The organism is Pseudomonas sp. DCB_AW (assembly GCF_026240895.1).
Taxonomy (GTDB): domain Bacteria; phylum Pseudomonadota; class Gammaproteobacteria; order Pseudomonadales; family Pseudomonadaceae; genus Aquipseudomonas; species Aquipseudomonas kermanshahensis.
Genome location: NZ_JAPFCE010000011.1, coordinates 55,178 through 137,532, shown reverse-complemented (window position 1 = coordinate 137,532; position 82,355 = coordinate 55,178). Strand labels below are relative to the sequence as shown.

Here is an 82,355-nt window from a genome sequence, read left to right as displayed (position 1 = left end):
CTCCCACAAGTACCGCGCCGACCTTGGGCCTGCGGGGTACTTGTGGGAGCGGGCTTGCCCCGCGAAGAGGCCGGTACAGCCAAAAAAAGCTTACAGGCTAAAATCCCCCTCAGCTGCCAGCTCGCTCAGCGGCCGGCGCGAGCTCGGCACTTCACGCGCCTGCAGCGCCTCAGCCAAGGTCGCCTTGTCGCCCAGCTTGCCGATCGCCACCATGGCATGCAGCTCGTAGCCTTCCGGTACCTTCAGCTCGCTACGTGCCAGGTCCTTGTCGAAACCGGCCATGCCGTGGGTGTGCCAACCGCTGATGCTGGCCTGCAGGGCCAAGTGCCCCCAGGCGGAGCCGGTGTCGAAGGTGTGCCACAGGGCAGGGCTTTCTTCAGCGGCGCCAGGCGCTGCGAAGGTGGTTTTGGAGATGATCAGCACCAGCGCCGACGCCTGTTGCGCCCAGCTGCGGTTGAACGGCACCAGCAGGCTCAGGTAACGCTCCCAGTTCGCGGTGTCGCGACGGGCATAGAGGAAGCGCCAAGGCTGCGAGTTGTACGCCGAAGGCGCCCAGCGCGCGGCTTCCAGAAAGCTCAGCAGGGTCTCCTCACTGATCGGCTCGGCGGTGAAGGCCCGTGGCGACCAGCGGTTGATGAACTGCTCGTTGATGGCGTAATCGGCAATACGGGGGGTGGCGCTCATGGCTGTTCCTGCAAGCGGATGGGAAAACCGCACGCTACTGCGTCCCGTCATGACTGACAAGCGGTCTGGCTTTGCCGAAGGCCAGGCTCTAGACTGGCGCCGCCGCGCGCCGCGCACTGATGATGAATGCAGGAAACCCGTGTGATGATCGCTGACAGCGCGCCGTTCTGGCGGCGCAAAACCCTCGAACAACTCAGCCCGCAAGAGTGGGAATCGCTCTGTGACGGCTGCGGTTTGTGCTGCCTGCAAAAGCTCGAGGACGAGGACGACAACAGCATCTATTACACGCGCATTGCCTGCAAACTGCTGGACCTCGACACCTGCCAGTGCAGCGACTACCCCAACCGCTTCGCCCACGTGCCCGACTGCATCCAGCTGACCCCAGGCAAGGCCGACCAGTTCAAGTGGCTGCCAAGCACCTGCGGTTACCGCCTGGTCAGCGAAGGCAAGGACCTGCCTGACTGGCACCACTTGATCTGCGGCGATCGCCAGCAGGTCCATGAACAGCGTATTTCCCAGTCAGGGCGTATGCTCAGTGAGCATGATGTCGATGAAGACGACTGGGAAGACCACCTGATTTTTCGCGCCAGCTGACCGGCGCGCCCCGTCGCCTCTGGGAAACAAGGAGTTTCTGTATGCGTTGCCAGCTGTTGTTGCTGCTGAGCCTGATGGCCTGTTCGCCGGCCTGGGCGAAGAAAGTCGACCTGGATTATCACGTGCGCCTGTTGCCAGCCAATGGCCAGGCCGAAGTGCGCCTGACCCTGGCCGAAGGCAGCAGCGTGCGCAGCCTCGACTTCGAGCTGGGCAAGGCCGGTACTTACAGTGGCTTCCAGGCTGACGGCCAATGGCAAGTCGCAGACAAGGGCGAGCGCGGTGTGTGGCACCCGGCGCCCGGCAAGACCAGCCTCAGCTACCGCGTGCAACTGGACCAAAAGCTGCGCAGTGGCGCTTATTCGTCGCGTATCACGCCCCATTGGGCCTTGTTCCTCGGCGACCAACTGGTACCGCCCGCGCGCCTCGATCAGCAGGACGGTACCGAATTGGTGGCACGCCTGTGGTTCGACCTGCCAGAAGGCTGGAAAAGCATCGAAACCTCCTGGCCGCGCATCGGCAAGGACAAGTTCCGCATCGACAACGTCTCGCGCCTGTTCGACCGCCCCACTGGCTGGATGCTGGCGGGAGACCTGGGCAGCCGCCGGGCGCGGCTGGGCGAGACTGAAGTCACCGTTGCCGCGCCAGTCGGGCAGGGCATGCGGCGCATGGACAGCCTGACCCTGCTGACGTTCGTCTGGCCGCAATTGCAGGCCGTGTTCCCGCGTAACCCACCCAAACTGCTGTTGGTCGGCGCCCGGGATGGCATGTGGCGCGGTGCGATGGCGGCGCAGGGGTCGCTGTACATGCACAGTGCCCGGCCGATGATCAGCGAAAATGGCAGCAGCCCGTTGTTGCGCGAATTGGTGCAACTGTTTGCGCAGATTCATGGCCGTGAAGGCAGTGACTGGCTGATCGAGAGCCTGACTGATTACTACGCCAGTGAGTTGTTGCGCCGGGCAGGCGGGGTCAGCGATGACCGCTACGAGGCCTGGCAGGCGCGTTTGAGCAAGCAGGCTGCCAAGGTTACCCAGCTCAAGGGAGAGCAGGCCAACCCGGCGCAGGTTGCCCGAGGGGTGCTGTTGCTGCAGGCCCTGGACAAGGAGATCCGCATCCACACCCAGGCCAAGCGTTCGTTGGATGACGTGGCGCGGGCGCTGATGCGCTTGCCGAGTGTCAGCACCGAGGAGTTCGTGCAGATCAGCGAGCGTGTGCTGGGGCGGCGGTCTGAGGTGTTGCAGAGCAAGGTGTTGCGCTAGCGATTTGTGTCACCTCTGCCGCCCTCTTCGCGGGGCAAGCCCGCTCCCACAGGATTGCGCTGCTCTGAGGACCAATGGGCCAATGAGCAATGCACTGCTCTGAGGACCAATGGGCCAATGAGCAATGCACTGCTCTGAGGACCAATGGAGCAATGCACTGCTCTCAGGATCAGTGAGGTAATTGTGGGAGCGGGCTTGCCCCGCGAAGAGGCCGGCACAGGCAAAAACAAAATCAAAGGCCAGTCAACGGGTCCTTTCCTGTCACCGTCACCCCGCGGGTAGCGGCCTTGGCACTCGCCTTCAACGCCTGCAACTGCGCTGCACTGTCTTCGATGTCCGCGCGCAACCGGTTGTATTCCTGACGATGCCGCTGCCACCAGGCCTTGGTCGAGCAATGCCCGCTGACCCCGCGCGCCACGGCCATACCGCCCACCACCATCTGCAGCAGCCCGACCAGGCCACCATGGCGCAGCCCCTTGCTGAACATCAGCGCCCCGCCGGCCAGCGAACCGACCCTTTCCAGACCCTGGACATTGTGCTCCGGCGACGCCGCAGCGGAATGGATATCGAGCATGGCAAGCCCTCCGTATGAAGTGTAAGCAGCTGACCGCAGGGGGCTCGCAGCCGTTCATTCGCTGTGCCGAATGGTTGCCAGGCGCACGGCCTGCGCATTGCCATTCAGCGCCAGCACCTGAAAAATGTCTTGTCTGGGCAGTTATTTGTCCGGTTTGGCAATGCAGCGGGCCAGGTGTTTAATCTCACCCTTTAAAACCGCGAAGCCCTTTAAATTCGGGCGATCCAGAGATTCAACCGCTCATCGAAAATGCTGTAGACACATTGTCTAACAGTGCCCTATAGTCGTTATACAAATAGTAGACACAGCGCTATGACAACAAAGAAGGCCGCCATGAAAGCCACCGTACAAGCCATCAGCGAAGAAGCGCCGCAGGACCGCAAGGCCGTCCTCGCCGAAGCGCTGCGCCGCCGGATCCTCAGCATGGAACTGGCCCCCGGCGCTGTGGTGGACGAGTTGGCCCTGTGTGACGAGTTTGGGCTGTCGCGCCCACCGGTGCGTGAGCTGCTACGCCAGATTGCCGCCGAAGGCTATATCGAGCTCGAGGCCAACCGCGCGCCACGGGTTGCCGCGATGAACCACGATTCGCTGCACAGCTTTTTCGTCGCCGCGCCGCTCATCTATATCGCCACCACCCAGTTGGCCGCTACCTACGCCAGCGAAGCGGAAATCGAGGCGCTCAAGGCTATCCAGGCGCAGTTTCGCCAGGCCATCGAAGCGCGTGATGTGGAAAACCGGGTGGTCTACAACGACGCCTTCCACCTGGAAATCGGCAGGATGGCGCACAACGACTACCTGATGCCGAGCCTGCGCCGCCTGCTTATCGACCATGCCCGCCTGGGCAAGATTTTTTATCGCCACCCGACCACTGATGACATGCAACAGGACCTTGAAACCGCCTGCGACCAGCATGACCAGATGATCGATGCCATCGAACGCCGCGACCCCGCGCGCGCCGGGCAACTGGTGCGTGAGCACTTCGAGCTGTCGCGCCGGCGCATGGCTGAATACGCCGCACCGCAAGGGCTGGATGTACCGATTCAGATATGAGGTTTCCAGGTCGTCGCCACTGGCGCTGATCGCTCGTCAACAACAAGATCCAGGTTAGTGACATGACAAGAATAAGCTCGTTACCTGCCGATGATGCCACCTGTGGTTGGTATCACCTGAGCACACCCCGCACGCCACGGCCGGCCCACAGTGGCCATAGCCAGGCGCGCTGGGTGGTGGTCGGTGCCGGCTTCACCGGGCTGGCCGCTGCTCGCCAGCTGGCAACGAACTTTCCGCATGACGAGGTTGTGCTGGTCGAGGCCCAGGAAGTCGGTTTTGGCACCTCCGGGCGCAACGCCGGTTTTGCCATCGACCTGCCCCATGACATCGGCGCCGAGGACTACATCGGCGACATCGATACTGCCAAGACCGTGCTCAAACTCAACCTGGGTGGGCAGTCGTACCTCAAGGAGCTGATTGAGCGCCATGGCATCGAATGCCAGTTTCGGCACTGTGGCAAATACCAGGCCGCTGTCGAGGATCGTGGCATTGCCGTGCTCGATGCCTACCGTCGAGGCCTGGACAAACTCGGCCAGCCCTATGAAGTGATCGAAGGTCGCGACCTGCCCGAACACATCGGCACGCACTTCTACCGCAAGGGTTTGTTCACGCCGGGTACCGCGTTGCTGCAGCCTTCGGCGCTGGTCAAAGGCCTGGCCGACAGCTTGCCGAGTAACGTTTCGCTGTACGAGCACACGCCGATCACTGACGTCGAGTACGGTGACAAAGTGGTACTGCGCCACGCCAAGGGCTCGATCACTGCTGACAAGCTGGTGCTCACCACCAATGCCTTTGGCATGAGCTTCGGCTTCCTCAAGGGCCGCATGTTGCCCGTGTTCACCTATGGCAGCATCACCCGCCCGCTGACCGAAGACGAGCAGGCCCGCCTGGGTGGCAAACCCTACTGGGGCGTGATCCCCGCCGACCCATTCGGCACCACCCTGCGGCGTACCGTCGACAACCGCTTGCTGGTGCGCAACAGCTTCAGCTTCAACCCGGACGGGCGCAGCAACCGCAAGTACCTGGACCGTTTCGTTCAACGCCACCGCGAATCCTTTGCCCGACGCTTTCCGATGTTGCCCGACGTGAACTTTGAATACACCTGGGGCGGCGCCCTGGCGTTGTCGCGTAATCACATGGGGTTCTTTGGCCAGTTGGCGCCCAATGTGGTCGGCGCGCTGTGTTGTAACGGCCTGGGTGTTACCCGCGGCACGGTCACCGGGAAGTTGCTGGCCGACTGGCTGGCCGGTGACAAAAACGAACTTATCGAGTTTTTGCTCAATGCCCCCGGGCCTTGCGCGAATCCACCGCAGCCCTTGGTATCCCTGGGCTTGAACGCCAACTTGATGTGGGGGCAACTGCGCGCGGGCAAAGAAAGCTGATCGTTTTGTAAGTTAGGCCATTGAATATTTGACGTCGGGCGGCTTTGCCCGGCACGGGCGCGCTTTGCCCGAAATTGATGATCGAGATGTCATGTCCGATGACCCGGGGCTGAAGGCTGTTTTCAGTTTCGCGGACGCGCTCGCCTTGAAAACGTGCATGCAGAAGAAGTGGTAGGAACAACAATGACAAGTCCGAATATTTCGATTGAAGATGTACCGATCAACCGTTTTCACCAGTTTTTGACCCTGCGCTCCGGCGGGGGCTCTTTCGTCGATGGGTATGTGTTGAGCATCATCGGCGTGGCAATGGTGCAAATGTCCGCGGGCCTGAGCCTTACCAGCTTCTGGCAGGGCATGATCGCCGCCTCGGCGCTGATCGGCATTTTCTTCGGTGGCTTTTTCGGCGGTTGGCTGACCGACCGCTTTGGCCGCAAGCGTGTGTTTTTCGTCGGCCCGACCCTGTTCATTCTGTCGTCGCTTGCGCAGTTCTGGGTGGAGTCGGCGCTGGCCTTGTTCCTGTTGCGTTTTGCCATCGGCATTGCGGTGGGCATCGAGTACCCGGTGGCCACCTCGCTGCTGGTGGAGTTCCTGCCCAAGAAGAACCGCGGCCCGCGCCTGGCCACCTTGACGGTGCTGTGGTTCGCCGGCGCCGCGACCGCCTACATGGTCGGTGAGGCGATCCTGCGCCACGGTGGCGATGATGCCTGGCGCCTGGTATTGGCCAGTGCAGCGGTAATTGGCGCGCTGCTGTTCGCCATTCGCCTGGGCACCCCGGAATCGCCACGCTGGCTGATCAGCAAGGGCCGCTCGGCCGAGGCCGAACAGGTGATCAAGCGGGTCTATGGCAATGGCTTCTCGCTGCGCAACCTGCCGGAAGAGCCCAAGGCCCGCAAGCTGTCGTTTCTCAGCCTGCTGCACTCCGGGTATGGCAAGCGCATGCTGTTCGTCACCCTGTTCTGGACCTGTTCGGTGATCCCGGTGTTCGCCGTGTACGCCTTCGCCCCGAAAGTGCTGGGCGCGCTCAACCTCAAGGGTGACTGGGCATCGATCGGTTCGGTCGCCATCACCTTCCTGTTCGTGGTCGGTTGCATCATCGGCACCCGCCTGCTCAACACCCTCGGTCGGCGCACCACGCTGCTGCACAGCTTCTTCTGGTCGGGGCTGGCGCTGCTGGGCCTGGCGGCGTTCAGCCATGGCAGCGAGCTGCTGATTCTGGTGCTGTTCGGTGCTTATGCACTGTTCATCGGCGGTGCCCAGGTATTGCAACTGGTCTATCCCAACGAGCTGTTCCCCACCGAAATCCGTGCCGGCGCCGTGGGCGTGGGCACCTCCATGTCGCGGGTCGGTGCTGCTGTCGGTACCTGGCTGGTACCCATCGCCCTCGACAACTATGGCATCGGCGCAACCATGTATGCCGCCGCCGCCGTCACGTTTGTCGGCCTGGCCGTCTCTGTCGCCTTGGCCCCGGAAACCCGTTCATTGAACCTGCAGCAAGCGGCATCGCTGAGCTGAGCTATTCGAAAAGCCGCCGCAGCGTAGAACCGCTGTGGCCTCTACACCCCTGAACAACGCACTGGAGAACCTACCGTGAAATTCGAAGGCATCTACACCCCGGCAATCACTCCGCTGGCTGCGGACGGCTCGATCGACAAGGCGGCGTTCGCCGAAGTACTCGACTACCTGGTCGAATCGAAAATCCACGGCGTGATCATCGGTGGCTCCACCGGCGAGTACTACGCCCACACCGCGCAAGAGCGCATCGAACTGGCCGCCCAGGCCAAGGACGTGCTCAATGGCCGCCTGCCGCTGATCATCGGCACCGGCGCGATCCGCACCGAAGACTCCGTGGCCTTCGCCAAGCACGCCAAGGAAATCAAGGCCGACGCGCTGTTGGTGGGCACGCCGCCGTACGCGCTGCCGACCCAACAGGAAATCGCCCTGCACGTCAAAGCGGTCGACGCGGCTGCCGGCCTGCCGATCATGCTCTACAACTACCCAGGCCGCATGAGTGTGGGCATGGGCGAGGAATTCTTCGATGCGGTCGCCGATGTGAAAAACATCGTCGCCATCAAGGAGAGCTCGGGCGACGTGGCCCAGTTGCACCGCCTGGCCATCCAGCGCCCGAACATCCAGCTGTCGTGCGGCTGGGACGACCAGGCCCTGGAGTTCTTTGCCTGGGGCGCGCAGAGCTGGGTTTGCGCCGGTTCCAACTTCATCCCGCGTGAGCACGTGGCCCTGTTCGAGGCCTGCGTGATCGAGAAGGACTTCGCCAAAGGCCGCCGCATCATGGCCGCCATGATGCCGCTGATGGACTTCCTCGAAGGTGGCAAGTTCGTCCAGTCGATCAAGTACGGCTGCGCGCTGAACGGCTTGAGCACCGGTGGCGTGCGCAAGCCGCTGTACGACCTGGATGCCGCCGAGAAGCAGGCACTCGAGCGCGTGGTCACTGAACTCAAGCGCAACATCGCCCAGATCACCGGAGGTGCCTGACCATGGCTGAATTGCTGAGCAAGGAACAGTACGCGGCCATCGCCGCCGACCTGCAGCTGCGCACCCAGGCGTTCATCGACGGTGAGTTCCGCGATGCCGTCTCGGGCCGTACCTTCGTCACCACCAACCCGGCCACTGGCAAACAGCTGGCCGAGGTCGCCGCCTGCGACGTGCAGGATGTCGACGTTGCCGTGGCGGCGGCCAAGCGTGTCTTCGAAGACGGCTCGTGGTCGAAACTGCAACCCGCTGAGCGCAAGCACATCTTGCTGAAGTTCGCCCAGCTGCTGGAAGACAACAGCCACGAACTGGCGGTTTTGGAGGCACTGGACAGCGGCAAGCCGGTCAGCGAATGCCAGAACGTCGACGTGCCGGAAACCATCCACACCCTTCGCTGGCACGCCGAGCTGATCGACAAGATCTACGACAACACCGCCCCCACCGGCAATGCAGCCGTGACCATGGTGGTGCGTGAAGCCATCGGTGTAGTCGGCCTGGTGCTGCCGTGGAACTTCCCGCTGCTGATGCTGGCCTGGAAGATTGCCCCGTCGCTGGCGGCCGGTTGCTCGATCGTGGTCAAGCCGGCCAAGGAAACCACCCTCAGTGCCCTGCGCGTGGCCGAGCTGGCGCATCAGGCCGGCGTACCGGCGGGTGTGTTCAACCTGGTGCCAGGCGGTGGCCGTGAAGTGGGCGAAGCCATCGGCCGCCACATGGACATCCCGATGGTCAGCTTCACCGGTTCCACCGACACCGGCCGCCTGTTCCTGAAATACGCCGCCGAGTCGAACCTCAAGCGCATCGTGCTGGAGCTGGGTGGCAAGAACCCGGCCGTGGTCATGAACGACTGTGAAGACCTGGACGAAGTGGCCCAGTTCGTTACCGCCGGTGCGTTTTGGAACATGGGCGAAAACTGCTCCGCGTCCTCGCGCCTGATCGTGCACAAGGACGTCAAGGACGAGCTGCTGACGCTGATCGGCAAGCACTTGAAGGACTGGAAGCTGGGCGACCCGCTAGACCCGGAAAACCGCTTGGGGGCGATGGTCAGCAAAGCGCACTTCGAGAAGGTGAAGTCTTACCTGGAATATGCCGCCGAGCAGAAGCTCAACGTGGTGCAGGGCGGTGAGACCGAGCAGGGCGTGTTCGTGCAACCGACCATCGTTGACGGGGTGACGCCTGACAATCGGTTGTTCGTCGAGGAAATCTTCGGGCCGGTGCTGAGCGTGACCAGCTTCGATACCATTGACCAAGCGATCGAGCTGGCCAACGACACCATCTACGGCCTGGCGGCTTCGGCCTACACCGGCAGCCTGCGCAATGCCCTGCGCTTGTCGCGGGAAATCCGCGCGGGTGTGGTCACGGTCAACTGCTTCGGCGAAGGCGATGCTTCGACGCCATTCGGAGGCTACAAAGAGTCCGGCTTTGGTGGGCGCGACAAGTCCATCTGGGCGCACGATCAGTACACGGAGTTGAAGACCATCTGGATCAACGCTTCGTGAGCTGACTGCAGGACGGTGCTGTTCTGACGGAGCTCAGCACCTGGCCGCCTCTGGTGATGCCTGTACCGACCTGTAGGAGCAGCCTTGTGCTGCGAAGAGGCCGGTACAGGCACCCTCAGAGGCGGCTTTTTTACTTGAACTTGGGCCCCGACCGGGTATTCAGCCCTTTGGCCATCCGGTCATACAGCACCACATTCACTGTCGCCGCCAGGTTCATGCAGCCCTGGGTCGGAATGTAGATGGTCTCTTCACACCACCCCCGCACATCCGCATCGAGGCTGCCGTCTTCTGGCCCGAAAATGTAGATGGCGCGATCCGGGTGGGTGTACTCGGGCAGCGGCCGTGCGCCGTCGACCAGTTCTACCGCCACCGGCGTGCAGCCCAGCGGAATGATGCGCTGCAGGTCGTCGATGCCGATCAGCGGGATGTCGTAGTGCACACGTTTGGTGTCGGTGACGAAGTCGCGGGCGCGCTCATACCGTTTGCCGGTGTAGAACACCGAGTTGACGCCGTAGCAACCCGCTGCGCGCATCACCGAGCCGACGTTTTCCGCCGACTTGGGGTTGAACAGGCCGATGCAGCTGTATCGTTTGTTTGCCACGTGCCGGGGCCCTTCGCAAAAAAAGCGCGATTATACGGGCTCGCCGGCCGCAGCGGGGGCTGTGTCGATGGTCAGTCTTTTTTCAGCAGGCCAGCCAGCCCGGCAAACGGGTTATGGGTAGCCTTGGCGATGCTCGGGGTGCTGGTCGAGCCTTCGCTGAAATACTGCTGGTCGGTGTAGCGCGAGTGTTCGTTGTCGTGGCAGTACAGGCACAGCAACTCCCAGTTCGATCCGTCCTGCGGGTTGTTGTCGTGGTTGTGGTCACGGTGGTGCACGGTCAGCTCGCTCAGGCGCTTGCCGGCAAACTCGCGGGCGCAGCGGCCGCACACGTGCGGGTACATTTTCAGGGCCTTGTCGCGGTAGCCCATCTCTTTGTCGCGCTTGGCGTCGGCAAGGATGCGGTCGAGGCGTGCGGTGGCGGCGGAGGTAGAGGCCGAGCTCATGGTGTTTCCTTTGTTCTGATCAGGCAAATGACGGTTATGCCACTGAGTCTAGCGCGCTTGCAGGCCAGGCGGACAGGCGAAAGCTTCCATTTAGGCGTAGCCTGTAGGAAGGTTCCCGACAGGAGGTTGCTGATGTTGCATGCGATCCTCACCGCGTTGCTCCTGGCTGGCCTGCCCATGGCCGAAGCCGCCAGCGCGCCACCCCGGCTCAATACACCCGTGCCCGGCGCCCCCGGCACGCCCACGCCCACGCCCTATCCGCAGATCACCCCGAGTACGCCGCCGAAGGCTTATGACAGCCAGCCTGGCGCACCGTTGTTGCCGCCAATGCCGGTGCCTGGGCCGCCGAAGGACCAGCCGTTGCCAGGCTTGCGGCCAGAGCCTGTGAAGGTGCCGGTGGAGGAGGATTGAAGTGACGGTTTTGGGCGGGAAGGGTTTGCCGTGGCATTTGCAGAGTTGCGAAGATCGAGCGCCGCCCGCGCGGCGCATCGCGAGCAACGCTCGCTCCTACGTTTGTTTCGGGCCAGTTACGCCGGTGGCAGCGCGCGCGACCGCCTTGTTTACACGACCCGATATTGAGGTGGACGCCAAGGGGCCGCGCGCCAATGCCTCAGGAATAATTGGCCAGAAACAAACGTAGGAGCGAGCGTTGCTCGCGATGCGCCGCGCGGGCGGCGCTCGGTTTCAAAGCCGCTGCATCCCCAACGTCATACACCTATAAAACACTGCGCGGTCTCACCTTTGCGCTACACCACCCCTAACTCGCCAAACACGAACGCATACTCCAGCGCCACATCCTTGAGCCCCTGGTACCGTCCACTCATGCCGCCATGCCCAGCCCCCATTTCAGTCTTGAGCAGCAGCAAGTTGTCATCGGTCTTGCGCGTGCGCAGGCGCGCGACCCACTTGGCAGCCTCCCAATACTGCACGCGGCTGTCGTTGTACCCGGCCACCACCAGCATGGCGGGGTAGGCCTGGGCTGTTACGTTCTCGTACGGTGCATAGGCCTTGATGCGCTCATACACCTCGGGCTCTTGCGGGTTGCCCCATTCGTCGTACTCGGTGACGGTCAGCGGCAGGTCGGGGTCGAGCATGGTGTTGAGCACGTCGACGAAAGGTACTTCGGCAATCGCGCAGCGGAACAACTCGGGTCGCAGGTTGAGCACCGCGCCCATCAACAACCCGCCCGCGCTGCCGCCGCTGATGGCCAGGCGCTCGGGCGAGGTCACGCCTTCGGCGATCAGGTGCTCGGCACAGGCGATGAAGTCGGTGAAGCTGTTCTGCTTGTGTGCCTGCTTGCCGGCCCGGTACCAGGCTTCACCCAACTCGCCACCACCGCGCACGTGGGCAATGGCAAAGGCCACGCCTCGCTGCAGCAGGCTCAGGCGGGCATGTGAAAACCACGGGTCGAGGCTTTCGCCATAGGCGCCGTAGCCATACAGGTACAGCGGCACGGTCTTGCCCAGGTCTTCGCGGCGGCGCACCAGGCTGATCGGCACCTGGGTGCCGTCCTGGGCGGTGGCCCACAGGCGCTGGCTGACATAGTCGTCGGCATCGAACGCACCCAGCACCGGGGTTTGCTTGAGCACCGCCTGTGCACCGGTGGCCAGCTCCAGCTGCCGCACCTGGGCCGGGCGGTTGAGCGCTTCGTAGCGCAGGCGTACGCGGGTGCTGACGAACTCAAGGCTGTCCTGCACGTAAAGGCTGTAGGCAGCATCCGGCAATTCGACACGGTAAGCCGCCAGGCCCTGGGGGCGTACTTCGATGATCGGCAGGCCACCTTCGCGCAGGTTCAGGGTCAATGCCCCTGCGTTGAGGCTTAGGCCTTCCAGCATCACCTCGTCGCTGTGCGCTACCAGCAACTGCCAGCGATCACGGGTCGGTACGTCATCGACTGGGGCGTGGTACAGGGCGAAGTTGATGCCGTCCTGGTTGGTGCGGATGAACCAGCGCCACTCGCCATCGAGCTGGCCGTGGTCCGGGAAGTACTCATGGTCTTCAACCCGTGGCGCCAGGCAGGTGAACGGCAGCTGCGGCGTTTCGGCGTCGAGTACCCAGGCCTCGCTGGTGGTCTTGCTGTTGAGCAGCAGCACCAACTGGCGTTCGGAGCTGGTGCGGTAACAATGCAGGAAGAAGCGGCCGTCGGGCTCTTCGAACACGGTTGGCGCGCCGCTGCTGCCCAGGGTGTGACGACGCAGGCGCCAAGGGCGGTGGGTGTCATCCAGTTCGGCGAAGAACAGTGTCTGGCTGTCATTGGCCCAAGTCAGGCTGCCGTCGCAGTCCTCGAAGGGCAGGGTGGTGATGCTGTCGTCGCCCAGGTCCTTGACGTACAGGGTGTAGATCTCGTCGCCGCTGGTGTCGAGGCTGTAGGCCAGCAGGCGATGGTCGGGGCTGACGTTGAACGCCCCCAGTGACAGGAAGCCGCCGTTGGCCAGTGCGTTGGGGTCGACCAGCAGCTGTTCGCGGCTTTCATCCACCGTGTTGGAGTCGTCAGCCGGGCGCGGGCAGCGGTAATGGCGCGGGTATTCGTCGCCGGCGGTGGTGCGGGTGTAGTACAGGTACGGGCCCCAAGGGGAAGGCAGCGACAGGTCGGTTTCCTGGATGCGGCCTTTGATTTCCTCGAACAGTTGTTCACGCAGGGGCGCCTGGTCGGCCAAGCAGGCCTCCTGGTAGCTGTTCTCGGCCTGCAGGTATTCGAGCACCTCGGGCGCGTCGCGCTGTTGCAGCCAGGCGTATGGGTCGGCGGCTTGGTCTGCACGGGCGATGGGGGGCTGGGGCTTGGTGGGCATCGGGGGTCCTTGGCTGAGGGCTTGCGGTGCCTGTTCACGCCGCAACGCGGGCAAGCCTGAACAGGGAAGCGCTGTCTGCGCCCTGAAAAGTGTTTATCATAGGCAACTCTTTGCCTGGCTTGCACGAACACCATGACCGAGAACGACTATACCCTCGCCTGGGGCCTGTACGCCCTTGCCGCCCTGGGCTGCCTGTTGGTGGGCTTCAAGCTCACGGGTTGGATGTGGCGCTGGCTGCGCGAACCGCTGCGGGTGATCCTGGCGGTACTGCTGCTGACCCCGACCATCGTCGACCCGGTCAAGGACAGCTTTGCCCCAGCCATCGCCATTACCGCCCTGGACGTGGCCTTCAAGGTCGGCAACAACGCCTGGCGCGCGGTGTCCGACTTTGCCATGTACGGCATGATCGCCTTTGGCCTGTACTTGCTCTTCGTGCTGGTGCGCTGGCCGCTGGAAAAGCGTGCCCGTGAGCGCCGCGAGCAAGCCGAAGCCGCCGCCAAGCGCCAGGCCGCCGAAGATGACGAGGTCCGGGTCGACGCCCCGCTGGCGGCCGAGCGCCGCGACCGTTACCGCAACGATCCACCCCCTGCCGCGCCTGCGGGCGGCGGTCGGGTCGAGCCTCGCCTGTAATCGGAGACACGCGCATGTGCGAACTGCTGGGCATGAGTGCCAACGTCCCCACCGACATCGTTTTCAGCTTCACCGGCCTGATGCAACGCGGCGGCCGCACCGGCCCGCACCGTGATGGCTGGGGCATCGGCTTCTATGAAGGGCGTGGCCTGCGCCTGTTCCAGGACCCCGCCGCGAGCAGCGAGTCGGAAGTCGCCAACCTGGTGCAGCGTTACCCGATAAAAAGCGAAGTGGTCATTGGCCACATCCGCCAGGCCAACGTCGGCAAGGTGTGCCTGTCCAACACCCACCCGTTCGTCCGCGAAATGTGGGGCCGCAACTGGTGCTTCGCGCACAACGGCCAGTTGGGCGACTTCAAGGGTGAAGCGACCTTCTATCGGCCCGTGGGCGATACCGACAGCGAAGCGGCCTTCTGCGACCTGCTCAACCGCATCCGCGCGGCCTTCCCAGAGCCGGTAGCCGTGGAACAGCTGCTGCCAGTGCTGGTCGAAGCCTGTGCCGGCTACCGTGGCAAGGGCGTGTTCAACTGCATGCTCAGTGACGGCGACTGGCTGTTCTGCTTCTGCTCGACCAAGTTGGTGCACATAACCCGGCGCGCACCTTTTGGTGCGGCACGGTTGAAAGATGTCGACCTGATCGTCGATTTTCACACCGAAACGACCCCCAATGACGTGGTCACGGTGATTGCCACCGAGGCCCTGACCGAGAACGAGACCTGGGCGCGTTACGCGCCGGGCGAGTGGGCACTGTGGCGGCACGGAGAGTGCGTTTCGCAAGGCCAGAGCTAAGGACGCTGCATGTTCAGAAGTTACCTGCGGTTGTTGCTGTTCACCTTCGGCCTACTGGCCGGTATCCAGGTTCCGGGGCTGGTCAATGACTACACCCAGCGGGTCGAGGCGCACCTGTTCGAATCACGCCAGGCGCTGGATGGCTTCAAGCAGACGGCCGAACGCTTCTTCAATGGCGACCTCCAGGCGCTGCTGCGCCATTACCGCAGCAGTGATGACCCGGTGTTCAACAGTGATGCCAACAGCATCGAAAGCCTGATGATCCGCAACGAACTGCTGGAAAACGAATGGCAGGCGCTGCAAGGGTCGTGGGTAAGCCGTACCTGGCATGTATTGGTACAGCCGGACCCGCAAATGCGTGAAGAAACGCTCAAGGGCTACAGCTACCAGATTCTGCTGGTGCCAGAGGCGGTTGGCTGGGGCATTGGTGCCGGGTTTGTGCTGGCCTTTGTGGTCGAGAGCCTGTTGCTGGCGCTTGGCTGGGTGATCATGGGCGGGCGGCGCCGGGTGGTGAAGGAAAGCTGGCGCTGAGTCATGTAGCGCCTGTGCGGGCCTCTTCGCGTGCAAGCCCGCTCCCACAGGTTGCCCACTGCTCTCAGGCTCAGTGGGCAACCTGTGGGAGCGGGCTTGCCCCGCGAAAGGGCCGGTAAAGGCAGCGATAATCCCTAGACCAGCACAATCCGTTTCCCACCCACATCCTGCGCATACCGCTCCAGCACCTGCCGGCACACCTCGACCACCTCATCCACCAATGCCACCCCAGTCTGCCAGGCCACCACCAGCTCCAGGCTAGGCGGCGGTTGCAGCCCTTCCAGCAGCACCAATTCCCCCAAGCCTAGCTCCGCATCCACCAAGGCCGGTGGCAGCGCACCCACCGCAAAGCCGTCGCGCAGTAGCCGGGTAATCGCTGCCACCGAGTTCACACAGTTCAAGCGCGGTGTTTGCACCCCGGCGCCTTGCAACAGGCTGAGCACCTCCTGGTGCGGCCTCGAGTTTTTCGAAAAGGTCACGATGCGCTCGCGGCCCAGTTCCGCCAGCGAGGCGTAATCACGGTGCTGGAGCGAGCCTGCGGCCACGATCCAGCCCATCGGGTAGCGCGCCAGGTCCAGGCTGCGGAGCGACTGTTCACGCAACAGGTCGGTCTGCAGGATTACATCCAGAAAGCCCTTCTGCAGCTGTTCGCGCAGGTTCAACGCGGTATCGGCCACCAGCTCGATCTCTACCTGCGGGTAGCGCTCGGTCAACGCCGCCACCAACGCGCTCATCCAGGTATGAATCACCGTGTCCATCACCCCGATGCGAATGCGCCCGACCTTGGCCCGGTCGCTGTCCAGCGATTGCTTCATGGCCTTGGCGGTGTCGAGCATGCGCTCGGCGTATTCCAGCACCTTGCTGCCCTCCGGGGTCAGGCTGACGCCGCGCGAGTCGCGCAGCAGCAGTTTGACGCCCAGGTCGGCTTCCAGCGCGGCGATGCGGCTAGAGACCGAGGCCTGGGTGGTGAACAGCTTTTCTGCGGTCAGGCGGAAGCTCTTGAGCCGGGCGACCCAGACGAAAGTTTCGAGGAAACGAAGGTTCATGATCAGTTTTTCTTGTTCCAGACCGGCGGTTTTTCTCGTTGGACGCACCCGGCGCGGTCTCTGAACAATGATGCCCAGGCCGCGACGCAATAGGTCGCCCCATAAAACAATACCAACAAGCCGAGGCAAGCATGAACCCCACCGGCGTGCAGCAGCAGGTCGCTTCACCTTCTTCGACCGGGCCTTTCGCCTGGTACCGCGACATCGACAAGCAGCAACGACGCACCTTCTGGAGCTGCAAGATCGGCTATGGCCTGGACGGCATGGACACGCAGATGCTCAGCTTCGTCATCCCCACGCTGATCATGCTGTGGGGCATCAGCACCGCCGAGGCCGGGCTGATCCATACCAGTACGTTGATCGCGTCTGCCATCGGCGGCTGGGTCGCCGGCATCCTTTCCGACCGTATTGGCCGTGTGCGCACCCTGCAGTTGACGGTGCTGTGGTTTGCCTTCTTCACCTTCCTCTGCGGCTTCGCGCAAAACTACGAACAGCTGCTGATTGCCCGTACCCTGATGGGCTTCGGTTTTGGCGGTGAATGGACCGCCGGCGCGGTGCTGATCGGCGAAGTGATCCGCGCCCAGGACCGTGGCAAAGCGGTGGGCATGGTGCAGTCTGGTTGGGCCATCGGCTGGGGCTTGACCGCAATTCTGTACGCGCTGCTGTTCTCCTGGCTGCCGGCCGAGCAGGCCTGGCGCGCGCTGTTTTTGCTGGGGCTGGTGCCGGCCGTGTTCGTGATCTTCGTGCGCCGCCTGGTCAAGGACCCGGAGGTGTACCGCCAGGCCAAGGCGGCTGAGGCGGTCGAAGCACCGTCGCACTTCTACGAAATCTTCGCCCCCGGCATGCTCTGGACGACCGTGCGTGCATCCTTGCTGACCACCGGAGCGCTGGGCGGTTACTACGCGATCACCTCGTGGTTGCCGACCTTCCTCAAAAACGAGCGCGGCCTCAGCGTGCTGGGTACCGGTGGCTATTTGGCGATGGTGATCGTCGGTTCCTACATCGGCTATGTGGTCAGCGCGTACCTGTCCGACCTGCTGGGCCGCAAAAAGAACTTCATCCTGTTCGCCGTGGGCTCATTCATCATCGTGCTGCTGTACACGCAGGTGCCGGTCAGCGATGGCGTGATGCTGTGGCTGGGCTTCCCGCTGGGGTTCTTCGCCTCGGGCATCTTCAGTGGCATGGGCGCGTTCCTGACCGAACTGTTCCCCACCCGCATTCGTGGCTCGGGGCAAGGCTTTTGCTACAACATCGGCAAGGTCATCGCCGCACTGTTCCCCTTGCTGATCGGCGTGCTCAGCCAAAAGGTGCCACTGGGGTTGGGGATTGGTGTTTTCTCGGCTGTCTCGTACGGCGTGGTGATTCTGGCAGCGCTCAGCCTGCCGGAAACACGCGGCAAACACCTTCAGGCGCGGTAAGGTAGGCCTATGAACAGCGACAAGGGAGTCTGTGTGGTGGAACGCCTGCTTCTCAATTGTGACATGGGCGAGAGTTTTGGCAGCTGGCGCATGGGCCTGGATGCCGAAGTGATGCCGTTTATCGATTGCGCCAACATCGCCTGCGGCTACCACGCCGGCGACCCCAGCATCATGCGCCGTACCGTGGAGTTGGCACTGGCCCATGGCGTGACTATCGGCGCGCACCCGGCCTACCCAGACCTGGTCGGCTTCGGCCGCCGCTCCATGGCCTGCAGCCCTGAGGAAATCCGCGACCTGCTGCACTACCAGATCGGTGCGCTGGACGGCATCTGCAAGGTGCTTGGTAGCCGGGTGGCCTATGTCAAACCCCATGGCGCGCTGTACAACGACATGATGGCGGACCCGCTCAAGTTGCGCGCAGTGCTCGAAGCCGTGGCGGCCTATGACAGCGGCTTGCCGTTGATGCTCATGGCCACTGCCGACGACAGTGCGGCACAGGCCCTGGGGGAGGAGATTGGCGTGCCGCTGTGGTTCGAGGCCTTCGCCGACCGCGCCTACACCGCCAGTGGCCACCTGGTCTCGCGGCGCCTGCCCGGCGCCGTGCACCATGACCCGGCCCTCGTGGTCGAACAGGCCGTGCGCCTGGCACGTGGTGAAACCCTTGTAGCGGACGATGGCAGCGCGTTGCGCCTGCGCGCCAGCACCCTGTGCGTGCACGGCGATAACGACAGTTCAGTGGCCGCGGTGCGGCAGATCCGCCAGGCCCTCGATGCGCTGGAGCACGCATGAAATTGCGCATTGAAGTGGTCGCCTTCGATAGCCTGATGGTGCGCCTGTTCGACACCATCGATGAAGCCAACATGCCGTGGATGCTTGCGGCCAGCCAGCGTTTGAGCGCCGCGTTCGGGAAGCACCTGGTGGACTTGGTGCCTTCCTACACCACGCTGATGGTGCAGTTCGATCTGCCGCCTGGGCAGGCGAGGGCGCTGATCACCCAAGCGCTGGAGGGGCTGCAGCCGGACACCGGCAGCGGTGGCCGTCGGCATCAGATTCCTGTGTGGTACGACGCCAGTGTCGGCCCTGAATTGCCCGTATTGGCGGCGCGCACCGGCCTGAGTGAGCAAGCGGTGATCCGCCTGCACAGCGAGCGCGAGTACCCGGTATTCGCCCTCGGCTTCGCCCCAGGCTTCGGCTTCATGGGGCTGGTGGACGAGCGGCTGGCATCGCCGCGCCTGAGCACCCCGCGCAAGCGTGTGGCGGCGGGCAGCGTGGGTATCGCCGAGCGCCAGACCGCCGCTTACCCGGCGGTATCGCCGGGCGGCTGGAACCTGATCGGGCGTACACCGGTGCGCCTGTTCGACCGTGAACGCGAAGGCTACAGCTTGTTGCAACCGGGTGACCGGGTGCGTTTCGTGGCCGTTTCCCACGCCGAGTTCAGGGCGTTGGGGGGGGATGACAGCCCACTGGAGGCGCAGGCATGACGCAGTTGAAAATCGAGGCCAGCACCGCGCTGTGCCAATTGCAGGATGCCGGGCGGTTTGGCGTGCGCCACTTGGGCGTGACCCAGGGCGGGGCCCTGGACTGGGTGGCGATGAATTGGGCCAACTGGTTGCTGGGCAACCCGCTGGGGGCGCCAGTGATCGAGGTGGCGTTGGGCGGATTCAGCGTGGTGGCGGAGCAGGATTGCGTCCTGGCCTTGGCGGGCGCCGACCTGGATGCGCGGGTTGAGGATCAGCCCCTGGCGCCTTGGCGCAGCTTTACCCTGGCCAAGGGCCAGCAGCTGACGTTGAGGCAGCCCAAGCAGGGCGTACGCGCTTATCTTGCTGCGCCTGGCGGGTTCCAGGCCGAGGCAGTGCTGGGCAGTTGCGCCACCGTTGTACGTGAAGAACTTGGCGGCATCGATGGGCGAGGGGACGCGCTTGGCAAAGGTCAGGGGCTGACATTTGCCGGTTCATCCCCGGCCTTGCGCGAGGTGCCTGGGGCGTTGCGGCCCGTGTATTCGGCGAAGCCTGTGCTCGACCTGGTGATGGGCGCGCAGATCGGTGACTTCAGCGGCATGAGCCTGTTTGAAGCGTTCAACAGTGACTGGACTTTGGACAGCCGAGCAGACCGCATGGGGATCCGATTGCTTGGGCCACAGCTGGTTTACCAGGGCGCGCCGATGATCTCCGAAGGGATTCCGCTGGGCGCGGTGCAGGTGCCGCCAGATGGGCAGCCGATCGTGCTGCTCAATGACCGGCAGACCATTGGCGGGTATCCGCGGCTGGGGGCGTTGACGCCGTTGGCGCTGGCGCAATTGGCGCAGTGCATGCCGGGGGCGGGGGTGCGGTTCAGGGCGGTGGTGCAGGAGGAGGCTTGGCGGGAACAGCAGGGTTATCTGAACCGTTGGCGGTGAAGCTACCGGCCTCTTCGCGGGACAAGCCCGCTCCCACAGGTAGGGTGCTGTCCCTAAGAACAGCACCTACCTGGACTGCACTTGAACCTGTGGGCTTGACCCGCGAAGAGGCCGGTGCAAGCGATATCACTTAGACAGGTACCGCATCCCATCCTCCAACCCCTGCAAGGTCAGCGGGTACATCTTGTCCTCGATCAAATCCCGCACCAGGTGCGTTGACGCCGTGTAGTCCCAGGCCTGCTTCGGATACGGGTTGATCCAGATGATCTTCTTGAATTTCTCCATGAAGCGCTGCATCCACACATACCCGGCTTCTTCGTTCCAGTGCTCGACGCTGCCACCAGGCTGGGTGATCTCGTAGGGCGCCATGGCCGCGTCGCCGACGAACACCACTTTGTAGTCATCGCCGTACTTGTGCAGCAGGTCGAAGGTGGAGAACCGCTCCGAGGTGCGCCGTAGGTTGTTCTTCCACACCGACTCGTACACGAAGTTGTGGAAGTAGTAGTACTCCAGGTGCTTGAACTCGGTCTTGCAGGCCGAAAACAGCTCTTCGCAGACTTTGACGTGGGCATCCATCGAGCCACCGATGTCGAACAGCAACAGCAGCTTGACGGTGTTGCGCCGCTCCGGGCGCATCTGGATGTTCAGCAACCCGGCGTCGCGTGCGGTGTGGTCGATGGTGCCGTCGATATCCAGCTCTTCGGCAGCGCCTTCACGGGCAAACTTGCGCAGCCGGCGCAAGGCCAGCTTGATGTTGCGCGTGCCCAGCTCGACCTGGTCGTCGAGGTTCTTGTACTCGCGCTGGTCCCACACCTTCACCGCCTTGCCCTGGCGCTGGCCAGCCTCGCCCACGCGGATGCCTTCGGGGTTGAAACCGCCTGAACCGAATGGGCTGGTGCCGCCGGTGCCGATCCACTTGTTGCCGCCGGCGTGGCGTTCCTTTTGCTCTTCGAGGCGTTTCTTGAATTCCTCGATCAGCTTGTCCAGGCCACCCAGCGACTGAATTTGCGCGCGTTCTTCATCGGTGAGCGAGCGCTCGAACTCCTTGCGCAGCCAGTCTTCGGGGATCAGCGCTTCAAGGTGGCGGTCGAGGTTTTCCAGGCCCTTGAAGTAGGCCGAGAATGCTCGGTCGAATTTGTCGAAATGCCGCTCGTCCTTCACCAGGATCGCCCGTGCCAGGTAGTAGAACTCGTCCATGTCGGCGAACACCACGCGTTTTTGCAGGGCATTGAGCAGGTCGAGCAGTTCGCGTACCGACACCGGCACCTTGGCCGCGCGCATTTCGTTGAACAGGTTGAGCAGCATGGCCGGCCCCTCAGCGGTTGCCGCGTCGGCTCATGAACGCCAGGCGCTCGAGCAATTGAACGTCCTGCTCGTTCTTCACCAGGGCGCCCGCCAGGGGTGGGATGGCTTTGGTCGGGTCACGCTCGCGCAGCACCGCTTCGCCGATGTTGTCGGCCATCAGCAGCTTGAGCCAGTCGACCAGCTCGGAGGTGGAGGGCTTTTTCTTCAGGCCCGGCACCTTGCGCACATCGAAGAACACGTCCAGCGCCTCGCTGACCAGCGATTGCTTGATGTTCGGGTAGTGCACGTCGACGATCTGTTGCAGCGTGGCGCGGTCGGGGAAGGCGATGTAGTGGAAGAAGCAGCGGCGCAGGAAGGCGTCGGGCAGTTCTTTTTCGTTGTTCGAGGTAATGATGATGATCGGGCGCTGCTTGGCCTTGATGGTCTCGTCGGTTTCGTAGACATAGAACTCCATCTTGTCGAGTTCTTGCAGCAGGTCGTTGGGGAACTCGATGTCGGCCTTGTCGATTTCGTCGATCAGCAGGATGACCCGCTCTTCAGCCTCGAAGGCTTCCCAGAGCTTGCCCTTTTTCAGGTAATTGCGCACATCGTGGACTTTTTCGGTGCCCAACTGCGAGTCGCGCAGGCGGCTGACCGCATCGTACTCGTAGAGGCCCTGGTGGGCTTTGGTGGTGGACTTGATGTGCCAGGTGATCAGGCGGGCGCCGAAGGAGGCCGCGAGCTGCTCGGCGAGCATGGTCTTGCCAGTGCCCGGTTCGCCTTTGACCAGCAGCGGGCGTTCGAGGGTGATGGCCGCGTTTACCGCCAGTTTCAGGTCGTCTGTGGCGACGTAGTCGCGGGTGCCTTCGAACTTCATGGGAGTGTCCTCTGCGGGTGGCTGGGCCGGCCTTTTCGCGGGGCAAGCCCGCTCCCACAGGAGCACCACAAGCCTTGAGAACTGTGGTATCCCTGTGGGAGCCGGTTTGCCGGCGATAGGGCCATGACAGCCAGTACCTATTTTTGATTTGTTACCGACTATAACGCGGGGCTCGGCGCCTGCAAACGCAGACCGGGTATTCAGTCCCTGAATGCCCCGTCACGCGCTTTCAGTCGGACGTTGGCGCAGGCTGCTCATACCGGGCATTGAACGCCTGGACAAAGCCATTACGCAGGATCTGCAAAAACGCCTCGAAGGCACTGACATCCTGCTTGTGCACACTGCCACTAAGCTCCACCCGGGTGGCGAACTGGTTTTTCGGCTGGTTTTTCAACACCGATTCGGTGCCCCCCACCAGCGCCTCCCACACCGAGCGGAAAAAGCCCTTGTCCTTGTTCTGCACGTCCTGCTGCCAGTTGAACACATCGACATCGCGCAGCAACGGCTTGATATAGCCCGTAAGCCGGCCCTTCTCAGCCTGGGCTTCGATCACCAGGTCGCCATGCCCGGCATTGAAGTCGAACTTGCCATAAGCGCTGGCAAAGTCATTGAGCTTGCGCAACTGAATATCGGAGGCGCGCAGGCGGAATTCGAAGTCGTCGAAGTCGCTGAACGGGTCGAAGGTAGCGCGGCTCTCGACCTTGGCATCCCCGAACAACACGGCATTGGCGTCGAAACTGGCGTCGCGCCGGCCTTTTTCGTTGCGCACGTTGGTCAGGTTACGAATGCTGGCGTCGAGCCGGGTCGCCTTGAGGTTGACGGGGGGCTTGGAGGTGAAGTTGCGAAAGGTCAGCACGCCGTCTTCAATGCGCACTTCGTTGAGGGTGATCGGCAGCAGTTTTTCCAGTTGTTGGCGCCAATCGGTGCCGCGGCCGGTCTGTGACGCCTGCTTGCTGCCGCCATCGACAAAGTTCAGCGCTGGCCGCACGAAGGTCACCTCGGCCACTACGGCGCGGTCGTGCCACAACGCGTGCCAGCTCACCGACAGGTCGATCAAGGGCGCATCGAGCAGCGGCACCGGGACCTTGCCGCTGGTCTTGACGATCTTCAGGCCGTTGATCTGGTAAGCGCCGCGCCACCAGGCCAGGTCGACGTCGACGACCTGGCCGCGGTAGTCACCCATGTCGGCCAGCTTGTCGTTGAGGTAGTCGCGCACCAGGTAGGGCAGGGCCAGGTGCAGGGCCACCAGCAGCACGACCAGGCTGGCCAGGCCGACCAGCGGCCAGCGGTAGCGACCTTTCATCGAAGGTTCTCCTAGGCTGGATGTGCGGTTGACCGCAGGCGCCGCCTGGGAGTTCGAACAGGCTTTACGGGCCAACGGGGCAGGCTTACCCTTGAAGTCTTTCCCTGCATCTTCATGTTCAAGGACCCCTGCCATGAGCCGTATCTACGCAGACAACGCCCATTCCATCGGTAACACGCCGCTGGTGCAGATCAACCGCATCGCCCCGCGTGGGGTGACCATCCTGGCCAAGATCGAAGGGCGCAACCCGGGCTACTCGGTCAAATGCCGGATCGGCGCGAACATGGTCTGGGACGCCGAAAGCAGCGGCAAGCTCAAGCCCGGCATGACCATCGTCGAGCCCACCTCGGGCAACACCGGCATTGGCCTGGCGTTCGTTGCCGCCGCCCGTGGCTACAAGCTGATCCTGACCATGCCGGCCTCGATGAGCCTTGAACGGCGCAAAGTGCTCAAGGCCTTGGGTGCCGAATTGGTGCTGACCGAGCCGGCCAAGGGCATGAAGGGCGCCATCGAGAAGGCCAACGAAATCGTCAACTCCGACCCGGCCCAGTACTTTCAACCAGGCCAGTTCGAAAACCCGGCTAACCCGGCAATCCATGAAAAGACCACCGGCCCGGAGATCTGGAACGACACCGACGGCGCCGTCGATGTGCTGGTGGCCGGTGTGGGCACTGGCGGTACCATCACCGGCGTTTCGCGCTACATCAAGCAGACCCAGGGCAAGTCGATCCTGTCGGTGGCGGTGGAGCCGGTGGCCTCGCCGCTGATCAGCCAGACCCTGGCCGGTGAAGAACTCAAGCCCAGCCCGCACAAGATCCAGGGCATTGGCGCGGGCTTCGTGCCGAAGAACCTCGACCTCTCCATGGTCGACCAAGTCGAGACGGTGACCGACGAAGAGTCCAAGGCCATGGCCATTCGGCTGATGCAGGAAGAGGGCATTTTGTGCGGTATTTCCTGTGGCGCAGCGATGGCGGCGGCAGTGCGCCTGGCCGAAAAACCAGAGATGCAGGGTAAGACCATCGTCGTAATCCTGCCCGACTCTGGCGAGCGTTACCTGTCGAGCATGCTGTTCAGCGATATGTTCAGCGAGCAGGAAAACCAGCAGTAATCGCCTTGTCTTCTGATCAGGCGCAACACTCGGTAATCCGGTTTATTGCAGAATCTTCATGAATGAGATCCCGCCCAGGTTGTTTTTACCGGGGCGGGATGGGTTTATGATGGCCGGATGATTTTTTCGGGAGCAGGCGGCGCAGGCCTGCTTCCTTTCCAAGGAGTGTTGCATGACCTTTTCCTTTGCAGCCAAGGCGGGTGTCCTGCTGGTGTTTTTCGGCAGCGTGCTGTTCGTGCACCTGCGCGGCAAGGCGCGCCTTCCGGTGTTGCGCCAGTTCGTCAACCATTCGGCGCTGTTCGCCCCCTATAACGCCTTGATGTACCTGTTTTCCGGCGTGCCGTCCAAGCCGTACCTGGACCGCCAGCGCTTCCCTGAGCTGGATGTGCTGAAGGACAACTGGCAGGAAATCCGTGAAGAGGCCATGCGCCTGTTCGACGAGGGCTATATTCGCGCAGCCGAAAAAGACAACGACGCCGGCTTCGGTTCGTTCTTCAAGAAGGGCTGGAAGCGCTTCTACCTGAAGTGGTACGACAAACCGCTGCCGTCGGCCGAGGCCCTGTGCCCGCGCACCGTCGAGCTGGTCAGCAGCATCCCCAACGTCAAGGGCGCGATGTTCGCCTTGCTGCCCGGTGGCAGCCACCTGAACCCGCACCGCGACCCGTTCGCCGGCTCTTTGCGCTATCACCTGGGCTTGTCCACGCCCAATTCCGACGACTGCCGCATCTACGTCGATGGCCAGGTGTATGCCTGGCGTGACGGCGAGGACGTGATGTTCGACGAAACCTACGTGCACTGGGTCAAGAACGAGACCGACGTCACCCGCGTGATCCTGTTCTGCGACATCGAACGCCCGCTGAGCAGCCCGCTGATGACCCGCATCAACCGCCAGGTCAGTGCCTTCCTCGGCCGCGCCACCGCGCCGCAGAACACCGACGACGAGCGCGTCGGCGGGATCAACCAGGCGTATGCCTGGAGCAAGCGTTTCAGCAACAAGATCAGCAGCCACGTGAAGCAGTTCAAGCGCGCCAACCCCAAGGCTTACCGCATTCTGCGGCCGGTGTTGGCGGTGGTGGTGGCGTATCTGTTGTATCGCTGGTTGATCTGATTTCTACCCACTGGGGCTGCTTTGCAGCCCTCTCTGGCCCAAAATCTGTAATCGGATGCAAGTGCTTGTGTATTAGGGGTGTGCTATCTCAAGAAGTCGAACCCGTCGAACGTATAGGAAATACGAAAAGTTCCGGGTACAGGAAGTATGCTGCCCTGTGTTTCAGTGGATTGATGCAAGGCTTCAAGGTGCATAAAAAGTTGCTCTACGTAAGCGGAATGCATGTCGAATGCACGGTATTCCCCCCTGAGGGAATAGTCACCTTCTAGGGCATAATATCGCAGTATTCGAGGGTCCTCGCTTGGCGGTGTTTTGGGGGTTACTTCAATGTTTCTAATTATTCCGTTGCAGGCCTCTGTGACGAACGTTGAATGAGCGAGTGGCAGTTGTGAGTTTCTGAAGAAGCTACTCGTTGATTCGAGGCTTTCCAGAACTTTGTCTACATTGCCAAAAGCCATCCTCCATGTGGCCTTGCGGATACAGAAATTGGGCAAGGCATCACTGTCCGTGTCAGACGCATAGAGGCCGTAGAACGTCCCAGTCTTCTTCTCAAATACTGAAATGCCGAGTGTTAATTTGAAAACAAGCAGCGCTTCGTCCGAGAAGGTTGCGCTGATTGTTGTGGCCTCGTGCATCAAGGCGCTCACCAGCTGGCGTGCCCCTGGAGGGGAGATATAAGCTTGCATGCGGGATTGATGACCAGCAGGCGTTTGGGTCAGGTCTTTTTCCCATGAGAGGTTGTGCATTATCATTTCCTTCGCATGTCTTTCAAGCGGCCGAGGAATTCGGGGTTTGTTGATTTGAACCGATCTACAGTCCAAACATTAGAGCGGGAGTCGATGGCGAGGTTTCGCCGTGAGTCCCCATAGTTAGCTTTTTCCTCGTGTGCATCAACACCTTGGTTTTTCCACCATTTATCATCCCGAGCCGTCAGCTTTCCAACCGGCGCATCAGGGATTTCGAAATCATCATCCGATGCCTCATTGTGCTCCTCGTTGAAGCTCAGGCGGTTTTTCCAGCTAGAGGTGTTGTCTTGATCTGCCCACGAAGGCGTATTGTCAAGCTTGAATGAAGATTCAAACCCACCAAGGTCCTGGTTTGAGCCGTTGTTGGAGTTTGTCGTGATGGTGCGACCGGTCAGCGCGCTAAGCAACCGAGCAAAGAAACTACTAAGCGTCTGACTCAATGCTTGCTTGCCATCAGGGTCCACATATTTGCACGGGTTACCCAAGTATCTCGACGCGAGCAGTCTCTACCCAGGTAGCGGTGCAAAGCGGCCAGACGGTGTTGCTGGGGGGCTTGATCAAACAGAACGAGGCCGACAGTCAGAGCCGTGTGCCTTGGTTGGGCAGGGTACCTGGGGTGTGCTGGCTGTTCAGCGATACGCAGCGTAGCCATGGCCGTACCGAGTTGATCGTGCTGATCACGCCGAAGGTGGTGAGTGATGCCAGCACGGCCCGCCAGGTGACGGATGAGTATCGGCAACAGTTGCAGCTCATACGGCCTGGATTGAGTGAGGGGTGAGCCACTGATTAACTGATTATCCCGCCGTGTTGCGTTGAGTAATGCTGTGTGTGGAAGGTCCGGGCCGGGCGTGATAGCACAGCCCGGACCTTAGCGATCAGTTAATCAGCTCCCGTCGCAACGATTGGCACAAGAGGAGCGGGGGGCAGCGCCCTCGCACTTGGTGTTGCTGGAGTCTTTATTGTTGCGTGATGCCAAAATTTTTCAGATAGGTTTGCGCGAGCGTCCCATCGGGCCCAGGTTTTTTTGAACTGGCTGCAAGTTCGCCAACGGAAATGAAGTGATCATGGATCACCTCTTTGAACTCGCCATTAAAGAATTCTCGCTTGACCGCTATTACCGCCAATTCGTCGCATGCGCTTTCAATGGCTAGCCATTCCATGTTGCGGCTACATAGAACTATCGGGTAATCGAGCGTGCCGTCAAAAAAAGTCCTGTTGCCATGCTCAAATTCTTCAAGGTCATTGAGGGTATTCTTTCCACTGAAGGAAAGGCAGCTACCCTCTTGAGTGGCCTCACCCAGATATTTGACGATCACCGGTGCGCAAAATTGATGGGTGCTGGAGTCGATAAGTGACGCCATTACCGTGTCATTGTCCAGTATGGGCCTTTCTATAAAATAGAAAAAACAATCACGATATTTGAATACGTTCTGTGGGAGCTCCTTGTTAAACGCTAAATGCTCAGAGATTTTGGTTGTAATATCAACGGTGTCTTGAAAGTTTAACTTTAGCATCATGGTGTTGATCCAAATCGTATTTTTGTCAGGTCTTTTTTGTCACCTGTCATGCGCATCGCAGCTGACGGGCCGCCGGTGCTCGTGGATTTTTCATAGTATCTATAGGTTTTCTGGCTATTGGTGAGTTAGGACGGATCCGTCTTTCGAGGTGCTGTGTTTGTAGCCATTAGATTTAGCGTCGATTGCTGCCTCGGGCGTGCGGTCTGCTTGAATTTGGTTTGAACTGTTTTTTGTGAATTTTGAGGGGGAACTGACAGGCGTCCAAGGCGCGTTTTCGGCAGTCGTCAGCGTTTTTCCGAAGCTTGCTATATTTTCCCACCCCGTATCGCGTCTATCGCGACGCTTGCGAGGCCAGGGACAGAGGGAATTACAGAAATCACAGCATCGAAGGCAAAATACCATCACAACCACCTGGCTATCCCCCTGCATTATCAGGGCGCACAAAAAAGGCGGTCATTGCCGTGACCGCCCCTAAAGCCCGCGCTACGCTACCTCACGCCGGCTCCAGCGCCTCGACCACCTTCCCGCGGCTCAGGTGCACCACCTTGTCCGCCGTATCGAAGTAGCGGTCATCATGCGAGATCACGATGATGGTCTTGCCCAACCGCTTCAGGTCCGGCAGCAGCTCGGTGTAGAACACCCGGCGGAAGGTCGGGTCCTGGTCCGCCGCCCATTCGTCAAACACCAATACCGGCCGCCCATCCAGCCAGGCGTTGACCAGCGCCAGGCGTTTGCGTTGGCCGGTGGAAAGGTCGGTGGTGGTAAACGCACCATCGCGCACGCTCACCTTATGGGCGATTTCCAGCCGCTCCAGGTAGCGCGTGGCATCGCTGGGCAGGCTGTGCTCGTGCTCGGGCAGGTCTTCGAACAGGTAGTAGTCGGCGAACACGGTGGTGAACAGCTGGCGATAGTCGTCCAGCCCTTGCGGGTCAACGGCCTTGCCGTTCAGGCGCACTTCGCCGCGTTGCGGGGTATACAGGCCCAGCAGCAGCTTGATCAGCGAGGTCTTGCCGCAGCCGTTTTCGCCGACGATGAACAGGATCTCGCCCGGCGCGATGCTCAGGTTCACCGGCCCTACGCGGAAGGGTTCGTTACCGTCTACCGGTGGGTAGGCGTATTCGACATTGTGCAGCTCCAGGTGCGCGCTGCCGGGGGCGGTGTGCTTGATCGGCTGGTCCAGCAGCAGGTGCGGTTCGGGCGAGGAAAAACGCTCGGACAGGTCGGCGATGCGGCGGAACGCCACTTGCGCGCGGCCGAGAATCGGCAGGTTGCCGATCAGCGTCTCCAGCGGGCCTTTCATGTACAGCAGCACCAGCACGAAGCCGCTCATTACGGCCGGGTCGTTGCTCGGCCACAGCGACTGCAGGGCCAGGGTCAGGCCGATGACCACGAAGAACAGCATCGACCCGAGGCTCTTGGCGGCCACGAAAATGTTGATGGCGCGGATGTGGGTGTTGGCGATGAAGTCGGCGGTGCCCTGGATGTTGCGGGTCAGCATGGCATGGCGGCGGCGGCGGTCGATGCGCAGCTCTTTGGCGCCTTCGGCAATCGCCGAGTAGTGCTTTTGCAGGTTGTCCTCGGCATCGCGGGCGGCGTTGAAACCGGCCACGCCTTTTTGTCGGGCCACGTACTGCACGGCGCTGCCGATGCCGATCGCCACCAGGGTGATGAGGAAGATCGGCCACGACAGCCAGGCCAGGTAGGCTAGGCAGCCAGTCACGGTGGTCAGCGAGATGGCCAGCGGGGCGAAGGCGAAGGCGAAGTCGCTGATGGTGTCGACGTCACGGGTCAGCACCGGGATCAGGCGGTGGGTGCGGTAGCGCTCGATCTGCTCGATCGGCGCCGACAGCACCTTGGCGCCGAGGTCTTTGCGCAGCCGGGCGATGACCTTCTGGCCAACGTAGTTGGTGCCACTGTCGGCGGCCACGCTGCTCACCAGCGCCAGCACGCACAGGCCGGCGAAGGCCAGGATCACGCCCTGGCTCATGCCGTCGGGGGCATGCAGGCCCTGGTTGACGGTGGCCAGCAGCGCGGTCACGGCCAGGCCGCCGACCATGCCCAGCAGCACCGAGACGATGACCGCTGGGCGGTAGGGTTTGAGCAGGCCCAGCAATTCGCGGATGGCCCCGGGGGAAGACGTTTTCATGAAGCGCGATCTCGGTGAGGGAGTGGAGGTGGGCGGCGCGGCGGGTCAGCTCCCGAGGGCCAGGGTGCCCTTCATCAAGGTGCTGTGGAACGGGAACGAGCAGTAGAAGCTGTAGGCAGTGCCGGCCTTCAACGAACGGGTGTCGAGGGTGACGCTGTCTTTTTCGCCACCGCCAATCAGGCGGGTATGGGCGATGACCCGGGTATCGCCTGGCTTCACGTAGTCCTGTGCCTCGCCTGCCTTCAGGCCGTCGTCCAGCACGCCTTGCATATCTGCCTGGGTGCTCAGGACCCAGTTATGGCCCATCACGTTCTTCGGCATTTCGCCAGGGTGGGCGAGGGTGACGGTGAACGACGTGCAGGCCTTGGGGATGGTGATTTCGGCCTTGTCGAAGGTCATCTGGTCGGTGCCGTGTATTTCCACGGCGCAGTGCTCGGCCGACCAGGCGACGGCAGGGGCCGCGGCAAGCAAGGCGAGGAGCAGAAGCTGGCGAGTCATGTAGGGTTCCTGGACGATAAAAGGGTGCACATCGTTCAGACGAACCGGCGCGCGTTCGCTTTACCTGTGTGTTCGCGCGGGTGAATTTCTGCCGGGCATGCTCGTTCATCTAGTCAGGCGCCCTGATGGCGCAGCATCCCTTTCGCCGCCACGGCGGCCCTGGCTTGAGGTGACGGTACATGAGTGAATTGCTGAGCTTTGCGATCGAACCCCTGGACGCTGCCCGCGGCGACCTGCCGTTGTTGGTGCGCGCGCCGGAGCCTGGCATCGACCTGCTCGACGCGTTCGACGAGCTGAAACCGCTGGTTGACCGCCACCTGCTGCACGCAGGCGGCATCCTGTTCAGGGGCTTCCAGGTGGGCGGGGCTGAGGCTTTTCGCCAGTTCGCCGCCGCGTTCGGCCACCCGCTGCTCAACTACGAGTTCGGCTCCACGCCGCGCAGCAACGTGACCCAAGGCGTTTACACCTCGACCGAGTACCCGGCGCACCAGAGCATCCCGCTGCACAACGAGCAGGCCTACACCCTCGAGTGGCCGATGAAGATCTGGTTCTACAGCGTGATCCCCGCCGAGACCGGCGGCGAGACGCCGATTGCTGACAGCCGCGAGGTGTATCGGCGGATGCCAGCGCGCATTCGCGAGCGCTTGGTCGAGAAGGGCCTGATGTATGTGCGCAACTACGGCAACGGCCTGGACGTGGAATGGTCGCAGGTGTTCAACACCGAAGACCCGCGGCAGGTCGAGGCCTACTGCCGTGCGCATGCCATTGAATGCATCTGGAAGGAGGATGGCGAGTTGCGCACACGCCAACGCTGCCAGGTGGTGGCGCGTCACCCGGTGACGGGGGAGGACGTGTGGTTCAACCAGGCGCACCTGTTCCATGTGTCTAACCTGCAGCCGGAGGTGCGGGAGTCGTTGATGGACATCGTCGAGGAAGAGGACTTGCCGCGTAATGTGTATTACGGCGATGGCTCGATCATTGAGGACGCGTTGCTTGATGAGATACGCGGGGTGTTGGATGAGTGCACTATCAGTTTCCCTTGGCTGGAGAATGATGTGCTGATGCTCGACAACATGCTCGCGGCGCATGCGCGTTCGCCGTTTACGGGGAAGCGCAAGGTGGTGGTGGCGATGGCGGAGGGGCATTCGCAGGTGGGGCGGTGACGAGGTGCATGCCTTGGGGGTTTGTCGCCTGTGAGATCGAGCGCCGCCCGCGCGGCGCTTCGCAGCACAAGGCTGCTCCTACATCTGTTTCGGGCCAATTATTCCTGAGGCATTAGCGCGCGGCCCCTTGGCGCCTGACACGATATCGAGTCGAACAAACAAGGCGGTCGCGCGCCTCTCTCACAGGCTTTACTGGCCGGAAACAGATGTAGGAGCAGCCTTGTGCTGCGAAGCGCCGCGCGGGCGGCGCTCGATCTCACCGGCGCTGCAAAACCCAAGGCATGCACCTATCAGCCCCAACCCCTAAATCAGCCCCCCATGCCTTCGTCTGACAGTTACCGCTCGACTGCCAGGACACCGCTCGACATGAATGCTGAACAGACGCTCAAACTCGCCCGCCGTTTCATCGAACTCAGCCCCGACAAGCGCCGCCTGTTCCTCAAAGCGTTGCAGGGCGAGGGCATGGACTTCTCCGTGCTGCCGATTGCGCCAGGTGTCGAGGTCGACGAGCGTGAACGGTTGTCCTACGCCCAGCGGCGCATGTGGTTCCTCTGGCAACTCGACCCCCAAGGCGCAGCCTACAACCTGCCGATGGCCGTGCGCCTGAATGGCCCATTGGACCTGAGCGCCCTGCAACACGCATTCGACGCCTTGGTCGCCCGCCACGAAACCCTGCGCACCCGCTTTGTCGCCGACGGCGATGACGTGCGTCAGCACGTGGATGCCGTCGCGGCCCCGCTGCAATTGCGCCAGGACTGCCTGAGCGAGCTGGCTGAAGCGGCCCGCCAACACACCCTCGAATCGATTGCCGAAGCAGAGGCCCTGGCGCCTTTCGACCTGGCCACCGGCCCGCTGCTGCGCGTGCGCCTGCTGCAACTGGCAGCGCAGGAACATGTCCTGCTGCTCACCCTGCACCACATCGTCGCCGATGGCTGGTCGATGAACGTGCTGATCGACGAATTCCTGCACCTCTACGACGCCGCCGTGGCCGGCACCCAGGCCACACTCGAGCCCCTACCGATCCAGTACCGTGACTACGCCCTGTGGCAGCGCAGTTGGCTCGAGGCCGGTGAGCAGGACCGCCAGCTGGCGTACTGGCAGGCGCGCCTGGGCGATGATCACGCCCCACTGGAGCTGCCGCTGGACCGCACCCGCAAAGGCCGGCCAAGCTACCGCGGCGCTCGCCACGCATTCCCGATTGCTGCCGATGTCGCCGAGCGCCTGCGCGGCCTGGCGCGTCGGCACAACGTTACCTTGTTCATGGTTTTGCTGGCGGCCTTCAAGCTGCTGCTGCAGCGCTACAGCGGGCAGGGCGCAATCCGCGTCGGCGTGCCCATCGCCAACCGCAACCGCGCCGAAAGCCAGGGTTTGATCGGCTGCTTCATCAATACCCAAGTGCTGCACACCGAGCTCGACCCGTTGCTGGATATCACCGGCCTGTTGCAGCGCGTGCGCGAAACCGCCGTGGGCGCGCAGAGCCACCAGGACCTGCCGTTCGAGCAACTGGTCGAAGCCTTGGACCTGCCCCGTAGCACCGACAGCCCGCTGTTCCGCGTGCTGTTCAACCACCAGGCCCAGGTGGCGGATGTCGAAGCCATCAAGACCCGCTCCGGGCTGAGCCTGGCGCCGATCACCCTGGAAAAGCACAGCGCCCGTTTCGACCTGGCGCTGGATACCCACGAGCGTGCCGGGCAGCTGCATGCGGCCTTCACCTATGCCCTGGACGTGTTCGATGCGGCCACGATCGAGGCCCTGGGCGAGCAATGGCTGGCCTTGGTGCAGGCGCTGGCCGATGACACTGCTGGCGCGGTGGGCGAGTTGCCGTTGCCGGGCCTGGCAGCCACTCGGGGTGTGCCAGGTCATTTGGTCGAGCCGCTGCTGGTTCACCAGCGCTTTGCCGACGCCGCTCGCCGCCACCCCGCGCGCACCGCAGTGATTGCCGCCGGCGAGGCAGCCAGCTACGCCGAGCTCGATGCCCGCGCCGAGGCCATCGCCGACAGGCTGGTCGAAGCCGGCGTGCAGCCAGACACCCTGGTCGGCGTGCTGGCTGACCGCAGTGTCGGCATGCTCGCCAGCATCCTCGGCGTGCTCAAGGCGGGCGGCGCGTACCTGCCCCTGGAGCCTGAACAACCGGCCGAACGCCTGGCCTACTTGCTCACCGACAGCGGCACCCAGCGGGTGCTGGCGCCTGGCAACTGGCAGGCGGAACTGCCAGAAGGCGTTTCCCGCCTGGCGTGGGAACATACCCAAGCCCTAAGCCAAAAAACGCCACGCCCTAGTGCTGCCGCAGCCAACCTCGCCTACGTGATCTACACCTCCGGCACCACCGGCCAGCCCAAGGGCGTCGCGATCAGCCATGGCGCCTTGGGTAACTACGTTGAGGGCATCGCCGCACGCCTGCCGGTGGGGCAGATCCACAGCATGGCGCAAGTCTCGACCCCGGCAGCGGACCTTGGCCACACCATGCTGTTCGGCGCCCTGTGTGGCGGCCAGACCTTGCACCTGATGCTGCGCGAGCAAGTGTTGGATGCAGAGGGCTTTGCGGCCTACCTGGCACAGCACCAGGTGGACGCCGTTAAGATCGTGCCCTCGCACTTGGAGGCCATGTTGGTCGCCGGTCGCGCGGCACTGCCTGGCCAGTGCCTGGTGCTGGGCGGCGAAGCCATCAGCCCGGGCCTGCTCGGCAAAATCCGCGCCCTGGCGCCGGCACTCAAGGTGTTCAACCACTACGGCCCGACCGAGACCACGGTCGGCGTGCTGGTGGCTGAACTGGACGATCAGGCGTCGCTCGGCCAACCGCTGGCCAACGCAACTGTCAGCGTGCTCGACAGCTGCCTGCAGCCACTGCCGGCCAAGGCCAAGGGCGAGCTGTACATCGGCGGCGCCGGCCTTGCCCGTGGCTACCTCGGCCGCCCGGCGCTCACCGCCGAGCGCTTCGTGCCCGACCCAAGTGGTGCCCACGGCGAACGCCTTTACCGCAGTGGCGACTGGGTACGGCACAACGCCGCTGGCGAGCTGCAGTTTGCCGGGCGCATGGACGGCCAGGTGAAAATCCGCGGTTACCGCGTGGAACTGGCCGAGATCGAGCAGCAGTTGCTTAGCCTGGAGGGCGTCGCCAACGCCGTGGTCCGGGTCAAGGGCCAGGCACCGGAAGCGGTGCTGGCGGCCTGGCTGGTGCCCAGCCAAATGCCGGCAGACAGCCAAGCTTGGCAGGACACGATTCGCGCCACGCTCAAAGGCCTGCTGCCCGAGCACATGGTGCCGACCCACCTGATGGTGCTGGCGCAACTGCCGGTCACGGTCAACGGCAAGGTCGACGTCAAGGCGCTGCCCGAGCCGGTCGCCACCCAGGCCGCCTATCAGGCACCAGTGACCCCGCTGCAGGTGCAACTGGCGCAGATCTGGGCTGAAGTGCTGCAGGTGCCGCAGGTGGGCCTGAGCGACAACTTCTTTGCCCTGGGCGGGCACTCGCTGCTGGCCACCCAGGCCGTATCGCGGGTGCGCAAGCACCTGGGCCTGGACATCCCGCTGCGTACCCTGTTCGACACGGTCGACCTGCAGGCCTTCGCCCAGGCAGTGGCTGAGGGCGAGCAGGGCGCTGGGCTTGAGATCGAGATCCTCGACCGCGAGCAGCCACTGCCGGTATCCCGCTCGCAAAACCGTCAGTGGCTGTTCTGGAAGCTCAACCCCGAAAGCCTGGCCTACAACACGCCAATGGCCGTGCGCATGCAAGGCCCCCTTGACCGTGCTGCGGTGCAGGCCGCGCTGGACGCGCTGGTGGCGCGCCACGAGTCACTGCGCACGGTATTCGTCGAAGCCAACGGTTTGCCGTGGCAACGCATCCTGCCTGCCGCCTCGGTGCCGATCGGTTTCGAAGACCTCAGTGGCCAGGACGACGCCGCGCAGATGCGCAAGCTCGAGGCCGAAGCCTTCGCCCCGTTCGACCTGGAGCACGGCCCACTGCTGCGTGCCCGCCTGTTCAAGGTGCATGCGCAAGAGCACCTGCTGTCGCTGACCCTGCACCACATCGTCTCCGACGGTTGGTCGATGAGCCTGCTGGTACGCGAGTTCGCAGCGGCCTACAACGCGGCGGCCAGCGGCCAGGTGCGGGCCATCGAACCGCTGCCGGTGCAGTACGCCGACTTCGCCGCCTGGCAACGCAAATGGCTGGACGAGGGGCAGATGCAGGCACAGATCGACTATTGGAAAGCGCGCCTTGAAGACGACTTCGAGGTCCTCGAACTGCCCGCCGACCGTATTCGCCCGCAGGTCAAAAGCTACCAGGGCAGCCGCTTCGATGTGCGCCTGCCGCTGGCCCTGACCGAGCGCCTGCGGGCATTGGCGGTGGCGTCCAATGCCACGCTGTTCCATGTCTTTTTGGCGGCCTATGCCATCGTGTTGTCGCGCTACAGCCGCAAGGACACGATCAACATCGGCGTGCCCGTCACCAACCGCAACCGCCTGGAGCTCGAAGGGCTGATCGGCTTCTTCATCAACGTGGTGGTGGCGCGGGTGGGCGTCGATGGCAGCCTGCCGTTCCCGCAACTGCTGGCCGCGATCAAGGAGACCACGTTGCAGGCCCAGGCCAACAAGGACGTGCCGTTCCTTGAGGTGGCCGAAGCCCTGTACCCCGAGCGCGACCAGGGCGTGAACCCGTTCTTCCAGGTGCTGTACAACCACTTGCGCGACTTGGGCGAGCAGGTGTCCAGCGATGCCCTGCACGGCCTCAAGGTCCGGGAAGTGGACCTGCTGGAACCGGGCGCGCAGTACGACATCTCGCTCAACACCCTGGAACGTTCCGACGGTGTAACGGCCTCGTTCAACTACTCCACCGACCTGTTCGATGCCCCGCGTATCGAGCGCATGGCCGGGCACTGGCAAGCGCTGCTCGAAGCCATCTGTGCCAAGCCGCAGCGCTGCATCGCCGAGCTGGACTTCTTGGCCGACGCTGAGCGCCGTCAACTGACTCATGGCTGGAACCCGGCACCGCAGGCCAGCAGCGGCCTGTGTGCGCACCAGTTGCTGGAGCGTCAGGCAAGTGCACGGCCCGACGCCGTGGCGCTTATTTTCGACGACCAGCAACTGAGCTACGCCGAGCTGGACCGCTGCAGTAATCAGTTGGCCCACCGCCTGCGTGCCCTGGGCGTAGGCCCAGACCGCCTGGTAGGTGTAGCCGTCGAGCGCGGCCTGGGCATGGCGCTGGCGCTGATCGCCATTCACAAGGCTGGCGGTGCCTATGTGCCGCTGGACCCGGACTACCCGCAAGAGCGCCTGGCGTACATGGTCGAGGACAGCGGCATCGGCCTGCTGCTGGCCGATGCGCCGTCGCTGGCGCGCTTGCAGTTGGATAAGCAGCTGCCTTGCGTGGTGCTCGAACCCGGCACCCAGTGGCTGCACGCCTGGCCAGCCGAGCCGCTGCCGAACCTGGCCGCGCCGCACAACCTCGCCTATGTCATCTACACCTCCGGTTCCACCGGCATGCCCAAGGGCGTGGCCATCGATCACCATGCCTTGTCGGTGTTCTGCCAGGTGGCTGGCGACTACTCGCGCCTGAGCCCGGAAGACCGTGTGCTGCAGTTCGCTACCTTCAGCTTCGACGGCTTCATCGAGCAGTTTTTCCCGCCGCTGGCGCAAGGCGCTTGCGTGGTGCTGCGCGACCTGCGGCTGTGGGACACCAACACCCTGGTGGACGAGATCAACCGCCACGGGGTTACCGTGGCCGACCTGCCGGCGGCCTACTGGCGCCTACTGGCCCTGGAGCGTCGCGCACCCGAGGCCTATGGCCGGCTCAAGCAGATCCACGTGGGCGGTGAAGCGGTGCCGGAAGATGCCCTGCGCGCCTGGCTGGCCGACGGGCCGCCGGCGGTGCGCCTGCTCAACACCTACGGCCCGACCGAGGCGACCGTGGTCGCCACCACGTTCGACTGCTCGCCAATGACGCCCGAGCAGATCAGCGCAGGCGGCGTGCCGATTGGCCGAGCGTTGCCAGGCCGGACCTTGCACGCCCTGGACGACGGCCTTGCGCCGACCCCGGTCGGCGTGTCGGGCGAACTGTTCATCGGCGGGGCAGGGTGCCTGGCGCGGGGTTACCACCAACGCCCATCGCTGACAGCCGAACGCTTCATTCCCGACCCGTTCGACCCCGTGGGTGGAGGCCGGTTGTACCGCACCGGCGACCTCGGGTACTACGACGAGCAGGGGCAACTGGCCTATCGCGGGCGAGCTGACCACCAGGTGAAGGTGCGCGGCTTCCGCATTGAACTGGGCGAGATCGAGCAGTACCTGCGCGCGCACCCGGATGTGCGTGAGGCAACGGTACTGGCCATCGACCTGCCCAGCGGCAAGCAGCTGTGCGCCTATGCCGTGCCTGTCGAAGGCAGCACTGGCGACCTGCGCCAGGCGCTCAAGCAGTACCTCAAGGCAAGCCTGCCGGACTACATGATCCCGTCCTACCTGGTGACCCTGCCGAACATGCCGCTGACCCCCAGCGGCAAGCTCGACCGCAAGGCGCTGCCGCTGCCCGACCCCAGCCAGCCGCAGCACGACTACGAAGCGCCGCAGACCGAACTGCAACAGCAACTGGCGCAGATTTGGGCGCAATTGCTGCACCTCGGCCAGGTTGGCCTGAACGACAACTTCTTCGAGCTCGGCGGCCACTCCCTGCTGGCTGCACAGGCGGTTTCGCGCATCAACGTGGAGCTGGGCCTGGACCTGCCCCTGCGGCTGATCTTCGCCCACCCCGAGCTGCGTGCGTTCGCCCAGGCACTGGACGAGCAGGGCCTGTCGCTGAGCGACGACGGCCTGAGCGATATCGAAAAAATGATGAATGAATTCACAGAGGCCTGACATGGAACTCACTGCAGCACAACGCATTGCCCAACGCTTCGTCGGCCTCCCTGTGGAGCAGCGTCAGCAGATCCTGGAGAAAATGCAGGCCACTGGGCAAAGCTTCCGCCTGTTACCCATCGTGCCCGCACGCCAGGGCCTGGCGCGCATTCCGTTGTCGTTTGCCCAGCAGCGCTTGCTGTTCCTGTGGCAGTTGGAGCCCGACAGCCCGGCCTATAACGTGCCGATGGCCGTGCGCCTAAAGGGCGCACTCGACCTAGCGGTATTGCAGCAGGCGCTGGATGCGCTGGTCAGCCGCCATGAATCACTGCGTACCCGCTTCGTCTCGGATGAAGGCGAGTTCCATCAGGACATTCTCGACGCCTGCCCGCTGGTGCTGGACGTGGTCGAGAGCCAGGACGATGAAGCCGCCTTGAGCGTGGCTGTCGATGCCGCGCTGAAGCAGCCGTTCGACCTGCTGGCCGGGCCGTTGATGCGGGTTACGCTGCTGCGCGTGGACGCCGAGCACCATGTGCTGGCCCTGAGCATGCACCACATCATCTCCGACGGTTGGTCGAGCGACCTGCTGGTGCAGGAATTCATCCAGTTGTACACCGCGTTGGCTGAAGGCCGCCAGGCCGAATTGCCGGCCCTGCCGATCCAGTACGCCGATTATGCGATCTGGCAGCGCGCCTGGCTGGAGGCCGGTGAGGCCCAGCGCCAGCTGGCGTACTGGCAGGCGCAACTGGGTGACGAGCAGCCGTTGCTGAGCCTGCCGCTGGACTTCGAGCGGCCGGCCACGCCGAGCTATCGCGGCGCGCTGCTCAAGCTGAACATCGGCGCCGAGCAGGCCGAGGCTTTGCGCGCCCAGGCACGCAAGGGCGGCCACACCGTATTCGTGCTGATGCTGGCGGCCATGGCGGTGGTGCTGTCGCGCTACAGCGGGCAGTCGGACATCCGCATCGGCGCGCCGAATGCCGGGCGTAACCGCAAAGAGCTGGAAGGCCTGATCGGCTTCTTCATCAATACCCAGGTGCTGCGTGTGCAAGTGGACGAGCGCGCGACCTTCGCTGCGCTGCTGGAGCAGGTCAAGGACGTGATCGGCGGCGCCCAGTCGCATCAGGAGCTGCCGTTCGAGCACCTGGTGGATGCCTTGCTGCCAGAGCGCAACCTGGCCCACAACCCGCTGTTCCAGTTCAAGATCAACCAGCACGTGGCGGCCGGCGACCCCTCGCGCAAGCGCCTGGGCGAGCTGGAGGTAGAAGGCTTTGCCCGCGAAGGAGGCGATGCGCGCTTTGACCTGGCCTTTGACTTCTCGGACAAACCCGAAGGCATCGAGGGGTATTTCACCTACGCCACCGACCTGTTCGAGCAGGCCACCATTCAGCGCCTGGCGGATTCGCTGCGGCGCGTGCTGGACGTGCTCAGCCACGCCCCGCACACGCCGATCGTCGAGCACCTTGAAGTGGCGGCGCAGCAGCAGGCCGCGCCAGCAGCCTACCCGCACCGCGACGTCCTCGCCTTGTGGCACCAGGCAATGGCCCAAGGGCAGGCCCAAGGTGGCGTGCGCGCAGGTGACCGCTTCATGACCCAGGCCGGGCTGGACGCTGCGTCCAACCGCGTGGCCGACTACCTGCGCCAGCGCGGCGTCGGTGCTGGCAGCATCGTTGCCCTGTGCCTGCCGCGCTCCATCGAGTGGGTCACAGCCTTGCTGGCAGTCCTCAAGACCGGGGCCGCTTACCTGCCGCTGGACACCCAGCAGCCGCAGGAGCGCTTGCAGCAGTTGATCGTCGACAGTGGCGCTGCCGTGCTGCTGCATGAGCCGGGCGATACACGCTTCGCAGGCCTCGACGGGGTGCAGGCGGTTGCCTGTGAGCCCGCCACCTGGGCAGGCTGCAGCGACAGCCGGGTAGAGGTTGCAGTCAGCCCTGAACAGCCGGCCTACCTCATCTACACCTCGGGCTCGACCGGCCAGCCGAAAGGCGTGGTGGTCAGCCACGGGTCGCTGGCCAGCTACATCCAAGCCGTGCTGGAGCGCCTGCAACTGCCCGCCGGCGCGAGCATGGCCATGGTGTCCACCACCGCCGCCGACCTGGGCCACACCGTGCTGTTCGGTGCCCTAGCATCGGGCCGCCTGCTGCATTTGTTGCCGCAGGAACTGGCCTTCGACCCCGACGGGTTTGCCAGCTACATGGCGCAGCACCAGGTGGGCGTGGTGAAGCTGGTGCCAAGCCACCTGCAAGGCCTGCTGCAAGCGTCCCGCGCCGCCGAGGTGCTGCCTGCCGAAGCGTTGATTCTGGGCGGCGAAGCGTGCCCCTGGAGCCTGTTGGAAAAAGTCCGTGAGTTGCGCCCGGGGTGCCGGGTCATCAACCACTACGGCCCGACCGAGACCACGGTCGGCGTGCTGACCTTCGAGCCAAGCCAGCGTCTGCAAGGCTGCCGCACAGTGCCGGTCGGTCGCCCGCTGGGCAATGCCTGCGCCCAGGTGCTCGATGGTTACCTCAACCCGCTGGCACCGCACGTGGCCGGCGAGCTGTACCTGGGTGGGCAGGGTGTTGCTCAGGGCTACCTGGGCCAGCCGGGGCTGACGGCCGAGCGCTTTGTGCCGGCTGCGGGTGGCGCCCGCCTGTACCGCACGGGCGACCGAGCGCGAATGAGTGCTGAAGGCCTGATCGAATTCATCGGGCGTGCCGATGACCAGGTGAAAATCCGTGGCTATCGCGTCGAGCCGGGTGAAATCGGCCGAGTCATCGCCGGGCTGCCCGGTGTCAGCGACGCCGTGGTCCTGGCCGTGCCACTGGAAGGCGATGCCGAGCGCCTGCAGTTGGTGGCCTACGTGGTGGCTGAAGGGGACATGACCACACAGCAGTTGCAGGCGCACCTGCAGACGCGCCTGCCTGACTACATGGTGCCCGCACACATCCTGTTGCTCGAGCGCCTGCCACTGACCGCCAACGGCAAGCTCGACAAGCGTGCCTTGCCCACACCGGGCGCGGTAAGCCGCGGCTATGTGGCCCCAGAAGGCGAGGTCGAAGAGAAGCTCGCCGCCGTGTGGGCCGATGTGCTCAAGCTGGAACGCGTGGGCAGCAGCGACAACTTCTTCGAGTTGGGTGGCGACTCCATCCTAAGCCTGCAGATCATCGCCCGGGCCAAGCGCCAAGGCATCAAGATCACCCCCAAGCAACTGTTCGAACAGCAGACCGTTGGCCAACTGGCCCAGGTCGCCAAGCGCATCGAAGCCAAGCAACCGCTTGCAGCCCCCGTGGATACCGCGACCCGCGGTGAGGTGGCGCTGCTGCCGGCCCAGGTGCGTTTCTTCGAGATGAACATCGCCCAGCCTGCGCACTGGAACCAGTCGGTGCTGCTGAAACCGGCCCAGGGTGTGCAAGTGGAGCGCCTGGAAGCGGCCCTGCGTGCGGTGCTGGAACAGCACGATGCCTTGCGCCTGCGCTTCAGCCGCCAGAACGGCCCGTGGCAGGCCCGCTTCCAGGCCCTGGACGCTTCGCCGGTGCTGCGCCAGCGCAGCCTCGCGGCGTTGAGCGAACTGGACGCTGCGGGCACTGAGGTGCAAGCCAGCCTCGACCTGGAGCACGGGCCGCTGCTGCGTGCCGAACTGTTCGACGTCGCCGATGGCCAGCAGCGTTTGCTGTTGGTCATTCACCACCTGGTGGTAGACGGCGTGTCATGGCGGGTACTGCTGGAGGACCTGCAAGAGGCTTACCAGCAACGCCTGAACGGGCAAGTCGTTAGCCTGCCGGCCAAAACCTGCGGCGTGAAAACCTGGGCAGAGCGCCTGGTCACTCACGCCAGCAGCCCAGCGCTGCACGCCCAGGCTGACTACTGGCAGCAGGTGCTGCAAGGCAGCCCGGCAGAACTGCCGCGTGACAACCCGCAGGGCAGCCTGGGCAACCAGCATGCCCGTACCGCTGCATCGCGCCTGGATGCCGCGCGTACCGCCCAGTTGCTGAAGCAGGCACCCGCCGCCTACCGCACCCAGGTCAACGACCTGCTGCTGACCGCGCTGGCGCGTACCCTGTGCCAGTGGAGCGCGCAGGACGAGGTGCTGGTGCAACTGGAAGGCCATGGCCGCGAAGAGCTGTTCGACGACCTTGACCTCAGCCGCACGGTGGGTTGGTTCACCAGCGTGTTCCCGGTACGCCTTGCCCCTGGCCAGGCGATGGGCCCGTCGATCAAGGCAATCAAAGAGCAATTGCGCGCGGTGCCGGACAAGGGCATCGGTTACGGCCTGCTGCGTTACCTGGGCGATACCCCGGTCCGCGAGCGGCTCAGCGGCACTGCGCAGCCACGCGTCACCTTCAACTACCTGGGCCAGTTCGACAGCAGTTTCACGACCGACGATACCGCCGTGTTCAGCCCGAGCGGCGAAAGCGCCGGGCGTACCCAATGCGCCGGTGCGCAACTGGGCAACTGGCTGAGCATCACCGGCCAGGTGTATGGCGGCGAGCTGTTCCTGGAGTGGACCTACAGCGACGACGTCTACCGCCCGGAAACCATCCAGCAGTTGGCCCAGGCCTACGAGCAGGCACTGGCCGAGTTGGTCGAGCATTGCTGCCAGGCGCAGCACCACGGCGTGACGCCTTCAGACTTCCCATTGGCCGCGCTCACCCAGGGCCAGTTGGACAGCTTGCCTGTACCTGCAGCGCAGATCGCCGATGTGTATCCGCTGTCGCCGATGCAGCAGGGCATGCTGTTCCACACCCTGTACGATCAGCAGGCCGGCAACTACATCAACCAGTTGCGGGTCGATGTCGAGGGGCTGGATGTGCAGCGCTTCAAGCAGGCCTGGCAGGCTGCGCTCGATGCTCATGACATCCTGCGCAGCAGTTTTGTGCTGCAGGGCGAGCTGGAGCAGGCCGTGCAGGTGGTGCGCAAATCGGTGGCGTTGCCGTGCAGCGAGCATGACTGGCGTGGCCAGCCGGCGCTTGAGCAGGCCCTGCAGGCGCTGGCCGAAGGCGAGCGCCAACAAGGGTTCGACCTGAGCGAAGCGCCGCTGCTGCGCCTGGTGCTGGTGCAAACGGGCGAAGCCCGCCACCACTTGATCTACACCAACCACCACATCTTGATGGATGGCTGGAGCACCTCACGCCTGCTGGGCGAAGTGCTGCAACGTTACGCAGGCATGGCGCCAAAGGCCCAGGCCACGCACTACCGCGACTATATCGCCTGGCTGCAAGGCCAGGACGCGGCGGTCGCCGAAGCCTTCTGGCAGGCCCAGCTGGCCGCGCTCGACGAGCCGACGCGCCTGGCCCAGGCCATTGCCGGGAGCGCGGGCGTTGCGGGCAGAGGCTACGGTGATCATCGCCTGGCCCTCGATGCCGAGCAGACCGCACGCATCGAAGCCTTCGCCCGGGCTAACCGCGTTACCGTCAACACCCTGGTGCAATCGGCCTGGCTGCTGCTGTTGCAGCGCTATACCGGCCAGGCCAGTGTCTGCTTCGGCGCCACCGTGGCCGGCCGGCCGGCAGATTTGCCAGGCGTTGAGGAGCAGATCGGCCTGTTCATCAACACCCTGCCGGTGATTGGTGCACCCCGTGCTGAGCAGACTGTAGCCGAGTGGATCAGCCAGGTGCAGGCTTGCAACCTGGCCGTGCGCGAGTTCGAGCACACCCCGCTGTACGACGTGCAGCGCTGGGCCGGGCAGGGCGGTGACGCGCTGTTCGACAGCATTCTGGTGTTCGAGAACTACCCGGTGTCCGAGGCGCTGCAACAAGGCGCGCCGGGCGGGTTGCGCTTTGGCGACGTGGCTGTGCAAGAGCAGACCAACTACCCGCTGACGCTGGTAGTAGAACTGGGCGCGACCCTGTCGATGCAATACAGCCACGACCGTGCCCTGTGGAGCGACGAGAGCATTGGCCGGTTGGCGGGTTATTTCACCCGCCTGCTGCAGGCATTGGTCGCCGATGCGGATGCAGTAGTCGGCGAGCTGCCGATGCTGAGCCTGCAAGAGCAGCAGATGATGGTCGAGGGTTGGAACGACACCCTCGCGGCGTACCCGAATGAGCGCAGTATCCACTCACTGATCGAAGCCCAGGTGTTCGCCACTCCGGACGCCCCGGCGTTGGTGTTTGGTGAGCAGACCCTGAGCTACGCCGAACTCAACGGCAAAGCCAACCAGCTGGCGCACAAGCTGCGTGAACTGGGCGTGGGCCCGGACGTGCTGGTGGGCATCGCCATGGAGCGCAGCCTGGAGATGGTCATCGGCTTGCTGGGTATCGTCAAAGCCGGTGGCGCCTATGTGCCGCTGGACCCGGAGTACCCGCAGGACCGCCTGAGCTACATGTTCGAGGACAGCGGCATCGCCTTGCTGCTGACCCAGTCGCACCTGCGTGATGCCTTGCCGATCCCGGCTGGCCTGCGCAGCCTGGATCTGGATGTCGAGGATTTGACCGGCTACAGCGATGCCAATCCTGGCATCGACGTAGCCCCGCTGAACCTCGCCTACGTGATCTACACCTCCGGCTCCACCGGCCGCCCGAAAGGCGCCGGCAACAGCCACCAGGCACTGGTCAACCGCCTGTGGTGGATGCAGAAGGCCTACGGCCTGGACGCCAGTGACAGCGTGCTGCAGAAGACCCCGTTCAGCTTCGACGTGTCGGTGTGGGAGTTCTTCTGGCCGCTGATGACCGGCGCGCGCCTGGTCATGGCCCAGCCGGGTGCCCATCGCGACCCGCAGCTGCTGGTCGACACCATCAACCAGTACGCCATCAGCACCTTGCACTTCGTGCCGTCGATGCTGCAGGCGTTCATGACCCACGAGGCGGTGGAAAGCTGCCGCAGCGTCAAGCGCGTGGTGTGCAGTGGCGAGGCATTGCCGGCCGAGCTGGCGCGCCAGACCCTGCAACGCCTGCCAGCCGCCGGCCTGTACAACCTGTACGGCCCGACCGAAGCGGCCATCGACGTCACCCACTGGACCTGCCGCCCGGACGAAAGCATCAGCGTGCCGATCGGCCAGCCGATCGACAACCTCAAGACCCACATCCTCGAAGGCAGCCTGCAACCGGCGGTACGCGGCAGTGCCGGCGAGCTGTACCTGGGCGGCGTAGGTTTGGCCCGTGGTTATCACCAGCGCCCGGCGCTGACGGCCGAGCGCTTCGTGCCGGACCCGTTCAGCGACAACGGCGGGCGCCTGTACCGCACCGGTGACCTGGCGCGTTACAACGCCGACGGCGTGATCGACTACGCCGGGCGTCTCGACCACCAGGTGAAGATCCGCGGGTTGCGGATTGAACTGGGTGAAATCGAAGCGCGCCTGTTGGAATTGCCAGCGGTGCAGGAAGCGGTGGTGCTGGCCCAAGACGGGCCGAGCGGCAAACAGTTGGTGGGCTATGTGGTACCGGCCGACAGCACGCAAGACGAGGCCGCATTGCGCGACAGCCTGCGTGAGGCCCTCAAGGCCGGCCTGCCGGATTACATGGTGCCCGCGCACCTGCTGCTGCTGGGCAAGCTGCCGGTAACACCGAACGGCAAGCTGGACCGCAAGGCCCTGCCACAACCGGATGCCAGCCTGCTGCAAGGCGAGTACGTGGCGCCGCAGAGCGAGCTGGAGCAACAGATCGCGGCGATCTGGGCGGATGTACTGAAGCTGGAGAAGGTCGGCCTCACTGACAACTTCTTCGCGCTAGGTGGCCATTCCCTGTTGGCGACTTCGGTGATCGTGCGCATCCAGGAGCAAGCCGGTGTCTCGGCCGAGCTGAAAGAGCTCTTCGAGTTCCCTGTCCTGGCTGACTTCAGCCGCCAGCTTGAAGCCAAGGCGCCCGTCATCGACGCTACCCAGGACCAGTTGGCCAAGTCCCTGGCGTTGCTCGACAGCTTGAGCACGGAAGAGCTCGATGAGCTGGTTTCCTAACTTTTTGACTTAGCAGGGACCGTGTGGGAGCCGGCCAACCGGCGCCCACACGGTAAGCGGCGCGAATTTCCATCTAAATCCTTGCCAGTGCTCAATCGTCTACCTACGGAGGAAATTGAAGAGCTGATTTCTTAGGAGATTCCCTGTGCAAGAGCTGCTCGATACGGTCGTATCGTTGTCCACCCAAAAACGTAAGGCGTTGGCAGCCTTGCTCAAGAAACAAGGCGTCAACCTGTATGGGGTCACGCCGATCTTCCCGAGGGATCCAGAAGAGCCGGTACTGCTGTCCTATGCCCAGCAGCGGCTGTGGATACTGTCACAACTGGGGGAGGTGAGTACCGCGTACAACCTCTCGTCCGTCTTGCGCTTCAAAGGGCAGTTGGACACTGCTGCCCTGCAGCGCAGCTTCGAGGCGTTGATCGCCCGTCACGAGACATTGCGCACCACCTTCCGCCTGGAAGGCGAGCAGGCCATACAAGTGGTCCATGCGCACACCCCCTTCGAATTGATGTTCGAACAGCTGGAGCAGGCCGATGACGCCAGCGTGCGTCGTCACGTCGAGCGCGAAGCCCATCTGCCCTTCGACCTGCAAACGGGCCCGCTGTTGCGGGTGAAGTTGCTGGGGCTGATGCCGGGCGAACAGGTGCTGGTGCTGACCCTGCACCACATCGTATCTGACGGCTGGTCGATGCCGCTGATGATCAATGAACTGGTGCAGCTCTACCAAGGCTACAGCCAAGGGCAGGCGGTGGAGCTGCCTGTGCTGCCGGTGCAGTACGCCGACTACGCCATCTGGCAGCGAAACTGGATGGAGGCCGGCGAGCAGGCGCGACAGCTCGCCTACTGGACCGAACAGCTGGGTGACGAACAGCCCGTGCTGGCGCTGCCCACCGACCGGCCGCGGCCCACGACCAGCAGCTACCACGGCGCCCGCGTTACTGTGTCAATCGACAACACGCTGGCTGGCGCGCTGAAGCAGTTGGCCCAGCAACAGGGCGCGACGCCCTTCATGGTGTTGCTGGCCAGCTTCCAGGTATTGCTGCACCGCTACAGCGGGCAGTGCGATATCCGTGTCGGTGTGCCCGTCGCCAACCGTAATCGGGTCGAGACCGAGCGGCTGATCGGCTTCTTCGTCAACACTCAAGTGCTGCGCGCAGAATTCGACCTGCAGATGACCTTCACTGCGCTGCTGCAACAGGTCAAGCAACGTGTGCTGGGTGCTCAGGCGCACCAGGACCTGCCGTTCGAGCAACTGGTGGAGGCCCTGCAGACCGAGCGCAACCTCAGTTACAGCCCTTTGTTCCAGGTGATGTACAACCACCAGACCCAGGCCAAAGGCGAGCGCCGCCGTCTGCAGGGGCTGGAAATGGAAGAACTGGCCTGGGACAGCCACACGGCCAAGTTCGACCTGACCTTGGACACCTTCGAGCATGAGCAAGGCATCAGTGCTGCGCTGACCTATGCCACTGACCTGTTCGAGGCTAAGACTATCGAACACATGGCCCGGCACTGGCTGAACTTGCTGCAGGGGATTGTTCACGAACCACAGCAGCGCGTTGCCGATCTGCCTCTGCTGGCAGAACAGGAGCAGGCCCGAATCATTCAGGACTGGAACCGCAACCCGGCGAAATTCCCCAGCGAGCACACGCTTCATCAGTTGATCGAAGCCCAGGTCGCGTTGTCGCCGAATTCACCCGCCTTGAGTTTTGCCGGCCAGGCACTGAGCTACGGCGAATTGAACCGCCGCGCCAACCGCTTGGCGCACAAACTGTGCGAACTGGGTGTCGGGCCCGACGTACTGGTGGGGCTTGCCGTGGAGCGCAGCCTGGACATGGTCGTCGGCCTGCTCGGCATCCTCAAGGCGGGCGGCGCTTATGTGCCGCTGGACCCGGAATACCCCCAGGATCGCCTTGCCTACCTGTTCGAGGACAGTGGCATCGGCTTGTTGGTGACCCAAAGCCACGTGCGCGATGCCTTGCCGATTACGCCAGGCATGCAGACCGTGAACCTGGACGATAGGGCGCTGGCCGACTACAGCGAGGCGAACCTGGATCGCGTGGTATCACCGCAGAACCTGGCGTATGTGATCTACACCTCGGGTTCCACGGGCAAACCCAAGGGTGCGCTGCTGGCGCACCATAACGTGGTGCGCTTGTTCGCGGCGACCCAGGACTGGTTCCGGTTCGATGCCAGCGACGTATGGACGGTATTCCACTCCTACGCGTTCGACTTTTCAGTGTGGGAGCTGTACGGCGCGCTGCTGTATGGCGGCAAGGCGGTCATTGTGCCGAGGGATGTGGCGCGTTCACCGCAAGATTTCCATGCGTTGTTGGTCAGCGAGCAGGTCACAGTCCTGAACCAGACGCCCTCGGCGTTTCAGCAACTGATCCCGCTGGCCTGCAACGCAGCGCAGGCTGGCAACCAGCTGGCACTGCGGCATGTGGTGTTTGGCGGTGAGGCGTTGGATGTGAGCAGCCTCAAGCCCTGGTTCGACGTTTTCGGTGACCACCAGCCGCGCCTGATCAACATGTATGGCATCACCGAGACCACGGTGCATGTGACCTATCGGCCAATCCGTCGGGACGACCTCAAGCAGGTTGGCAGCAGCCCGATTGGCGAGGTGATTCCTGACCTGAGTTGGTACCTGCTGGACGGCGCCTTGAACACGATCGTGCCCGGTAGCCAGGGTGAGCTGATGATTGGCCAGGAGGGCCTGGCACGTGGCTATCACGGTCGCCCGGCGTTGACTGCAGAGCGTTTCGTACCGAACCCATTCGATAGCCACGGTGGCCGCCTGTACCGCTCGGGAGACTTGGCCCGCTATGGCGGTGATGGCGTGATCGAGTACCTGGGGCGCATCGATCACCAGGTGAAGATTCGTGGTTTCCGTATCGAGTTGGGTGAGATCGATGCACGCCTTCAGGAGCAGGGCGCAGTGCGCCAGGGGGTGGTGGTTGCCCAGGATGGCCCGCATGGCAAACAGTTGGTGGGGTATGTGGTACCTGTCGACAGCGCGGTCCTGGACAGCCTCGAAGGCCAGGTTGTGCTGCGGGCTTCCCTGCGCGAAGCGCTCAAGGCAAGCCTGCCGGAATACATGGTGCCGACTCAGGTGCTGTTCCTCGCCAGCTTGCCGCTGACCGGCAACGGCAAGCTGGACCGCAAGGCGCTGCCGCAACCGGATGCCAGCCTGCTGCAGGGCCAGTTCACGGCGCCACAAAGTGCATTGGAGCAACGGATCGCAGCGGTCTGGGCCGATGTGCTGAAGCTGGACAAGGTGGGCCTTTACGACAACTTCTTTGAACTGGGTGGCCACTCCTTGCTGGCGACCCAGGTGATGGCTCGCCTGCAGGTTGAGCTGGGCATCAACTTGCCGCTCGCCTTGCTGTTCCAGGCCCAAAACCTACAGGCATACGCAGCCATGATCAGTGGCTTGAATTCCAATACCGATGCAGACCTGGACGACCTCCAGGACTTCATGAGCGAGCTTGAGGCAGTTTGAGATGCAAACGGATAACAGAAATTTGGAACTGGTAAAACGCTTCATTGGCCTGCCCCTGCCGCAGCGCAAGCTCTTTCTTGAAAAGCTCGCATCGAAGGGCATGAGCCTTGCGCAGTTACCGATCCCGCAGAGCCGTGGCGATGTCGACCCGATACCGCTTTCCTTTGCTCAGCAAAGGCAATGGTTCCTTTGGCAGCTGGAGCCGCAAAGTTCTGCCTATAACATTCCTGCTGCCTTGAAGTTCACCGGTGCACTGGACATCAGCGCTTTGCAGCGCAGTTTCGAGTCGTTGATCGCCCGCCACGAAACGCTGCGTACCACCTTCCGGCTGGAAGGTGAACAGGCGGTACAGGTCCTTCATCCGCACATGCCGTTCGCGCTGGTCGTGGAGCCTGTCGAGGCCACTGCGCCTTCTGTTCGTGCCTGCCTTGAAGCTGAGGCCCAGCTGCCCTTCGACCTGGAACATGGGCCACTGATGCGGGCCAGGCTGTTGCAGTTGGGGGCGCAAGAGCACGTGCTCACACTGACGTTGCACCACATCGTGGCTGACGGGTGGTCCTTGCCGGTGATGGTGCAAGACCTGGTCAAGCTTTATGAAGGGTTCAGCCAAGGCCGCGACGTGCAGTTGCCGGCGTTGCCGATCCAGTACGCCGACTACGCCATTTGGCAGCGGGCCTGGATGCAGGCGGGTGAACAAGACCGGCAACTTACCTACTGGAAAGCACAGTTGGGTGATGAGCAACCGGTGCTGGAGTTGCCGACCGATCGTCCTCGCCCGGCGGTCCACAGCCAACAGGGCGCACGGTTGGAAATCCCTTTGGACGGGGAACTGGTCGGTTCGCTCAAGCAATTGGCGCAGCAGCAGGGCGTGACACCGTTCATGCTGTTGCTCGCCAGCTTTCAAACGCTGCTGCACCGCTACTCAGGGCAGGCGGATATCCGCGTGGGCGTTCCGATCGCCAACCGCAACCGTGCCGAGACGGAGCGCCTGGCGGGCTTCTTCGTCAATACCCAGGTGCTGCGTGCCGAGTTCGACCTGGGCATCACCTTTACCGAGCTGCTGGAGCAAGTCAGGCAACGTGCTTTGGGCGCGCAGGCGCATCAGGATTTGCCTTTCGAACAACTGGTCGAAGCTTTGCAGCCGGAGCGCAGCCTCAGCCACAGCCCGTTGTTCCAGGTGATGTACAACCACCAGACCGAGACCAAAAAAAGCGAAGGGCGCAACCTGCCAGGCCTGCTGATGGAGGAGTTGGCGGCGCAAAGCCATGTGGCCAAGTTCGACCTGGCACTGGACACGTTCGAGCACGAAGCGGGTATCAGCGCGGCGTTGACGTATGCGACCGATCTGTTCGACGCGGCCACCATCGAGCGCATGGCAGGGCATTGGGTCAACGTGCTCGTCAGCATCGCAGGGCAGCCGCACCAGCCTGTTGCAGGCTTGTCGATGCTGAGTCCGCAAGAGCAGCAACGCGTCATCAGCGACTGGAACAGCACGCAAGCGGATTACCCTGCCGATAAAGCCATGCACCAATTGTTCGAAGCTCAGGTGCGTGTGTCACCCGACGCCCCGGCTTTGTTGTTTGGCGAACAGGTGTTGAGTTATGCAACACTGAACGAACGGGCCAACCAGTTGGCGCACAGGCTTCGTGAGCAGGGGGTAGGCCCGGATGTGCTGGTGGGCATCGCTATGGAGCGCAGCCCTGAAATGGTGGTTGGCCTACTGGCGATACTCAAGGCGGGTGGCGCCTATGTGCCGCTCGATCCTGAATACCCGCAGGACCGTATCGAGTACATGCTCGAGGACAGCCAGTCGGTTTTGCTGTTGTCCCAGTCGCACCTGCTTGCGCGCATGCCTGAGGAGTTCCATGCCAGGACTTTGTTGCTGGATCAGTTGTCGCTGCAGGCATACCCGGTAACCGATCCGGTCTGCCTGACCGAACCGGGCAATTTGGCCTACAGCATCTATACCTCTGGGTCCACAGGCAAACCCAAGGGTGTTCTGATCGAGCACCGCAACGTAACGGCGCTGATTGGTTGGGCACTGACGGTTTACAGCCAAGAGGACCTGTGCGGTGTGCTGGCCTCGACCTCGATCTGTTTCGACCTGTCGGTGTGGGAGCTGTTCGTCACGCTGTCGGCCGGAGGCTACGCGGTGCTTGCTGCCAACGCGCTGGAGCTGCCACACCTGGCGGCCAAAGACCGCGTACGCCTGGTCAACACCGTACCTTCGGCAATCAAGATGCTGCTTGAGACCGATGCCTTGCCGGCAACCGTTCGCACCATCAACCTTGCCGGGGAAGCGCTGAAGCAGTCGCTGGTCGACGACTTGTACGCGACCGGGCATGTGCAACAGGTTTATGACCTGTACGGCCCTTCCGAGGACACGACCTACTCCACCTTTACCCTGCGTTGCGCCAATGGCAAAGCCAACATTGGCCGGCCGATCGCCAACAGTGCGGTTTATCTGCTGAGTGAAGCGGTAATGCCGGTACCGGTAGGTGTAAACGGCGAGCTGTACATGGCCGGTGCGGGGTTGGCACGGGGTTATCTCGGCCGCCCAGGCCTGACAGCCGAACGCTTCATTCCCGACCCGTTCGATGAGCAGGGCGGCGGCAGGATGTACCGTACCGGCGACCTCGCCCGCTACCAGGAAAACGGGCTGATCGAGTATGCCGGTCGCATCGATCACCAGGTGAAGATTCGTGGCTTCCGTATCGAGCTGGGTGAGATCGAGGCGCGGCTGCAGGCCCAGGAGGCTGTCCATGAAGCGGTCCTGTTGGCTCAGGATGGCCCAAGTGGCAAGCAATTGGTGGGCTATGTGGTACCGGCCGATGATGCCGTGATGGACACACTCGAGCAGCAGTCAGCACTGCGTGATGCGTTGCGTGGCCAGCTCAAGCAAAGCCTGCCGGAGTACATGGTCCCGGCGCAGCTTGTGTTCCTCAACGCGTTGCCGCTGACGCCCAATGGCAAGCTGGATCGCAAGGCGCTTCCACAGCCCGATACCAGCGTGTTCCAAGCCCAGTACCTTGAGCCTCGTACCGAACTGGAACGCAGTATTGCTGCGGTCTGGGCGGGGGTGTTGAAACTGAAAAAGGTCGGGCTGACCGATAACTTCTTCGAGCTGGGTGGCGACTCGATCATTTCCTTGCAGGTGGTCAGCCGTGCGCGCCAGGCAGGCATCCAGTTCACGCCCAAGCAATTGTTCCAATTCCAGACCGTACAAGGCTTGGCATCGGTTGCGCGGTGTGCCGATAACGTTGTCATCGACCAAGGCGCAGTCACCGGCACCTCGCCGCTGACACCTGTTCAGCACTGGTTCTTCGATCAGGCGATGCCCCAGCCTGAGCACTGGAACCAGTCGGTACTGCTGGCACCCAGCGTAAGCATCGACCCGCAGCATCTGGGTGCCGCACTGCAACACGTGCTGCAGCACCACGACGCGCTGCGCCTGGGTTTTGATCAGGCAGGCGGAAGTTGGCAAGGCACGTTCAACGATGTCGAAGCCCAGGACGTACTGTGGCATCGCTCGTTCAGCGACATGGACGCGCTTTTGCGCGCGGCCAGTGATGCGCAGCGCAGTTTCACGCTCGGTGGCCCCTTGATGCGGGTATTGCTGGGCACGTTGCCTGATGGTGACCAACGGCTGCTGTTGGTGGTCCATCACCTGGTCGTTGACGGTGTGTCATGGCGCGTACTGCTTGAGGATCTGCAGCAGGCCTATCTGTCAGTCTCGGCCGGCCAGCCTGTCGAATTGCCTGCCAAGACCAGCGCCTACAAGGCTTGGGCCGAACGGCTGCAGGCGTACGGCAAAAGCGCCGATCTGGCTCAGGAGCTGAGCTACTGGCACGCACAGTTGCAGCATGCTGACGACGATTTGCCCCGTGATCATCTGCAAGGCGGTAACCAGGTCAGGCACGCCGCCTACGCAAGCACCCATCTGGATGCACAGTGGACGCGCAAGCTTTTGCATGAAGCGCCCATGGCCTACCGCACCCAGATCAATGACCTGCTGCTCGCAGCGCTGGCGCGTGTGGTGTCCCGTTGGACCGGGCGGACTAACGTACTGGTGCGCCTGGAAGGGCATGGCCGTGAGGACGTGTTCGACGACCTGGACCTGACGCGCACCGTGGGTTGGTTCACCAGCATCTATCCGGTGACCTTGACCGCTCAGGCGCAACTCGACAGCTCGATCAAGGTCATCAAGGAGCAACTGCGGGCAGTCCCCAACAAGGGTATTGGATACGGGCTGCTGCGCTATCTTGGCAGCGATGACAGCCGGCAGGTGCTGGAGAGCCTGCCGCAGGGTGAAATTGTCTTCAACTACCTGGGGCAATTCGACGGCAGTTTCCAGGAGCAAGACAGCGTCTTCACGCCAGCCAAGGAGGATGGCGGGGCCAATCAAAGCGAAGAGGCGCCCTTGGGCAGCCTGTTGGCACTGAACGGGCAGGTCTATGCGGGCGAGCTGAAAATGGGGTGGACCTTCAGCCGGGAACTGTTCGACGCGTCGACCATTCAGCGCTTGGCTGATGAGTATGCCCAGGAACTCAAGGCGCTGATCACCCACTGCTGCCAGGCGGCCAATCGCGGGGTCACGCCTTCGGATTTCCCGCTGGCCCGCTTGAGCCAGGCCGAACTGGACAGCCTGCCGGTACCCGCCGCCGAGATCGCCGATATCTACCCGCTGGCACCCATGCAGCAGGGCATGTTGTTCCATACGCTGTACGAGCAGTCGGCCGGCAACTACATCAACCAGCTCCGTGTAGACGTGGACGGGCTGGACGTGGAGCGCTTCAAGCATGCCTGGCAGGGTGCGCTGGGGGCGTACGATATTCTGCGAACCGGTTTCGTCTGGCAGGGAGACCTGGACCACGCGGTGCAGATCGTACGCAAGCACGTCGAGCTGCCGTTCACTGAACAGGATTGGCGCAATCAGCCAACGGCAGATCAAGCGTTGGACGCGTTGGCCGAGCGTGAGCGACAACGCGGCTTCGTGCTGGATGCAGCCCCCTTGTTGCGCCTGGTGTTGGTGCGTACCGGTGAGCAACGTCATCATCTGATATGCACGCATCATCACATCCTGATGGATGGCTGGAGTACGTCGCGTCTGTTGGGGGAAGTGCTGCAGCGCTATGCCGGTCAGGCACTGCCGACCCAGAGCGCGCATTACCGCGAATACATCGCGTGGTTGCAGCGCCAGGATGCGGTTGCCGCTGAAACCTTCTGGAAGGAGCAATTGACAGCGCTGGAACAACCGACGCGTCTGGTGCATGCGATACGCATGGCACCGGGTGAGCAGGCGTCTGGTCACGCAGCCTTCCACCAGGTTTTCGACCGCGAGCAGACCGCACGTGTCGAAGCGTTCGCCCGGGCTAACCGGGTCACGGTCAATACGCTGATGCAATCTGCGTGGATGCTGCTTCTGCACCGCTATACGGGGCAATCGACCGTGTGCTTCGGCGCTACGGTAGCAGGGCGACCGGCTGACCTGCCGGGTGTGGAGGAACAGATCGGCTTGTTCATCAACACCTTGCCTGTGATCGGTTCCCCTCGCGTGGAGCAGACGGTGGCTGAGTGGATCAGCCAAGTGCAAGCGAGCAACCTTGCCCTGCGTGAGTTCGAGCACACGCCGTTGTACGAGGTGCAGCGCTGGGCAGGCCTGGGCGGGGAGGCACTGTTCGACAACCTCCTGGTGTTCGAGAGCTATCCGGTGTCCGAAGCCCTCCAGCAAGGCGCGCCGGCCGGCTTGCAGTTTGGGGAAGTGGCTAACCGAGAGCAGACCAACTACCCCCTCAGCGTGGCAATCGGGCTCGGCAATGTGCTGTCTGTCCGCTACACCCATGATCGAACGCTGTGGAGTACGCAAGCGATCCAAGGGGTCGCCAGCCACTTCGCCAATCTGCTCGAGGCGCTCGTCGACAATGCCACCACGGCACTGGGCGACCTGCCTCTGCTGGATCCGCAAGCAGCTCGCCTGATGGTCTCGGACTGGAACTACCAGGCCGCCGTCAGCACCGATGAGCTGAGTGTCAGCCAGTTGATCGAAGCGCAGGTAGCACGGACGCCTGATGCCGTGGCGGTGCTTTTCGAGGCGCAGTCGTTGAGCTATGCCGAGCTGAACCACAGGGCTAACCAACTGGCAGGCCGGTTGCGTGAGCTGGGTGTAGGCCCTGATGTGCTGGTCGGTATCGCCATGGCGCGCAGCCTGGAGATGGTGGTGGGGTTGCTGGCTGTGCTCAAGGCGGGCGGCGCCTATGTGCCGCTGGACCCGGACTACCCGCAGGACCGCTTGGCCTATATGCTCGAGGACAGTGATATTCAGCTGTTGCTGACGCAGGCATCATCGGTTGCGCACGTACCGGTGCCGGCACGGATGCACTGCGTTGTCGTCGACCAACACGATGAATTTGCAGGTTACCCGGGCGAGAATCTGACGCAAACCAGCGTCGCGCAGAACCTGGCCTACGTCATTTACACCTCTGGCTCGACCGGCAAACCGAAAGGTGCAGGCGTTGATCAGCAAGCACTCTGTGGTCGCCTGCGCTGGATGCAGAACGCCTATGGCCTCAACGAGCACGATGTGGTCCTGCAAAAAACATCGTTCAGTTTTGACGTGTCCGTGTGGGAGCTGCTCTGGCCATTGACCTGTGGTGCCAAGGTGCTGCTGGCACGACAGGGTGATCAGCGTGACCCGGCGCTTCTGATCGATCTGATTCGTGCCCATGGCGTCACGACCCTGCACTTCATTCCGTCCATGCTCAAAAGTTTCCTCGACGCGGAGCACGTTGCCCACTGCCATAGCCTGAAGCGTTTGTTCTCGGGTGGCGAGGCCATCACCCATGACCTGCTCAACAGGGCCCTGGAGTGCTTGCCGCATGTGGCAATCTACAACCGTTACGGCCCGGTCGAGGCGACGATCAATGCGACTCACAGTGAGCGTTTGAGCGTTCGGCAGGGCGACGTCGAGATCGGCAAGGCGCTGCCTGATACGCGGATCCATATTCTCGACTCGGGCCTCAATCCGGTGCCGGTTGGCGTCTGTGGAGAGCTGTACATCGGTGGTAAAGCCCTGGCACGCGGTTATCACCGCAAGGCCCAGCTCTCGGCAGAACGGTTCATCCCCGATCCGTTTGGAGCCCCGGAGGGTGAGCGCCTGTACCGCACCGGTGACCTGGCGCGCTACCGCATCGATGGGGTTGTCGAGTACGTCGGGCGTATTGACCATCAGGTGAAAATTCGCGGTTTCCGTATCGAACTTGGTGAAATCGAAGCGCGCCTGCAGGCATTACCAGGTGTGCGTCAAGCCGTGGTATTGGCTCAGCCAGGGCCGCAGGGACACCAGTTGGTGGGTTATGTGGTGCCGACCGAGCCATCGGTGATGCAAGGCGGTCCTGATACTCAGTCGACGCTGCGTGATGCCCTGCGGGTCGAACTCAAGGCCGCACTGCCTGAATACATGGTGCCTGCACACTTGCTGTTCCTGGATCAGCTGCCGCTGTCACCGAATGGCAAGCTGGACCGTAAAGCCCTGCCACACGCGGATGCCAGCCTGTTACAGCAGGCCTACCTCGAACCGCAAACGGACCTGCAGCGTACGATTGCAGTGATCTGGGCGGACGTATTGAAACTGGACAAGGTGGGGCTGGCCGACAACTTCTTCGAGTTGGGCGGCGACTCGATCATTTCCTTGCAAGTGGTCAGCCGGGCACGTCAGGCCGGCATTCAATTCACGCCCAAGGAGTTGTTCGAGCACCAGACGGTACAAGGGCTGGCATCGGTTGCCCGGTTGTCGGCAGGCTTGAGCATCGACCAAGGCCTGGTCGAGGGCGACATGCAGCTGACCCCGATTCAGCGTCGCTTCTTCGATGCGGATATCCCCGAGCGCCATCACTGGAACCAGTCGTTGCTGCTCACGCCGAATACCGCGCTGGAAGCGGATCGACTGAATGCGGCGTTGCACGCGTTGCTTGCGCATCACGATGCGCTGCGCTTGCAGTTCGCACCGTCAGGTGGCAATTGGTCGGCCAGCTTCGGCACAGCAGCGCCGTCAGCGTTGTTGTGGACCCGTACGCTGCGCGACGACGAAGCGCTGCGCGGGCTTGTCGACGAGGCGCAACGCAGCCTCGACCTGGAACAAGGGCCGTTGATGCGTGCGGTGCTGGCGTTGCTGCCTGATGGTAGCCAGCGGTTGCTGCTGGTGATCCACCACCTGGTCGTGGACGGTGTTTCATGGCGGGTATTGCTGGAAGATTTGCAACAGGCCTATGCCTCGCTGGGTTCCGGTCAAGCGCCGAGCTTGCCGGCCAAGACCAGTTCGTTCCAGGCCTGGGCCCAACGCTTGCAGGCCTATGCCAGCAGCGTCGAGCTGGAGCATGAGGTCAGCTATTGGCAAGGTAGCCTGCAAACGGCACGAGGCGCGTCGTTGCCTGTGGACCACCCGGGTGGCGAAAACCTGGTCAGGCATGCCGCCTCGGTGACGACCCGTCTGGATAAAACCTGCACCCGTCAGCTCTTGCAGGATGCGCCAGCGGCCTATCGCACGCAGATCAACGACTTGTTGCTGACCGCGCTGGCGCGGGTGCTTAGCCGCTGGATAGGGCAGCCGGACGTAGTAGTTCGTTTGGAAGGGCATGGACGGGAGGATGTGTTCGATGACCTCGATCTGACCCGCACCGTTGGATGGTTCACCAGTGTTTATCCGGTGAAATTGACCCCGAGCGCTGGGATGGCCGATTCGGTCAAAGCGATCAAAGAGCAACTGCGCGCGGTGCCTGAAAAAGGCATTGGTTATGGTGTGCTGCGCTTCCTGGGGAGTGATGAACAGCGTCAGGCACTGGCGCAGTTGCCACAGGGTGAAATTGTCTTCAACTACTTGGGCCAGTTCGACGGCAGCTTCGGCGATGAGGCAGGCCTGTTCGTTCCCGCTAAAGAGTACAGCGGTGACCCCCATGACCAAGCCGCGCCACTGAGCAATCTGCTGGCAATCAACGGTCAGGTGTATGCCGGTGAGCTCAAACTTGGCTGGACCTTCAGCAGCGCGTTGTTCGATGCGTCGACGGTGCAGCGCCTGGCCGACGAGTACGCTGAAGAGCTCAAGGCGTTGATTGCCCATTGCTGCGTACCCGGGCATCGCGGGTTCACCCCGTCGGACTTCCCGCTGGCACGTTTGAGCCAGGTACAACTGGACCACTTGCCCGTGGCGGCGGCTTCGATCGCCGATGTCTATCCGTTGTCGCCGATGCAGCAGGGCATGCTGTTCCACACGCTCTACGACCAACAGGCCGGTAACTACATCAACCAGTTGCGGGTCGATGTCGAGGGGCTGGAGGTACTGCGCTTCAAGCAGGCCTGGCAGGCGGCGTTGGATGCGCACGACATTCTGCGCACCGGGTTTGTCTGGGAAGGGGACCTGGACCAGGCGATGCAGGTGGTCCGAAAGCAGGTGACGCTGCCGTTCAGTGAGCACGACTGGCGTGGAGCACCAGCGCTCGAAGCGGCGCTGCAAGCATTGGCCGAAGACGAGCGTCAGCGTGGTTTTGCGCTTGATGAGCCGGCGCTGCTGCGCCTGGTGCTGGTCCGTATCGACGATGACCGTTACCACCTGATCTATACCAACCACCATATTTTGATGGATGGCTGGAGCACCTCGCGCCTGCTGGGCGAAGTCCTGCAGCGTTATGCTGGCCCGACGACCGGGTTCCAGGCCACGCACTATCGGGATTACATCGCCTGGCTGCAACGTCAGGATACGGCAGTTGCCCAAGCCTTCTGGCAGGCCCAGCTGGCCGCGCTCGACGAGCCGACGCGCCTGGCCCAGGCCATTGCCGGTTGCGCAGGCGATGCGGGCAGCGGCTACGGTGATCATCGCCTGGCCCTCGATACCGAGCAGACCGCCCGCATCGAAGCCTTCGCCCGGGCTAACCGCGTCACCGTCAACACCCTGGTGCAATCGGCCTGGCTGCTGCTGTTGCAGCGCTATACCGGCCAGGCCAGTGTCTGCTTCGGCGCCACCGTGGCCGGCCGCCCGGCAGATTTGCCAGGCGTTGAGGAGCAGATCGGCTTGTTCATCAACACCCTGCCGGTGATTGGCGCGCCCCGTGCCGAGCAGACCGTGGCCGAGTGGATCGCCCAGGTTCAAGGCTGCAACCTGGCGTTGCGCGAGTTCGAGCACACCCCGCTGTACGATGTGCAGCGCTGGGCCGGGCAGGGCGGTGACGCGCTGTTCGACAGCATTCTGGTGTTCGAGAACTACCCGGTGTCCGAGGCGCTGCAACAAGGCGCGCCCGGCCGCTTGCGCTTTGGCAACGTGGCCGTGCAGGAGCAAACCAACTACCCACTGACCCTGGTGGTTGAGCTGGGTAGCAGCCTGGCGATGCACTACAACCACGACCGTACGCAGTGGAGCGACGAGACCATTGGCCGCCTGGCGGCCAACTTTGCGGATTTGCTGCAGGCACTGGTCGCGGATGCGGATGCAGCAGTCGGCGAGCTGCCGATGCTGAGCCTGCAAGAACGGCAGTTGATGGTCGAAGGCTGGAACGATACCGTCGCGGTGTACCCGAATGAGCGCAGCATTCACTCACTCATCGAAGCCCAGGTGTTCGCCACTCCGGACGCCCCGGCGTTGGTGTTTGGTGAGCAGACCCTGAGCTACGCCGAACTCAACGGCAAAGCCAACCAGCTGGCGCACAAGCTGCGTGAACTGGGCGTGGGCCCAGATGTGCTGGTGGGCATCGCCATGGAGCGCAGCCTGGAGATGGTCATCGGCTTGCTGGGTATCGTCAAAGCCGGTGGCGCCTATGTGCCGCTGGACCCGGAGTACCCGCAGGACCGCCTGAGTTATATGTTCGAGGACAGCGGCATCGCTTTGCTGCTGACCCAGTCGCACCTGCGTGATGCCTTGCCGATCCCGGCTGGCCTGCGCAGCCTTGACCTGGACAGCGAAAACCTCGATGGATACAGCGATGCCAATCCTGGTATCGACGTAGCCCCGCTGAACCTCGCCTACGTGATCTACACCTCCGGCTCCACCGGCCGCCCGAAAGGCGCCGGCAACAGCCATCAGGCACTGGTCAACCGCCTGTGGTGGATGCAGAAGGCCTACGGCCTGGACGCCAGTGACAGCGTGCTGCAGAAAACCCCGTTCAGTTTTGACGTGTCGGTATGGGAGTTCTTCTGGCCACTGATGACCGGCGCGCGCCTGGTCATGGCCCAGCCGGGTGCCCATCGCGACCCGCAGCTGCTGGTCGACACCATCAACCAGTACGCCATCAGCACGCTGCACTTCGTGCCGTCGATGCTGCAGGCGTTCATGATCCACGAAGCGGTGGAAAGCTGCCGCAGCCTCAAGCGCGTGGTGTGCAGTGGCGAGGCACTGCCGGCCGAGCTCGCGCGCCAGACCCTGCAGCGCCTGCCAGGGGCCGGCCTGTACAACCTGTACGGCCCGACCGAAGCGGCCATCGACGTCACCCACTGGACCTGCCGCGCGGACGAAAGCATCAGCGTGCCAATCGGCCAGCCGATCGACAACCTCAAGACCCACATCCTCGAAGGCAGCTTGCAACCTGCAGTACGCGGCAGCGCCGGCGAGCTGTACCTGGGCGGCGTAGGTTTGGCACGTGGTTATCACCAGCGCCCGGCGCTGACGGCCGAGCGCTTTGTGCCGGACCCGTTCAGCGACAACGGCGGGCGCCTGTACCGCACCGGTGACCTGGCGCGTTACAACGCCGACGGCGTGATCGACTACGCCGGGCGTCTCGACCACCAGGTGAAAATCCGCGGGTTGCGGATTGAACTGGGTGAAATCGAAGCGCGCCTGCTGGAATTGCCAGCGGTGCAGGAAGCGGTGGTGCTGGCCCAGGACGGGCCGAGCGGCAAACAGTTGGTGGGCTATGTGGTACCGGCCGACAGCACGCAAGACGAGGTAGAGTTGCGCGACAGCCTGCGTGAGGCCCTCAAGGCCGGGCTGCCGGATTACATGGTGCCCGCGCACCTGCTGCTGCTGGGCAAGCTGCCGGTAACACCGAACGGCAAGCTGGACCGCAAAGCCCTGCCGCAACCGGATGCCAGCCTGCTGCAAGGCGAATACATCGAACCCCAGACCGAAATGGAGCAGCAGATCGCGGCGATCTGGGCAGATGTACTCAGGTTGGAACGCGTCGGCTTGAGTGACAACTTCTTCGAGTTGGGGGGCGACTCTATCGTGTCGCTGCAGGTGGTCAGTCGCGCACGCCTGCAAAACATCCAGTTCACACCCAAGGAATTGTTCCAGGCTCAAACAGTTCAAGGCCTGGCAGCCGTGGCCCGCCGCGCGGCGAGTGCTGTCATCGATCAAGGGCCGGTAACCGGCGTCACGCCGCTGATACCGATTCAGCACTGGTTCTTCGAGGCGGATATTCCTCAACGACACCACTGGAACCAGTCGGTACTGCTGACACCGAGTGAACGACTGGACTCGGATACACTGGACGCAGCTTTGCTCGCACTGGTCGAGCACCATGATGTACTGCGCTTGCGCTTCGAGTCGAAGGGGGGCGCCTGGCAAGCCGAGTTCCGCGAAGCGCTACCCCATCAACTGTGGACGCGCTCAGCCGTCAATGCAGACGACCTTCAGCCTCTTGTCGAAGAAGCCCAGCGCAGCTTGAGCCTGGAGCAGGGCCCGCTGTTGCGGGCGGTGCTGGCTAACCTCGCCGATGGCAGCCAACGCGTGCTGCTGGTGATCCACCACCTGGTTGTGGATGGTGTGTCGTGGCGGGTGCTGTTGGAGGATTTGCAACAGGCATACCAAGCACTGCGGGCCGGTAATGCGCTGCGCTTGCCGGCCAAGACCTGCGCGTTCAAAGTCTGGGCGGAGCATGTACAGCGTCATGCCACCAGCCCTGAGTTGCAGGCCGAGCTGGGCTTCTGGCAAACACAACTGCAGGGCGCCAATGACGCGCTGCCGTGTGACTACCCGCAAGGCGAAAACCTGCTCAAACATGCGGCGTCGGTCAGCACCAAATTGGACCGCGAGACCACGCGGCAACTGCTTCAGCAAGCCCCGGTGGCCTATCGCACACAGATCAACGACTTGCTGTTGACTGCGTTGGCCAGGGTAGTGGGCCGTTGGACGGGGCGCCCGGAAGTGTTGGTGCGCCTGGAAGGCCATGGTCGGGAAGACCTGTTCGATGGCATCGACCTGAGCCGCACGGTAGGCTGGTTTACCAGCATGTATCCGATCACCTTGCGCCCTCACGCTGGCCTGGCCGACTCGATCAAGGCCATCAAGGAGCAATTGCGCGCAGTACCCAATAAAGGGGTCGGGTATGGTCTGCTGCGATACCTGGGCGGGGACAACGCGCGTGATGTGCTCGCGGCGCTGCCCCAGGGGGAAATCGTGTTCAACTACCTGGGGCAGTTCGACGGTAGCTTTGACGGCGAGTCGAGCCTGTTCGTGCCTGCCAAGGAGTACGCGGGTGCTAACCAGGACGCAGACGCGCCATTGCCCAGCTTGCTGACAGTGAACAGCCAGGTGTATGGCGGCGAATTGAAGGTGAGCTGGAGTTTCAGCCGCGAGCGGTTCGACGAGGCGACACTCAAGCAGCTGGCGGACGCGTATGCCGATGAGTTGAGAGCGTTGGTGGCCCACTGCTGCGAACCGTCCCATCGTGGTGTCACACCATCGGACTTCCCATTGGCGGGCCTTACCCAGGCTCAGCTGGACAGCTTGCCGGTTGCAGCTGCGGACATTGCCGATCTCTACCCGCTATCCCCGATGCAGCAGGGCATGCTCTTCCACACGCTGCAGGGCTCGGAAGCCGCGCTCTACATCAACCAGACCGCAGTAGAAGTCGAAGGCCTTGAAGTCGAGCGTTTCATCGCGGCCTGGAACCATGTGATTGCGCGCCATGACATCCTGCGTACCGGCTTCTGGTTGTCTGCCAAAGCAGACCAGCCGCTGCAAGTGGTCCATCGCCACGCCACCCTGCCTGTGCAAGTGCTTGACTGGCGCGGCCGTGATGATACCGCTCAGGCATTGCAAGACCTGGCTGCAAGGGAGGCGGCAGAAGGCTTTGACCTGATGGCTGCACCGCTGATGAGGTTGACATTGGTCAAGCTCGAAGACGCACGCTTGCACCTGATCTGGACACGCCATCACATCCTGATGGATGGCTGGAGCAACTCACGCCTGCTGGGCGAGGTGCTGCAGCATTACCACGGTCATGCTGCCAAGGCGCCGCTCGGCCGCTTCGCTGACTACATCCGTTGGCTGGGCGAGCAGCCGCAAAGCGCGCTCGAGACGTTCTGGAGCAGTAAGTTGCAAGGGCTGGAAAGCCCGACGCTGCTGGCGGGCAGCATAGCGCCACAGCCTGATGCCAAGCAGGTTGGCCATGATGCCCTGTATCTGAAATGGGACCGCCAGCAGACTTCCCGTTTACGCGAACAGGCACAGCGTCTGCGCGTCACCCCGAACACCTTGATTCAGGCCACTTGGCTGTTGCTCTTGCAGCGCTATACCGGTCAATCCACGGTGTGCTTCGGGGCCACGGTAGCTGGGCGGCCAGCAGGTTTGGCCGGCGCCGATGAGATGCTCGGGCTGTTCATCAATACCTTGCCAGTGGTGCAGTCAGCACAACCTCATCACGTTGTCGGTGAGTGGGTACGTCAGCTTCAGGCCTACAACCTGGAACTGCGAGACCATGAACATGCTGCCTTGTCTGACGTCCAGCGTTGGGCAGGGCGCGCGGGGCAACCGCTGTTCGACAGCATCGTGGTCTTCGAGAACTATCCAGTCGATGAGCGTCTGCGCGAGGAAGGGGCTGGCACGCTGCGGTTCGGTGAAGTCAGTAGCCGTGACGTGACCAACTATGCCATGGACCTCGCCGTGCACCTGGGCGAGACCTTGTCCGTCGAGTTCCTGTACCTGCGAAACCGCTTGACTCATGCGGCAACGGACATGATCCGGGGCAGCTTTGAGCGCTTGCTCACCGGCATACTGGATAACCCGAACGCAGCGATAGGCAGCCTGGACATGCTCACGCCGATGCAGTCGCTCAAGGCATGCGAGCGCAACCAACTGCAACCTAAGCAACAGGGCCTGCCGTTGCTGGCTGAGCGCATTGCCCAACACGCGGTAGCCAGGCCGCAAGCTGTGGCTGTCATCTGTGCTGGGCAGCAACTGACGTATGCGCAACTGGACGAACGCGCCAACCGCCTTGCGCACCATTTGATCGGCCTGGGCGCGCAGCCTGAAGCGACGGTGGGGGTTGCGCTGGAGCGTTCGGTCGAGACGATCGTGGCCTTCCTGGCAGTGATGAAAACCGGCGCGGCCTATGTACCACTGGACATTGACTACCCGCAGGAACGTCTGCAGTGGATCGTGGAGGATTCGCACATGCACCTGCTGCTGACCAGCAGCAGCCTGCGTGAGCGTTTGGGCGACGTACAACACGTGGTGGCTCTGGACCAGTTGTCGCTGTCGCAGTTGCCGTCGACTGCACCTCAGCTTCAGGTACAGGAAGACAACCTCGCTTACCTGATCTACACCTCTGGCTCTACCGGCAAGCCGAAAGGTGTGGCGGTAAGCCATGGGCAAATCCGCATGCACTGCCAGGCCATCGCCCAGTTGTATGAAATGGACGAGGCCACGCGCGAGTTGTTGTTCATGTCGTTTGCCTTCGACGGAGCCCAGGAACGGTGGCTTTCCACCCTGTCCTCCGGTGGTTGCCTGGTGGTTCGCGAGAACCGCTTGTGGACCGCGGAAGAAACCTGGCAGGTGCTGCAGGCACAAAGCATCGATATTGCGTGCTTCCCGCCAGCCTACCTGCAGCAGTTGGCCGAGTTCGCCGAGAGTCAGCCAGAGGCGCCACCTGCGGTACGCATCTATTGCTTCGGCGGGGATGCGGTACCCGATGCCTTGTTCGAATTGGTCAAGCGCACCTTGCAACCTCAGTACTTGACCAATGGTTATGGGCCTACAGAAACGGTAGTGACGCCGATGCTGTGGAAGGTATCGGCACAGCAGCGTTGCGCGGCGGTGTATGCGCCGATCGGTGATCGGGTCGGCCAGCGCACGTTGCATGTACTCGATGATGACCTCAACCCGCTGCCAGAGGGTGTCGCGGGTGAGTTGTACATCGGGGGCGAGGGTGTGGCGCGGGGTTACCACCAGCGCAGTGCCCTGACGGCCGAGCGTTTCGTGGCCGACCCCTTCGCCGAAGGTTCGCGCCTGTATCGGACGGGGGACCGCGTGCGCCGCCGTGCCGACGGGGTGATCGATTTCATTGGGCGCCTGGACAGCCAGCTGAAGGTGCGCGGCTTCCGTATCGAACCGGGCGAGATCGAAGCGCGCTTGCGTAACCTGGCCGATGTCAGGGATGCCGTAGTCGTGGCGCGTGAGGGCGCTGCCGGCAAACAGCTGGTCGGGTATGTGGTCACCGGTACGGCCGCAACCGATGCGATGCAGCTGCGTGAGGCTCTGCGCGCCGAGCTGCCTGACTACATGGTGCCTGCGCAGTTGGTGCTGTTGCCGACGCTGCCGCTCACACCTAATGGCAAAATCGATCGCAATGCATTGCCTGCCCCTGAGTTTGCAGCACAGCGGCAGCGGATTGCACCGCGCAATGCCGTGGAGCAGGCCTTGGTGAACATCTGGCAAGAGGTGCTGGGCGTGCAAAGTGTGGGTGTGGACGACAACTTCTTCGAGCTTGGCGGTGACTCGCTGCGGGTGCTCAAGATGTTGTCGAAGGTCCGCGCCAGCGATGATATTCCGATAGAGCTGAAACTGCGGGACGTCATGGCTAAACCGACCATCGGTGAACTCAGTGGCTATGCCGCCGCTGATGAAAGCCTCGATCCCTTGTTGCTGCTCAACAGCCGGGTGCCCGATGTGGCCCCCCTGTTCTGCCTGCACGCGGGCTTTGGTACGGTGTTCGATTATGAACCACTGGCCCGACGCCTGGAGGGGCGCTGCAGCGTATACGGTGTGCAATGCCGAATGCTGCTCGACCGTGACTGGGTGGACGATTCGCTTCAGTCGATGGCCATCGATTACGCCCAGTACATCCGCCAGAAGCAACCCGAAGGGCCTTACCGCCTGCTGGGTTGGTCGTTGGGGGGGACGCTGGCCGTGCTGGTGGCCCAGGAACTGGAAAGCCAGGGCCAGCAGGTATCGTTGCTCGGGCTGGTCGACAGCTTCATGCCGGGGGCCGAACCAAGTGACGTGCAAGGTGACTGGAGCGATGACCTACGCGGCTTCCTGGGTGTCGTGTTGGGCGTACCCAAGGAACAACTGGCTATTGGCTCAGTGCCAGCCGGTACTGCAACTGCAATGCTGGAGCAGGTGATCGACGAAGTCTGCGCAATGCAGGGTGGGCAGTCAGCGTTTGCCGAAGTCGGCCGCGCTGAATTGGCTCATACATTCATCGTTGCCATGCGGCTGAAGGTGTTGTCGCAAGGGGTCGAGCCGCTTCCGGCCACCCAGGCATTGGCATCGTGCTGGTGGGCAGGCGGCAGCGTGAGCCCTGCCTGGACCCATGCCTATGCTGAAAGCAACGCTGTCTTAGCTGGCCACTATGACATCCTCAAGCATGCAGAGGTGATCGAGAGCCTGGTGGCTAAGTTGAGGGAGGTGGATACGGTCGCGTAACAACGGCCTTGTAGAAGTACCAAGAGGGGCTATCCGTACGGGATAGCCCCTTTTTGTATGCAGGCGTAAATGGCGCTCGCCTTCGCAAAGGCTGGGCATGAAAAAACGGCGCTCCGGTTAGGGAAGCGCCGTTATCAACAGGCCTGTCGTGTGGACCGTGGCCGGCTAGACCCGCCTGGCTAGATGAACGCCATCAGAAGTCGTAGCGCAGGTCGAGCGTGGCATTACGCGGTGCACCATAGTGACCATAACTGCCGGCCATGCCGGAGTAGTACTTTTCGTCGAACAGGTTGTTCACATTCAGCGTTGCCGCCAAGTGGTCGGTGACCTGGTAACGCGCCATCAGGCTGGCCACGGCATAGTCGTCATCCTTGACCTTGGCATTGTTGAAGTTGGTGAACGTCAACGCTTTGCTGGAATCCCAGTTGACGCCCCCGCCTACGGTCAGCTTGTCCCAGTTGCCCTGGAGGCGATAAGTGCTCCACAGGCGGAACGTGTCCATGGGCAATTGGGTCGTCAGACGGTCGCCGTCGGCGTTCTCGGTACGGGCATGGCTGTAGCCGGTTTGGACATTCCAGCCAGGCGCGATCTCACCCGCGATTTCAAACTCGAAGCCCTTGGTTTTCGCGCCGTCTACGGCCCGATACGCCTGGCCATTGGTCGGTGTGAGTTGGCCCGGATCAATTTCGGCGAAGTTGTCCCGCTCTACCATGAACACGGCGGCGCTGGTATTCAGGCGGCCATCGAAGAACTCGCCTTTCCAACCCAATTCGTAGTTCTTGCCGACCACAGGCTCGAGTACCTTGCCGTCTTTGTCCATCGACGTCTGCGGCTTGAAAATGTCGGTATAGCTGACATAGACAGACTGTTCAGGGGTCAGGTCGTAGACCACACCGGCATAGGGGGTTACCTGGCCGGTTTCACGCATCTTGCTGACCGTGTTGGTGTTGGCAATCAGCGAGGTCAGGTCGGAGTCGTAAGTGTATTGCGAAACCCGTGCACCCAGCAGCAGGTGCAGGTCATCGGTAATGTTGAAACGGTTGGCCACGAAGTAACCGCTTTGTCGTGTCTTGATGTTGAAAATCAGAGAGGGCCGGTAGCCGTCGCGGGCCAGGTAGTTATCCCAGGTGTAGAAATTGAACGTGGCGATACCACCGGTCTGCGAGTGGTGGTCGTTTTCATATTCGGAATAGTTGTACCCCACGACCAAGTCGTGGGAACGGCCGAACAGCTCGTAAGTGCCGGCGAGGTTGACGTCCAAGCCCTTCTGGGTTTGATCGGCGGAAATCTTTGCCCGTTCGGCGCTTGCAGCGCCGGTTTCCTCGTTCAAGTACGTGACCCCGGACGTGCTGCGGTACCAGCCCAGGTCAGCATCGCGATCGACGTCCATGTAATTGGCCACCACCCTGAGCTTCCAGTCGTTGACCAACTGCTGCTCCAAGGTCGCCGTGTAGTTCATGGTCTCGAAATCATCGTACATCCACCGAGCGCCGGAGCTGGTGGATCGCGAGAAATCGGTTTGCTTGCCATTGGTGAACAGCAGTGGGACACCCGGCGCGCCCGTCGATTTGTACTTCTGGTAGTCGACACCAAAACGCACGAGGGTCGTGTCGGTCAGGTCGGCTTCGACGACGCCGTAGAGGATTTCCCGCTTCTGGTCATACCAGTCCATGAACGTGTGGTTGTCTTGCTTGGCCGCAACCATGCGCCCTCGGACGTTACCTGTTTCTGTCAGTGGGCCGGAGACATCGACTTCGCTGCGGTAGTTATCCCAGGATCCAACACTGCCCTTGACATAGGATTTGAACTCGCGGGTCGGCTTCTTGCGGATCAAGTTGATCACGCCGCCAGGCTCGCCGGCACCGGTCATCAGGCCCGTGGCGCCACGGACGATCTCGACCCGGTCATACAAGGCCATGTCCAGCAGCGTGCTGGGCATGTTGCGCGTCTGGTTTTCCTGGCTGGTATTGACGCCGTCGAACTGGTAGGTATCGATGGCACTCCCGCGAGAGTAGATGTTGAAGCGCTCCCCGCCATCCTGGGACATGGTGATCCCTGGGGTCTCTTTGAGCACATCGGTGATGGCGCTGAGGTGTTGATCATCCATGCGTTGACGCGTCATCACGGTGACCGATTGAGGCGTTTCACGAAGCGACAGGTTCATCTTCGTGGCTGTACTGGTGATACCTGTGGTGTACGAACCGGTGCCTTCGGTAGTAGCGCCGAGGCCCACGCTATTGACGTTGGTCGCCGAAAGCTCGACCTGGCCTTCCTTTGCGGCCGAACTCGCTGTCACCGTCGCCGAGTTGCCATCAATCTGGTACCTCAACCCCGTCCCTTGCAACAGGATGCGCAGCGATGACGCCAGGTCATGGCGCCCCTTCAGTGCCGAAGAACGCAGCCCACTGATATCTTGTGGGCTGTACAGCAGTTGAGTATCCGTCTGCTTGGCCAGCGCCTGCAGCGCCGAGTTCATCGACTGCGCCGGAATATCCAGGGTCCATTCCTGTGCCTGCACCTGTGCAACCAGCGCAGAGGACAGCGCCAGGCCCAGGCCAATGCGTGACAGCGCACGCTGGGGGCGAAGGGAATGACGAATCAGTAAGGCTTTGGCAAGCGGGTTGAGCGCACTGGGCAATGGCATGGACATCTGTTGCGTTCTCGTTGGCAGAGGGGTTTTTTTCTATGTGCTGTATGTGACGCAGCACCTGTGAAAAACCGGAACGATTCTTATTGACTGTTTTTCCGCAGGTGCTGTTAACCGCGTCACAACGTTCAGAGTTCGCGGGCTACGCGAAAGCCGAGGAAGTCGCCACGGGTGGTCTTGAGGCGGTCGTTACGGTTGGCCGAGCGCGAGAAGATCGGTGGCTCGCCCCAGTCGTTGCCGCGCATGTGCGCGCGGATGCACTTGGGGTCCTGGATCCAGGCGCTGCCGTCGCTGGGGGCGCCTTCGTAGCTTTCGTGGTAGCAGTCGGCGACCCACTCGTAGACGTTGCCGTGCATGTCGTACATGCCGAAGGCATTGGCCGGGTAGCTGCCCACGGGGGCGGTGAAGGTGTAGCCGTCACGGGGGCCGTAGGTGTTGGCGTGCTTGCTGATCTCGTACTTGCCCGGCTCGTCGAACGGGAAGGGGAACGGGCCGGTAGAACCACCGCGGGCGGCGTATTCACGTTCAGCCTCGCTGACCATGCGGTAAGGCTTGCCGGTTTTTTTTGCCAGCCACACGGTGTAGGCCTGGACTTCGTCATAGTCGACGCACACCGCAGGTTGGCGGGCCGTTTGTTTGTAGGTGGGCTTGCTGGCTTCGCACCAGCGGCCGGGGCGGTCGTCGCCGCTCTTGATGACGGTGCCGGTGGCCTTGATGTAGGCGTCCAGCTCGCCGGCGGTAACCTGGTAGCGGCTCATCGCGAAGGGCTTGGCGAAGGTCACGGTGTGCAGCGGGCCTTCGTCGGGCTGGCGGCCGGCTTCGTCATCGGGTGCGCCCATCACGTAGCTGCCGGCGGGCAGTACCACCATCTCTGGGCAGTCCTTGCAGTCCTGGAATACATCACCTGGCTTGGCCGCGTGGGCGTAGGCGCTGACCAGCAGCAGGCAGGTGATCTGGGCTGGCCGGTAGAGCCAGGCTTTTGCGTTCATGAGTGGTCCTCGGAGCGGGTGAATGCGTGCGGCGTTTCGCATTCAGACGAGCCAGGGCGGTGAAAAATTAACCAACGGCCGCGCCTACAAAGGTCGGTTTAGCCAGTTGCCAGCCAGAAAACGCCGGGCTATAGTCCAGGCCATTGATCTCATCTTGAAGACCTGTTCATGCCAGCCATCCCTTCCACCTCATGCTTTGCCATCGCGCCAGTCGCGGGCGAGGTCGTGCGTGGTAGCCAGCAGCCGGCCATGATCAGTCACTACCCACCACCTGTCAGTGGCGTTGTAGGCGGCGTAGCTCCGCCTCCTTGCGTGGTCGTGCTGGGCTGATCGGCTTCTGGCCGCATCCCACCGCACTCGCAACCTACTGAACACGGTCGGCTACTTCCCTCGCTGAAGCGTACGCCCTCCGTTCGGCTCATTCGCCCGAAAGGTGGCAATACATGTCTGTCATTTCCAAAGCATCCGTGGCCTCGGCGGCCACCACCAGCCTGTTCGTCCTGCTGTGGAGCAGCGGGGCAATCGTCTCCAAGCTGGGCCTGGCGCACGCCAGCCCGTTCGCTTTCCTGTTATTGCGCTCGGCGCTGGCCCTTGCGGGCCTGTTGATGATCGGCCCCTTGTTGGGCCTGCGTTGGCCGCGCAGTCGTGGGGCGGTGTTGCGCGCCCTGGGCACCGGCTGCGTGTTGCTGGGGGCCTACCAGATCTTCTATCTGCTGGCGCTCAATACCCATGTCACCCCTGGCGTGATGGCCACGGTGATGGGGGTGCAGCCGATCCTCACCGTAGTACTGATGGAGCGTCAGCGTTCCTGGAGCCGGCTGTTCGGCCTGGGGCTGGGCCTTGCTGGCCTGGTGATGGTGGTCTATCAAAGCATCAACCTGGGTGGGGTGTCCCTGGCCGGCATGCTGTTCGCGCTGCTGGCGCTGGGCAGCATGACCTTGGGTTCGATCCTGCAGAAACGCATCACCGACAACCCCATGGGCACCTTGCCGTTGCAGTACCTGGCAGGGTTTGCCCTGTGCGCGTTGTTCGCCCCCTTGCAGCCGTTGCACGTGCAGTGGACCGGCGGCTTCGTCGGTGCATTGCTGTGGATGGGGCTGGTGGTGTCGTTGCTGGCGACCCTGCTGTTGTATCGCCTGATCGCCAAGGGCAATCTGGTCAATGTCACCAGCCTGTTCTACCTGGTGCCTGCGGTGACTGCGGTGATGGACTTCCTGATCTTCGGTAACCGTTTGGCAGCGCTGAGCCTGCTGGGGATGGGGCTGATCGTGGTGGGCTTGCTGTTCGTGTTCCGCAAGCCGGCTGCGCGGTTGGCGGAGGCGTAAGCGTAGCGCGCTAGCGAAACTCTTCGGGGATGGTGTGCCGCAGCACGCCTTCCTCGAAGTCCAGCAGGTCGGCTTCGCGCTGGGTCAGCAGGTAGTAGAGCAAGGTGTCGAGCGCGCGCTGCGAGGGGACTTCGACGGCAAGCATCCTCACCGCCTGTTCTGCTTCGCAGTTGCAGCCAAAGTCTTGCAGGGCTGCGCGCACCTGGTCGAGCGTTTCCGGTGGCTTGACGATCACCCGGAACACCGAGCGGCCGCTGCTGATGCGCAAGCTGTCGAACCAGGTTTCACCGCTGTCCTCCCGGGTGTCGATGATGTCGCCCGGCGCAATGCCGTAGACATAGAACGGGATGCCATCGACTTGGTAGCCGCCGTCGACTGCCTTGGCCCACAGGCCCTCGACCGAGGCCGGCGGGTAACCGTCTGCGTCCTGTACCAGGCGGAACAACACCTTCTTGTATGCACTGTTCATCGTGTGCCCCGCTTCAATGGCGCGTCGGCCGCAGCACCAGCCACAAGGCCGCGCCAATCAGCACACCGCCGTACAGGTGCGCCATCGACAGCGGTTCATCCAGCAACCATGCCCCCCACAATACGCCGAATACCGGGATCAGGAAGGTCACGGTGCTGGCCTTGACCGGGCCAATTTCTTCGAGCAGGCGGAAGTACAGGATGTAGGCGAATGCGGTGCACAGCAGGCCCAACCCAAGCAGCGACAGCCACACCTGCCAGCCGCCCCAGCTGGCGGGGGGCTGGGCCAAGGCGCTCCAGGCGAACAGCGGGCTCAGCAGTAGCGTGGCGCCGAGCATGCTGCCCAGGGCCGAGAGGCGGCTGTCCAGGCCGCTGACCCAGCGGCGGGCGAGAAAGCCGGCGAAGCCATAACAGGTGGTGGCCGCCAGGCAGGCGAGGGCGCCTTGCAGCAAGGCCAGGTCCAGCGCGACGGGGCCAGCGCCGCTGAGGATGCCGACGCCGAACAGGCCCAGGAAGATGCCGCAGAGCTTGGGCAAGGTCATCGGTTCGCGGAAGAACAGCACGCCGATCAGTACGCCCATCAGTGGTGTGGTGGCGTTGAAAATCGCCGAGTAGCCAGCTGGCAGTACTTGCGCGGCCACGGAGTAGAACGTCGCGGGGATGCCCGAGTTGATCATGCCCAGCACCAGGCAGGCGCCGAGCTTGCCTTGGAAGTCCCAGCGTACCCGCGCGGCGGCGACGATGGCGACCAGGCCCAGGCAGGCGATCGACACGCGGAAAAACGCGGTCGGCACGGTGCCGAGTTCGGGGGCGATGATGCGCATGAACAAAAAACTCGCCCCCCAGACAGCGGCAAGGGTCAGCAGGCGGGCTAGGGCAATGGGGGTCACAACGGTCTCCGGGTTCTGGGCAGGGCGCGAGTTTACGCCAGGGGGGAGTGGGATTCTTGTGCTTTCTTGCGCTGTGAATCTAGGCGGGCTGTGGACCGGCTAAGCTGTATCTCTCACCCTGCACCGAGATGCCCTGCATGTCCCAGCACTGGCCTGCCAGCGAAATCGCCCGGATGATCCTCGATGGCTTCGATGACTACCGCGAACACTTTCGGCGCATCACCCTCGGCGCCCGTGAGCGCTTCGAGCAGGCGCGCTGGCAAGACATCCAGCGCGCAGCGGCGGCGCGTATCAACCTCTATGAAGAAAAGGTGGCCGAGGCCAACGGCCGGCTACGGCAGAGCGTTGCCGATGAGGTGCTGCTGGATGTGGAGCAGTGGCCGCTGGTCAAGAGCGCCTACATCCACCTGATCGACCCACGGCTCGACGACGAGTTGTCCGAGACCTGGTACAACTCGCTGTTCTGCAGCCTGTTCAGCCATGACCAGATCAGCGACGGCTGCATGTTCATCCACACCACCCGGCCTTCCCTGCGCAGCCACGAGCGCGCGGCGCAAACCCGCACCTATCAGCTTGAGGACGGGCTCAAGGGCCTGCTGCGGGCGATCTTCGCCGATTACCCGTTCGATGTGCCCTATGGTGACCTTGAGGGCGACCTGACACGGCTGGAAGAACAACTGCGCGAATGCCTGCCGGACTGGGTGTGCAAGGACCCGGCCCTGGCGGTCGAGCTGTTTTCGCCGGTGTTGTACCGCAACAAGGGCGCCTACCTGGTCGGCCGCCTGTACACCCGCGACGAGCAGTGGCCGCTGGTGATCCCTTTGTTGCACCGCGAAGGCCATGGCATCGAGGCCGATGCGCTGATCACCGACGAGGCGGAGGTGTCGATCATCTTCTCTTTCACCCGCTCTTATTTCATGGTCGATGTGCCGGTGCCGGCGGAATTCGTCAACTTCCTCAAGCGCATCCTGCCCGGCAAGCACATTGCCGAGTTGTACACCTCGATCGGTTTCTACAAGCATGGCAAGTCGGAGTTTTACCGGGCACTGATCAACCACCTGGCCAACAGTGACGACCGCTTCATCATGGCGCCTGGGGTGCGGGGGATGGTCATGAGCGTGTTCACGCTGCCGGGCTTCAATACCGTGTTCAAGATCATCAAGGACCGCTTCTCACCGTCGAAAACCGTTGACCGTGCCACCGTGATCGACAAATACCGCCTGGTGAAAAGCGTCGATCGGGTAGGGCGCATGGCCGATACCCAGGAGTTCGCCGATTTTCGCTTTCCGCGTAGCAAGTTCGAACCAGAATGCCTGGCCGAGCTGCTGGAAGTGGCGCCGTCCACGGTCGCCCTGGAAGGCGACTCGGTGCTGATCCGCCACTGCTGGACCGAGCGGCGCATGACGCCCCTCAACCTTTACCTGGAGCACGCCAGCGAAGGCCAAGTGCTCGAAGCGCTGGAGGATTACGGCTTGGCCATCAAGCAACTGGCGGCGGCGAACATCTTCCCCGGTGACATGTTGCTGAAAAACTTCGGCGTCACCCGCCATGGCCGGGTTGTGTTTTACGACTATGACGAAATCTGTTTTCTGACCGAGGTGAACTTCCGCCATATACCGCCACCGCGCTACCCGGAAGACGAGATGTCAGGCGAGCCGTGGTACTCGATCGGGCCGCATGACGTGTTCCCCGAAGAGTTCCCGCCGTTTCTGTTTGCCGATATGGGCCAGCGGCGTTTGTTCAGCCGCTTGCATGGTGAGTTGTATGACGCGGATTACTGGAAGGGTTTGCAGGCAACGATTCGCGACGGGAAGGTGATCGATGTGTTCCCGTATCGGCGCAAGGTGCGGTAACCCCTGGGGCTGCGCTGCGGCCGCAAACTATCAGCGCCACGCACGTCTGGGGTTTTAGCCCTTCAGGCATTTCAGCTCGCTGAAATCGGTGCGCACCTTGCTCAATCGCGCCTGCAGTTGCTGACGCTGCTCCGGGGTGCTCAAGTGCATCAGGTCGACCAGCAACCTGCGTGCTTGCAGCTCGGTGTTCTGGTAGGCGATGCGGTATTCCGGGGTCCACAGGCTCTCTTTACGCTGCAGCAACTGCGCCAGGCGCGGTTCGAAGCTGGCATCGCTGCGTTGGTCCATCGCCAGCACCAGCTGTTGCTGCCAGTGGGCACGGTTGGCGATCCACTGGCGGTTCTGATCGCCCAGCGCCTGTGACCAGGTCAGCACGCGTAGCCGTTGCGCTGCGTTGAGTTCACCCAGCCACGGCGTCAGGCGTTTTTCCATGCGCTCGGCGCGGCGGGCAATCTGCTTGGGCAGAGGCGTATCGACATACTGCTTTTGCCGTTCGCTGATGTCGTCGCGGAACGCCTCGCGCATTTCCGCCACCTGCGCGTCGCTCATGCCACGCAGCAGTTCGGTGGCGGAGGGGGTGATTTCTTCGGCAACCCGGCCAATCGCCTCGCGCGCTTCGCGGGTGCGCTGCTGCAACGCCTGGTCAGTCACCTGGTCTTCGGCGACCATGGCCCGCACCCGGTCCAGCCAGTCGAGGTAACTGGGCAGTTGGGTTTTGCAATGCCAGGCCAGGTGCTGCCTGAGCCGCTCGTCGAGCAGCACCTTTTGGTCGCGGTTCATGTCCAGGTAGTCACCGAGCGACCACGGCACCAGGCGGTCCAGGTTGCGGTAGGCCAGGTCGATGCGGCTGCACGCGACCAGGGCCAGGGCGAGCGCGACGGTGATGAGCAGGGGCTTGAGCAGGCGTCGAGGCATGTGCTGATCCTTGCAGTGGCTGGCCAGTCGGTAGACGCAAGGGGGAAGATGACGGTTCCACCGAATCAGCGGTCGGGCAGTACGGTGGCTTCAGGTGTAGAATAGCCGTCTTGTCTTGAGGAACATCGGAAATGGCTCTGCTTGGGCGTTACAACAGTTTGCAAATCGTTAAACACGTGGAATTCGGCCTCTACCTGGACGGCGGCGCCGATGGCGAGATCCTGCTGCCGGGGCGTTACATCCCGAAGAACGCCGAGACCGAGGTAGACGATTGGTTGAACGTGTTCATCTACCTGGACAGCGAAGACCAGCTGATTGCTACCACCGAGAAGCCCAAGGTGCAGGTCGGTGAGTTCGCCAGCCTCAAGGTCAAGGACATCAATGGTGCCGGTATCTTCCTGGATTGGGGCCTGTCCAAGGACCTGCTGATGCCTTACTCGGAAGAGTTGCGGCCACTGAAGATCGGCGACTACTGCGTGGTGCACGCGTACCTCGACAAGCGTACCCGCCGCATCACCGCGACCGCGCGCCTGGACCGCTACCTGGACCGTACCCCGGCCGATTACCAGGTCGGCCAGCCGGTCGAGCTACTGGTGGCCGGCGAGACGCCGATGGGCTTCAAGGCGATCATCAACAACCGCCACTGGGGCCTGATCCACAAGAACGAGGTGTTCAAGTTCCTGCGTTCGGGGATGCACGAGAAGGGCTTCATCAAGGAAATCCGCCACGACGGCAAAATCGCCCTCAGCCTGCAACCGGTGGGCGCGGCCCTGGCTGACAGCCTGCAGGAGCAGATCATGGCGCGGCTGGACGCCGAAGGCGGTGTGCTGCCGGTGTGCGACAAGAGCGACCCGGCAGTGATCACCAAGTTGTTCAACGTCAGCAAGGGCAACTTCAAGAAGGCCATTGGTGCGTTGTTCAAGCAAGGCCGCATCGTCATCCATGACGATCGCATCGAGCGGGTCTGATCAGGCCTGCACGAACGTACGGAAGTCCAGCTGCTCGCCACCCGGGCGGGTGTCGCGCAGCAGCGAGTCGCGGTCGGCGCTCAGGGCCAGGCTGATGGTCGAACGGCGTTTGCCCGGCTTGCGCACTTCCATCTGCTCCAGGTGAGCCTTGAGGAAGTTGGTCGGTACTTTCAGGTGCTGCAGTTCATCGCTGTCCGGGGTGTGCAGCAGCAGGTTGACCCAATCGGGCTGGCCTTTGCCCAACAGCGCTACCGGCACTTCGAACCACCACAGGTTGCGTTTGGGGTCGAGGATGGCGAACAGGGTGTTGCTGCTGGTCAGCACGGGCCGGGCCAGTGCTTCGTTGCGCCGGGCGATGGCGGCGGGTTTGTCGAGTTTCATGCAGGTTCCTGCGGGTTGACGCGTGATAAGGCCTGCATTGTGAGGGGTGGCGGTTAGCTGAGCAAGGTTTGCCAGTTGCTTTGCCTGGGCCGGCCTCTTCGCGGGGCAAGTCGGATCGCCGCACCGCCGCTCCCACAGGTACTACACCGTCCTTGAGAACATTGCAGTACCTGTGGGAGCGGCGGTGCGGCGATCCGACTTGCCCCGCGAAGAGGCCATTTGCCTCAGCGACTCACCGGCCGGCTCAACTCGGAAGTGGCCCCATCGGCAGTGGTCACTGTCGCGGTAAAGCTGCGCAACCCGCCGATATTCTCCAGCGGATGGGCAAACCGCGCCTGCCCCTGGGCATCGCTGTTCACCAGCACGTCCCCAAGATACTGCTCCGCTTCGCTGCCCGCAGCCTGCGCATTGCCGAACAACTCGACGCGCAACAGGCTCGACGCCGGCCCCTGCACTTCGCCGCGAATCACATTCCCCTCAAGCGCGATCAGCCGAGGAGGCTGCTGGTTGTGGTTAGGCAACGGTTGGCAAGGCTTGGGTTCGCCCTTGGCATCGCAGATGATCGCTTGGTCCTTCTTCGCCAGCTCCGCACCCACCCCGCGCGACCCTACATACAACGCATGCGCCTGCGCCGGCACGCCGAAGACGATGGCGCCGGTGCGCTGGTTCGGCACACAGGAGCCACCGGCCTCGCAGCGGCGGATGTCCTGGCTGTTATTCCAAATGCGGTTGGCGCTCAGGCGTGTGGCGGTGACGCTCGGCTCTGGGCGCAAGGCCACGCCGATGCGGTTGCCGTGGATCAGGTTGCCATCGAGGATGTTGCCTTCGCCGGTGACGCTGACGCCGATCGAGTTACCGGTGAAGGTGTTGGCGCCCAGGTAGTTGCGGTTGCCCCAGTTGATCTGCAGGCCGTCCGAGTAGTGCTCGAAACGGTTGCGCACCACCGTGTTGTCATTGCCCAGCAGAATCTCGATGCCCTGGGACGGCTCGGGGTTGGCCGGTGTGGAGCGGAACAGGTTGTCCGCCACCAGGTTGAAGGCCGCACCACGCGTCAGCTCCAGGCCGTCGCCGTTGTCGATCAACTGGTTGCGCAGCACCTTGTTGTTGACCGTGCTGGTGGCGGTGGGGTTACCGGCGCCGTCGTCACCGGTGAGCATGATGCCGGCGCCGCCTTTGTTGGCGATGACGCGGTTGTCTTCGATGACGTTGCCGCTGGCGCGGTTGACCAGAATGCCGATGCAGAAGTTGCGCACTTCCAGGCCGCTCAGGTGCACGCCTTGGGTGTCGCGCAGCACCAGGCCCGGGTGGGTTGTAGTGCGTACGTTGGTGCCGAACTGGCCGGGCAGGGCGCCGGGGCAGGTGTGCACGCCCTGGTCTTTGATATAGCCCGAGCCGTCGATGGCGATGTACTGGCCGTCGCGGGCCCAAGCCAGGCCGGTGATGCTCACCGGGCCTTTAATTTCAGGCAGCGCGCGCGTGGGTTTAATCACATAGGGCGCCTGGCCCACCGCGGCAATCTCGATGCGGTAGTGGCCGGGGTTCTGGTTGCTGGTCTCGATCGCCCAGCGCAGGCTGCCGGGTTGGCCGTCATCGGCATAGCGCTCGACGCGCAGGGCTTCGGTGACGGCCGGCGAGGCGGCGAGGGCAGGCAGGGGGAGCAGTGGCAGCATGGCCACGAGCACAGGCATCAAACGCATGGGGCGGGTTTTCCGATAAGTCGTTGTTTTTATTACAGGCGGTCGTATGCGGGGATTCTAGGGCAGGCAGTGGGCCCTGCGCAGGTGGTTGGCGGGAATTGGTGCGGTATTCGCCCGCAGATTTGCCGCTCGGCTTGATCGTGGCAAATTGGTTGAAACTCTTGCGAAGGGCCTCAGGTCCACAGACTGTCGACACGGTTCACGTGTCTCCATTTGCAGGAGTTTTGCCATGAGCGGTACTAAAGACAAAGCGAAAGGCTTGGCCAACGAAGCAATCGGTAACGTGAAACAAGGCATCGGCAAAGTGACCGACAATGAAAAGCTCAAGGCCGAAGGCAAGGCGCAGGAACTGAAGGGTGAAGCCCAGCAGATCAAAGGCGATGTGAAGGACGCTGTGAAAAAGCCTTGATGCATCCTGCCCTGTTCACCAGGGTGTAGGCGTCGCCCTGTAGGAGCAGCCTTGTGCTGCGAAGAGGCCAGTGATAGCAATGACTATTATGTAAGTTGCTACGGGCCTCTTCGCAGCGCAAGGCTGCTCCTACAAGGATTGTGTTTAACGTAGGCATTTTCTTTTAAACCCTCGGGAGCAGTACAGCAACGGCGTGGTCTATTAGACTTGTCTGTTGTATCGATCGAGCGGCGAAAGGAGACGCTATGATTTTTTCCGCCCTGCAAGGTTTGCCCTTGCACCGCGTGCTGGTGCGCACCGTCAAAGAGTTTCTTGACGACGAGATGTCCACCTATGCGTCCGCGCTGGCCTACCAGATGCTGTTTTCGCTGTTCCCCTTCCTGTTGTTCCTGATTGCCCTGATCGGCTTCCTGCATTTGCCGGATTTCTTTTCCTGGCTGCGCCTGCAATCAGAATTGGTGCTGCCGCCCCAGGCCCTTGAACAGGTGAACCCGGTGATCGACCAGTTGCAACAGTCCAAGGGTGGGCTGTTGTCGGTGGGTATCGTGATTGCCCTGTGGACTGCCTCGGCAGGTGTGCGGCTGATGATGAGCGCCATGAACGCCGCCTATGACGTACCCGAAGGCCGCCCGGTATGGAAGCGCATACCGCTGTCCATCTTCTACACCGTGGGCATCGCCGTCATGCTGCTGGCCGCCGCCGCGCTGATGGTGCTGGGGCCGCAAGTGATGGAGTGGATTGCCGCCCAGGTCGGCATGCAGGAAGTCATCGTCACGGTGTGGACCATCCTGCGCTGGCCGGCGATCATCATCCTGATGATGGTGGCGGTGGCGTTGATCTATTACGTGATGCCCGATGTTAAGCAGAAGTTTCGCTTCATCACCCCAGGCTCGGTGCTGGCCGTGGTGGTGTGGATCGTCGCCTCCCTGGGCTTTGCCTACTACGTGAAAACCTTTGCCGATTACAACGCCATGTATGGCAGCATCGGTGCAATCATCGTGCTGTTGCTGTATTTCTACATTTCTGCCGCCGTGCTGTTGCTTGGCGCGGAAATGAACGCCGTGATCGAACACATGTCGGCCGAGGGCAAGAACCCTGGCGAAAAGGATTTCGACGGCGATATGCCCAAGGAAACCATCACTGTGCTCGGCCATGAACACCCCGTCGAGCCGCAAACCACCGAGCCGAATCCCCGATGATCCGTGACATTCTCAAGATGGGCGACGAACGCTTGCTGCGCATCGCCCCGCCCGTGCCCCCGCAGATGATCGGCAGCGCTGAACTGCAGCAACTGATCGACGACATGTTCGAGACCATGCGCCATGTCGGGGGAGTGGGTTTGGCTGCGCCGCAGATCGGCATCGACCTGCAACTGGTCATATTCGGCTTCGAACGCAGCGAGCGTTACCCGGATGCCGAACCAGTGCCGCAGACCATCCTGCTCAACCCGCTGATCACGCCGATGTCGAGCGAGGTCGAGGACGGTTGGGAGGGCTGCCTGTCGGTGCCTGGCCTGCGCGGTGTAGTACCGCGTTACCAGCACATTCGCTACGAAGGCCTCGACCCTCAGGGCAACCCGATCAACCGCTTTGCCGATGGCTTCCATGCGCGTGTGGTGCAGCACGAGTGCGACCACCTGATCGGCCGGCTGTACCCCTCGCGCATCCAGGATTTCGCCAAATTCGGTTACACCGAGGTGCTGTTCCCCGGGCTGGACGCGAGCGACGACTGACCGCGCACCAAGGCCACCAGGCGCTTGCTGCGTTGGTAGCGCTGCAAGCGCGCGGCCAGGGGCTCGGGTAGCGTTTGCGCCTCGTCGAAGCCCAGGCGCTGGTAGAAGGGCACAAGGTCGGGGTGGCAAAACAGCCAGGTCGGCCCAGCCGCATGCGCCAACGCACTGTCGATCAGCCGCCCGGCGATACCCTGGCCACGCTGTGGCGGGGCGACGAATAGCCCGGTCAGCCAGAAGCCATCGCCGACAGCGGTCAGGCTCATGCCTGCAATGATGCCGCTGGCCCGCGCCACCCACAGTGCAGCATCACGTGCTGCGCGCATGGGGGAGCCGTGCTGGCGGTAGAAGTG

At 62.8% G+C, this 82,355-nt stretch carries 50 protein-coding genes and 1 pseudogene (1 of these 51 cut by a window edge); 29 read left to right on the top strand and 22 right to left on the bottom strand.

From position 1 onward, the window contains the following. Positions 1–90 precede the first annotated feature (90 nt). Positions 91–684 (bottom strand): nitroreductase family protein, encoded by a 594-nt coding sequence (locus tag OO306_RS09850; protein ID WP_265968518.1) that lies wholly within the window; start codon positions 682–684, stop codon positions 91–93. Between the two features lie 144 nt (positions 685–828). Here OO306_RS09850 and OO306_RS09845 point away from each other — a divergent pair, with 144 nt between their 5' ends. Beyond that, entirely contained in the window at positions 829–1,278 is a 450-nt protein-coding gene (locus OO306_RS09845; protein WP_027594614.1) for a YcgN family cysteine cluster protein, read from the top strand. A 41-nt stretch (positions 1,279–1,319) separates the two neighbouring features. Beyond that, positions 1,320–2,534 carry a hypothetical protein gene (locus OO306_RS09840; protein WP_238215907.1) on the top strand — a complete coding sequence of 405 codons (1,215 nt, stop codon included), beginning with the start codon at positions 1,320–1,322 and terminating at the stop codon, positions 2,532–2,534. A gap of 232 nt (positions 2,535–2,766) precedes the next feature. Here OO306_RS09840 and OO306_RS09835 read toward each other — a convergent pair whose 3' ends face one another. Then, positions 2,767–3,108, bottom strand: a complete 342-nt coding sequence (locus tag OO306_RS09835; protein WP_027594612.1) for a YgaP-like transmembrane domain — start codon at positions 3,106–3,108, stop codon at positions 2,767–2,769. Positions 3,109–3,441: 333 nt separating this feature from the next. Here OO306_RS09835 and OO306_RS09830 point away from each other — a divergent pair, with 333 nt between their 5' ends. The 5 genes from OO306_RS09830 (at position 3,442) to OO306_RS09810 (ending at position 9,523) form a co-directional block, all read left to right on the top strand. Beyond that, positions 3,442–4,158, top strand: a complete 717-nt coding sequence (locus tag OO306_RS09830) for a GntR family transcriptional regulator (protein ID WP_186680931.1) — start codon at positions 3,442–3,444, stop codon at positions 4,156–4,158. Between the two features lie 62 nt (positions 4,159–4,220). Next, positions 4,221–5,540, top strand: a complete 1,320-nt coding sequence (locus tag OO306_RS09825) for an FAD-binding oxidoreductase (RefSeq protein WP_265968514.1) — start codon at positions 4,221–4,223, stop codon at positions 5,538–5,540. 183 nt (positions 5,541–5,723) lie between these two features. Beyond that, a complete protein-coding gene (locus tag OO306_RS09820; RefSeq protein ID WP_238215911.1) occupies positions 5,724–7,052 on the top strand; it encodes an MFS transporter in 1,329 nt (442 codons plus the stop codon). Positions 7,053–7,127: 75 nt separating this feature from the next. Beyond that, positions 7,128–8,030 carry a dihydrodipicolinate synthase family protein gene (locus OO306_RS09815; RefSeq protein WP_265968513.1) on the top strand — a complete coding sequence of 301 codons (903 nt, stop codon included), beginning with the start codon at positions 7,128–7,130 and terminating at the stop codon, positions 8,028–8,030. 2 nt (positions 8,031–8,032) lie between these two features. Next, on the top strand, positions 8,033–9,523 hold the full coding sequence (locus OO306_RS09810) for an aldehyde dehydrogenase (RefSeq protein WP_265968512.1): 1,491 nt from the start codon (positions 8,033–8,035) through the stop codon (positions 9,521–9,523). A 130-nt stretch (positions 9,524–9,653) separates the two neighbouring features. Here the strand turns inward: OO306_RS09810 and OO306_RS09805 are convergent, their stop codons facing one another. Both OO306_RS09805 and OO306_RS09800 read right to left on the bottom strand, forming a co-directional pair. Beyond that, on the bottom strand, positions 9,654–10,124 hold the full coding sequence (locus tag OO306_RS09805; RefSeq protein WP_027594606.1) for an RNA methyltransferase: 471 nt from the start codon (positions 10,122–10,124) through the stop codon (positions 9,654–9,656). Between the two features lie 71 nt (positions 10,125–10,195). Continuing rightward, a complete protein-coding gene (locus OO306_RS09800) occupies positions 10,196–10,567 on the bottom strand; it encodes a YajD family HNH nuclease (RefSeq protein ID WP_027594605.1) in 372 nt (123 codons plus the stop codon). A gap of 132 nt (positions 10,568–10,699) precedes the next feature. Here OO306_RS09800 and OO306_RS09795 point away from each other — a divergent pair, with 132 nt between their 5' ends. Further along, entirely contained in the window at positions 10,700–10,978 is a 279-nt protein-coding gene (locus tag OO306_RS09795; RefSeq protein WP_027594604.1) for a hypothetical protein, read from the top strand. Between the two features lie 335 nt (positions 10,979–11,313). Here OO306_RS09795 and OO306_RS09790 read toward each other — a convergent pair whose 3' ends face one another. Continuing rightward, entirely contained in the window at positions 11,314–13,356 is a 2,043-nt protein-coding gene (locus OO306_RS09790; protein WP_265968511.1) for a S9 family peptidase, read from the bottom strand. A gap of 132 nt (positions 13,357–13,488) precedes the next feature. Between OO306_RS09790 and OO306_RS09785 the strand changes: the two genes are divergently transcribed. From OO306_RS09785 to OO306_RS09775, 3 genes are read left to right on the top strand one after another with little or no spacing between them, the layout of a single operon-like run. Further along, positions 13,489–13,986 carry a hypothetical protein gene (locus OO306_RS09785; RefSeq protein ID WP_027594602.1) on the top strand — a complete coding sequence of 166 codons (498 nt, stop codon included), beginning with the start codon at positions 13,489–13,491 and terminating at the stop codon, positions 13,984–13,986. 14 nt (positions 13,987–14,000) lie between these two features. After that, positions 14,001–14,774: a class II glutamine amidotransferase gene (locus OO306_RS09780; RefSeq protein WP_027594601.1), complete on the top strand. Its 774-nt coding sequence runs from the start codon at positions 14,001–14,003 to the stop codon at positions 14,772–14,774. A 9-nt stretch (positions 14,775–14,783) separates the two neighbouring features. Further along, positions 14,784–15,305 carry a DUF2937 family protein gene (locus OO306_RS09775; RefSeq protein ID WP_027594600.1) on the top strand — a complete coding sequence of 174 codons (522 nt, stop codon included), beginning with the start codon at positions 14,784–14,786 and terminating at the stop codon, positions 15,303–15,305. A gap of 134 nt (positions 15,306–15,439) precedes the next feature. Here the strand turns inward: OO306_RS09775 and OO306_RS09770 are convergent, their stop codons facing one another. Next, on the bottom strand, positions 15,440–16,351 hold the full coding sequence (locus OO306_RS09770) for a LysR family transcriptional regulator (RefSeq protein ID WP_265968510.1): 912 nt from the start codon (positions 16,349–16,351) through the stop codon (positions 15,440–15,442). A 131-nt stretch (positions 16,352–16,482) separates the two neighbouring features. Between OO306_RS09770 and OO306_RS09765 the strand changes: the two genes are divergently transcribed. Genes OO306_RS09765 through OO306_RS09750 form a run of 4 tightly spaced genes read left to right on the top strand, consistent with a single transcriptional unit; the run spans position 16,483 to position 20,164 of the window. Further along, positions 16,483–17,769: an MFS transporter gene (locus OO306_RS09765; RefSeq protein WP_099455040.1), complete on the top strand. Its 1,287-nt coding sequence runs from the start codon at positions 16,483–16,485 to the stop codon at positions 17,767–17,769. 9 nt (positions 17,770–17,778) lie between these two features. Further along, a complete protein-coding gene (locus OO306_RS09760) occupies positions 17,779–18,558 on the top strand; it encodes a 5-oxoprolinase subunit PxpA (RefSeq protein WP_186680920.1) in 780 nt (259 codons plus the stop codon). Next, the gene (pxpB, locus tag OO306_RS09755) at positions 18,555–19,250 is read left to right on the top strand and encodes a 5-oxoprolinase subunit PxpB (protein ID WP_265968509.1); all 696 of its coding nucleotides are present in this window, start codon (positions 18,555–18,557) and stop codon (positions 19,248–19,250) included. Before OO306_RS09760 ends, pxpB begins: the two co-directional genes overlap by 4 nt. Further along, entirely contained in the window at positions 19,247–20,164 is a 918-nt protein-coding gene (locus OO306_RS09750; protein ID WP_265968507.1) for a biotin-dependent carboxyltransferase family protein, read from the top strand. Before pxpB ends, OO306_RS09750 begins: the two co-directional genes overlap by 4 nt. A 126-nt stretch (positions 20,165–20,290) precedes the next feature. On the opposite strand, the gene OO306_RS09745 is transcribed toward OO306_RS09750, so the two are convergent. The 3 genes from OO306_RS09745 to OO306_RS09735 form a co-directional block, all read right to left on the bottom strand. Then, on the bottom strand, positions 20,291–21,469 hold the full coding sequence (locus tag OO306_RS09745) for a VWA domain-containing protein (protein WP_265968506.1): 1,179 nt from the start codon (positions 21,467–21,469) through the stop codon (positions 20,291–20,293). A 10-nt stretch (positions 21,470–21,479) separates the two neighbouring features. Further along, complete coding sequence (locus tag OO306_RS09740; RefSeq protein ID WP_027594591.1) at positions 21,480–22,325, bottom strand: MoxR family ATPase; 846 nt, start codon at positions 22,323–22,325, stop codon at positions 21,480–21,482. A 229-nt stretch (positions 22,326–22,554) separates the two neighbouring features. After that, complete coding sequence (locus tag OO306_RS09735) at positions 22,555–23,628, bottom strand: DUF748 domain-containing protein (RefSeq protein WP_265968505.1); 1,074 nt, start codon at positions 23,626–23,628, stop codon at positions 22,555–22,557. A 133-nt stretch (positions 23,629–23,761) separates the two neighbouring features. Between OO306_RS09735 and cysK the strand changes: the two genes are divergently transcribed. After that, on the top strand, positions 23,762–24,736 hold the full coding sequence (cysK, locus tag OO306_RS09730) for a cysteine synthase A (RefSeq protein ID WP_027594589.1): 975 nt from the start codon (positions 23,762–23,764) through the stop codon (positions 24,734–24,736). Between the two features lie 172 nt (positions 24,737–24,908). After that, a complete protein-coding gene (locus tag OO306_RS09725; protein ID WP_238215933.1) occupies positions 24,909–25,844 on the top strand; it encodes an aspartyl/asparaginyl beta-hydroxylase domain-containing protein in 936 nt (311 codons plus the stop codon). 83 nt (positions 25,845–25,927) lie between these two features. Here the strand turns inward: OO306_RS09725 and OO306_RS09720 are convergent, their stop codons facing one another. After that, entirely contained in the window at positions 25,928–26,590 is a 663-nt protein-coding gene (locus OO306_RS09720; protein WP_265968504.1) for a hypothetical protein, read from the bottom strand. A 2-nt stretch (positions 26,591–26,592) separates the two neighbouring features. Then, entirely contained in the window at positions 26,593–27,030 is a 438-nt protein-coding gene (locus OO306_RS09715) for a hypothetical protein (RefSeq protein WP_265968503.1), read from the bottom strand. Positions 27,031–27,071: 41 nt separating this feature from the next. Here OO306_RS09715 and OO306_RS09710 point away from each other — a divergent pair. Beyond that, positions 27,072–27,368, top strand: a pseudogene (locus OO306_RS09710) (type II secretion system protein GspD); the annotation flags it as partial. Positions 27,369–27,546: 178 nt separating this feature from the next. Here the strand turns inward: OO306_RS09710 and OO306_RS09705 are convergent. From OO306_RS09705 to azu, 3 genes are all read right to left on the bottom strand, one after another. Further along, the gene (locus tag OO306_RS09705) at positions 27,547–27,951 is read right to left on the bottom strand and encodes a hypothetical protein (RefSeq protein ID WP_265968502.1); all 405 of its coding nucleotides are present in this window, start codon (positions 27,949–27,951) and stop codon (positions 27,547–27,549) included. Between the two features lie 649 nt (positions 27,952–28,600). Further along, positions 28,601–30,253, bottom strand: coding sequence for a cyclic peptide export ABC transporter (locus tag OO306_RS09700; RefSeq protein ID WP_238215939.1), 1,653 nt, complete (start codon positions 30,251–30,253; stop codon positions 28,601–28,603). A 45-nt stretch (positions 30,254–30,298) separates the two neighbouring features. Continuing rightward, positions 30,299–30,751: an azurin gene (azu, locus tag OO306_RS09695; protein ID WP_265968501.1), complete on the bottom strand. Its 453-nt coding sequence runs from the start codon at positions 30,749–30,751 to the stop codon at positions 30,299–30,301. A 179-nt stretch (positions 30,752–30,930) separates the two neighbouring features. Between azu and OO306_RS09690 the strand changes: the two genes are divergently transcribed. The 5 genes from OO306_RS09690 (at position 30,931) to OO306_RS09670 (ending at position 67,731) form a co-directional block, all read left to right on the top strand. After that, entirely contained in the window at positions 30,931–31,914 is a 984-nt protein-coding gene (locus tag OO306_RS09690; RefSeq protein WP_265968500.1) for a TauD/TfdA family dioxygenase, read from the top strand. Positions 31,915–32,280: 366 nt separating this feature from the next. Next, entirely contained in the window at positions 32,281–38,760 is a 6,480-nt protein-coding gene (locus tag OO306_RS09685; RefSeq protein ID WP_265968499.1) for a non-ribosomal peptide synthetase, read from the top strand. 1 nt (position 38,761) lies between these two features. Beyond that, a complete protein-coding gene (locus OO306_RS09680; protein WP_265968498.1) occupies positions 38,762–46,606 on the top strand; it encodes a non-ribosomal peptide synthetase in 7,845 nt (2,614 codons plus the stop codon). Positions 46,607–46,751: 145 nt separating this feature from the next. Further along, a complete protein-coding gene (locus OO306_RS09675; protein WP_323055826.1) occupies positions 46,752–50,105 on the top strand; it encodes an amino acid adenylation domain-containing protein in 3,354 nt (1,117 codons plus the stop codon). 22 nt (positions 50,106–50,127) lie between these two features. Continuing rightward, positions 50,128–67,731, top strand: a complete 17,604-nt coding sequence (locus OO306_RS09670; protein WP_265968497.1) for a non-ribosomal peptide synthase/polyketide synthase — start codon at positions 50,128–50,130, stop codon at positions 67,729–67,731. 193 nt (positions 67,732–67,924) lie between these two features. On the opposite strand, the gene OO306_RS09665 is transcribed toward OO306_RS09670, so the two are convergent. Further along, positions 67,925–70,381 carry a TonB-dependent receptor gene (locus OO306_RS09665; protein ID WP_238217037.1) on the bottom strand — a complete coding sequence of 819 codons (2,457 nt, stop codon included), beginning with the start codon at positions 70,379–70,381 and terminating at the stop codon, positions 67,925–67,927. A 125-nt stretch (positions 70,382–70,506) separates the two neighbouring features. Beyond that, entirely contained in the window at positions 70,507–71,367 is an 861-nt protein-coding gene (locus tag OO306_RS09660) for a formylglycine-generating enzyme family protein (protein WP_172960382.1), read from the bottom strand. A 443-nt stretch (positions 71,368–71,810) separates the two neighbouring features. Between OO306_RS09660 and OO306_RS09655 the strand changes: the two genes are divergently transcribed. Then, positions 71,811–72,692 carry a DMT family transporter gene (locus OO306_RS09655; protein ID WP_186681965.1) on the top strand — a complete coding sequence of 294 codons (882 nt, stop codon included), beginning with the start codon at positions 71,811–71,813 and terminating at the stop codon, positions 72,690–72,692. A 10-nt stretch (positions 72,693–72,702) separates the two neighbouring features. Here OO306_RS09655 and OO306_RS09650 read toward each other — a convergent pair whose 3' ends face one another. Together OO306_RS09650 and OO306_RS09645 are read right to left on the bottom strand one after the other, a co-directional pair. Continuing rightward, a complete protein-coding gene (locus tag OO306_RS09650; RefSeq protein ID WP_027593173.1) occupies positions 72,703–73,161 on the bottom strand; it encodes a DUF4265 domain-containing protein in 459 nt (152 codons plus the stop codon). Positions 73,162–73,174: 13 nt separating this feature from the next. After that, on the bottom strand, positions 73,175–74,050 hold the full coding sequence (locus OO306_RS09645; protein WP_099430169.1) for a DMT family transporter: 876 nt from the start codon (positions 74,048–74,050) through the stop codon (positions 73,175–73,177). A 137-nt stretch (positions 74,051–74,187) separates the two neighbouring features. Here OO306_RS09645 and aceK point away from each other — a divergent pair, with 137 nt between their 5' ends. Next, the gene (aceK, locus tag OO306_RS09640; RefSeq protein ID WP_265968496.1) at positions 74,188–75,903 is read left to right on the top strand and encodes a bifunctional isocitrate dehydrogenase kinase/phosphatase; all 1,716 of its coding nucleotides are present in this window, start codon (positions 74,188–74,190) and stop codon (positions 75,901–75,903) included. Positions 75,904–75,957: 54 nt separating this feature from the next. On the opposite strand, the gene OO306_RS09635 is transcribed toward aceK, so the two are convergent. Further along, on the bottom strand, positions 75,958–76,818 hold the full coding sequence (locus OO306_RS09635) for a DUF6279 family lipoprotein (RefSeq protein WP_265968495.1): 861 nt from the start codon (positions 76,816–76,818) through the stop codon (positions 75,958–75,960). 131 nt (positions 76,819–76,949) lie between these two features. On the opposite strand from OO306_RS09635, the gene OO306_RS09630 reads away from it, so the two are divergent. Next, entirely contained in the window at positions 76,950–77,786 is an 837-nt protein-coding gene (locus tag OO306_RS09630) for a S1 RNA-binding domain-containing protein (RefSeq protein WP_027593169.1), read from the top strand. Here the strand turns inward: OO306_RS09630 and OO306_RS09625 are convergent, their stop codons facing one another. Continuing rightward, the gene (locus tag OO306_RS09625) at positions 77,787–78,167 is read right to left on the bottom strand and encodes a hypothetical protein (RefSeq protein ID WP_027593168.1); all 381 of its coding nucleotides are present in this window, start codon (positions 78,165–78,167) and stop codon (positions 77,787–77,789) included. 224 nt (positions 78,168–78,391) lie between these two features. After that, complete coding sequence (locus OO306_RS09620; RefSeq protein WP_265968494.1) at positions 78,392–79,864, bottom strand: nitrous oxide reductase family maturation protein NosD; 1,473 nt, start codon at positions 79,862–79,864, stop codon at positions 78,392–78,394. A gap of 229 nt (positions 79,865–80,093) precedes the next feature. On the opposite strand from OO306_RS09620, the gene OO306_RS09615 reads away from it, so the two are divergent. The 3 genes from OO306_RS09615 to def all read left to right on the top strand — a co-directional run bounded on the left by OO306_RS09615 (position 80,094) and on the right by def (position 82,005). Next, positions 80,094–80,273 carry a CsbD family protein gene (locus OO306_RS09615; RefSeq protein WP_099430165.1) on the top strand — a complete coding sequence of 60 codons (180 nt, stop codon included), beginning with the start codon at positions 80,094–80,096 and terminating at the stop codon, positions 80,271–80,273. Positions 80,274–80,518: 245 nt separating this feature from the next. Further along, positions 80,519–81,472, top strand: coding sequence for a YihY/virulence factor BrkB family protein (locus OO306_RS09610; protein ID WP_265968493.1), 954 nt, complete (start codon positions 80,519–80,521; stop codon positions 81,470–81,472). After that, the gene (def, locus tag OO306_RS09605) at positions 81,469–82,005 is read left to right on the top strand and encodes a peptide deformylase (RefSeq protein WP_027593164.1); all 537 of its coding nucleotides are present in this window, start codon (positions 81,469–81,471) and stop codon (positions 82,003–82,005) included. Before OO306_RS09610 ends, def begins: the two co-directional genes overlap by 4 nt. Here def and OO306_RS09600 read toward each other — a convergent pair. Further along, positions 81,960–82,355, bottom strand: partial view of a GNAT family N-acetyltransferase gene (locus OO306_RS09600; protein ID WP_323055827.1) — the 3' portion only. The gene runs 9 nt beyond the window's last position; 396 of the gene's 405 nt are visible here — the last part of the coding sequence; its start codon lies off the right edge, out of view; its stop codon occupies positions 81,960–81,962. The genes def and OO306_RS09600 overlap by 46 nt on opposite strands.

Coding starts and splice junctions, on each gene's coding strand:
- OO306_RS09760 (WP_186680920.1), top strand. CDS start 17,779: ATGAACAGCGACAAGGGAGTCTGTGTGGTGGAACGCCTGCTTCTCAAT.
- OO306_RS09700 (WP_238215939.1), bottom strand. CDS start 30,253: ATGAAAACGTCTTCCCCCGGGGCCATCCGCGAATTGCTGGGCCTGCTC.
- OO306_RS09840 (WP_238215907.1), top strand. CDS start 1,320: ATGCGTTGCCAGCTGTTGTTGCTGCTGAGCCTGATGGCCTGTTCGCCG.
- OO306_RS09845 (WP_027594614.1), top strand. CDS start 829: ATGATCGCTGACAGCGCGCCGTTCTGGCGGCGCAAAACCCTCGAACAA.
- OO306_RS09685 (WP_265968499.1), top strand. CDS start 32,281: ATGAATGCTGAACAGACGCTCAAACTCGCCCGCCGTTTCATCGAACTC.
- OO306_RS09625 (WP_027593168.1), bottom strand. CDS start 78,167: ATGAAACTCGACAAACCCGCCGCCATCGCCCGGCGCAACGAAGCACTG.
- OO306_RS09635 (WP_265968495.1), bottom strand. CDS start 76,818: ATGCCTCGACGCCTGCTCAAGCCCCTGCTCATCACCGTCGCGCTCGCC.
- OO306_RS09850 (WP_265968518.1), bottom strand. CDS start 684: ATGAGCGCCACCCCCCGTATTGCCGATTACGCCATCAACGAGCAGTTC.
- OO306_RS09680 (WP_265968498.1), top strand. CDS start 38,762: ATGGAACTCACTGCAGCACAACGCATTGCCCAACGCTTCGTCGGCCTC.
- OO306_RS09630 (WP_027593169.1), top strand. CDS start 76,950: ATGGCTCTGCTTGGGCGTTACAACAGTTTGCAAATCGTTAAACACGTG.
- OO306_RS09665 (WP_238217037.1), bottom strand. CDS start 70,381: ATGTCCATGCCATTGCCCAGTGCGCTCAACCCGCTTGCCAAAGCCTTA.
- OO306_RS09775 (WP_027594600.1), top strand. CDS start 14,784: ATGTTCAGAAGTTACCTGCGGTTGTTGCTGTTCACCTTCGGCCTACTG.
- OO306_RS09825 (WP_265968514.1), top strand. CDS start 4,221: ATGACAAGAATAAGCTCGTTACCTGCCGATGATGCCACCTGTGGTTGG.
- OO306_RS09770 (WP_265968510.1), bottom strand. CDS start 16,351: ATGAACCTTCGTTTCCTCGAAACTTTCGTCTGGGTCGCCCGGCTCAAG.
- OO306_RS09785 (WP_027594602.1), top strand. CDS start 13,489: ATGACCGAGAACGACTATACCCTCGCCTGGGGCCTGTACGCCCTTGCC.
- OO306_RS09740 (WP_027594591.1), bottom strand. CDS start 22,325: ATGAAGTTCGAAGGCACCCGCGACTACGTCGCCACAGACGACCTGAAA.
- OO306_RS09790 (WP_265968511.1), bottom strand. CDS start 13,356: ATGCCCACCAAGCCCCAGCCCCCCATCGCCCGTGCAGACCAAGCCGCC.
- OO306_RS09795 (WP_027594604.1), top strand. CDS start 10,700: ATGTTGCATGCGATCCTCACCGCGTTGCTCCTGGCTGGCCTGCCCATG.
- OO306_RS09735 (WP_265968505.1), bottom strand. CDS start 23,628: ATGAAAGGTCGCTACCGCTGGCCGCTGGTCGGCCTGGCCAGCCTGGTC.
- OO306_RS09720 (WP_265968504.1), bottom strand. CDS start 26,590: ATGCACAACCTCTCATGGGAAAAAGACCTGACCCAAACGCCTGCTGGT.
- OO306_RS09765 (WP_099455040.1), top strand. CDS start 16,483: ATGAACCCCACCGGCGTGCAGCAGCAGGTCGCTTCACCTTCTTCGACC.
- OO306_RS09615 (WP_099430165.1), top strand. CDS start 80,094: ATGAGCGGTACTAAAGACAAAGCGAAAGGCTTGGCCAACGAAGCAATC.
- OO306_RS09750 (WP_265968507.1), top strand. CDS start 19,247: ATGACGCAGTTGAAAATCGAGGCCAGCACCGCGCTGTGCCAATTGCAG.
- OO306_RS09800 (WP_027594605.1), bottom strand. CDS start 10,567: ATGAGCTCGGCCTCTACCTCCGCCGCCACCGCACGCCTCGACCGCATC.
- OO306_RS09655 (WP_186681965.1), top strand. CDS start 71,811: ATGTCTGTCATTTCCAAAGCATCCGTGGCCTCGGCGGCCACCACCAGC.
- OO306_RS09705 (WP_265968502.1), bottom strand. CDS start 27,951: ATGGCGTCACTTATCGACTCCAGCACCCATCAATTTTGCGCACCGGTG.
- OO306_RS09690 (WP_265968500.1), top strand. CDS start 30,931: ATGAGTGAATTGCTGAGCTTTGCGATCGAACCCCTGGACGCTGCCCGC.
- OO306_RS09620 (WP_265968494.1), bottom strand. CDS start 79,864: ATGCGTTTGATGCCTGTGCTCGTGGCCATGCTGCCACTGCTCCCCCTG.
- OO306_RS09780 (WP_027594601.1), top strand. CDS start 14,001: ATGTGCGAACTGCTGGGCATGAGTGCCAACGTCCCCACCGACATCGTT.
- OO306_RS09610 (WP_265968493.1), top strand. CDS start 80,519: ATGATTTTTTCCGCCCTGCAAGGTTTGCCCTTGCACCGCGTGCTGGTG.
- OO306_RS09725 (WP_238215933.1), top strand. CDS start 24,909: ATGACCTTTTCCTTTGCAGCCAAGGCGGGTGTCCTGCTGGTGTTTTTC.
- cysK (WP_027594589.1), top strand. CDS start 23,762: ATGAGCCGTATCTACGCAGACAACGCCCATTCCATCGGTAACACGCCG.
- azu (WP_265968501.1), bottom strand. CDS start 30,751: ATGACTCGCCAGCTTCTGCTCCTCGCCTTGCTTGCCGCGGCCCCTGCC.
- OO306_RS09830 (WP_186680931.1), top strand. CDS start 3,442: ATGAAAGCCACCGTACAAGCCATCAGCGAAGAAGCGCCGCAGGACCGC.
- aceK (WP_265968496.1), top strand. CDS start 74,188: ATGTCCCAGCACTGGCCTGCCAGCGAAATCGCCCGGATGATCCTCGAT.
- pxpB (WP_265968509.1), top strand. CDS start 18,555: ATGAAATTGCGCATTGAAGTGGTCGCCTTCGATAGCCTGATGGTGCGC.
- OO306_RS09660 (WP_172960382.1), bottom strand. CDS start 71,367: ATGAACGCAAAAGCCTGGCTCTACCGGCCAGCCCAGATCACCTGCCTG.
- OO306_RS09820 (WP_238215911.1), top strand. CDS start 5,724: ATGACAAGTCCGAATATTTCGATTGAAGATGTACCGATCAACCGTTTT.
- OO306_RS09745 (WP_265968506.1), bottom strand. CDS start 21,469: ATGCTGCTCAACCTGTTCAACGAAATGCGCGCGGCCAAGGTGCCGGTG.
- OO306_RS09650 (WP_027593173.1), bottom strand. CDS start 73,161: ATGAACAGTGCATACAAGAAGGTGTTGTTCCGCCTGGTACAGGACGCA.
- OO306_RS09810 (WP_265968512.1), top strand. CDS start 8,033: ATGGCTGAATTGCTGAGCAAGGAACAGTACGCGGCCATCGCCGCCGAC.
- OO306_RS09835 (WP_027594612.1), bottom strand. CDS start 3,108: ATGCTCGATATCCATTCCGCTGCGGCGTCGCCGGAGCACAATGTCCAG.
- def (WP_027593164.1), top strand. CDS start 81,469: ATGATCCGTGACATTCTCAAGATGGGCGACGAACGCTTGCTGCGCATC.